This window comes from Rhodococcus ruber NBRC 15591 (genome assembly GCF_001894945.1).
GTDB classification, from domain to species: Bacteria; Actinomycetota; Actinomycetes; order Mycobacteriales; family Mycobacteriaceae; genus Rhodococcus; species Rhodococcus ruber.
In genome coordinates this window covers 115,344-228,848 of record NZ_BCXE01000023.1, presented here as the reverse complement: position 1 = coordinate 228,848, position 113,505 = coordinate 115,344, and the positions used below count along the sequence as shown (strand labels likewise).

The 113,505-nt window shown below is 70.7% G+C and carries 109 protein-coding genes and 1 pseudogene (1 of these 110 cut by a window edge); 55 read left to right on the top strand and 55 right to left on the bottom strand.

The genetic code is table 11. From position 1 onward, the window contains the following. From RR3_RS16995 to RR3_RS16980, 4 genes are all read right to left on the bottom strand, one after another. Positions 1-247: the 5' portion of a phosphotransferase family protein gene (locus RR3_RS16995; protein ID WP_064066146.1), read on the bottom strand. 788 nt of this gene lie to the left of the window's left edge; 247 of the gene's 1,035 nt are visible here — the first part of the coding sequence; its start codon is at positions 245-247; its stop codon lies beyond the left edge, outside the window. Continuing rightward, positions 234-1,073, bottom strand: coding sequence for an enoyl-CoA hydratase-related protein (locus RR3_RS16990; RefSeq protein ID WP_017682342.1), 840 nt, complete (start codon positions 1,071-1,073; stop codon positions 234-236). The genes RR3_RS16995 and RR3_RS16990 overlap by 14 nt, the downstream gene beginning before the upstream one ends. A gap of 132 nt (positions 1,074-1,205) precedes the next feature. Further along, positions 1,206-2,468: a SpoIIE family protein phosphatase gene (locus RR3_RS16985; RefSeq protein ID WP_017682343.1), complete on the bottom strand. Its 1,263-nt coding sequence runs from the start codon at positions 2,466-2,468 to the stop codon at positions 1,206-1,208. Then, on the bottom strand, positions 2,468-3,277 hold the full coding sequence (locus tag RR3_RS16980) for an alpha/beta fold hydrolase (RefSeq protein ID WP_026138140.1): 810 nt from the start codon (positions 3,275-3,277) through the stop codon (positions 2,468-2,470). Before RR3_RS16980 ends, RR3_RS16985 begins: the two co-directional genes overlap by 1 nt. 153 nt (positions 3,278-3,430) lie before the next feature. Here RR3_RS16980 and RR3_RS16975 point away from each other — a divergent pair, with 153 nt between their 5' ends. Beyond that, positions 3,431-4,462, top strand: a complete 1,032-nt coding sequence (locus RR3_RS16975; protein ID WP_064066145.1) for a phosphotransferase family protein — start codon at positions 3,431-3,433, stop codon at positions 4,460-4,462. Here the strand turns inward: RR3_RS16975 and RR3_RS16970 are convergent. Further along, on the bottom strand, positions 4,459-5,241 hold the full coding sequence (locus RR3_RS16970) for an IclR family transcriptional regulator (protein ID WP_026138139.1): 783 nt from the start codon (positions 5,239-5,241) through the stop codon (positions 4,459-4,461). The two genes, RR3_RS16975 and RR3_RS16970, sit on opposite strands and share 4 nt — an antisense overlap. A 200-nt stretch (positions 5,242-5,441) precedes the next feature. Here RR3_RS16970 and RR3_RS16965 point away from each other — a divergent pair, with 200 nt between their 5' ends. The 3 genes from RR3_RS16965 to RR3_RS16955 are packed head-to-tail and all read left to right on the top strand — an operon-like array spanning position 5,442 to position 8,107. After that, the gene (locus RR3_RS16965; protein ID WP_010593713.1) at positions 5,442-6,209 is read left to right on the top strand and encodes a CoA transferase subunit A; all 768 of its coding nucleotides are present in this window, start codon (positions 5,442-5,444) and stop codon (positions 6,207-6,209) included. Next, on the top strand, positions 6,206-6,868 hold the full coding sequence (locus RR3_RS16960; RefSeq protein WP_003938908.1) for a CoA transferase subunit B: 663 nt from the start codon (positions 6,206-6,208) through the stop codon (positions 6,866-6,868). Before RR3_RS16965 ends, RR3_RS16960 begins: the two co-directional genes overlap by 4 nt. 48 nt (positions 6,869-6,916) lie before the next feature. Beyond that, the gene (locus tag RR3_RS16955; RefSeq protein ID WP_064066144.1) at positions 6,917-8,107 is read left to right on the top strand and encodes an acetyl-CoA C-acetyltransferase; all 1,191 of its coding nucleotides are present in this window, start codon (positions 6,917-6,919) and stop codon (positions 8,105-8,107) included. A 139-nt stretch (positions 8,108-8,246) separates the two neighbouring features. On the opposite strand, the gene RR3_RS16950 is transcribed toward RR3_RS16955, so the two are convergent. After that, positions 8,247-9,128 carry a LysR family transcriptional regulator gene (locus RR3_RS16950; RefSeq protein ID WP_059174911.1) on the bottom strand — a complete coding sequence of 294 codons (882 nt, stop codon included), beginning with the start codon at positions 9,126-9,128 and terminating at the stop codon, positions 8,247-8,249. A 78-nt stretch (positions 9,129-9,206) separates the two neighbouring features. Here RR3_RS16950 and RR3_RS16945 point away from each other — a divergent pair, with 78 nt between their 5' ends. After that, positions 9,207-10,130 carry an EamA family transporter gene (locus tag RR3_RS16945; RefSeq protein ID WP_234420163.1) on the top strand — a complete coding sequence of 308 codons (924 nt, stop codon included), beginning with the start codon at positions 9,207-9,209 and terminating at the stop codon, positions 10,128-10,130. Then, complete coding sequence (locus tag RR3_RS16940) at positions 10,127-10,777, top strand: NAD(P)-dependent oxidoreductase (protein ID WP_017681000.1); 651 nt, start codon at positions 10,127-10,129, stop codon at positions 10,775-10,777. The genes RR3_RS16945 and RR3_RS16940 overlap by 4 nt, the downstream gene beginning before the upstream one ends. A gap of 64 nt (positions 10,778-10,841) precedes the next feature. Here RR3_RS16940 and RR3_RS16935 read toward each other — a convergent pair whose 3' ends face one another. The 3 genes from RR3_RS16935 to RR3_RS16925 form a co-directional block, all read right to left on the bottom strand. After that, complete coding sequence (locus RR3_RS16935; protein ID WP_010594430.1) at positions 10,842-11,642, bottom strand: alpha/beta fold hydrolase; 801 nt, start codon at positions 11,640-11,642, stop codon at positions 10,842-10,844. Between the two features lie 109 nt (positions 11,643-11,751). Beyond that, positions 11,752-13,518 carry an ABC transporter ATP-binding protein gene (locus RR3_RS16930; RefSeq protein ID WP_064066143.1) on the bottom strand — a complete coding sequence of 589 codons (1,767 nt, stop codon included), beginning with the start codon at positions 13,516-13,518 and terminating at the stop codon, positions 11,752-11,754. Then, the gene (locus RR3_RS16925) at positions 13,515-15,242 is read right to left on the bottom strand and encodes an ABC transporter transmembrane domain-containing protein (protein WP_064066149.1); all 1,728 of its coding nucleotides are present in this window, start codon (positions 15,240-15,242) and stop codon (positions 13,515-13,517) included. Before RR3_RS16925 ends, RR3_RS16930 begins: the two co-directional genes overlap by 4 nt. Before the next feature lie 157 nt (positions 15,243-15,399). On the opposite strand from RR3_RS16925, the gene RR3_RS24950 reads away from it, so the two are divergent. Genes RR3_RS24950 through RR3_RS16915 form a run of 3 tightly spaced genes read left to right on the top strand, consistent with a single transcriptional unit; the run spans position 15,400 to position 17,633 of the window. Next, entirely contained in the window at positions 15,400-15,573 is a 174-nt protein-coding gene (locus tag RR3_RS24950; RefSeq protein ID WP_003939603.1) for a hypothetical protein, read from the top strand. A gap of 48 nt (positions 15,574-15,621) precedes the next feature. Next, entirely contained in the window at positions 15,622-17,112 is a 1,491-nt protein-coding gene (locus tag RR3_RS16920; protein ID WP_017680996.1) for an alpha,alpha-trehalose-phosphate synthase (UDP-forming), read from the top strand. Next, positions 17,109-17,633, top strand: coding sequence for a response regulator (locus tag RR3_RS16915; RefSeq protein ID WP_010594435.1), 525 nt, complete (start codon positions 17,109-17,111; stop codon positions 17,631-17,633). Before RR3_RS16920 ends, RR3_RS16915 begins: the two co-directional genes overlap by 4 nt. Before the next feature lie 4 nt (positions 17,634-17,637). Here RR3_RS16915 and RR3_RS16910 read toward each other — a convergent pair whose 3' ends face one another. From RR3_RS16910 to RR3_RS16855, 12 genes are all read right to left on the bottom strand, one after another. Next, a complete protein-coding gene (locus RR3_RS16910) occupies positions 17,638-18,216 on the bottom strand; it encodes an Rv1363c family protein (protein ID WP_010594436.1) in 579 nt (192 codons plus the stop codon). Then, on the bottom strand, positions 18,213-18,746 hold the full coding sequence (locus RR3_RS16905) for an Rv1363c family protein (protein WP_064066142.1): 534 nt from the start codon (positions 18,744-18,746) through the stop codon (positions 18,213-18,215). Before RR3_RS16905 ends, RR3_RS16910 begins: the two co-directional genes overlap by 4 nt. Beyond that, the gene (locus tag RR3_RS16900; protein WP_010594438.1) at positions 18,746-20,161 is read right to left on the bottom strand and encodes an MCE family protein; all 1,416 of its coding nucleotides are present in this window, start codon (positions 20,159-20,161) and stop codon (positions 18,746-18,748) included. The genes RR3_RS16905 and RR3_RS16900 overlap by 1 nt, the downstream gene beginning before the upstream one ends. Further along, positions 20,158-21,393, bottom strand: a complete 1,236-nt coding sequence (locus RR3_RS16895) for an MCE family protein (protein ID WP_010594439.1) — start codon at positions 21,391-21,393, stop codon at positions 20,158-20,160. The genes RR3_RS16900 and RR3_RS16895 overlap by 4 nt, the downstream gene beginning before the upstream one ends. Continuing rightward, the gene (locus RR3_RS16890) at positions 21,390-22,718 is read right to left on the bottom strand and encodes an MCE family protein (RefSeq protein ID WP_064066141.1); all 1,329 of its coding nucleotides are present in this window, start codon (positions 22,716-22,718) and stop codon (positions 21,390-21,392) included. The genes RR3_RS16895 and RR3_RS16890 overlap by 4 nt, the downstream gene beginning before the upstream one ends. Continuing rightward, positions 22,715-23,773 carry an MCE family protein gene (locus RR3_RS16885; protein WP_010594441.1) on the bottom strand — a complete coding sequence of 353 codons (1,059 nt, stop codon included), beginning with the start codon at positions 23,771-23,773 and terminating at the stop codon, positions 22,715-22,717. The genes RR3_RS16890 and RR3_RS16885 overlap by 4 nt, the downstream gene beginning before the upstream one ends. Further along, positions 23,770-24,789: an MCE family protein gene (locus RR3_RS16880; protein ID WP_010594442.1), complete on the bottom strand. Its 1,020-nt coding sequence runs from the start codon at positions 24,787-24,789 to the stop codon at positions 23,770-23,772. Before RR3_RS16880 ends, RR3_RS16885 begins: the two co-directional genes overlap by 4 nt. A gap of 57 nt (positions 24,790-24,846) precedes the next feature. After that, on the bottom strand, positions 24,847-26,025 hold the full coding sequence (locus tag RR3_RS16875) for an MCE family protein (RefSeq protein WP_010594443.1): 1,179 nt from the start codon (positions 26,023-26,025) through the stop codon (positions 24,847-24,849). 4 nt (positions 26,026-26,029) lie between these two features. Next, entirely contained in the window at positions 26,030-26,878 is an 849-nt protein-coding gene (locus RR3_RS16870; RefSeq protein ID WP_010594444.1) for an MlaE family ABC transporter permease, read from the bottom strand. A gap of 20 nt (positions 26,879-26,898) precedes the next feature. After that, entirely contained in the window at positions 26,899-27,663 is a 765-nt protein-coding gene (locus RR3_RS16865; RefSeq protein ID WP_010594445.1) for an MlaE family ABC transporter permease, read from the bottom strand. A 460-nt stretch (positions 27,664-28,123) separates the two neighbouring features. Next, positions 28,124-29,104, bottom strand: a complete 981-nt coding sequence (locus RR3_RS16860; RefSeq protein WP_010594446.1) for a 3-oxoacyl-ACP reductase — start codon at positions 29,102-29,104, stop codon at positions 28,124-28,126. A 119-nt stretch (positions 29,105-29,223) separates the two neighbouring features. Continuing rightward, a complete protein-coding gene (locus RR3_RS16855; RefSeq protein ID WP_010594447.1) occupies positions 29,224-29,409 on the bottom strand; it encodes a ferredoxin in 186 nt (61 codons plus the stop codon). Positions 29,410-29,588: 179 nt separating this feature from the next. On the opposite strand from RR3_RS16855, the gene RR3_RS16850 reads away from it, so the two are divergent. The 6 genes from RR3_RS16850 to RR3_RS16825 all read left to right on the top strand — a co-directional run bounded on the left by RR3_RS16850 (position 29,589) and on the right by RR3_RS16825 (position 38,029). Then, entirely contained in the window at positions 29,589-30,767 is a 1,179-nt protein-coding gene (locus RR3_RS16850) for an acyl-CoA dehydrogenase family protein (RefSeq protein ID WP_064066140.1), read from the top strand. 23 nt (positions 30,768-30,790) lie between these two features. Continuing rightward, positions 30,791-31,906, top strand: a complete 1,116-nt coding sequence (locus tag RR3_RS16845; RefSeq protein WP_017680990.1) for an acyl-CoA dehydrogenase family protein — start codon at positions 30,791-30,793, stop codon at positions 31,904-31,906. Between the two features lie 59 nt (positions 31,907-31,965). Then, positions 31,966-33,588, top strand: a complete 1,623-nt coding sequence (locus tag RR3_RS16840) for a long-chain-fatty-acid--CoA ligase (RefSeq protein WP_064066148.1) — start codon at positions 31,966-31,968, stop codon at positions 33,586-33,588. A gap of 69 nt (positions 33,589-33,657) precedes the next feature. Next, positions 33,658-34,377, top strand: a complete 720-nt coding sequence (locus RR3_RS16835; protein WP_026137824.1) for a helix-turn-helix transcriptional regulator — start codon at positions 33,658-33,660, stop codon at positions 34,375-34,377. Then, on the top strand, positions 34,374-35,465 hold the full coding sequence (locus tag RR3_RS16830) for a DUF8744 domain-containing protein (protein ID WP_230831686.1): 1,092 nt from the start codon (positions 34,374-34,376) through the stop codon (positions 35,463-35,465). Before RR3_RS16835 ends, RR3_RS16830 begins: the two co-directional genes overlap by 4 nt. After that, the gene (locus tag RR3_RS16825; protein ID WP_010594453.1) at positions 35,462-38,029 is read left to right on the top strand and encodes a multicopper oxidase domain-containing protein; all 2,568 of its coding nucleotides are present in this window, start codon (positions 35,462-35,464) and stop codon (positions 38,027-38,029) included. The genes RR3_RS16830 and RR3_RS16825 overlap by 4 nt, the downstream gene beginning before the upstream one ends. Before the next feature lie 7 nt (positions 38,030-38,036). On the opposite strand, the gene RR3_RS16820 is transcribed toward RR3_RS16825, so the two are convergent. From RR3_RS16820 to RR3_RS16810, 3 genes are read right to left on the bottom strand one after another with little or no spacing between them, the layout of a single operon-like run. Next, positions 38,037-39,230 (bottom strand): cytochrome P450, encoded by a 1,194-nt coding sequence (locus tag RR3_RS16820; RefSeq protein WP_234420162.1) that lies wholly within the window; start codon positions 39,228-39,230, stop codon positions 38,037-38,039. A gap of 10 nt (positions 39,231-39,240) precedes the next feature. Next, positions 39,241-40,353 (bottom strand): NAD(P)H-dependent flavin oxidoreductase, encoded by a 1,113-nt coding sequence (locus tag RR3_RS16815; RefSeq protein WP_010594455.1) that lies wholly within the window; start codon positions 40,351-40,353, stop codon positions 39,241-39,243. 11 nt (positions 40,354-40,364) lie between these two features. Beyond that, positions 40,365-42,020 carry an acyl-CoA synthetase gene (locus RR3_RS16810; RefSeq protein ID WP_017680985.1) on the bottom strand — a complete coding sequence of 552 codons (1,656 nt, stop codon included), beginning with the start codon at positions 42,018-42,020 and terminating at the stop codon, positions 40,365-40,367. 77 nt (positions 42,021-42,097) lie between these two features. Between RR3_RS16810 and RR3_RS16805 the strand changes: the two genes are divergently transcribed. After that, entirely contained in the window at positions 42,098-42,931 is an 834-nt protein-coding gene (locus RR3_RS16805; protein WP_017680984.1) for a crotonase/enoyl-CoA hydratase family protein, read from the top strand. A gap of 161 nt (positions 42,932-43,092) precedes the next feature. On the opposite strand, the gene RR3_RS16800 is transcribed toward RR3_RS16805, so the two are convergent. Beyond that, positions 43,093-44,130 (bottom strand): LLM class F420-dependent oxidoreductase, encoded by a 1,038-nt coding sequence (locus RR3_RS16800; RefSeq protein ID WP_010594458.1) that lies wholly within the window; start codon positions 44,128-44,130, stop codon positions 43,093-43,095. Between the two features lie 90 nt (positions 44,131-44,220). Between RR3_RS16800 and RR3_RS16795 the strand changes: the two genes are divergently transcribed. From RR3_RS16795 to RR3_RS16770, 6 genes are read left to right on the top strand one after another with little or no spacing between them, the layout of a single operon-like run. Next, entirely contained in the window at positions 44,221-45,198 is a 978-nt protein-coding gene (locus RR3_RS16795) for a Zn-ribbon domain-containing OB-fold protein (RefSeq protein WP_017680982.1), read from the top strand. 16 nt (positions 45,199-45,214) lie between these two features. After that, positions 45,215-46,276 carry a thiolase family protein gene (locus RR3_RS16790; protein ID WP_064066753.1) on the top strand — a complete coding sequence of 354 codons (1,062 nt, stop codon included), beginning with the start codon at positions 45,215-45,217 and terminating at the stop codon, positions 46,274-46,276. Next, entirely contained in the window at positions 46,276-47,451 is a 1,176-nt protein-coding gene (locus RR3_RS16785) for a thiolase family protein (protein ID WP_017680980.1), read from the top strand. Before RR3_RS16790 ends, RR3_RS16785 begins: the two co-directional genes overlap by 1 nt. Positions 47,452-47,463: 12 nt before the next feature. Further along, entirely contained in the window at positions 47,464-48,342 is an 879-nt protein-coding gene (locus RR3_RS16780) for a TIGR03619 family F420-dependent LLM class oxidoreductase (RefSeq protein WP_026137822.1), read from the top strand. Then, positions 48,339-48,767 (top strand): nuclear transport factor 2 family protein, encoded by a 429-nt coding sequence (locus RR3_RS16775; RefSeq protein WP_010594464.1) that lies wholly within the window; start codon positions 48,339-48,341, stop codon positions 48,765-48,767. The genes RR3_RS16780 and RR3_RS16775 overlap by 4 nt, the downstream gene beginning before the upstream one ends. A gap of 9 nt (positions 48,768-48,776) precedes the next feature. Continuing rightward, positions 48,777-49,376, top strand: a complete 600-nt coding sequence (locus RR3_RS16770) for a nucleotidyltransferase family protein (RefSeq protein ID WP_010594465.1) — start codon at positions 48,777-48,779, stop codon at positions 49,374-49,376. On the opposite strand, the gene RR3_RS16765 is transcribed toward RR3_RS16770, so the two are convergent. From RR3_RS16765 to RR3_RS16755, 3 genes are all read right to left on the bottom strand, one after another. After that, positions 49,357-50,793: an MFS transporter gene (locus RR3_RS16765; RefSeq protein ID WP_234420161.1), complete on the bottom strand. Its 1,437-nt coding sequence runs from the start codon at positions 50,791-50,793 to the stop codon at positions 49,357-49,359. The genes RR3_RS16770 and RR3_RS16765 overlap by 20 nt on opposite strands. 97 nt (positions 50,794-50,890) lie before the next feature. Next, positions 50,891-52,462: an FAD-binding protein gene (locus RR3_RS16760; RefSeq protein WP_255325553.1), complete on the bottom strand. Its 1,572-nt coding sequence runs from the start codon at positions 52,460-52,462 to the stop codon at positions 50,891-50,893. A gap of 389 nt (positions 52,463-52,851) precedes the next feature. Further along, entirely contained in the window at positions 52,852-54,105 is a 1,254-nt protein-coding gene (locus RR3_RS16755) for a cytochrome P450 (RefSeq protein ID WP_010594468.1), read from the bottom strand. Between the two features lie 182 nt (positions 54,106-54,287). On the opposite strand from RR3_RS16755, the gene RR3_RS16750 reads away from it, so the two are divergent. The 3 genes from RR3_RS16750 (at position 54,288) to RR3_RS16740 (ending at position 56,665) form a co-directional block, all read left to right on the top strand. After that, a complete protein-coding gene (locus tag RR3_RS16750; RefSeq protein ID WP_010594469.1) occupies positions 54,288-55,451 on the top strand; it encodes a steroid 3-ketoacyl-CoA thiolase in 1,164 nt (387 codons plus the stop codon). Position 55,452: 1 nt separating this feature from the next. Beyond that, on the top strand, positions 55,453-55,926 hold the full coding sequence (locus RR3_RS16745; RefSeq protein ID WP_010594470.1) for a nitroreductase family deazaflavin-dependent oxidoreductase: 474 nt from the start codon (positions 55,453-55,455) through the stop codon (positions 55,924-55,926). A 79-nt stretch (positions 55,927-56,005) separates the two neighbouring features. Then, a complete protein-coding gene (locus RR3_RS16740; protein ID WP_010594471.1) occupies positions 56,006-56,665 on the top strand; it encodes a GNAT family N-acetyltransferase in 660 nt (219 codons plus the stop codon). A 58-nt stretch (positions 56,666-56,723) separates the two neighbouring features. On the opposite strand, the gene RR3_RS16735 is transcribed toward RR3_RS16740, so the two are convergent. Then, positions 56,724-57,638 (bottom strand): SDR family oxidoreductase, encoded by a 915-nt coding sequence (locus RR3_RS16735; protein WP_017680976.1) that lies wholly within the window; start codon positions 57,636-57,638, stop codon positions 56,724-56,726. 149 nt (positions 57,639-57,787) lie between these two features. On the opposite strand from RR3_RS16735, the gene echA20 reads away from it, so the two are divergent. The 4 genes from echA20 to RR3_RS16715 are packed head-to-tail and all read left to right on the top strand — an operon-like array spanning position 57,788 to position 61,320. Further along, complete coding sequence (gene echA20 / locus RR3_RS16730; RefSeq protein WP_010594473.1) at positions 57,788-58,549, top strand: (7aS)-7a-methyl-1,5-dioxo-2,3,5,6,7,7a-hexahydro-1H-indene-carboxyl-CoA hydrolase; 762 nt, start codon at positions 57,788-57,790, stop codon at positions 58,547-58,549. A 19-nt stretch (positions 58,550-58,568) separates the two neighbouring features. Then, positions 58,569-59,450 (top strand): cholesterol ring-cleaving hydrolase subunit IpdA, encoded by an 882-nt coding sequence (gene ipdA, locus RR3_RS16725; protein WP_199915384.1) that lies wholly within the window; start codon positions 58,569-58,571, stop codon positions 59,448-59,450. Continuing rightward, the gene (ipdB, locus tag RR3_RS16720; protein WP_010594476.1) at positions 59,447-60,223 is read left to right on the top strand and encodes a cholesterol ring-cleaving hydrolase subunit IpdB; all 777 of its coding nucleotides are present in this window, start codon (positions 59,447-59,449) and stop codon (positions 60,221-60,223) included. Before ipdA ends, ipdB begins: the two co-directional genes overlap by 4 nt. Continuing rightward, positions 60,220-61,320: an NAD(P)H-dependent flavin oxidoreductase gene (locus RR3_RS16715; protein WP_010594477.1), complete on the top strand. Its 1,101-nt coding sequence runs from the start codon at positions 60,220-60,222 to the stop codon at positions 61,318-61,320. Before ipdB ends, RR3_RS16715 begins: the two co-directional genes overlap by 4 nt. Here the strand turns inward: RR3_RS16715 and RR3_RS16710 are convergent. Beyond that, positions 61,281-61,982 (bottom strand): Rossmann-fold NAD(P)-binding domain-containing protein, encoded by a 702-nt coding sequence (locus RR3_RS16710; protein WP_234420160.1) that lies wholly within the window; start codon positions 61,980-61,982, stop codon positions 61,281-61,283. The genes RR3_RS16715 and RR3_RS16710 overlap by 40 nt on opposite strands. Here RR3_RS16710 and RR3_RS16705 point away from each other — a divergent pair. Next, positions 61,947-62,570: pseudogene (locus RR3_RS16705) on the top strand (helix-turn-helix transcriptional regulator); the annotation flags it as partial. The gene RR3_RS16710 and the pseudogene RR3_RS16705 overlap by 36 nt on opposite strands. 19 nt (positions 62,571-62,589) lie before the next feature. Here the strand turns inward: RR3_RS16705 and RR3_RS16700 are convergent. Together RR3_RS16700 and RR3_RS16695 are read right to left on the bottom strand one after the other, a co-directional pair. Further along, on the bottom strand, positions 62,590-62,859 hold the full coding sequence (locus RR3_RS16700) for a DUF2277 domain-containing protein (protein WP_064066619.1): 270 nt from the start codon (positions 62,857-62,859) through the stop codon (positions 62,590-62,592). A 23-nt stretch (positions 62,860-62,882) separates the two neighbouring features. Further along, a complete protein-coding gene (locus RR3_RS16695) occupies positions 62,883-63,467 on the bottom strand; it encodes a TetR/AcrR family transcriptional regulator (protein ID WP_064066620.1) in 585 nt (194 codons plus the stop codon). A gap of 88 nt (positions 63,468-63,555) precedes the next feature. Here RR3_RS16695 and RR3_RS16690 point away from each other — a divergent pair, with 88 nt between their 5' ends. Further along, positions 63,556-64,953, top strand: coding sequence for a cytochrome P450 (locus RR3_RS16690; RefSeq protein ID WP_010594481.1), 1,398 nt, complete (start codon positions 63,556-63,558; stop codon positions 64,951-64,953). Between the two features lie 68 nt (positions 64,954-65,021). Then, complete coding sequence (locus RR3_RS16685; protein ID WP_010594482.1) at positions 65,022-65,426, top strand: hypothetical protein; 405 nt, start codon at positions 65,022-65,024, stop codon at positions 65,424-65,426. 67 nt (positions 65,427-65,493) lie between these two features. On the opposite strand, the gene RR3_RS16680 is transcribed toward RR3_RS16685, so the two are convergent. The 4 genes from RR3_RS16680 to RR3_RS16665 all read right to left on the bottom strand — a co-directional run bounded on the left by RR3_RS16680 (position 65,494) and on the right by RR3_RS16665 (position 69,366). Beyond that, entirely contained in the window at positions 65,494-66,642 is a 1,149-nt protein-coding gene (locus tag RR3_RS16680) for an acetyl-CoA C-acetyltransferase (protein ID WP_010594483.1), read from the bottom strand. A 34-nt stretch (positions 66,643-66,676) separates the two neighbouring features. Further along, on the bottom strand, positions 66,677-67,279 hold the full coding sequence (locus tag RR3_RS16675) for a TetR/AcrR family transcriptional regulator (RefSeq protein WP_040273853.1): 603 nt from the start codon (positions 67,277-67,279) through the stop codon (positions 66,677-66,679). A 66-nt stretch (positions 67,280-67,345) separates the two neighbouring features. Then, entirely contained in the window at positions 67,346-68,146 is an 801-nt protein-coding gene (locus RR3_RS16670) for an SDR family oxidoreductase (protein ID WP_010594485.1), read from the bottom strand. Continuing rightward, complete coding sequence (locus RR3_RS16665) at positions 68,143-69,366, bottom strand: acyl-CoA dehydrogenase family protein (RefSeq protein ID WP_026137819.1); 1,224 nt, start codon at positions 69,364-69,366, stop codon at positions 68,143-68,145. Before RR3_RS16665 ends, RR3_RS16670 begins: the two co-directional genes overlap by 4 nt. A 44-nt stretch (positions 69,367-69,410) precedes the next feature. On the opposite strand from RR3_RS16665, the gene RR3_RS16660 reads away from it, so the two are divergent. The 10 genes from RR3_RS16660 to RR3_RS16615 all read left to right on the top strand — a co-directional run bounded on the left by RR3_RS16660 (position 69,411) and on the right by RR3_RS16615 (position 79,983). After that, positions 69,411-70,958 (top strand): FadD3 family acyl-CoA ligase, encoded by a 1,548-nt coding sequence (locus RR3_RS16660; protein ID WP_026137818.1) that lies wholly within the window; start codon positions 69,411-69,413, stop codon positions 70,956-70,958. After that, positions 70,955-71,848, top strand: coding sequence for an enoyl-CoA hydratase (locus tag RR3_RS16655; RefSeq protein WP_064066621.1), 894 nt, complete (start codon positions 70,955-70,957; stop codon positions 71,846-71,848). The genes RR3_RS16660 and RR3_RS16655 overlap by 4 nt, the downstream gene beginning before the upstream one ends. Next, positions 71,848-73,008 (top strand): acyl-CoA dehydrogenase family protein, encoded by a 1,161-nt coding sequence (locus RR3_RS16650; protein ID WP_010594489.1) that lies wholly within the window; start codon positions 71,848-71,850, stop codon positions 73,006-73,008. Before RR3_RS16655 ends, RR3_RS16650 begins: the two co-directional genes overlap by 1 nt. Beyond that, positions 73,005-73,973, top strand: coding sequence for an acyl-CoA dehydrogenase family protein (locus RR3_RS16645; RefSeq protein ID WP_048773357.1), 969 nt, complete (start codon positions 73,005-73,007; stop codon positions 73,971-73,973). Before RR3_RS16650 ends, RR3_RS16645 begins: the two co-directional genes overlap by 4 nt. Continuing rightward, the gene (locus tag RR3_RS16640; RefSeq protein ID WP_048773359.1) at positions 73,970-75,019 is read left to right on the top strand and encodes an acyl-CoA dehydrogenase family protein; all 1,050 of its coding nucleotides are present in this window, start codon (positions 73,970-73,972) and stop codon (positions 75,017-75,019) included. Before RR3_RS16645 ends, RR3_RS16640 begins: the two co-directional genes overlap by 4 nt. Positions 75,020-75,312: 293 nt before the next feature. Continuing rightward, the gene (locus tag RR3_RS16635; RefSeq protein ID WP_225222882.1) at positions 75,313-76,743 is read left to right on the top strand and encodes a DUF1254 domain-containing protein; all 1,431 of its coding nucleotides are present in this window, start codon (positions 75,313-75,315) and stop codon (positions 76,741-76,743) included. A gap of 210 nt (positions 76,744-76,953) precedes the next feature. Continuing rightward, entirely contained in the window at positions 76,954-77,829 is an 876-nt protein-coding gene (locus tag RR3_RS16630) for an aldo/keto reductase (protein WP_010594493.1), read from the top strand. Between the two features lie 201 nt (positions 77,830-78,030). Then, positions 78,031-78,747, top strand: a complete 717-nt coding sequence (locus RR3_RS16625; RefSeq protein WP_010594494.1) for an acetoacetate decarboxylase family protein — start codon at positions 78,031-78,033, stop codon at positions 78,745-78,747. 76 nt (positions 78,748-78,823) lie between these two features. After that, on the top strand, positions 78,824-79,483 hold the full coding sequence (locus RR3_RS16620) for a PRC-barrel domain-containing protein (protein WP_064066622.1): 660 nt from the start codon (positions 78,824-78,826) through the stop codon (positions 79,481-79,483). Next, positions 79,480-79,983, top strand: coding sequence for a DUF4190 domain-containing protein (locus RR3_RS16615; protein WP_064066623.1), 504 nt, complete (start codon positions 79,480-79,482; stop codon positions 79,981-79,983). Before RR3_RS16620 ends, RR3_RS16615 begins: the two co-directional genes overlap by 4 nt. 27 nt (positions 79,984-80,010) lie before the next feature. Here the strand turns inward: RR3_RS16615 and hsaB are convergent, their stop codons facing one another. Genes hsaB through hsaA form a run of 4 tightly spaced genes read right to left on the bottom strand, consistent with a single transcriptional unit; the run spans position 80,011 to position 83,558 of the window. Then, entirely contained in the window at positions 80,011-80,586 is a 576-nt protein-coding gene (hsaB, locus tag RR3_RS16610) for a 3-hydroxy-9,10-secoandrosta-1,3,5(10)-triene-9,17-dione monooxygenase reductase subunit (RefSeq protein WP_010594497.1), read from the bottom strand. After that, positions 80,583-81,485 (bottom strand): iron-dependent extradiol dioxygenase HsaC, encoded by a 903-nt coding sequence (gene hsaC / locus RR3_RS16605; RefSeq protein ID WP_010594498.1) that lies wholly within the window; start codon positions 81,483-81,485, stop codon positions 80,583-80,585. The genes hsaB and hsaC overlap by 4 nt, the downstream gene beginning before the upstream one ends. Position 81,486: 1 nt before the next feature. Next, positions 81,487-82,371, bottom strand: a complete 885-nt coding sequence (gene hsaD / locus RR3_RS16600) for a 4,5:9,10-diseco-3-hydroxy-5,9,17-trioxoandrosta-1(10),2-diene-4-oate hydrolase (RefSeq protein ID WP_010594499.1) — start codon at positions 82,369-82,371, stop codon at positions 81,487-81,489. Between the two features lie 11 nt (positions 82,372-82,382). Continuing rightward, positions 82,383-83,558, bottom strand: a complete 1,176-nt coding sequence (gene hsaA, locus RR3_RS16595; RefSeq protein WP_010594500.1) for a 3-hydroxy-9,10-secoandrosta-1,3,5(10)-triene-9,17-dione monooxygenase oxygenase subunit — start codon at positions 83,556-83,558, stop codon at positions 82,383-82,385. Between the two features lie 190 nt (positions 83,559-83,748). On the opposite strand from hsaA, the gene RR3_RS16590 reads away from it, so the two are divergent. The 4 genes from RR3_RS16590 to RR3_RS16575 all read left to right on the top strand — a co-directional run bounded on the left by RR3_RS16590 (position 83,749) and on the right by RR3_RS16575 (position 86,802). Next, the gene (locus RR3_RS16590) at positions 83,749-84,891 is read left to right on the top strand and encodes a 3-ketosteroid-9-alpha-monooxygenase, oxygenase component (protein WP_048773367.1); all 1,143 of its coding nucleotides are present in this window, start codon (positions 83,749-83,751) and stop codon (positions 84,889-84,891) included. 2 nt (positions 84,892-84,893) lie between these two features. Continuing rightward, the gene (locus RR3_RS16585; protein ID WP_064066624.1) at positions 84,894-85,232 is read left to right on the top strand and encodes a hypothetical protein; all 339 of its coding nucleotides are present in this window, start codon (positions 84,894-84,896) and stop codon (positions 85,230-85,232) included. A gap of 28 nt (positions 85,233-85,260) precedes the next feature. After that, a complete protein-coding gene (locus RR3_RS16580; protein WP_010594503.1) occupies positions 85,261-85,464 on the top strand; it encodes a zinc-ribbon domain-containing protein in 204 nt (67 codons plus the stop codon). Positions 85,465-86,157: 693 nt separating this feature from the next. Next, positions 86,158-86,802 (top strand): dihydrofolate reductase family protein, encoded by a 645-nt coding sequence (locus RR3_RS16575; protein ID WP_010594504.1) that lies wholly within the window; start codon positions 86,158-86,160, stop codon positions 86,800-86,802. Between the two features lie 132 nt (positions 86,803-86,934). Here RR3_RS16575 and RR3_RS16570 read toward each other — a convergent pair whose 3' ends face one another. Further along, positions 86,935-88,443, bottom strand: coding sequence for a protein adenylyltransferase SelO (locus RR3_RS16570; RefSeq protein WP_064066625.1), 1,509 nt, complete (start codon positions 88,441-88,443; stop codon positions 86,935-86,937). A 275-nt stretch (positions 88,444-88,718) separates the two neighbouring features. Further along, positions 88,719-89,114 (bottom strand): DUF6223 family protein, encoded by a 396-nt coding sequence (locus tag RR3_RS16565; protein WP_017680960.1) that lies wholly within the window; start codon positions 89,112-89,114, stop codon positions 88,719-88,721. A 218-nt stretch (positions 89,115-89,332) separates the two neighbouring features. Here RR3_RS16565 and RR3_RS16560 point away from each other — a divergent pair, with 218 nt between their 5' ends. Together RR3_RS16560 and RR3_RS16555 are read left to right on the top strand one after the other, a co-directional pair. After that, complete coding sequence (locus RR3_RS16560; protein ID WP_064066626.1) at positions 89,333-90,574, top strand: sensor histidine kinase; 1,242 nt, start codon at positions 89,333-89,335, stop codon at positions 90,572-90,574. Beyond that, positions 90,571-91,257 carry a response regulator transcription factor gene (locus tag RR3_RS16555; RefSeq protein WP_010594508.1) on the top strand — a complete coding sequence of 229 codons (687 nt, stop codon included), beginning with the start codon at positions 90,571-90,573 and terminating at the stop codon, positions 91,255-91,257. Before RR3_RS16560 ends, RR3_RS16555 begins: the two co-directional genes overlap by 4 nt. Positions 91,258-91,394: 137 nt before the next feature. On the opposite strand, the gene dmpG is transcribed toward RR3_RS16555, so the two are convergent. From dmpG to RR3_RS16540, 3 genes are read right to left on the bottom strand one after another with little or no spacing between them, the layout of a single operon-like run. Continuing rightward, on the bottom strand, positions 91,395-92,453 hold the full coding sequence (gene dmpG, locus RR3_RS16550) for a 4-hydroxy-2-oxovalerate aldolase (protein ID WP_043823572.1): 1,059 nt from the start codon (positions 92,451-92,453) through the stop codon (positions 91,395-91,397). A 5-nt stretch (positions 92,454-92,458) separates the two neighbouring features. After that, complete coding sequence (locus tag RR3_RS16545) at positions 92,459-93,388, bottom strand: acetaldehyde dehydrogenase (acetylating) (protein ID WP_064066794.1); 930 nt, start codon at positions 93,386-93,388, stop codon at positions 92,459-92,461. Positions 93,389-93,417: 29 nt separating this feature from the next. Then, positions 93,418-94,203, bottom strand: a complete 786-nt coding sequence (locus RR3_RS16540) for a 2-keto-4-pentenoate hydratase (protein ID WP_026138161.1) — start codon at positions 94,201-94,203, stop codon at positions 93,418-93,420. A 130-nt stretch (positions 94,204-94,333) separates the two neighbouring features. Here RR3_RS16540 and kstD point away from each other — a divergent pair, with 130 nt between their 5' ends. The 3 genes from kstD to RR3_RS16525 all read left to right on the top strand — a co-directional run bounded on the left by kstD (position 94,334) and on the right by RR3_RS16525 (position 98,822). Next, positions 94,334-96,046, top strand: a complete 1,713-nt coding sequence (gene kstD, locus RR3_RS16535) for a 3-oxosteroid 1-dehydrogenase (protein ID WP_059174920.1) — start codon at positions 94,334-94,336, stop codon at positions 96,044-96,046. A gap of 50 nt (positions 96,047-96,096) precedes the next feature. Then, complete coding sequence (gene chsH3, locus RR3_RS16530; protein WP_072786482.1) at positions 96,097-96,957, top strand: enoyl-CoA hydratase ChsH3; 861 nt, start codon at positions 96,097-96,099, stop codon at positions 96,955-96,957. Between the two features lie 119 nt (positions 96,958-97,076). Further along, positions 97,077-98,822: a cholesterol oxidase substrate-binding domain-containing protein gene (locus RR3_RS16525; RefSeq protein ID WP_064066287.1), complete on the top strand. Its 1,746-nt coding sequence runs from the start codon at positions 97,077-97,079 to the stop codon at positions 98,820-98,822. Between the two features lie 33 nt (positions 98,823-98,855). On the opposite strand, the gene RR3_RS16520 is transcribed toward RR3_RS16525, so the two are convergent. Then, on the bottom strand, positions 98,856-101,429 hold the full coding sequence (locus RR3_RS16520; RefSeq protein WP_064066288.1) for a non-ribosomal peptide synthetase: 2,574 nt from the start codon (positions 101,427-101,429) through the stop codon (positions 98,856-98,858). Between the two features lie 9 nt (positions 101,430-101,438). Next, positions 101,439-102,407 carry a cell division protein ZapE gene (gene zapE / locus RR3_RS16515; protein WP_064066289.1) on the bottom strand — a complete coding sequence of 323 codons (969 nt, stop codon included), beginning with the start codon at positions 102,405-102,407 and terminating at the stop codon, positions 101,439-101,441. A gap of 46 nt (positions 102,408-102,453) precedes the next feature. On the opposite strand from zapE, the gene RR3_RS16510 reads away from it, so the two are divergent. Next, positions 102,454-103,089 (top strand): TetR/AcrR family transcriptional regulator, encoded by a 636-nt coding sequence (locus RR3_RS16510; RefSeq protein ID WP_064066290.1) that lies wholly within the window; start codon positions 102,454-102,456, stop codon positions 103,087-103,089. Between the two features lie 66 nt (positions 103,090-103,155). On the opposite strand, the gene RR3_RS16505 is transcribed toward RR3_RS16510, so the two are convergent. Next, positions 103,156-104,058, bottom strand: coding sequence for a LysR family transcriptional regulator (locus RR3_RS16505; protein ID WP_010594518.1), 903 nt, complete (start codon positions 104,056-104,058; stop codon positions 103,156-103,158). A gap of 73 nt (positions 104,059-104,131) precedes the next feature. Here RR3_RS16505 and RR3_RS16500 point away from each other — a divergent pair, with 73 nt between their 5' ends. Both RR3_RS16500 and ligD read left to right on the top strand, forming a co-directional pair. Further along, positions 104,132-105,184: a DMT family transporter gene (locus tag RR3_RS16500; RefSeq protein WP_234420159.1), complete on the top strand. Its 1,053-nt coding sequence runs from the start codon at positions 104,132-104,134 to the stop codon at positions 105,182-105,184. Positions 105,185-105,255: 71 nt separating this feature from the next. Beyond that, complete coding sequence (gene ligD, locus RR3_RS16495; protein ID WP_064066292.1) at positions 105,256-106,233, top strand: non-homologous end-joining DNA ligase; 978 nt, start codon at positions 105,256-105,258, stop codon at positions 106,231-106,233. A 59-nt stretch (positions 106,234-106,292) separates the two neighbouring features. Here ligD and RR3_RS16490 read toward each other — a convergent pair whose 3' ends face one another. Together RR3_RS16490 and RR3_RS16485 are read right to left on the bottom strand one after the other, a co-directional pair. Further along, complete coding sequence (locus RR3_RS16490) at positions 106,293-106,799, bottom strand: COG4315 family predicted lipoprotein (protein ID WP_064066293.1); 507 nt, start codon at positions 106,797-106,799, stop codon at positions 106,293-106,295. Next, positions 106,796-107,542, bottom strand: coding sequence for a flavodoxin family protein (locus tag RR3_RS16485; protein ID WP_064066294.1), 747 nt, complete (start codon positions 107,540-107,542; stop codon positions 106,796-106,798). Before RR3_RS16485 ends, RR3_RS16490 begins: the two co-directional genes overlap by 4 nt. Positions 107,543-107,678: 136 nt before the next feature. Between RR3_RS16485 and RR3_RS16480 the strand changes: the two genes are divergently transcribed. After that, a complete protein-coding gene (locus tag RR3_RS16480) occupies positions 107,679-108,620 on the top strand; it encodes an ADP-ribosylglycohydrolase family protein (RefSeq protein ID WP_064066295.1) in 942 nt (313 codons plus the stop codon). A 203-nt stretch (positions 108,621-108,823) separates the two neighbouring features. Here the strand turns inward: RR3_RS16480 and RR3_RS16475 are convergent, their stop codons facing one another. The 5 genes from RR3_RS16475 to RR3_RS16455 form a co-directional block, all read right to left on the bottom strand. Next, entirely contained in the window at positions 108,824-109,099 is a 276-nt protein-coding gene (locus tag RR3_RS16475) for a hypothetical protein (RefSeq protein WP_010594524.1), read from the bottom strand. A 561-nt stretch (positions 109,100-109,660) separates the two neighbouring features. Then, positions 109,661-110,257: a DUF3618 domain-containing protein gene (locus RR3_RS16470; RefSeq protein WP_040273802.1), complete on the bottom strand. Its 597-nt coding sequence runs from the start codon at positions 110,255-110,257 to the stop codon at positions 109,661-109,663. Then, the gene (locus RR3_RS16465) at positions 110,254-110,673 is read right to left on the bottom strand and encodes a phage holin family protein (protein ID WP_010594527.1); all 420 of its coding nucleotides are present in this window, start codon (positions 110,671-110,673) and stop codon (positions 110,254-110,256) included. Before RR3_RS16465 ends, RR3_RS16470 begins: the two co-directional genes overlap by 4 nt. Further along, positions 110,670-111,572 carry an ATP synthase subunit B family protein gene (locus tag RR3_RS16460; protein ID WP_064066296.1) on the bottom strand — a complete coding sequence of 301 codons (903 nt, stop codon included), beginning with the start codon at positions 111,570-111,572 and terminating at the stop codon, positions 110,670-110,672. Before RR3_RS16460 ends, RR3_RS16465 begins: the two co-directional genes overlap by 4 nt. 233 nt (positions 111,573-111,805) lie before the next feature. Next, positions 111,806-113,239: a glycoside hydrolase family 140 protein gene (locus RR3_RS16455; protein WP_064066297.1), complete on the bottom strand. Its 1,434-nt coding sequence runs from the start codon at positions 113,237-113,239 to the stop codon at positions 111,806-111,808. Between the last annotated feature and the right edge of the window lie 266 nt (positions 113,240-113,505).

Genomic DNA, 113,505 nt, shown 5'->3' with positions numbered 1-113,505 from the left:
TGGACTCGAGCGCCGAGAGGATGCGGGCCTCGCGCGCGACGTCGTGCGCGGACGCCAGCAGGTGCCCGAGCGGTGGTCGCCGCAGCACCCACCGGCGCCCGTCGCCGTCCTGCACGAGGTAGGTCAGGTTCGACTGGCCGAGGCCGATGCGATCGAAGGTCAGCGGTGCGGTGTGCTCGATGCCGAGATCGCCCAGCCAGCGCAGGATCGCGTCCGGGTCGATGCCGACGGTTTCACGCAGTGGCATGGGCGCTCCCGGGCAGGGCGGCGAACTCGGGGGCGCGCCGCTCGAGGTGGCTGGCGACGCCCTCGGCGACGTCGGGGCCGCGGAAGGCCTCGACCATCAGGCGGTCCGCGGCGGTCACGGCGTCGGGGTAGGACCGGTCGGCGTCGGCGCGCAGCTGCGTCTTGATCGTCGCCATCGATCGCGGTGAGCAGCGGACGGCGAGGTCGGTCGCGTAGGCGACGGCGGCGTCGACGACGTCGCCGGTGGTGACGAGGTGATCGAGCAGGCCGATCCGGTGGGCCTCGCCGGCGTCGATCATGCGGCTCGACAGCAGCAGGTCCGCGGCGCGGCTGTGGCCGACGACGCGGGGCAGCAGCCAGGTGACGCCGTATTCGGCGATGAGTCCGCGGCGCGCGAACGCGGTGGTGAAGCGGGTGGTCGCGTCGCCGAAGCGGACGTCGCAGTAGAGGGCCTCGACCAGGCCGAGTCCCGCGACGGGGCCGCGGATCGCGGCGACGATCGGCTTGCGGACGCGCAGCGGGAAGTCGCGCGGGCGCGGGCGCACCAGGTCGTCGTCCGTGGCGTCGGCGACGTGGCGCAGGTCGTCGAGGTCGGCACCGGAGCAGAATCCGCGGCCGGCGCCGGTGACGACGACGGCCCGGACCTGCGGGTCGTCGTCCGCCTGCTCGAGCAGGTCGAAGTAGCGGTCCTCGAGGGCGTTGCTCCAGGCGTTGAGCTTGGCCGGCCGGTTGAGGGTGAGCAGGACGACCGGTCCGCGCCGCTCGGCGAGGACCAGGTCGTCGGTGGTGGCCACGCCGCGGGTCGTCGCGGCGGGTGCGTCGGTCATCCGGTGCTCCTTCACAGCAGGGAGTCACATAACTTGACGTCAGATTCAAGTTGCTGAGCGCTTGCATAGTGTGCGCCGGGGACGGTGTGATGTCAATCGCTTCCGGCAGCCCCGTGTGACCGGGAACCCGGGTCAGGACCCGACGCTGCGGCGCGGCGCGTGGACGGCGAGGACGGCCGTGTCGTCCTCCACCCCGGTGCCCAGGGTGTCGAGGAGGTCGCGGACGGCGGCGACGGCCTCCGCGGCGATGACCGGACCCAGCCTCCGGGCGAAGTCGAGCAGAGCCTGCTCGCCGAAGCGCTCGTCGGCGCCCGGAGCGGTGCGGGCCTCGGTGAGACCGTCGGTGTAGAGCACCAGGGTGTCGCCGGGATCCAGCCGGACGACGGCGCTGGCGATGTGGGCCCGCGGCAGCAACCCGATGAGCTGTCCACCCGGAATGTGCACGTAGTCGGCGCTGCCATCGGCGCGCAGCAGCAGAGCCGGCGGGTGCCCACCCGACGCCAGCGTGACGCGGAAGCTGCCCGGCGACGCGTCGGGGGTGAGCATCCCGAACACGACGGTGCAGAACCGCGGATCGTGCATGCGGTACCGATCGACGAGGACGGTGTTCAGGTCGGCCAGGACCGCCGACGGGCCGGAGGCGTAGACGGCCGCGGCACGCACGGTGTAGCGCGCGACGGAGGTCATCACCGCCGCGGCCGCCCCCTTACCGCACACGTCGCCGAGGAACAGGCCCCAGGTGCCGGCACCGAGCGGGAACAGGTCGTAGAAGTCGCCGCCGACCTCGTCCGGAGAGGCGATGTGGTAGTGCGCGGCGACATCGAGACCGGGCACCTCGGGCAGGTCGGGTGGCAGCAACGTCGCCTGGAGGGTGCGGGTCAGCCGCTGCAGGCGTCGTCGTTCGTCCTCGGCCTCCCGGCGAGCGCGCAGCAGTTCGGTCTCGTACGCCCGGCGCTCCCGGGCGTCGAAGACGGTGGTGCGGATCAGCAGGGGCTGCCCGCCGCTGTCGTACCGGACCACCGACGTGACCAGGACGGGCAGGCGGGTGCCGTCGGCCGCCCTCAATTCCAGTGCGATGCCGCTGATTTCCCCCTGCATGCGCAGCAGCGGGGCGAAGTGGGTCTCGTGGTAGAGGCGGCCACCGACCGTGAGCAGGTCGGAGAAGTACCGCCGGCCCACCACGTCGTCGCGCCGGAGTCCCAGCCACTGCAGCAGAGTCGCGTTGATCTTCGCGATCCGCCCGTCCGGCAGGGTGGACAGGTAGCCGCAGGGCGCGTTCTCGTACAGGCTCTCGGCGCTGTCCTCGGCCAGCGCGGCGCGCATCTCGCGATCCTCGCCCGCCGTCGCCCCGGCGCCCGGGTTCCGGCCGTCGTCCGTCTCCCGGGCCGGGATCATCACCCCACCGAACCGGCGAAGGCGGCGATCGTGGCCACGGTCTCGTCCGGGGCACTGAGCTGCGGGCAGTGCCCCGTGGCGTCCAACGTCACCAACCGGCTTCCCGGAATCTGCGCGTGGACGAACGCACCCACCTCCGGCGGGGCGATCGCGTCGCGGGAGCACTGGGCCACCACGGTCGGAACACTCACGTTCGCCAGGTCCGCCCGGTTGTCGGACAAGAACGTCACCCGGGCGAAGACCCGGGCGATGGCCGGATCGGTGCGGCAGAAGGCGGCGGTCAGTTCCTCGCCGAGTTCGGGACGTTCCGGATTGCCCATGATGGCGGGCGCCATCGCACCCGACCAGCCCAGGTAGTTCGCCTCCAGCGACTCGAGCAGCTCGTCGATGTCGGCGACGCTGAACCCGCCCCGATATCCGGTGGACGGATCGTCGACAAAGCACGGCGACGGGGCGAGCAGCACCAGCCCGGCGAACGCGCCGGGGTCGCGCGCGGCGGCGAGCACCCCCATCATCGCGCTCACCGAATGCCCGACGAAGACGACCGGTCCGAGATCCAGCGTCCGGCACACCGCCAGCACGTCGTCGGCGTAGCCGTCGAGATCCGAGTACCGCTCCGCGCTCCACGCCGACAGATCCGATCGGCCCGCGCCCACGTGGTCGAACAGCACCACGGTGAAGTCGCGTTCCAAGGCCGGCACCACCAGTCGCCACAGGTTCTGGTCGCAACCGAACCCGTGTGCCAGCACCACGACGGGCGCGCCGGCCCGGCCGGTGACGCGTACGTGGTTTCTGGTGAGGACATTCACGGGCCTCATACTCGCACGGTCGCCGAGATCCCATCCCCGTGGACGGCGTTCCGGAACTTTCGGCCCGCCCGGCACGGCACGCACCGATCGGTGCGCGGGGCGGGTAGGCATGAAGGATCCGCACACACGACTTCCCACCGAGAGCAGAGCGCGATGGCCCAGTCGAATGCCGCGAGCGAGCCGATCGGGATCGACGCCGCGCGCGTCACCGCGTGGTTCGTCGAGAACCTCCCGGCGGTCGCACCGCCGCTGCACTTCGAACTGATCACCGGAGGCCGGTCCAATCTGACCTACCGGGTCCGTGACGACGCGGGGACGCGGTGGGTCCTGCGCCGGCCGCCGACCGGGACGCTGCTCTCCTCCGCCCACGACGTCGTGCGGGAGTGGCGCATCCTCGACCTGCTCGCCGGCGGCCCGGTGCCGGTACCGCCGGTACTGGGCTACTGCACCGACCACGCGGTGACGGGCGCGGACTTCTACGTCATCACGCATGTCGACGGCATCGTCCTCGACGATGCCGAGACGGTCGCCGCGCTCCCCCGGCAGCACCGGCGGGCCGCCTCCTACAGCATCGTGGACACCCTCGCGAAGATCCACGCGGTGGACACCACGACCGGACCGCCGGCGCAGATGCGCAGACCCGGCAGCTACCTCGAGCGCCAGTTGCGGCGCTGGAGCCGTCAGCTCGCCGACGGCGGTGTCGGTCCCGGTCCAGTGTGGGACGTCCACGACCTCCTGGCCCGGAACCTGCCCGCCGAACGGTGGACCGGGTTGGTGCACGGCGACTTCCGGCCGGGCAACCTGCTGATCGGGCCCGACGGTGAGGTCCGGGCGGTTCTCGACTGGGAACTGTGGACCGTCGGCGACGTCATGGCCGACCTCGGGTGGCTCACCGCCACCTGGGTCTCGGCCGACGTGATCGGCTGGGCACCCGATCCCGCCGAGGGTTTCCTCGACGTCGACACGGTCGCCGCGCGGTATGCCGACACGACCGGGCGCGATCTCGACGACCTGCGCTACCACCAGGCCTTCGCGCTGTGGAAGCTCGCCGCCATTGCGGAGGGTGTGGCGGCGAGGTTCCGCGCCGGGACGATGGGCGGTCAGGACATAGACGTCGACGCCCTCGCCCGGCGGCCGGCGCAGCTGGCCGAGATGGCCCGCGAGGCCCTCGCCGGACGGTCCTAGCCCGTTCGCCGGGGGCGGTGGCGCAGCAACTGGGTGAGCCGGTGCGCCTGCCGAAGCAGCAGTTCCCCGAGTTCGGGGCGGCGATCCTCGCGGAAACGGCTCTCGACCCCGGTGATACTCAGCGCCCAGGCCGGTGCGTCCCGATGGTCGAAGACGGCAGCCCCCATCCCCCAGCTTCCCTCCACGAGCAGGGCGGGATTGGTGGAGTAGCCGGCCAGGCGCGTCGCGGCGATCCGTTCCTCCACCGCGTGCCGGGTGTGGTCCGGTCCCCACCCCGCGGTCAGGTCGGTGCGGGACAGGTACTCGTCGATGTCGCGGTCCGAGAGATGGGACAGGATGACCAGGCCCGCGGACGCGACCCCGAGCGGCAGCCGGATGCCGACGTGCAGGACGTGGGAGCGCAGCGGAAAGCTGCCCTCCTCACTGGCGAGGCACACGGTCTCGTCCCCGCGCCGGGCGGACAGGAAGGCGCTCTCACCGGTCTCCCGCGCGAGGTCGCGCAGGACGTCGCGGGCGAGGTCGGTGATGTCGTACCGGCCGGCCGCCAGCGAACCGAGGAGGTAGAGCTCGGGTCCCAGCGACCATCGGCCGGTCTTCGGGTCGCGGTCGACGAGTCCCTCGTCGGCGAGCGAGGTCAGCAGGCGGTGCACCGTCGGCCGTGCGAGGCTCGTCGCCCGCGCGAGGTCGGACGTCGACGATCCGACCGGTTCGTGCCCGGCGATCGCCCGCAGGAGTGCTCCGACCCGCGCGATCACCTGAGGTCTCTGCTCGTCCGTCATGCCCCCAGGATACGTCCACTCAGTGAACGCTAGCCGTAACGACGTTCCGATGGGCGAGCAATCTCGAAAGGGCCTCTGACAAGGTCTTGAAATCTGGGTACCTGGCGTTTGTAGTGGTAAGCGATCGATGTGAGCTCGTCCATTGAGTGAACACATCCTGCACCGGGTCCGGACGGACCGAATTCTCGAGAGGGGTCTTGATGGGAACGAAAGTGTTCGGTACGCCCGCGGCGGCCGTCGCGGACGTGTCCGACGGCGCGACGATCGCCGTCGGCGGGTTCGGGTTGTGTGGCATCCCCGACGCCCTGATCCGCGCGCTGGTCGAGTCCGGCGTCGGCGACCTGGAGGTCTTCTCCAACAACTGCGGCGTCGACGACCACGGCCTGGGCCTACTGCTCAACGGCCGGCAGATCCGCCGGGTGACCGCCTCCTACGTCGGCGAGAACAAGGAGTTCGCCCGTCAGTACCTCGCCGGTGAGCTCGAGGTCGAGCTCACCCCGCAGGGCACCCTCGCCGAGCGGCTGCGGGCCGGCGGCGCCGGCATCCCCGCCTTCTTCACCCCCGCGGGCGTCGGCACCCCCGTCGCGGACGGCGGACTGCCGTGGCGGTACAACGTCGACGGCTCGGTGGCCGTGGCGTCCCCGCCGAAGGAGACCCGGGCCTTCGGCGACAAGCGGTACGTGATGGAGCAGGGCATCACCGCCGACTTCGCACTGGTGCACGCGGTCAAGGGCGACACCGCGGGCAACCTGATCTTCGACAAGACGGCGATGAACTTCAATCCGCTGGCCGCGATGGCCGGCAAGGTCACCGTCGCGCAGGTCGAGGAACTCGTCGAGCCCGGCGAACTCGATCCCGCCCAGGTGCACCTGCCGGGAATCTTCGTGCAGCGCATCGTCGAAACCGGCCCGCAGGTCAAGCGGATCGAGAAGCGGACAGTTCAGGCCACGGAAGGGGCGGCACGATGACCGGCACCAAAGGATGGACCCGAGATCAGATGGCGGCCCGCGCGGCCGAGGAGATGATCGACGGCGAGTACGTCAATCTCGGCATCGGACTGCCGACGCTCATCCCCGGCCATCTCCCGCCGGACGTGCACGTGACGCTGCACTCGGAGAACGGCATCCTCGGCACCGGCCCCTACCCCACCGAGGAGAACGTCGACCCGGACCTGATCAACGCGGGCAAGGAGACGGTGACCGTCAATCCCGGTGCGGCCTTCTTCGATTCGGCACTGTCGTTCGGGATGATCCGCGGCGGGCACATCGACACCGCCGTGCTCGGCGGCATGCAGGTCTCCCGCACGGGTGACCTGGCCAACTGGATGGTCCCCGGCAAGATGGTCAAGGGCATGGGCGGCGCCATGGACCTGGTGCACGGTGCCAGCCGCGTCATCGTGGTCATGGAACACACCGACCGCGAGGGCAATTCGAAGATCGTCGACACCTGCTCGCTGCCCCTGACCGGTCAGGGTGTCGTCGACCGGATCATCACCGATCTCGCGGTGATCGACGTCGTGGGTGACGGGACCCTCGCGCTGCGCGAACTCGCTCCCGGCGTCACCGTCGACGAGGTCCTCGCGGCCACCGCGGCGCCGCTCGAGGTCCGCATCGACGAGCTCGTCTGAGAACGTAGTCGAATACCACTGCTCGCCAACAGGATCGGAGAAGCCATCGTGACCAGTTCTGTCATCGTCGCCGGAGCCCGGACCCCGATGGGGCGTCTGCAGGGCGCCCTGAAGGACTTCTCCGGCTCGGACCTCGGCGGGGTCGCCATCGCCGGGGCCCTGGCCAAGGCCGGGGTCGCCCCCGAGCAGGTCGAGTACGTGATCATGGGTCAGGTGCTCACCGCCGGGGCCGGGCAGATCCCGGCCCGCCAGGCCGCCGTCGCCGCGGGCATCCCGATGGATGTGCCCGCCCTGACCGTGAACAAGGTGTGCCTGTCCGGCATCGACGCGATCGCGCTGGCCGACCAGCTCATCCGCGCCGGCGAGTTCGACGTCGTCGTCGCCGGCGGCCAGGAGTCGATGAGCCGGGCCCCGCACCTGCTCGAGAAGTCCCGCGCCGGGTTCAAGTACGGCGATGTGACCCTGCGCGACCACCTGGCCTTCGACGGGCTGCACGACATCTTCACCGACCAGGCCATGGGTGCCCTGACCGAGGCCGCCAACACCGGCGCGGCGGCCGTCTCCCGCGCCGAGCAGGACGCGTTCGCCGCCGCCAGCCACCAGCGGGCGGCCCGCGCGCACAAGGACGGGCTGTTCGACGACGAGATCGTGCCGGTGTCGATCCCGCAGCGCAAGGGCGACCCGGTCGTGGTCACCGCCGACGAGGGCATCCGCCCGGACACCACCGCCGAGTCCCTGGCCAAGCTGCGGCCGGCGTTCGCCCCCGACGGCACCGTCACCGCCGGCTCGGCCTCGCAGATCTCCGACGGCGCGGCCGCGGTGGTGGTGATGTCCAAGGCCAAGGCCGAGCAGCTCGGCCTGTCCTGGCTCGCCGAGATCGGCCGGCACGGGGTGGTCGCCGGTCCGGACTCGACGCTGCAGTCCCAGCCGGCGCGGGCGATCGCGAAGGCCTGCGCGCGGGAGGGCCTCGAGCCGGCCGAGCTGGACCTGGTGGAGATCAACGAGGCGTTCGCCGCGGTGGGGATCGCCTCGGCCCGTGAGCTCGGGATCGACCCGGCCAGGGTGAACGTCAACGGCGGGGCGATCGCGCTGGGGCACCCGCTGGGGATGTCCGGGGCGCGGATCGTGCTGCACCTGGCCCTCGAGCTGGCCCGCCGCGGCGGCGGGGTCGGGGCTGCGGCCCTGTGCGGCGGCGGCGGCCAGGGCGACGCCCTCATCGTCCGCGTCCCCAAGGCGTAGGACCCGCGACCTCGAGGATCCGTCGAGGACCGTCACGTTCGGGCGGAGGCGACACGATCGCCTCCGCCCGAACGTTTGCGGGTGCCTGCGACCGCGGCGCTGACGACCGCCTCACGGCCGGCTCGACAGACCATCGACGTCACGCCGGCGACGCCCGGGGCTGCAGTATGTCCAGGAAGGCCACCGCAGCAGGCGCGGGATTGAAGTCGCTCCAGGCGAGATACTCCACTCGGGTCGGCCCGTCGCGGACGGGCACCGTGACCAGTTTCGGGGTCGACGAGACGAACGCGGGTGGCAGGAGCGCGACGGCGAGGTTCTGCTTCACGAGGTCGAGAATCAGGTCGGTGGACATCGATTCGAAGGTCACCTCCCGCCGCAGGTCGGCGGCGTCGAAGGCGAGGTCGCTCTGCGCACGCCCCTGGGTCCCGGCCGGGAAGTCCGCGAAGGTCTCCCCGGCAAGATCACGCAGGCGCAGCCGGCGCCGCCCCGCCAGCCGATGATCGGCCGCGAGCACAGCGACGAGGCGTTCGCGGGCCAGCTCGACGGACCGGACACGGTCGGGAGTGGTCGCGTCAGGCAGGCCCAGCACGGCGACGTCGACCCGGCCCGCGCGGAGTGCGCTCACGAGTTCGTCGCTGCCGCCGTGCCGTAGCGCGATGCGCACCGCCGGGTGCGCGCGGTGGAACCGGCCCAAGGCAGCGGGAATGTCGACGGCGGTCACGGTGGGGATGACACCGACCGTCAGCGTGCCCCGCACCTGGCCGACCGTAGCGGTCGCGTCGGCAGCGGCACGCTCGGCAGCTTCCAGGCTCGCCCGCGCGGCGGGCAGGAACGCCGCCCCGGCGTCGGTGAGCTCGACGCGGCGGCTGGTCCGGGCGAACAGGGCCACGCCCAGCTCCTGTTCGAGGGCCTTGATCTGGTGACTGAGCGCCGACTGGACGACGAAGCACTGCTCGGCCGCTCGGGTGAAGTTCCGCTTCTCGGCCACGGCGAGCACATACCGCAGTTGCTGCAGTTCCATTCACCTATCGTGCATCTCGATTGCTGATATGAAAACCATGTCTTGGACTCATCGGTACAACGACGCGACAGTGATGTGGTGACTACCACGACAACTCCCCTGCCGGCGCCCCCGGGGCGGGTGACGAACCGCACGGCACTCACTGCGGTGACCGCCGTGGCCCCCGCGGTGTGGGGCACGACCTATGTCGTCACCACAGAACTGCTGGCCCCGGGCCACCCCCTGTTCGCGGCGCTCGTGCGGGCGCTGCCCGCAGGCGTGCTCGCCCTCCTGCTCTCCCGGACGCTGCCCCGCGGGGCCTGGTGGTGGAAAACCGCGGTGCTGGGCGCGTTGAACATCGGCCTGTTCTTCCCGCTGCTGTTCCTCGCCGCGGAACGGCTGCCCGGCGGAGTCGCCGCCACCCTCGGCGCGACCCAGCCGATCATCGTCGCTCTTCTCGCCGTCGTCCTTCTGCCCGAACGCCTTTCGCTTCGGCGCCTGGGATGGGGTGTCGTCGGCGTGCTCGGGGTGGGCCTGGTCGTGCTCGGCCCCGCAGCGGCCTTCGATCCCGTCGGCATCGTCGCCGGGCTGGCCGGTGCCGCGGTGATGGGGACCGGCGTCGTTCTCACCGCACGCTGGGGCCGGCCCGAGGGAGTCGGTGCGATCAGTTTCGCAGGGTGGCAGCTCACCGTCGGCGGCCTGATCCTGTCGGTGCCGGCACTGCTGATCGAAGGGGTTCCCAGCCGAATCGACGCCCCCGCCGTCGCGGGGTACCTCTGGCTCGGCCTCGTCGGTGGGCTGCTGGCCTACACCCTCTGGTTCAACGGCCTGCGCACCCTGCCGGTCACCGCGACGGCGCTGCTCGGGTTGCTCTCCCCCCTCGTGGCCGCCGCCCTCGGTGTCCTCGTGGCGGGGGAAACCCTCAGCGCACTGCAGCTTGTCGGTTTCGTGCTCGCCCTCGCGGCGCTCGGCGCCGGGCAGACCGCGCCTCGCGCCCGTACGCGGAAAGGACTTTCGTCGTGAACATCATCGTCCTCGGGGCCACCGGCATGGTCGGCTCGCGCCTCGTAGCCGAAGCCGCCACGCGCGGACACCGCGTCGTCGCCGCCGCCCGGCATCCGGGCACCCATCCGGATCCGGGCGTCACCCCACTCGCCGTCGATGCCGGCGTGCCCGGACGACTCGATGCCGCACTCGCGGGTGCGCACGCGGCGATCCTCGCCGTCCGTGCCGCTCCCGGCCAGGAACAGACGATCGCACCGCTGACCACGGCGGTCCTGGACGCTACGGGTCGCTCCGGTACCCGCCTGCTCGTCATCGGCGGAGCCGGCCCCTTGCGCTCACCGCGGAGGGACGGCCTGGCGGTCCTCGATGATCCCGACTACGTGCCGGTCGAATGGCGAGCGGTCGCCGAGGCCAGCACTGCCCAGCTCCGCACCTGTGTCCGGCACACGAACCCGCGCTGGACATACCTGAGCCCGCCCGCGATCGTCGAATCCGGAACGCGCACGGGCACGTACCGGCGCGGAGCCACCACCCTGCTCACCGAACCCGACGGCACCTCACGCATCACCGCCGAGGATCTCGCCGTGGCCGCCCTCGACGAGATCGAACGCCCCGGTACCGACCGGCACTTCACGGTGGCACGCACTCCCCCGCGTTGTGGATAGCGTGGAGCGGGTAGCGAAAGCGGGTGGCACCGAGCAGGAGCGGCCGGCTCGTCCCGGGCGGCGATCAGCTCGCCAGGAACTCCAGCAGCACCTTGTTCACGGCCTCCGGCTGCTCGAGGTAGCCGTAGTGCCCGGCGTCCGGGATCTCCTGGTAGCTCGCGCCGGGAATGGCGTCGGCCACCTCCCGCGACAGGTACGCCGGAATCATCCGGTCGTCGGCGAAACCGACGGCCAGGCACGGCACCCGCACCGCCCGGTAGGCGGCGCGACGGTCGAACTCACGGTCCATTCCCAGCTGCGCCCGCACGCCGGGCGACGTCTTGCCGCCGGTGAACTCGAACACGTCGAGCCAGTCCCGCGCGGTGTGCGGGTCGGCCAGCGACGCCGGCGACAGGTTCATCACGGCCGTGACCGCCGCCCGGTACTTCGCGGGCAGTTCGACGCCGCTGTCGTACAGCTGACGCTCGCCCTCGGTGAGGGTGACCTGGAACTGGTCCATGCGGGCGTGCCCGGCCAGGAACACCGCCTTGCGCACCAGGTCCGGGCGGGCCAGCGACAGCTCCTGCGCGACGCGCGCCCCCATGGAGGTGCCCACGACGTACGCGGGACCGCCGAGCAGCTCGATCAGGCCGGCGGTGTCGGCCACCAGGTCGTCGATGGTCATGCCGCCGAGGCTCTCCCCCGACGGCGCGATGCCGCGGTTGTCGAAGGTGGCGACGCGGTAGCCGGCCTGGACCAGCGCGGGAACCTGGTGCAGGTCCCAGACCCGGCCGGGGCTGCCCGTCCCCATGATCAGCACGACGAGGTCGCCGGTCCCCTTGACCTGGTAGTTCAGCGGGATGCCGTTGATTGTCGCGATGGGCATGAAAACCTTCCTGAGGTGGGTGGCGCGGGTGCGGCCGCACGGCAGCACGGGCACAACGGACCGATCCACACTACCCTGCACCGCAGGTCGCGACCCTGGCAGCACATCCTCAGGCGCCGCCCTGCCACGCGCGCCACAGCCGCGCATAGCGGCCTCCGGCGGCGGCGAGCGCCGCGTGCGGCCCCTCCTCGACGACCCGGCCCGCCTCGAGCACGACGATCCGGTCCGCCGCCGCGGCCTGCGTCAGCCGATGCGCCACGACCAGCGCGGTGCGTCCTCGCGTCACGACCGCCGCGGCGGCTTCGAGGGCCCGCGCGCCCGCGCTGCCGGCCTCCGCCGTCGCCTCGTCGAGCACCACCACCTGCGGATCGGCGATCAGCACCCGCGCCAGCGCGAGCTGCTGGGCCTGGGCCGCGGTCACGGGATGGCCGCCCTCACCGACGACCGTGTACACGCCGTCGTCGAGGGCGCGGACCCACTCGCCCGCGCCGACGGCGTCGAGCGCGGCCGCGACCTCGTCCACGGTGGCGTCGGGCCTGGCCAGGCGCACGTCGTCGAGCAGGGGGCCGCCGAACACGTGCACCTCCTGGCTGACGACGACGACGTAGCGGCGCAGCCGGGCACCGAGTTCGCCGAGCGCCCGGCCTCCGAGACGGACCTCCCCCGAGGTGGGCGTGACGACCCCGGCGGCGGCAGCGGCGACCGTCGACTTCCCGGCGCCGGTCGAGCCGACCAACGCCACCGTCTCCCCCGGCGCGACCTTCAGGTCCACGCCGTGCAGGACCTCGGGGCCGTGCGCGTACCGGTGCCGCACCCCGGTCAGCTCCAGCGCCGGCGGACCGCAGCGCGGCTCGTCGGGCGGACCGTCGTCCGGGGTCGGCGCCGCCGGGAGGTCGGCGACGCCCACGAGCCGGGCCAGGCTCGCGCCCGCCGACTGGACGTCGTCGAAGGTGAACAGCAGCAGCCCGAGGGGCGAGAACAGGCGGTGGAACAGCAGTGCCGCCGCGGTGGCCTCGCCGACGGTCACCGCGTCCGCCCGGACCAGGACGAACCCGGCGACGAGAAGCGCCGCGAGACCGACGAATTCGGCCCGGTTGGCCCGGCCCGCGAACCGGGTGAACAGGCCGAACACGCCGACGGTGAGGTCGCGCGCGCGGGCCGAGGCGGCATCGATGCCGGACAGGTGGGCCGTGTCGAGGCCGTAGGCACGGACCGTGCGCACCCCGTGCATGCTGCTGACGAGTGCCTGCGACCGTGCGCCCATCGCGACCCGCTCCGCGGCGTACAGCGGAGCCGAGCGGGGCAGGTACCAGCGCAGGGCGAGCGCGTACATCGGCAGCGCGACGAGGCCGGCGAGACCGAGCCGCCAGTCGATTCCGACCATCGCCGCGACGCTGACCACGACCAGCATCAGTGCCGCCACCAGCTGCGGCACCACCGAGCCGAGTGCCTTCGCCAGCACCGCGACGTCGTCGCCGACGCGGGAGAGGACGTCGCCGTGCCCGGCGCGTTCGACGGTCTCGGTGGGCAGGGTCAGCACCCGCGCCAGCACCGTCTCGCGCAGCCGGGCCAGCACCGTCTCGCCGAGACGCGCAACCAGGTGCAGGCCGGCCCCCTCGAGCACGCCGCCGACGACCGCCGCCGCGGCGATCAGCGCGACGACCCATCCGAGGGTGGACATCGGGGCCTGCTCGCGCACCCGGTCGACGAGGACACCGAGGACGCGCACCGGCACCACCGCGGCGATCGCCGCCCCGACGGACACCGTCACCGTCAGCGCGACCCGCCCCGGCGCGTCGCGCAGCTGCGCTCCCAGCCAGCGCCACGACCGTCGCGCGGAGGCGATCGGCAGCAGCTCGGACTCGTTGTTCGTCATCGCAGCACCGCCGCTCGGTAGGTGGGGTCGGTGGCGGACAGTTCGGCGTGGGTGCCGGACGCGACGATCTCGCCGTCGTCGACCACCACCACGCGGTCGGCGGCGGCGAGCAGCGCGGGGCTCGAGGTGATGACGACGGTCGTGTGCTCGTCGCCGTCGTGCCGCAGGCGCGCGATCCCCTCCGCGACGGCCTGCTCGGTAACCGCATCGACCGCGGTGGTCGGCTCGTGCAGCACGAGCACGGGAGCGCGCCGCGCCAGCGCCCGGGCCAGCGCCACGCGCTGCCGCTGTCCGCCGGACAGGCTGCTGCCGCGGTCGACGATCCGCTGGTCGAGGCCGTCGGGGTGGGTGTCGGCGAGCTGGCCGGCGGCGGACGCGCCGAGCACCTCCGAGGGGATGCCGTCGGAGGGTCGGCTCATGCCGGCGGCGATGTTGTCGGCGAGCGTTCCCGCGAACAGGTCGCTGTGGTGGGGTTCCGCGAGAACGGTCCGGCGTCCGGCGACGGGGTCGAGCGCATCGAGCGGCACTCCCCCGACGGTCAGCTCGCCGCGGACGTCCGCCGGCGGCACCTGGCCGGACAGCACGTCGGCGAGCGCCTCCGCGTCCTGCGACCGGTGGGCGAGGACACCGAGCAGTTCCCCCGGCGCGACGGTCAGGTCGATCCTGCGCAGCGACCGGTAGCCGAGCCCGCGCAGCTCGAGGCTGCCGTCCGCCGGGGTCCCGGTTCCGGCGGGCAGCAGCGACGGCGCGTGCAGCACGAGCGAGAGCCGGTCGGCGGAGGCGCGGGACGCGGCCCACGACGACGGCAGGGCGGCGAGCGTCCCGAGCGGTTCGACGACGAACTGGGCCAGGCCCACGACGGTGATGAGTTCGCCGACCGAGATGCGGCCCGACAGGGCGGCCCAGCCCGCGACGCCCGCCACCGCGACGGACAGCAGCGCGCTCACCGCCGACGAGGCGCCGGTGTAGACGCCGAGGGCGCGGGTCGCGCGCAGTGTCGAGGCGAGCGCGTCCGCGCTGGCGTCCCGGTACCGGTGGGCGGCGGCCGGTTCGGCCCCGATGCCGCGCAGCGGACGCAGTCCCGTGACGAGGTCCGTCGCCAGACCCGATGCCCGCGCCACCGCCTCCTGCTGTGCGGTCATCCGCCGGGTCAGCAGCGGGGTGGCACGGTCGAGCGCGACGAGGATCGCGGGTGTGCCCAGCAGTACCAGCAGACCGAGCGGGACGTCGACGAGCAGCAGCGCGATCGCGGCCCCGACCACCGCGGTGACGGCCGCGGCGGTGGCGGGCACCACGTGCAGGATCTGCGCGGCCCGCCCGGCGTCGGTGGTCGCCACCGCCAGGAGTTCCCCGGTGCGCAGGGAGGTGCGCACCCCGCGCGGATCGAGGATCCGGCGGGCCACGGCGACCCGCAGCCGGTGCGACTCCGCCTCGATCGCCGCGACGAGCCGGCGCGCACCGAGACGCCACGAGTAGGTGAGCACGACGAACAACGCGGCGAGGCCCGCGAGGGCGACGACCAGCATCGACACGTCGCCGTCGGTGACCGGCCCGTCGATGATCACCCCGATCGCGACGGGCACGAGGGTCTCCATCACCTGGTGCAGCGAGACCAGCGGGGTGCCGACTGCCAGCGCGATCCGCTGGTTCACGATGGTGCGCCGCAACAGCCCCGGACCTGGCTTCTTCCCGTCGCCGGCCCCGCGGTCGTCGTCACCGCTCATGCGTTCCACCACACGAAACTCTCCGTTCCACGTCACCACCCCGAGAAGTGAGTCAACCCTAACTTGCAGCGCGGGTGGCGTCGGAAGCGCCGGTTCTCATAGAGTCGCACTACGAATGACCTGCTCGAACGGAGCAGCAAGCCCGGGAGGAACAACCATGGCCGCGGACGCCACCACCGAGAACGACATTCCGGACGAGGAACTCGAACCCGTCGCGGACGAAACCGCCCGCCAGGCGCAGCGTGTCGTCGCTGCCTACGCGGAGGATGCGGACGAGTGCCGCATGCTGCTGTCCATGCTCGGCATCGGGCCGAACCCGAAGATGGACTGACCGGACACCGCCGGACAGGGACAGTCGGACAAGGACAGGGAGCGCCACGTGGTTGCAGCTGAGGAGTCGACGCAGGCGGGTGGTTCGGACTTCGTCGTCGTCGCGAACCGCCTGCCCGTCGACCTCGAGCGTCTTGCGGACGGCTCGACCCGGTGGAAGCGCAGCCCGGGTGGCCTCGTCACCGCGCTCGAGCCGATCCTGCGCAGCAACCGCGGAGCGTGGGTCGGCTGGGCCGGTGTCGCCGACGCCGAACTCGACCCGATCGTCCAGGACGACCTCGAGCTGTATCCGGTCCCGCTGAGCGCGCAGGAGATCGCCGACTACTACGAGGGCTTCTCCAACGCGACACTGTGGCCGCTGTACCACGACGTGATCGTCCGGCCGGAGTACCGGCGCGAGTGGTGGAACACCTACGTCGAGGTCAACCGCCGGTTCGCGGAGGAGACCGCGAAGGCCGCGGCCGAGGGCGCGACGGTGTGGGTGCAGGACTACCAGCTGCAGCTGGTGCCGAAGATGCTGCGGATGCTGCGCCCGGACCTGACTATCGGCTTCTTCCTGCACATTCCGTTCCCGCCGGTGGAACTGTTCATGCAGATGCCGTGGCGGACCGAGATCGTCGAGGGTCTGCTCGGCGCCGACCTGATCGGCTTCCACCTGCCCGGCGGCGCCCAGAACTTCCTGTACCTGGCGCGCCGGCTGGCCGGCCATCAGACCTCCCGCGGCACCGTGGGCGTGCGCTCGAAGCTCGGGGTGGTGCAGGTCGGGTTCCGGGCGGTGCGCGTCGGGGCGTTCCCCATCTCGATCGACTCCGGGCAGCTCGACGAGCAGGCCCGCCGCAAGTCGATCCGCGACCGCGCCAAGCAGATCCGCAAGGAACTCGGCAATCCGAGGCACATCATGCTCGGCGTCGACCGGCTCGACTACACCAAGGGCATCGACGTCCGCCTCGACGCGCTGCTCGAGCTGATCGCCGAGGGGCGCGTGGATCCGGCCGACACGGTGATGGTGCAGCTCGCCACCCCGAGCCGGGAACGCGTCGAGTCGTACGTGCAGATGCGCGGCGCCATCGAGCAGACGGTCAGCCGGATCAACGGCGAGTACGCCGAGGTGGGCCGGCCCGTGGTGCACTACATCCACCGGCCCATTCCACGGGACGAGCTGATCGCGTTCTTCGTCGCGGCCGACGTCATGCTGGTGACGCCGCTGCGTGACGGCATGAACCTCGTCGCCAAGGAGTACGTGGCGTGTCGCAGCGACCTCGGCGGCGCCCTCGTGCTGAGCGAATTCACCGGGGCCGCAGCAGAACTGCGCCAGGCCTTCCTGTGCAATCCGCACGACCTCGAGGACGTCAAGGACAAGATGGAAGCGGCGCTGACCCAGCCGCGCGAGGACGGCCGGCGGCACATGCGGGCACTGCGCCGGCAGGTCCTCGCCCACGACGTGGACCGGTGGGCCCGGTCCTTCCTCGACGCCCTCGCCCATCAGGGCGCGGCAGGTCCGGCGCTGATCGCGCCGGCGGAGGTCGGCGAGCCCGAGTGACGAGCACACCCGACCGCGAGGACTACGGTTCCCGGCCCTCGCCCGAGCGCATCGGGGCTGCGGCGGCCGGCGTCCCCGCGCCGCGCACGACCACCGGTTCCCTCGACGTGCTCCTCGTCGAGGACGACGCCGGGGACGAACTGATCATTCGGGAGTCGTTCGAGGCCAACGAGATCGGCAGCACACTGCACGTGGTGCGGGACGGCGCGGAGGCCCTCGACTTCCTGTACCGGCGCGGGATGCACGCCGACGCCGCGCGGCCGGCGCTGGTGCTGCTCGATCTGAACCTGCCGAAGTACGACGGGTGGCAGGTGCTCGAGGCGGTCAAGGCCGATCCCGACCTGGCGTCCATCCCGGTCGTCGTGCTGACGACGTCCACCGCCGAGGAGGACGTCGTGCGCAGTTACCGGCTGCGGGCCAATGCCTACGTCTCCAAGTCGGTGGACTTCGACCGGTTCGTCGCCACCGTGCGGCAGATCGACCGGTTCTTCGTGCACATGGTGCGCCTGCCCGGTCGCTGATCCCTCACACCGGCGTCAGGCGGCTCACCAGCCACCGGCCGTCGTGCTTCTCGAGTTCGACGCGCACACGGCTGCCGCTGCTGACCGCTTCGGGATTGACGGAACTGGTGGTGATCTGGTTGAGGAACAGCAGGGTCACCGCCCGGTCGGCCTCGGCCGACACGACCGACGACGCCTGCACGCTCACCTGAACGGTGATCGACTTCTCCTTCGCGCCGGGCGCGATGACGTTCGTCATCAGGCTGGTGTACTCGTCCCGGAAGTCGCCGGTGAGCCCGTCGGAGGCCGCGGCGACCTGCTCGTCGACCCTGGCGTGGTCGTACGCGAGCATCGCGACGGCCTGCTCCTCGGCCGCCTGCAGGGCCTCGGTCCGGGCCGCCTCGGCACCGTCGCGCTCGACCTTGTCGTACACGCCGAACCCGACGAGGCCGGCGAGCACGATCGCCGCGGCGGTGAGGGCCGCGAGCAGCATTCTCCGCCGACCGCCCGCGGGGCCGGGCGGCGTCGTCGCGTCCTCCGCGGCGTCCACGCGCGTGGTGTCGTCGGTCTGGGTCACGGCGTCGTCCTTCGAATTCTCGGTCACGGTACGAAGTCCACCTTCGACGCGAGCAGGCGGCCGTCCTCGTCGCAGATCGTCACCCGCAGCCGGAAGTCGCGCGGTTCGGGTTCGGTCTGTTCCGCGTTGGACACCATCGACCGGGCGGCCACGAGCGAGGTCATGCAGGCGCCGTCCTCGGCTTGGATGCCGGCCTCGATCACCTCGCCGGTGGTGTCGACGTTCGCCTTGGTCACCACGTCGACGAAAGGCCCCTCGCGGCCTTCGAATTCGGCCTTGAAGTCGCCGGTCGCCCCGTCGAGCAGGCGCTGCACGTCCGCGGCCGCGCTCTGCGGGTGGATGGTGGTCAGGTTCAGCACGGTCTGCCGCGCGGCCTGCAGGTACGCCGCCCGCCGGGCGTCGTGGTCGCGGTCGGCTCTCGCGTCGAGCCACAGCCATACCCCGGCGCCCGCCAGGGCGAGGACGATCACGGCCGCGAGCGCGGGCAGCAGCCGGACCGTCCGGGCGGGTGCGGTCTCCGGGGTCGTCGTGATGGCGGAGGTCTGTTCGTCTGCCATCAGCCTTGCTGCGCCTTCATGTACGTCTCCAAACTGGTCTCGGGGCCGGTGTCGACGTTGCGATACACCGTACCGTCGGGACCGATGTACGTCCCCGTCGCCGGGTCGATGCCCCGCGCCGTGACCCCGGCGGGTGCAGCCGGGTTCGTCCCGGTCGCGTGCGATGCGGGGACCGGCACGTCGCCTTCCGACTGCACGGGTGTCGGCGCGCCCCGCCACGGGTTGTCGAGGTACTCGGGCTGATACCCGTTGCGGCACGCCTCCGGCGTGGGCCCGCGCCGGCCCGGGAACTCCATGCACGGCAGGTTCCGCGCACCGCGCACGGCGTTCGGATCCGACTGCGGGAGCTTGCAGTACACCTCGCCGGGGGTGTCCACCATGGTGGTGTCCGCGGGACTGCGCCACTGCTCGGGTGGCAGGAAGCCGGACAGGCACGGCGGCGGATCGTGCAGCTGCAGGTGGAAGTCGACGACCGCGCCGTCCTCGGCCGGTCCGCTGCCGGCGGCGGTGATCAGGGCGGTGGTCATCGGCGGGTACAGCACCAGGATCTGTTCGATGCCGGCGTTGTAGATCACGCCCACCTCCCCGACGCTGACCATGTTGGCCAGCAGGAGCGGCAGCGTCGGCCGCAGGTCCTGCAGCAGCTGTTCGGCCTCGGCCGCGGCGCCCGGCCCCTTCGCGAGCACCGCCCGCAGGTCGGTGTCGGCGGCCCGCAGCCCGTCGGTGAACGTCAGCATGTCCCGGGTCCAGGACCGGATCGCGTCGCTGGTGACGACCTGGGTGTCGAGCAGCGGACCGAGTTGATCGAGCAGTGCCTTGGTCTGCTCGCTGCCCGCGCTCGCCTCCTGCACGAACAGGCGGGTCGAATCGATCAGCCGCTGCAGGTCCGGTCCCGAACCGTTGAACGCGTCGAACGACTCGTCGACGACAGTGCGCAGCCGCGTGTCGCTGATGCTGGCGAGCAGGACGTCGGCCTGGTCGAGCAGCGCGCCCACCTCCTGCGGCACCGACGTGCGGTCGGCGGGGATCACGTCGCCGTCCGCCAGGTACTCCCCACTCGAACCGTTCTGCGGCGGAACGAAGTCCACGTACTGCTCGCCGACGGCGGACACGCTGCGCACCGCCGCGTCGACGTCGGCGGGGATCGCGCGGTCGCTGTCGATCGACAGGACGGCCTCCACGCCGGTGGGCGAGAGCTGCACCTTGTCGACCACCCCGACCGTGTTGCCGCGGTAGGTGACGTTCGCGTGCGGGTAGAGCCCGCCGGTGGAGGCCAGCTCCACGATCACCGTGTACCGGCCGACGCCGAACAGCTGCGGGAGCTTGACGTACTGCAGCGACATCACCAGCAGCCCGACCACCGTGAGCACCGCGAAGATCACGAGCTGGATCCGGACGAACTTCGACAGCATCATGGCGCCGGCACCCCCAGCGGGGGCAGCCCCGGAATGGTGATCTCCCCCAGGCCGGGCACCGACAGGGTCGCGGCCGGGCCCGGTGCGGGTTGTGCGGCCGGCTGCTCGAGCGGGGCCTGGAACGGGTCCGCGGACTGGGCCGCCAGCCCGGCGTCCTGCCCGAGGATGCCTTCCGGTCCGGCGAGACGCCCGGCGAGCGGGGTGCCGGTGAGGAAGTTCAGGTCCAGCCGTTCGAGGGTGAGGTCGATGGTCATGGCGAGGTTCGCGTAGTCGCCCCGGATGACCTGGTCGATGCCGGCCTGCGGGAACGGATAGGTCAGCAGCACGCCGAGCACCTCGGTCAGGGCGTTGCCGGAGTCGGCGAGCGCCCGCAGCGTCGGAGCGAGCGCCTGCAGGTTGGTGTGCAGGTCCTCGCCGCTGTTCTCGACGAGCCGGCTGGCCACGGTGCTCATCTCGCCGAGCGAGGTGAGCGCGGTGGTCAGGTCCTGGCGCTGGTCGGCGAGCACGGTCAGCGCGGCCGGCATCTCGTCGAGCGCCCGGACGAGGGTGGCGTTCTGCGCGTCGACCGTCCACGCGAGCCGGTCGATGCCCTCCATCGCGGCGATGATGTCGCCCCGCTGCCGGTCGAGGGTGCCGACGAGTTCGTCGAGCCGCGGCAGCAGGTTCCGGATCGAGTCCTCCCGTCCGTACAGCGCCGCGTTCAGCTCGGTGGTGATGTCGTTGATCTGTGCGAGTCCACCGCCGTTGAGGACCACCGACAGCGACGACAGCGTCTGCTCGGTGGTCGGGTACACCCCGGCCCGCTCGAGCGGAATGAGGTCGCCGTCCTCGAGCCGGCCCTGCGGCGGCTCGTCCGTAGGCGACGCCAGTTCGAGATGCTGCGAGCCGAGCAGGCTGGTCTGCCCGATCCTCGCCGTCGCGTTCGCCGGGAGTGCCACCTCACCGTCGAGGGCGACGGTCACGAGGGCGTGCCAGTCCTCGACCTCGATCCTGGTGACGCTGCCGACCTGGACGTCGTCGACCCGCACCGGCGAATTCTGGGTCAGGGTGGTCACGTTCGGCATCTGGATCCGCACCTGGTAGGCGTCCTCGCCGTGCCCGGCGGTGCCGGGGAGGGGAAGGGAGTTCAGCCCCTCCCACTCGCATCCGGTCGAGGTCAGCGCCGCCGCGACCAGCATCGCGGCGACGGCACCGCGCCGCGTCGGGCGGGAGTGCCGGATTCGGGTGCTCATCGTCCTCCTCCCGGCTGCAGCAGCGCACCGAGGTCGGGGGGAACCGTCACGGTGGGCAGGCCGGGCAGCGGCCCGGCCGGCGGCACGGCGTCCGCGGGTGCGGTGCCCCGCCCCGCGGCCGCGGCTTCCGCCTCGAGACCCGGCTCGGTGTACTGGATCTGGTCGGGGAACGCCTCCACCGCGGCGATGGGGTTGGTCATGACCGGCAGGTAGTTCATCGCCAGCGACTGGAGCACCGGTCCGAGCTGCTGGCGGCACAGTTCCGCGCTGCGGTCGGAGGTGGCGTTCGCGGCCGCGGCCACGGACCCGCACATGAACTCGACGGGATTGGCGAGGTTGCTGATCGCCAGCGCACCGGTGAGCGAGCCCTGTGCGGGCTTGTAGATGTCGTAGAAGTTCGACAGCGCCGTCGGTCCGGAGTGCAGGACCCGTTCGATCTCGGGTCGCTTGCGGGCGAGGACTTCGGTGGCGTCGGCGAGGCGCTGCACCGACTCGGTCAGCGCGGCCCGGTGGTCCTGCACGAACCGCTGCACGTCACCGACCGCGAGGTCGAGGTCCGCGAGCGAGGTGCCGAGCTGATCCGAGCTCTCGGCGAGGACGTCCGAGACCGACGCGAGCCGGCCGCCGAGCTGCACGATCTGCTCGTTGCTGGTCGAGAGCACCGCCACGAACGCCTGCAGGTTCCGGACGGTGCCGAACAGGTCGGTGCGCCCCTCCGACAGGGTGTGCATCGTGTCGGACAGTTCGCGCAGGGTGGCGCGGATGGTCAGGCCGTTGCCGTCGAGGTTCTCGGCGGCCGTGTCGATGAAACGCCCGAGCGAGCCCTGCGGATCGAGACCCTGAGGGCCGAGGGCTTCCGACAGACGCATCAGTTCCGTCTTGATCTGGTCCCATTCCACCGGCGAGGCGGTGCGCTCGAGCGGGATCGTCGCGTCGTCGGCGAGCTGCGGGCCCCCCGAGTACACCGGGGTCAGCTGGACGAAGCGCGCGGACACGAGGCTCTGCGCGATGATCACCGCCTTGGCGTCGGCCGGGATGTCGACGGAGTCGTCGACCTGCATCTGCACGCGCACCAGGTCGTCGCCCGGCTCGATGCGGGTGATCCTGCCGACGCTCACGCCCAGCACCCGCACGTCGTCGCCCTCGTACAGGCCGCTCGTGGAGACGAATTCGGCGTTGATCGTGCGCTTGCCCCAGCCGGGCAGCACCACGGCGAACGCGACGAGGGCCAGGGCCACCAATGCGACACCGGCGATCACCGGCAGCAGCAGGCGGCGGCGCTTCCCGGGCCGGTCCTCCGGGGCTTGGAGAGTATCGGTGCTCATTCGCCATCCTTCGTGATCGACGGCGGGTCCTTCGGGATGATGTCCTGCAGGTCCTGCTCCAGCAGTTCGGGGGCGACCATGCTGTCGACCAGTGCCTTCCACCACGGCGCGGGCAGGACGTTCGACACGTACGCGTTGAAGAACGGGCCGCTCGCGACGGACTCGCCGAGCGCGCTGATGTACGGGCCGAGCCCGTCGAGGGCGCCGGCGATGTTCTCCTTGTTCGCCTGCAGGTTGGCGGTCACCGCGTTGAGCTTGTCCAGGGTGGGACCCATCTGCGCCTGGTTCTCCTGCACCAGGGCGGAGAGCTGCCTCGAGACCGCGGAGATGTTCGCGATCAGCTCGGTGATCGCGTCGCGCCGCAGGCTCAGCTCCCCGAAGAGGGCGTTGGCGTCCACCACGAGCGCGTTGATCCGGTCGCTGCGTTCGGCGAGGATGCCGGTCACCGATTCGGCGCGGGCCAGCAGATCCTCGAGCGACTCGTCGCGTGCGTTGACGGACTGGGACAGCCTGGTCATGCCCTCGAGCGCCCCCCGCAGCTCGGGCGGGGTGTCCTGCAGCGAATCCGACAGCGCATCGAGCGAGTCGTCGATCTGCTCGGTGTCGAGCTCGGACACCGTGGTCGTGAGGTCGCCGAGGGCGTCGGTGAGCGAGTACGGCGAGTCGGTGCGCGTCGACGGGATCGGCTCGCGCGGGTCGAGCGTCCCCGAACCGTACGGTTGCACGGCGAGCGACTTGCGGCCGAGCACGGTATTCGTCTTGATGTCGGCTCCGGTGTCCTCGCCGAGCGCGATGCCGTCGCGGACGGTGAAGGCGACGAGCACCTGCCGGTCGTCGAGGCGGACGTCGGTGACCTCGCCGACGTCGACGCCGGCGAGGGTGACGGTGTCGCCGGGTACGAGACCGCCGGCGTCGACGAAGTACGCCGAGTAGGTCAGGCCCCCGGAGAGGAACTGCAGCTGGTCGTACTGCAGGCCCGCGAGCACCGTCGCGGCGGCGACGGACAGGCCGACGATGCCGACCTGCACGGGATTGCGTTCACGGATCGGACTCATTCGATCTTCGCGCACCTTCCGGTCGTCTGCTCGGCCGACGTGAAACGGATGGTGGTCCCGTCCGGTCCCGAGAATTTGAACGTGTTGGCACACAGGAAGAATTGGAAGAAGTTGCCGTACACCCCCACCCGGATGAGCTTCTTGTAGTCGTTCGGCAGCCGCTCGAGTGTCCGGTTGATGTCGTCGCGCCCGAGGTCGAGCTGGGTCATGGTGCGGTTGGTCTCGGCGATCACCGACTGCAGGTCCGGCCGGTTGTTCTGCAGCAGCGACGCGAGATCGCCGGTGCCGGCCGCGATCCGCGGGATGGCGGTGCCGATCGGGTCGCGGTCCTGCGCGAGCCCGCTCACCAGGGTCTGCAACCGGTCGACGGTCTCGGTGAACTGCTGGTCGTTCTCGTCGATGGTGGCAAGGACCGCGTTGAGATTGTCGATGACGTCGCCGATCAGCCGGTCCCGGTCGGCGAGGGAGTTCGTGAAGGAGTTCGTGTTGCCCAGCAGCGACACCAGGGTGCCGCCCTGGCCCTGGAAGACCTGGAGCAGCGCGCCGGACAGGTCGTTGACCTGCTGCGGGTCGAGGCCCTGCAGCAGCGGCTTGAATCCGCCGAGCAGCAGGTCGAGGTCGAGCGCGGGTTCCGTCTGCGACACCGGGATCGTGCCGCCGGCCGGCAGCGTCTCCCCGGTCCCCGGTCCCTCGAGCAGTTCGAGATAGCGGTCGCCCACGAGGTTCTCGTACCGCACCGTGGCCTTGGTGCTCGCCAGCAGCGTGTGCTCGGCGTCGACGTCGAACGACACCTCGGCCTGGTTGTCGCGCCCGACGTCGACGCTGTCGACCGATCCGACGGGCACCCCGGCGATACGGACCTTGTCACCGGCCTGCAGTCCGGACACGTCGGTGAACGTCGCGTGATAGGTCTGCGTGCCGGTGAACCGCACCTGGCTGAACACGATCGCCAGCACCGCGAAGATCAGCACCATCACGACGGTGAACGCGAGGAACTTGACCGTGGTGGCCCTCACCGGATCACCCCGCCTTCCCGCGCCGCCCGGTCCGTCCGCATCTGCGCCTGCGGCATCTCACTCGCCTCCCGGGATCATGTCGCCGAACAGGAAACCGAAGATCGTCGGGTACCGCACCCACGTCTCGGTGTTCGGGTGGAACGGCACGGGATGGGTGTCGGCGACGACGAAGGGCGCGTGGCCGTCGCGCTTGGGATCGAAGTCGGGCAGCCCGTGGCAGTTCGGCCCGCCCGAAGCTCCCACCACCGGCAGGTCCTGCTCGTGGTCGTACATGGTGGCGCCGCCCAGGAAGTTCGTGCTCAGCATCAGCGCCGGGTACTTGCCGGTGCCGGCCATGGGTTCGAACGCGATGCGCGCGTCGTTGAGCCCGACGAGGAAGCACGGCAGCTCGGGCGAGTACTCCGCGAGCAGCGTCGTGGTCTCCGTCAGCAGATCCAGCGCCGAGGTCAGTTGGGCCTCGTTCTCGCCGAGGACGTCGCGCCCGGTGTTCGCCAGACCGGTGACGTTCATCAGCATCAGGTCCAGGTTGGCCTGCTCGTCGACCACGGTGTTGCCGATCGAGGTGGCGTTGTCGAGCAGGTTCATCACGTCGGGGGCGACGTCGGCGTACAGGTTGGTGACGTCGGCCGCCACGGCGAGGTCGTACTGCAGTTGCGGCAGCGAGGGATTCATCGTCGCGAGGTAGTCCTCGGCCTCGACGAGGGTGGCGCCGAGGGTGTCGCCCCGACCGTCCAGGGCCTCGGAGATCGCCCCGAGCGTGGCGTTGAGCTTCTCCGGCTGGATCTGCGCGAGCACGTCGGACAGGTGCTGGAAGACGGTGTTGAACTCGACGGTGACGTTCTCGGCCGCGATGATCGCGCCCTCCTGGAGCGGAACCGGCGACGGGTCGTCCGGCACGAGCAGGTTGACGAACTTCGCCCCGAACACGGTGGTGGACTCGATGGCCACCCGCACGTTGGACGGCACCAGGTGCAGCTGACCGGGATCCATCGCGAGCTGCAGCAGCGCACCGTCGGGAGTGTGCTCGACGGACCGGACCCGGCCCACCTCGACACCGCGCAGCTTGACCTTCGCGTCGGGTTCCATCACCAGGCCGGACCGTGCGGAGGTGACCGTGACCGGGGTGGTGGCGGTGAAGGCACCGGCGAACATCAGCAGCGCCAGCACGACGGCGACGGTGAGGCCGCCGACGAGCCCGAGGGCCGCGAGTTTCTTCTTCCAGGAGGGTGTGTCCATGCGCCTATCCCGACAGGTTGAAGTTGCCGGTCGCCCCGTACACCGCGAGCGAGATGAGCAGGGTCACGGTCACCACCGCGATCAGGGAGGCGCGCACCGCGTTGCCGACGGCGACGCCGACGCCGACCGGGCCGCCACCGGCATTGAATCCGTAGTAGGTGTGGATCAGCATGACGGCTATCGCCATGACGATGGCCTGCACGAACGACCACAGGATGTCGGTGGGGATGAGGAACGTGTCGAAGTAGTGGTCGTACACGCCCGCGGACTGGCCGTAGAGCACGACGGTGGCGAAGCGGCTGGCGACGAACGAGGCGATCACGGCCAGCGAGTACAGCGGGACGATCGCGATCATGCCCGCCATCACGCGGGTGCTCACGAGATACGGGATCGACGGGATCGCCATGACTTCGAGCGCGTCGATCTCCTCCGAGACCCGCATGGCGCCGAGCTGGGCGGTCGAGCCGGCGCCGATGGTGGCGGCCAGGCCGATGCCCGCGATGGTGGGCGCCGCGATGCGGACGTTGATGAAGGCGGCGAAGAAGCCCGTGAGGGCCTCGACGCCGATGTTGCCGAGGGAGCTGAAGCCCTGCACGGCGATGATCCCGCCGGTGAACAGGGTCAGGAAGCCGACGATGACGACCGTTCCGCCGATCACGGCGAGCGCCCCGGTGCCCATGCTGATCTCGGCGATCAGCCGGACCGTCTCCTTCGGGTAGTGCATCAGCGCACGCGGGGCGTAGCCGAGCGCCTTGCCGAAGAAGAGCGCCTGGTCACCGAGCCGGTCCACGGAGTCGGAGGCCCGGGCGATGCGGCGCCGCGCGCGGGGGAAGCGCCAGGAGATCACTGCCATCTACATCACCGCCGTGCCGGTCACCCGCCCGTCAGCTTGATGCCGACGGCGGTGACGAGAAGGTTGACCACGAACAATGCCATGAAGGCGAACACGACCGTCTGGTTGACGGCATCGCCCACGCTCTTGGCGCCGCCCTTGACGTTGAGGCCCAGGTAGGCGGCGACGAGGCCGGCGATCATGCCGAACAGTCCGGCCTTGATCTGGGAGATCATCAGTTCGCCGAAGCCGGTGAGCAGGGTGATGCCGTTGACGAAGGCGCCGGGGTTCACGTCCTGGAGGAAGACGGAGAACGCGAAGCCGCCGAGGATGCCGATGGAGCACACCAGCCCGTTGAGCAGCAGCGCGACGACGGTGGACGCGAGGACCCGGGGCACGACGAGACGGTGGATCGGGTTGATGCCGAGCACGCGCATCGCGTCGATCTCCTCTCGGATGGTGCGGGCGGCGAGATCCGCGCAGATGGCGGTGGCGCCGGCACCGGCGACGATGAGCACGGTGACCATGGGGCCGACCTGGGTGACGGCACCGAGCGCGGCGCCGGCGCCGCTGAGGTCCGCGGCTCCGATCTCGCGCAGCAGGATGTTGAGGGTAAAGCTGACCAGGACGGTGAACGGCACCGCGACGAGGACCGTCGGCACGAGGGACACCCGTGCGACGAACCAGGCCTGGTCGACGAACTCGCGTCGCTGGAAGGGCCGGGAGAACACGGCCCGGGCGGTCTCACCGGTCATCGCGAAGAATCCGCCCACCGCGCGGAGCGGGACCTCGAGGAGGTCTACCACCGTCTCCTCCTCCGTTGGTTCGCTCGCCGGCCACGGCCGACGAGAGGTCAGCTTGTGACCCGCGTCATACTAACTAGAACGTGTTCATGTGTCAAAGACCGTCGCGACACGCCGCCGCCCGCGCGGCGGGAACCGTGCCGCACCGGCCGCGGCGCGACAGCCACGACGAACCCGGAATCGGGCTTCGAACTGGGAAGATGCCCACCCGGACCGCGGGATCCCCCACCCGTCCACAGCGCCCGGTCGCACGGGGTCGCGGCACCGAACCGGCGCGTCCCGCCGGATGTCGAGGGAGAGAAATTAGAACAGGTATCACCAGAGTTCACACGCCCGCGGTCGCGGCCGCGCACCCGGCGCGGCACGCCGGGCAGAGCCCGACACTAACCGGATCGGCCCGGGACGGCGCGATATTACCGAAGGGCGACCTTGCATGTCACTTCGGGTATCACCTAGCGGTGTTTCAGAGAGCGAGGGCCTGCGCGGCCGAGAAGGTGCGCGCAGGATCCCGGTCGTCGAAGTAGCTTCCGACGCGGTCGGCGAGGGTTTCCGGGGTCCAGCGGACGTCCGCGTCGAACCGCTGCTCGACGACGGGCGCGGCCATCAGCGCGACCATCGGGCCGTAGACGACGAAGACCTGGCCGTTGATCCGGTCCGCCGCGGGAGATGCCAGGTAGGTGACCAGCGCCGAGACGTGCTCGGGTGCCAGCGGATCCACCTCCCCCTCGGGCGCGGCACCGAAGACACCCTCCGTCATCGCGGTGCGCGCCCGTGGGCAGATGGCATTGGCCCGCACCCCGTACCGGGACAGGCCCCGCGCGGCGGAGAGGGTGAGGGCGGTGATCCCGGCCTTGGCCGCGCCGTAGTTGGCCTGCCCCTCGGGACCGAGCAGGCCGGCCTCGGAGGACGTGTTGACGATCCGGCCGTAGACGGGCCCGCCGGCCTTCTTGGACTCGCCACGCCAGTACGCCGCCGCGTTGCGGCACAGCAGGAAATGGCCGCGCAGATGGACGGCGATCACCGCGTCCCAGTCCTCGTCGGACATGTTGAACAGCATGCGATCCCGCACGATGCCGGCATTGTTGACGACGATGTCGAGACGACCGAATCGGTCCCGGGCCGTCGCGAGCAGGGCGTCGGCCGTGGTGCGTTCGGCGACGCTGCCGGCCACGAAGGCCGCGTCGGCGCCGAGGTCGCGGATCTCGGCGAGGGTGTCCTCGACGGCGTCCGACGCCGCGAGATCGTTGACAACCACCGCGGCGCCGGCCCGGGCCAGCGCGACGGCCTCGGCGCGTCCGAGTCCGGCGCCGGCTCCGGTGACGACGGCAACCCGCCCCTCGAGACTCGCACCGCCCTCGAGACTCGCACCGCCCTCGAAGCTCACGCCCCCGTCGTCCGCCGCCCCGTTTCCCGCGGGGCCGAGACCGTTGCCGCTTGCACTCATCGACGCGTTCTCCCTAGCGATATCGGGCGGCCGCCCGGGCCGCCGCGCTCCTGGTCGCCGCGGATTCCGGCGACCACCAGAAATGTAGAACGTGTTCTCGTTTCTGACAAGCGAACTCGTCAGGCCTCGCTCAGTGCCGCGCGGGGGCACTGCGCGATCGCCGTGCGCACGTCCTCCTCCTGCTCCGGCGCGATGGGGTGCGTGACGATCAGCTCGTCGTCGTCGTTCAGATCGAAGACCTCGGGCGCAATCCCCACGCACACGCCGTTCGCCTCACAACGATCGAAGTCGACCTTGACCTCCATGAACAGACCTCGCTTCTCGCTCGCACAACCGATCCGGCGCCGGTCGCGCGGGCTGGCGCGACGGCTCGAAATCCAGGCTAGAACGCGTTTCAGTTCTGTGCAATGATTCGGGAACATCGCCGAGCCGGTCCCGGTCCTCGGCCGTCGAACAGCTGCCTACCCGACGAACGGAGCGGTTCGTGGACATCGCGTACACCCCGCAGCAAGAGGAACTCCGCGCGCAGTTGCGCGCCTATTTCGCCGACCTGATGACGCCCGAACGACGGGAGGCGCTCGCCGCGACGACGGGCGAGTACGGTGCCGGCAACGTGTACCGGGAGGTCGTCCAGCAGATGGGCAAGGACGGCTGGCTCACCCTGGGCTGGCCGGAGGAGTACGGCGGCCCGAACCGTTCGGCCATGGATCAGCTCATCTTCACCGACGAGGCGGCCATCGCCGGCGCTCCCGTCCCGTTCCTCACCATCAATTCGGTCGCACCGACGATCATGCACTTCGGCACACCCGAGCAGAAGGAGTTCTTCCTCCCGAAGATCTCCGCCGGCGAGCTGCACTTCTCCATCGGCTACTCCGAACCCGAGGCCGGCACGGATCTCGCGTCGCTGCGCACCACCGCCGTCCGCGAGGGCGACGAGTGGGTGATCAACGGCCAGAAGATGTGGACGAGCCTGATCGCCTACGCCGACTACGTGTGGCTCGCATGCCGCACCGACCCGGCCGCGCGCAAGCACAAGGGCATCAGCGTCCTCATCGTGCCCACCACGGCCGAGGGGTTCTCCTACACCCCCGTGCACACCATGGCCGGCCCCGACACCAGCGCCACCTACTACCAGGACGTGCGCGTCCCGGCCTCCGCGCTCGTCGGCGAGGAGAACGGCGGCTGGGCGCTGATCACCAACCAGCTCAACCACGAACGCGTCGCACTCACGTCCGCGGGCCCGATCCTCACCGCGCTGCAGGAAGTGCGCGAGTGGGCGCAGCACACCCGCCTGCCCGACGGCCGCCGCGTCCTCGATCAGGAATGGGTGCGGATCAACCTGGCCCGCGTCCACGCCCAGGCCGAGTACCTGAAACTGATGAACTGGGAGATCGCCTCCGGCGCCGCGCCGCTCGGGCCCGCCCCGGCGTCGGCGAACAAGGTGTTCGGCACCGAGTTCGCGACCGAGGCGTACCGGTTGCTGATGGAGATCCTCGGACCGTCGGCCACCCTGCGGCAGAACTCGCCGGGCGTGCTGCTGCGGGGCCGGCTCGAACGGATGCATCGCAGTTCCCTGATCCTCACCTTCGGCGGCGGCACCAACGAGGTCCAGCGAGACATCATCGCGATGACCGCCCTCGGCCAGCCGCCCGCCAAGCGCTGACACTCCACCGGAAGGACAAGGCCGTGGATTTCACCCTCACCGAGGCACAGCAGGACCTCGCCGGGCTCACCCGCCGCATCGTCACCGAGATCGCCACCAACGACCACCTGCGCCGGCTCGACGCCGCCGAGGACCGCATCGACCACACCCTGTGGGACGCGCTCGCCTCGTCGGGCATCCTCGGCGCGGCACTGCCCGAATCCGTCGGCGGCGACGGCTTCGGGCCGCTCGAACAGACGAGCATCCTCGCCGAACTCGGCCGCGGTGTCGCCGCCGTCCCCTACCTGTCCTCGATCGTCGTGTCCGCCGCCGCCGTCGCCGAGTTCGGCAACGACACGCAGCGTCGCGACTGGGGCGAACCCGCCGCCACCGGCGAGCAGATCCTCACCGCCGCCCTCGAGGAGGAACTGAACGACGACCCCACGTCGCCGACCACGACGGCACGTCGCACCGACGGCGGCTGGATCGTCGACGGCACCAAGATCCTCGTCGACGCGGCACCGGCCGCGGACCTGTTCCTCGTGCCGGCGGCGACCTCGGACGGCGTCACCGTGCTCCTCGTGCGCCCCGCCGATCCCGGCGTGAGCGTGACCCGTCAGTACGACACCGGACGAGGCTGCCTCGGGACGCTGACCCTGACCGCCGCCGCCGTCCCCGACGATCGTGTGCTGGGCACCGACGGCCGCGCGATCACGGCGTGGCTGCGCGACCGCGGACTCCTCGGCTCGGCCGCATACCAGTACGGGGTGCTCGACCGGGCGCTCGAGCTCACCGCGGAGTACGCGCGCGAACGGGTGCAGTTCGATCGGCCGATCGGCAGCTTCCAGGCGGTGGCCCAGCGACTCGCCGACGCCTACATCGACGTCAAGGGTGCCCGGCTCACCCTGTGGCAGGCAGCCTTCCGCGCCGACGCCGGGCTGCCCGACACCGGGGAACTGCGCACGGCCGCGTTCTGGGCGGCCGACGCCGGGCACCGCGTCGCGCACACGCTCGTCCACGTCCACGGCGGAGTGGGTCTGGACGAGGACCATCCCGTGCACCGCTACTTCCTGGCCGCCAAGCACCACGAATTCCACCTCGGCTCGGCCACCGCACAGCTCCGGGCCCTGGGCGTGTCCCTCGCGGAAACGCCCGCGTGACAGTCCCGATCAGCGGAACCGGCACCTCGGCCGGCACGCACGGACGCCAGGATGCCCCCATGACCGACGCACTCACGGTGACCGCGCTCCTCGAGCGGCTCGCCACCGTCGACGATCGTGGCCTGCAGTTCGAGAATACGTCGCTGACGTGGCGCGAGCACGTGCAGGCCGGCCGGGATCGGGCCGCCCTGCTGCACGAACTGCTCGACCCGCGCAGGCCCCGGCACTTCGGGATCCTCATGGACAACGTGCCGGAGTTCTCGCTGCTGCTCGGCGCCGCGGCACTGTCCGGGTCGGTGGTGGTCGGGCTGAACACCACTCGCCGCGGGCAGGCCCTGGCCCGCGACATCGCGCTCGCGGACTGCCAGGTGGTGTTCACCGAGACCGCGAACGCCCGACTGCTCGACGGGCTCGATCTCGGCGGGGTGCGGGTGATCGACGTCGACTCCGCCGAGTGGGCCGCGCTGCTCGCCCCGTATGCCGGTGCCACCGTCGAACCGGTCCCGGCCAGCCCGACCGACCTGTTCATGCTGATCTTCACCTCCGGCACCAGCGGCGACCCGAAGGCCGTGTGCTGCACCCACGAGAAGATCACCGGCCCCGGCGTGATGCTCGCGGAGCGGTTCGGTCTCGGTGCCGACGACGTCGTGTACGTGTCGATGCCGATGTTCCACTCCAACGCGATGATGGCCGGCTGGGCGGTGGCGCTCGCGGCGGGGTCCGGGATCGCCCTGCGGCGCAGGTTCTCCGCCTCCGGGTTCCTGCCGGACGTGCGCCGATTCGGGGTAACCTACGCCAACTACGTGGGAAAGCCGTTGTCCTACATCGTCGCCACCCCGGAGGAACCCGGCGAGGCGGACAACCCCCTGCGCATCATGTACGGCAACGAGGGCACGGCCCCCGCGATCGCCGCGTTCCGGCGACGGTTCGGCGCGACGGTCGTCGACGGGTTCGGCTCCACCGAGGGCGGCATCTCGATCTCCGCGGCGCCCGACGCCCCGCCCGGAGCACTGGGCCGACTGCCCGACGGCGTGCAGATCTTCGAACCGGACACCGGATCTCCCTGCCCTGTCGCCGAGTTCGACGCCGACGGCCGTGTCCTCAACGCCGACGTCGCGACCGGCGAACTCGTCAACGTCACCGGGTCCGGTCTGTTCGCAGGCTATTACAAGAATCCGGGGGCCGATGCCGAACGGATGCGCGACGGCCGCTACCACAGCGGCGATCTCGGTTACGTCGACGCCGAGGGCTTCGTCTACTTCGCCGGTCGCAGTTCCGGGTGGATGCGCGTCGACGGCGAGAACATCGCGGCCGCACCGATCGAGCGCATCCTGCTCCGCTATCCGGGCTTCGCCCAGGTCGCGGTCTACGCGGTCCCGGATGCGGACGTGGGCGATCGGGTGATGGCCGCCGTCATCCCCACCGCGACCGACGAGTTCGATCCGGTCGCGTTCGCGGACTTCCTCGACGCGCAGCCCGACCTCGGCCCCAAACAGCTGCCGACGCTGATCCGGGTGTGCTCCGACTTCCCGCGCACGGCCACCTTCAAGGTGCTCACCCGCACGCTCAGCGCCGAACGGTGGAACTGCACCGACCCGGTGTGGATGCGGTCGCGCGGTGACCGCGAATTCACCCTCCTGACACCCGACCTCGCCAGCGGTGCGCCCTTTGGGCGGTCCTGACCGCCCAAAGGACACACCGATCCGCGGCCGGGCTGGCCGTTCCCGGCCCCATTTACTACAGTTAATTCCGTGGAAAATAGTGATCCGGTTCTCGGGCCGGCACCTCCGGCAACGGCGGAGCCGCCGCCGCTGTCGGCCCAGCGCGCGACCGTCCTCGGCGACGTGCGCACCCATGCTCCCGTGCGCGTCGGCGACGTCGCCGGACGTCTCGCCCTGCACACCAACACGGTGCGCGAGCATCTCGAAGCCCTCGTGGAACTCGGCCTGCTCGTCCACGACAGCGTCGGCCCGCAACCGGCGCGGGGACGCGGCCGGCCCGCGCGGTGGTACCGGCCCGCACCCGCCGCCGACCCCTCCGTCTCCGCGCGCGACTACGCCGGACTCGCCACCGCCCTCGCCGGGCACCTCGCCCGCACCAGCGCCACTCCCGAGTCCGACGCCCGCGCGGCCGGTACCGACTGGGGCCGCGACCTCGTGCGCGAGTACCGCGCCTCCGGCGACCCCGACCGGACGGTGCTGACCCTGCTCGCCCACCTCGGCTTCGACCCGGTCGACGACGGGCCGCTCCGCGGCGTCGCGCTCCGCCGGTGCCCGCTGCTCGCCGCCGCCCGCCGTTTCCCCACGGTGGTGTGCCAGGTCCACCTCGGTATCGTCGAGGGCGTCCTCGCCGAACTCGGCGCTCCCACCGGGCCGGGCCTGGACCTGCTGCCCTTCGCCGAACCCGGCGCGTGCCGGCTCTTCCTGCCTACGCCCGCCGCACCGCCACGGCCCTCGGGGCGGCAGCCGTGAACGAGCGTCCCGTTCCGACACGCGCGCTGCTGCTCCTCCCGGGCGGGGTGGCCCTCCTCGCCGGTCTCGACGCCGCACTGCTGCTGCTCGGTGTGCCCGCTCCGGTCGACAGCGACCGGCTCCCCGAGGTCCACGGCGTCGTGCTGGTGCTCGGCTTCGTCGGCACGGTGGTCGCCCTCGAGCGCGCTGTCGCACTCGGACGCCGCTGGGGGTATTCCGCGCCGATCTGCCTGGGCGCAGGCGGTCTGCTGCTCGTCGCCCCCGCCCCCCGAGGTCTCGCCGACGGCCTCCTCGTGGCCGGCAGCGCCCTGCTCGTCGCGGTGTACGTGCCGTTGTGGCGGCGCACCGAGGACGTCGCGGTGGTCGTGCAGGCGGCCGGCGCGGTCCTCGCAACGGGCGGTGCACTGCTGTGGCTCGGCGGCGTGTCCGTCCCCGACCTGCTGCCGTGGTTCGTCGGCTTCCTCGTGCTCACGATCGCGGGGGAACGCCTCGAGCTCGCGCGGGTGGCGATGGTCGGCACCGGCGCGGAGCAGCTCCTGGTGGCGAGCGCGGGGGCCGTCGTGGCCGGCGTGCTCGCCACCCTGTTGTGGCCGTCCGCCGGGTATCCCCTCCTGGGCGCCGCGCTGCTGGCCCTCGTCGCCTGGCTGGCCCGGTTCGACGTGGCCCGCCGCACGGTCCGCGCGGCCGGACAGGCCCGGTTCACGGCCGTGTGCCTGCTCGCCGGGTACGGGTGGCTGGCCGCGGCGGGACTGACGTGGTTGCTCGTCGGCCCGGTCCGGACGGGCGGCGGGTACGACGCGGTCGTGCATGCGGTGATGCTCGGCTTCGTGCTGTCGATGATCCTCGCGCACGCCCCGATCGTTCTCCCGGCCGTGGTGCGACGGCCCCTGCCGTACCGCCCCGCCATGTACGGGCCCGCAGTGCTGCTGCATGGGTCCCTGCTGCTACGCCTGGCGGTCGGGGACGTCCGCGGCGTCGGATGGGCCGTCACCGTCGGCGGGGTCCTGAACATCGTCGCGGTGCTCGCCTTTCTCGCGGTGGCCGCGTACTCGGCGCTGCGACCGGCGCGGACGGAGGCGCCGGCATGAGCCGCGGCGGATGGCACCTGCGGGCGGGGACGATCGTGTTCGCGTGGTTCGTCGCGCTCGTCGTCGTCGCGCTCGCTCACCGGTTCGTGCCGATGTCCGGGTGGCTGCTGGTGCATCTGCTCGGACTCGGGGCGGCGAGCAACGCCGTCCTCGTCTGGAGCCGGCACTTCGCGGACGCCCTGCTGCGCCGCCCGCCGGCGACGAGTCGTCGACCCGAAGCGCTGCGGCTGGTGGTGTTCAACGCCGGCGCGGTCGCGGTCGTCGCGGGCATGCTCGGCCGCTGGTGGCCCCTGGTGCTCGCCGGCAGCGTCACGGTGGCGGTGATCGCCGCGATACACGCCGTGATCCTCGTCCGGCACCTGCGGGCCGCGCTGCCGTCACGCTTCGGCGAGACCGTCCGCTTCTACATCGTGGCCGCCGCCCTGCTGCCGCTGGGGGCAGGTCTCGGCGCCGCGATGGCGAACGACGCGCTGCCGGGGACGCTGCACGAGCGGTTCGTCGTCGCGCACGCCGGAGTCAACCTGTTCGGGTGGATGGGACTGACCGTGCTCGGCACGCTGGTCACCCTGTGGCCGACGATGCTGCGCACCCGGGTGGCGCAGCGGGTGGAGACGGCGGCGCGGCACGGTCTGCCCGTTCTCGCCGCCGGGCTCGGCGCCGGAGTGGCCGGGGCGATCATGGGGAGCACCGGGCTCGCAGCGGCGGGCGCGCTCACCTACCTCGCCGCAGCGGTGTACGTGCTCGAACCGCACCTCGCGGAGATCCGTCGCCGCACACCCGCCGATTTCGCGACGATGTCCGTCCTCGCGGGGGTGACCTGGTTCCTCGTGAGCGCCGCCTACGTGGCGGTCGCGCTGGCCACCGCACCCGGCTGGACGGCCGCCGCCGGCCGTATCGGCACGGCCACTGGGATCCTGCTCGCCGGCTTCCTCGTCCAGGTGCTGCTCGGGGCCCTGACGTACCTGCTCCCGGTGGTCATCGGCGGGCGGGCGGCCGTGCAGGCCGCGACGGCGGAACTCGAACGCGGCGCGGCGTGGCGTGTCGCGGTGGCCAACGGGGGCCTGGTGCTGTGCGTGCTCCCGGCGCCGAGCCTGGTGCGCGTCCTGGCGTCGATGCTGGTTCTCGTCGCCCTCGCCGCGTTTCTTCCGCTCGCGGTACGCGCGGTGGTGGCCGGCCGCCGGGCCAAGGGCACGCCGTCGCGGCTCGGCAGGCCCGAACCGATCCCCGCCCGGCGGCGTCTCGGTGTGGCCGCCGCGGGCCTGGGTGTCGTCGTGGTGGCCGCCGCCGCGGGCGTGGCGGCGGATCCCGCAGCGGCGGGCATCTCCACCGTGCGCGCGGAGGCGGTCGAGGTCACGGGCGTCACCACGGAAGCTCAGGTCCGCATCGAAGGGATGCGGTTCGTGCCCGACGTGATCGACGTTCCCGCCGGAAACCGCCTCGTCGTCACCCTCACCAATTCCGGTACGGATCGGCACGACCTCGTCCTTGCCGACGGAACCCGAACCGAGCGCCTCGCTCCCGGCGACTCCGCCACTCTCGACGCCGGCGTGATCGGCAGCGACGTCGACGGGTGGTGCTCGGTCGCCGGCCACCGGCAGATGGGCATGACGCTACGGATCCGCGCGACCGGCGCGCCGGCCCCGGACGCGCACGCCGATCATGCCGCGGCGACAGCCGGCACATCGCTCGCCGCCACCGACGTCGCTCGCAGCCTCGGTGCCGAACCGGGACCGGACTTCGTCCCGCACGACCCGGCGCTGCCCGCGCCGATGCCGGAGCACCGCATCACCCTGACCGTGACCGAATCCGAGCGTCCCGTCGCCCCCGGAATCACCCAGCGACTGTGGACGTTCGGCGGCACCGCACCCGGTCCGACCCTGCACGGCAAGGTCGGCGACGTCTTCGAGATCACGCTGGTCAACGACGGGACGATCGGGCATTCGATCGACTTCCACGCCGGGTCGCTCGCCCCCGACGGGCCGATGCGCACCATCGACCCCGGACAGTCCCTGGTCTACCGGTTCACCGCGACGCGTGCCGGCATCTGGATGTACCACTGCGCCACGATGCCGATGTCCGTGCACATCGCGAACGGGATGTTCGGCGCCGTCGTCATCGATCCGCCGGACCTCCCGCCGGTGGACCGCGAGTACGTGCTGGTGCAGTCGGAGTTGTATCTCGGTCCGGCGGCGGGTGAGGCGGACGCGGCCAAGATCGCAGCGGAGGCACCGGATCTGGTGGTGTTCAACGGCTACGCCGGACAATACGACCACGTGCCGCTGCCCGCCCGTGTCGGCGAGCGGGTGCGGATCTGGGTACTCGCGGCCGGACCCGACCGGGGCACCGCGTTCCATGTCGTCGGCGGGCAGTTCGACACGGTCTGGACCGAGGGCGACTATCGCCTGCGCCCGGGCGTCTCCGGTGCGCAGACGCTCGGATTGTCGCCGTCCCAGGGCGGGTTCGTCGAGCTGACCTTCCCCGAGGAGGGCCGCTATCCCTTCGTCTCGCACGTGATGGTCGACGCCGAGCGGGGCGCGCACGGGGTTGTCGAGGTGCAGCCCTGAAACGCGGCTACCCGAGCGACGCGGGCAGGCTCGCCCAGCCGCGGGTGAACGACGACTGCAGGCGTACCCCCGCACCCGGGTCGACCGACACGTGCGGATACCGGGACAGCAATTCCTCGAGGGCGACCCGGGACTGCAACTTCGCCAGGTGCGAGCCGATGCAGAAGTGGGGACCGCTGGAGAAACCCAGGTGCCGCGGAATGGAGCGGGTGATGTCGAACTGCTCGGCGGTGTCCCCGAATTCGCGTTCGTCCCGATTGGCCGCGCCGTAGAGCATCATCACCTTCTCCCCCGCGGGAATCGTCACCCCGTGCAGTTCGACGTCGCGCGTGGTGGTCCGCGCCAGTCCCTGCACCGATCCCTCCAGCCGCAGCGTCTCCATCAGCGCGCCCGGGATCCGGGCGGGGTCGTCGACGAGCAGGGCGCGCTGGCGGTGGTCGGTGTCGAGCAGCATCACCGCGTGCGAGATCAGGTTCCCGGTGGTGTCGTTGCCCCCGGCGACCATGACGAAGCAGAAGCCGAGGATCTCCCAGTCGGTGAGCAGTTCGCCGTCGGACTCGACTTCGGTCAACGCGCTGATCAGGTCGTCGCCGGGTGCGCGACGGCGCTCGGTGATCAACCCGGCGAAGTACTCGAACATCTCGGCGACGGCAGCGGGGGCGCTCATGGCGTTCAGGTCGAACCCGGAGTCCTGCAGCGCCGTGAGGGCAGCGACCCACGGATCGAAGCGCGGCCGGTCGGCTGCCGGCACCCCGAGCAGCTCGGCCAGCACGAATGTGGGTATCGGCGAGGAGAACTCGCGGTGCAGATCCACCTCACGCCGGCCCGCGAAGGAATCCAGCAGCACCCGGACGAATCCGCGCACCGCGTCCTCGAGCGCCGCGACGCGCCGGGGAGTGAAGCCCTTCGCGACGAGTCCACGCAGTTGTCCGTGCCGCGGCGGGTCGAGCATGACGATCGTCGGCGCGAGACCCAGTTTTCCGATCTCGTCGGGTACGAACGTCAATCCCTGTGCAGAGGAGTAGGTGCCGGTGTCGCGCACCGCGTTCCACACGTCCTCGAAGCGGGACAGCGCCCAGAACGGCGGGATGCCGTTCCGGGCGCTGACGTGGCGATGCACCGGATCCTCGTCCCGCAGCATCCGGTAGGCCGGGTAGGGGTCGGCCAGGAACTGCGGGTCGAAGGGATCGTAGACGGTCACCACCGGTCCGTCACCGGGCCGCGTTCAGCCGGTCGACGGCCTGCTCGTACCCCGCGACGAGCTCGGCCATGATCTCCGCGACCGGCCGGATCTCGTTCATCCGGCCGACGATCTGCCCTACGGGCATCGCGACGACCTCGGGATCGTCCGCGGCGGCGATCCGCTGGTGGGCTTCGCTCACGAGCAGGTTCTGCAACGGCATCGGCAGTGGTGACGGCGCCTCGGGCTTCGACCACGCCTCGGTCCACTTCGTCTTGAGCAGGCGGGCGGGCTTGCCCGAGTAGATCCGCGAGCGCACGGTGTCGGACGACGACGCGCCGAGCAGCGCTCGCTGGACCGACGACGGGCCGGCCGCGGCGGCGCCGAGCTTGTATTCGGAGGTGGTGAGCCAGTAGGAGCCCATCCACACTCCGGACGCGCCGAGCGCGAGCGCGGCGGCGATCTGCCGACCCGACCCCACTCCGCCGGCGGCAAGTACCGTCGCCGAATCGCCGAGGGCGTCGACGATTTCGGGCCAGAGCACCATCGAGGCCACCTCACCGGTGTGCCCGCCCGCCTCGTATCCCTGGGCGATGACGATGTCGACGCCGTTCTCGACGTGCCGCCGGGCATGCTCGACCGCCCCGGCGAGCGCCGCGACGGGCACCCCCTTCTCGTGGGCGAGGTCGATCACGTCCTTCGGCGGGGAGCCGAGTGCGTTGGCGATGAGGGCCGGACGGTGCCCGAGCGCGACGTCGACGTGGGAGCGGGCGACCGAATGCAGCCATCCGAGGACACCGGCTGCGTGTTCGGCGGACTCGTCGAGCGGCGGCACGCCGAGTTCGGCGAGGGTGCGCTCGACGAAGGCACGGTGCTCGGCGGGGATGAGCTTGTCGAGGTCGACGGCGGACCCCTCGGTGGGGACCTTCGCGGGCATCACGATGTCGACGCCGTAGGGCTTGCCGTCGGTGTTCTCGTCCATCCAGGTGAGGACGTCGTCGAGTTCGGCCGGGTCGTTGAACCGGACGCAGCCGAGGACGCCGAGACCACCGGCCCGGCTGATCGCGGCGGCGACGTGCTCGGACGGGGTGAACCCGAAGATCGGGTACTGGATTCCGAATTTCCTGCTGAGATCGGTGTGCATCCCGGTCCCTTCTAGCTCGCCGCAGCGGAGCCGTTGGTGTGGTGGTCGTCCGCTGGGCGCTGCTCGGTCTGCTCCTTGGCCCACCGGTAGTCGGGCTTGCCGGCCGGTGAGCGCTTGATGGCGTCGACGTACCAGACACTGCGCGGGATCTTGTAGCTGGCGATCTGCGTCCGGGCCACCTCGACGAGGTCGGCCAGCGCCGGCCGGGTGCCGGCCCGGGGGGCGATCACGGCGGACACGCGCTGTCCCCAGCGCTCGTCCGGCACGCCGACGACGAGGACGTCGAACACGTCCGGGTGGGCCTTCAGGGCGCCCTCCACCTCCTCGGGGAACACCTTCTCGCCGCCGGTGTTGATGCAGACCGAGCCGCGGCCGAGCATGGTGACGGTGCCGTCGGCCTCGACCCGCGCGTGGTCCCCCGGGATGGAGTAGCGGACACCGTGGTACTCGCGGAAGGTCGCCTTGGTCTTGACCTCGTCCTTGTAGTAGCCGATCGGGATGTGGCCCTTGCGGGCGAGCACGCCCACCTGACCGGATCCGGGCTCGATCGGGTTCCCCTCGTCGTCGATCACGGCGGTGGAGGCGTCGATCTTGACGGTCGGGCCGCCCGCGTGGGTCTGTCCCTTGGCGACGATGCCGAGTCCGCCGAAGCCGGTCTCGGACGAGCCGATCGAGTCGGTGACGACCGTGTTGGGCATCAGGTCCAGGAAGCGCTCCTTCAGCGCCGGGGAGAACAGGGCCGCGCTCGACGCCATCGCGAACAGCGACGACAGGTCGTACTTCTCCCCCGTCCCGGGACGGCCGCTCTCGAGGGCGTCGAGCATCGGGCGGCCCATCGCGTCGCCGGTGATGAAGATGACGTTGACCTTGTGTTCCTCGATGACCCGCCACACCTCGTGGCCGTCGAACTCGGGATGCATGATCACCTTGCCGCCGCTGAACAGCGACTGCAGCACCGCCCACTGGGCACCGCCGTGGATGAGCGGCGGGATCGGGAAGCGCACCAGCGGCGCACCCGCGGCACCGGTCTTGGCGAGTTCCCATTCGTCGGCGACGTATTCGCCCGTCATGAAGTTGATGCCGCCGCCGAGCACGCGCCACACGTCCTCCTGACGCCACATCACGCCCTTGGGGCTGCCGGTGGTGCCTCCGGTGTAGAGGATGTAGAGGTCGTCGGCGCTGCGTTCGCCGAAGTCGCGCTCGGGGGAGCCCTGGGCCAGGGCGGACTCGTAGTCGACGCCGTCGTAGCCCGAGTAGTCGAGATCGGTACCGTCGTCGACCACGACGACGGTACGGATCTGCGGACAGTGCGGCAGGACGGCGGCGACCTTGTCCGAATAGCGACGCTCGTGGACGAGCGCGACCATGTCCGAGTTGTCGAAGATGTACTGCAACTCGTTCTCGACGTACCGGTAGTTGACGTTCACCATCACGGCACGGATCTTGAACACCGCGACCATCGCCTCGATGGCTTCGATGGTGTTGCGGGAGTAGATACCCACCTTGTCACCGGGCTTCACACCCTGTTCCTGCAGATAGTGGGCGAGCCGATTGGCGCGCTCCTCCAGCTGCGCGTAGGTGACCTCACGTCCGTCCGACGCGAGCGCGACGCGGTCGGGAACAAGGTCGATTGCGTGCTCTACGAGGTCTGCGATGTTAAGGGCCACGACACAAAAGTAGAACGTGTTACCGTTTCTGACAAGACCCGAATGAGATCCAGTTCACAACACCGCAGGAGTCCTCAGTGTCCACCACCGCATCGGAAGTTTCCGGCATTTCGACAGCCGCTCCGCACTGCCTCGTCGAGCAGCGCGGTCCGGTCCTGATCGTCACCATGAACCGGCCCGAGGCGCGCAACGCCCTCTCCGGCGAGATGATGGCGATCATGGCCGAGGCGTGGGACCGCGTCGACAACGATCCGGAGATCCGGGTGGCCGTCCTGACCGGCGCGGGCGGCGCCTTCTGCGCGGGCGCCGACCTCAAGGCGATGAACCGGTCCGCCCCGGGCGACAAGTTCGAGCAGGGCGACGGCGGAGGATGGAACCTGTCCAGGCTGCCCGCGCTGCTCAAGGGCCGCCGCCTCACCAAACCGCTCATCGCCGCGGTGGAGGGGCCGGCCATCGCCGGCGGCACCGAGATCCTCCAGGGCACCGACATCAGGGTGGCCGGCGAGAGCGCGAAATTCGGTGTGTCCGAAGCAAAATGGGGCCTGTTCCCACTCGGTGGCTCGGCGGTGCGGCTCGTGCGTCAGATCCCCTACACGATCGCCGCCGACATCCTGCTCACCGGCCGGCACATCACGGCCCCCGAGGCGAAGGAGATCGGCCTGATCGGCCACGTCGTCCCCGACGGTCAGGCACTCGACAAGGCCCTCGAGATCGCCGGCACCATCGCCGCCAACGGCCCGCTCGCCGTCCGGGCCATCCTGAAGACCATCCGCGACACCGAGGGCATGCACGAGGAGGAGGCCTTCGAGATCGACGCGAAGCTCGGCGCCGAGGTCTTCAAGAGCGCCGACGCCAAGGAGGGCCCCCGCGCCTTCGCCGAGAAGCGGGCCCCGAAGTTCACCGGCGCCTGAGGGGCCTCTGCCCGCCCCCGCCGGCCGCCCCCGCCGACCGCCCCCGCCGACCGCCCCCGCCGGCCGCCCCCGCCGACCGAATGTCACATCGCGTCGATCACATCGAACCGGTGTGACATTCGGTCACGCGGCAGCAGTGGGTGCGCGCCGGGGCGGCGGGATCAGCCCAGGACGACGTCCGCCAAGGAACGCACGTGCTCGGCGTCGTGGCAGCTCACCAGCAGCATCGTCACGCCCGCGTCGGACCAGCGCTTCACCCCGGCACGGACCTCGTCGCGGTCGCCGACGATCATCGTCTCGGTGACCATCTCGTCGGGGATCGCGGCGGCGGCCTCGTCCTTGCGACCGGCGCGGAACAACCTGGTCACCTCGTCGACGACGTCGCCGTAGCCCATCCGCCGGTACACCTGGGCGTGGAAGTTCAGTTCGGGAGTGCCCATGCCTCCGACGTACAGGGCCGTGACGGGCTTGAGGCCCGCGACGGTCCCCGCCCGGTCGTCGGTGACGACGACCTGGCAGGTCGCGGCGATCTCGAAGTCGGCGCGGGTGCGCCGGGCGCCCGGACGGGAGAAGCCCTCGTCGAGCCACTCGTCGTACATCGGGGCCAGGCGCGGCGAGTAGTAGATGGCCAGCCATCCGTCGGCGATCTCGGCGGTCAACGCGACGTTCTTCGGTCCCTCGGCGCCGATCCAGATGGGGATGTCCGCGCGCAGCGGGTGCGTGATCGGCTTGAGCGGCTTGCCGAGTCCGGTGGCGCCGGGACCGTCGTACGGCAGCGGGTAGTGCGGCCCCGGGTTGGTCACCGGCTCGCGGCGGTCGAGCACCCGGCGCACGACCGAGACGTATTCGCGGGTGCGAGCGAGCGGTTTGGCGAAGGGCTCGCCGTACCATCCCTCGACGACCTGCGGGCCCGACACGCCGAGGCCCAGGATGTGCCGGCCGCCGCTGAGGTGGTCGAGGGTGAGGGCGTGCATGGCGCAGCTGGTGGGGGTGCGGGCGGAGACCTGCACGACGGACGTGCCGAGCCGCACCCGCTGCGTGCCCGAGCCCCACCAGGCGAGCGGTGTGAACGCATCCGAGCCCCACGACTCGGCGGCGAAGACCGCGTCGAAGCCCTCCGCTTCGGCGGCAGCGACGAGCTCTCCGGCGTTCGCGGGCGGCTGCGCCCCCCAGTAGCCGAGCTGCAGACCCAGTTTCATTGCACACCATTCCTTTCGGGGTGGGCCGAAGGCACCGCTGCTCGGACAGTACCCTTGCCACCGTCTCTAGAACCTGTTCTACTCGAAGTTGTGAGCCTGGGAAAGAGCGCGACCGCGGAGAAACCGCTGAGCGCACCACTGAACCTGAAGTTCGACTACACCCGATCCACGGGGCCGACCGTCGGCGCGTTCGTCACCGGTCTGCGCGACGGACGAATCCTCGGCGCCCGCGGTTCGGACGGACGAGTCCTCGTGCCGCCCCCGGAGTTCGACGCGGTCACCCACGAACCGCTCACCGACTTCGTCGAGGTCGGGCAGAGCGGCACGGTTCGCAGCTGGACCTGGAATCCGGATCCGTTGCCGGGCCAGCCGTTCGACCGTCCCTTCGCGTGGGCGCTGATCCAGTTGGACGGGGCCGACACGACGCTGCTGCACGCGGTCGACGTCCCCGACCCGGCGGACATGCGCACCGGGATGCGGGTGCGCGTGCGCTGGGCCGACGACCGCGTCGGCCACATCCGCGACATCGCCGGGTTCGAGCCCGGCGAGGCCGGCACCGTGACGGTGCGGCCGGAGGACTCCGGCGAACCGGTGACGATGATGATCACCCCGCTGGACCTGCACTACACGCACAGCGCGTCGTCCGAGGAGTCCTACTACCTGCGCGGGCTGGCCGAGGGCCGACTGATCGGCGGGCGCACCGGTCCCGGCGGCAAGGTCTACATCCCGCCGCGCGGCGCGAACCCCACCGACGGCATCCCCACCCGCGAGCAGGTCGAGGTGTCCGACAAGGGCATCGTGACCACGTTCTGCATCGTCAACGTGCCGTTTCTCGGGCAGCAGATCACGCCGCCCTACGTCGCGGCGTACGTGCTGCTCGACGGTGCCGACATCCCGTTCCTGCACCTGATCCTCGAGTGCGACGCCTCCGAGGTGCGCATGGGCATGCGGGTGGAGGCGAAGTGGCGCCCGCGCGAGGAGTGGGACTACACGCTGCGCAACATCGAGTACTTCCGGCCGACCGGCGAGCCGGACGCCGCCTACGAGACCTTCGAACACCACCTGTAAGGGAGCCGCGCCCACCATGACAGACATCGCAGTCGTCGGCTTCGCGCAGGCACCTCACGTGCGCGAGACCACCGGCACCACCAACGGCGTCGAGATGCTCGTCCCGTGCTTCCGGGAGCTCTACGACAAGCTGGGTATCACCAAGTCCGACATCGGTTTCTGGTGTTCGGGCTCGTCGGACTACCTGGCCGGCCGGGCGTTCTCGTTCATCTCCGCCGTGGACGCGCTCGGCGCGGTGCCGCCGATCAACGAATCCCACGTCGAGATGGACGCCGCCTGGGCGCTGTACGAGGCGTGGGTCAAGCTGCTCACCGGGGAGGTCGACACCGCGCTCGTGTACGGCTTCGGCAAGTCCTCGGCGGGCACGCTGCGCCAGGTCCTCGGCGTGCAGCTCGACCCGTACCTCGTCGCACCGCTCGGCCTCGACTCCGTCTCGCTCGCCGGGCTGCAGGCCCGGTTCGGACTCGACGCCGGCACGTGGACGGAGGAGGACATGGCGCAGGTCGCCGTCCGCGCGCGGGCCGCCGCCAAGGACAATCCGAATGCCCAGATCAGCGGCGACGTCACGGTCGAGGAACTGCTCGACCGGCCCTACGTCGCCGACCCGTTGCGAAGGCACGACTGCGCCCCGGTCACCGACGGCGCCGCCGCCGTCGTGCTCGCCACCGGCGACCGGGCCCGCGAGCTGTGCGAGAACCCCGCCTGGATCACCGGCATCGAGCACCGCATCGACACCCCGAACTTCGGCTCGCGGGACCTGACGCAGGCACCGTCCGCCGCCGCGGCCGCCGCGGCGGTGACCGGCGGGGACACCGCCTTCGACGTCGCCGAGTTGCACGCCCCGTTCACGCATCAGGAGCTGATCCTGCGCGAGGCGCTCGGCCTCTCGGGCGCGACGGCGGTCAACCCGACCGGGGGTCCGCTCACCGGCAACCCCATGTTCTCCGGCGGACTCGAACGCATCGGCTGCGCCGCGCAGGCGATCATGGACGGCCGCGCCGGACGTGCGCTCGCACACGCGACGAGTGGGGCTGTGCTGCAACAGAATCTGGTAGCAGTTCTGGAGGGACGCAACTGATGGGCAAGCAACTCGCCGCTGTCCTCGGCACGGGACAGACCCACTACGTCGCCAAACGGCACGACGTGTCGATGTCCGGTCTCGTCCGCGAGGCGATCGACCGGGCGCTCGCGGACGCGGACGTGGGCTGGGACGACATCGACGCCGTCGTCATCGGCAAGGCCCCGGACCTGTTCGAGGGCGTGATGATGCCCGAACTGGGCATGGTCGACGCGATCGGCGCCACCGGCAAGCCCATGCTGCGGGTCCACACCGCCGGGTCGGTCGGCGGGTCCACCGCCAACGTCGCCGCCAGCCTCGTCCAGGCCGGCGTGCACCGACGGGTGCTGGCCGTGGCGTGGGAGAAGCAGTCCGAATCGAACGCCATGTGGGCGTTGTCCACCCCGGTGCCGTTCACCATGCCGGTCGGGGCGGGCGCCGGTGGCTACTTCGCCCCCCACGTGCGCTCCTACATCCGGCGCTCGGGCGCCCCCGAGCACATCGGCGCGATGGTGGCCGTCAAGGACCGCCTCAACGGCGCGAAGAACCCCTACGCGCACCTCAAGCAGCCGGACATCACGCTCGAGTCGGTGCAGGCGTCGCAGATGCTGTGGGACCCCATCCGCTACGACGAGACCTGCCCCTCGTCGGACGGCGCGTGCGCCGTGGTGATCGGCGACGAGGACTCGGCCGCGGCAGTCGAGGCGCAGGGCCGGGGCGTCGCGTGGATCCACGCCACCGCGATGCGAACCGAGCCGACCACGTACGCGGGACGCGACCAGGTCAACCCCGAGGCGGGCCGGATGGCCGCGGCGGCGCTGTGGAAGGCCGCGGGGATCACCGACCCGCTCACCGAGATCGACTGCGCCGAGATCTACGTCCCCTTCTCGTGGTTCGAACCGATGTGGCTCGAGAACCTCGGCTTCACCCCGGAACGTTCCGGCTGGAAGCTCACCGAGTCCGGGGAAACGGCACTCGGTGGTCAGCTGCCGGTCAACATGTCCGGCGGGGTGCTCTCGTCCAACCCGATCGGCGCGTCCGGAATGATCCGATTCGCCGAGGCGGCGATGCAGGTGATGCACCGCGCCGGGGAACATCAGGTCGACGGTGCGCGCAAGGCGCTCGGGCATGCGTACGGTGGTGGCTCGCAGTACTTCTCGATGTGGGTCGTCAGCTCGGACCGACCGGAACGATAGGCACGGACCGTGGTGGACTTCACCGTCGGCGTCGCGATGACGCCGCTCGATCAACTCGCCGACCTGGCCCGCACTGCCGAAGAGTGCGGGTTCGCCTCGATCGCGCTGCCCGACTCCCTGTTCTACATGGAGAAGCAGAGCGTCGACTACCCGTACACTCCCGACGGGTCGCGGATGTGGACCGAGGACACCCCGTGGGTGGATCCGTTGATCGCCGCGGCCGCGATGGGGGCGGTCACGTCGACGCTCCGGTTCTACACCCAGGTCCTCAAGCTCGGCTCCCGCAACCCCGTGCTGCTGGCCCGCCAGGTCGGGTCGGTCGCCAACCTGACCGGGAACCGCTTCGGCTTCGGCGTGGGAATCGGCTGGGCCCCGGAGGAATTCGAGTGGTGCGGCGTCCCGTACGCGCGGCGCGGCAAGCGGGTCGACGAGATGATCGAGGTCATCAGGCTCATCCTCGGCGGCGGCATGGTCGAACACCACGGCGAGTTCTTCGACTTCGACCGCCTGCAGATGAGCCCTGCCCCCAGCGCACCGGTGCCGTTCTACATCGGCGGCCACACCGACGTCGCGCTGCGCCGCGCGGCCCGGATCGGCGACGGCTGGACCTCGGCGATGATCCGCTTCGACGACCTCGTCGACGTGGTCGCGCGACTGCGCGAACTGCGCGCCGAATACGGCCGCGCCGACGAGCCGTTCGAGATCCAGGCCGTGTGCGTCGACCGGTTCGGCAGCGCGGGGTACGCCGAACTCGAGGACGCCGGGGTCACCGACATCATCGTGGTGCCGTGGATCTTCGACGGGCACGGCTTCGACAGTCCCCTCGAGGCGAAGCAGGAGTCCCTGCACAGATTCGCCGACAGGTACATCCATCGAAGGGAGCAGGCATGAGCGACGAACATCCGGCGCGGGTGGCCGCGCGGGCGTCCCAGGCCGCGGCCAGCGGGAAGCGCAAGGACGAGTGGCTGGCGCTGTTCGCCGAGAACGGGGTCGTCGAGGACCCGGTCGGTCCGTCCGGGTTCGACCCGGAGGGCACGGGGCACCACGGGCGCGAGGCGATCTCGCGCTTCTACGACATGACCATCGCGAACACCGACCGGCTCGAGTTCCTCGTCGACGACGTGCTGGTGTGCGGCGACGAGTGCGTCAACATCGGCACCATCCGCACCACCCTCGGCGGCAACGTGATCGACGCCGAGGGCGTGTTCGTCTACCGCGTGGACGACGACGGCCGGATCGCGTCGCTGCGCGCCTTCTGGGAAGTCGAGCGGGCCATGAAGACGGTTCGCCCCGCAGCCGGGGCGGCGCGCGGCTAGAGTCCGGCCATGACCGTCGGCGGGATCGTCCTCGCGGCGGGGGGCGGCACGCGACTGGGCGGGCGCGCGAAAGCACTGCTCCCCCACCGCGGCCACCCGCTGCTGCACACCGTGGTGGCCGCGCTCACCGCCGGGGGCTGCGACGAGATCACGGTGGTCGCCGGCGCCTACGCCGACGACGTCGTCGCCGCGTGCCCGCCCGGCATCCGAACCGTCGTCAATCCGCGCTGGGCCGAGGGGATGTCGACGTCGCTGCGGGCCGGGATGGACGCCACGACGGGCCACGAGGTGATCGCCCTGACCGTCGTCGACTTTCCCGGCATCACCGCCGGACTCGTCCGAACCGTGCTGGCCGCGCACCGCCCCGGCACGATCACCGTGCCGATGTTCGGCGACCGCCCCGGCCATCCTGTGGTGTTCGACCGGCGTGATGCCGAGGCGGCGGCCCGGGAGGCCGTCGGCGACGAGGGTGCCCGGCGATTCCTCGCCGGCCACCGCGACCGGGTGCGGCGGCTGGACTGCACGGGTCTCGCCGATCCGGGAGACGTCGACGTGCCCGGCGATCTGGCGCTGCTGGACCGGCGGGACGTCACGCGCGGCGATACCTGATCGCCGAGCCCAGGACGATCGTCACGGCGCAGGACAGCACCAGCATCGTGCAGACGGCCCCGAGTGCGGCCACCGTCGGCGTGGCCGTCCCCGGCACCACCAGGGACGCGAGCAGGAGCGACGCCACCGAGGTGCCCACGGCCGACGCGGCGGTGCGCAGCACGGTCTGGCTGCCGGCCATCTCGCTCGTGTTGTGTTCCGGGACGGACTCGACGAGCAGGTTCGGCAGCGCGGTGTACGCGAACGCCGTCGCCACCGAGACGGCCACCACCAGCAGCGTCATCCCGAGCACCGAGGCCCGGAAGAAGAAGAATCCGGCGCACGCCACGAGGAACACCACGCTGCCGAGCAGCAGCGACGACCGTGCCCCCACCGCGGCGGCGATCCGGCCCGCGACGGGCGTGAACGCCATGCCGATCATCGCGCCGACGAACGACAGCGTTCCGGCGTAGGTGGGTGTGAGTCCGAGGCCGAACGGCGCGGAGGTGGGGCTCTGCATGATGATCGGGATGATCATCGTCCCGACCCCGATCGGTCCGACGCCGAGGGCCACCCCGGCGAGCATCGTCAGCGCGACGTTGCGTTCGGCGAGCAGGCGCAGGTTCACGATCGGGGACGGCCGGCCGAGCTCCCACCACACCCACCAGGCGAAGATCGCCGTACCGACGACGATCGGCGCGAGGACGCGGCCGTCGCTCCAGCCCCAGGCGCGGCTCTGGGTCAACCCGAACAGGACGGCGGCCACGGCCGTCGCCAGGCCGGCCGCGCCCACCACGTCGATCGGCTGCCGGTGGTGGTGGCGGCGTCGCCACGGCAGCACGGCCTCGACCAGGAAGATGCAGGCGACGGCGTACGCCGCGGCGACGACGAAGATGTACCGCCAGTCCCCGAGGTCGATGAGAATGCCGGCGACGAGCAGGGAGGCGGCCCCGGCCGCGACGGCGGATCCGGAGATCAGTGCGACGGCCATCGGGACGCGTTCCGCGGGCAGGTGCTCACGGGCGAGCCCGATGCACAGCGGCAGGATCGCGCCCGCCACCCCCTGGATCGCCCGGCCGGCGATGATGGCCTCGAGGGTCCCGAACGCCATGCTGACGATCGAGCCGGTGGCGGCGCAGGCCAGCACGAACATCAGCACCCGTTCGCGACCGTACATGTCGCCGAGCCGGCCGCACACTGCCGCCGAGGCCGCCGCCACCAGCAGAAACGCCGTCACGGTCCATCCGACCGCGGAGGCGTCCGCCTCGAAGACCCGGGCGAACGTCGGCAGCGCCGCGTACATCATCGACGTCTCGAATGCGCTGATGACTTCGACGGCGATGAGAATGGCCACCACCGCCCACACGGGTCGGGTCCGCTCGTAGCGGCGTTCGGCACGGGTCGAGGGTGCCCGTTCGGGTGCCAACGATGTACTCATGAATACTCCTACGGTTCGTCGGTGTGAACCGTACGGACGGAGTACGCCGAGTGTGACGCAGGACCCACTGAGCGGGACCGGGCGGCCGGCGTCGTCCTTACGCGCCGGCCATGTGCCGGACCGCCAGGTGGGCGAACAACGCGCTGGTGCCGATCGGGTTGCCGCCGCCGGGGTAGACGGTGCCGCTCGGGGCGGCCATCGTGTTGCCCGCCGCGTACAGCCCGGGGATGGACGTCCCGGCGCCGTCGAGCACGCGGCCGACGGTGTCGGTGCGCAGGCCGCCCTTGGTGCCGAGGTCCGAGATGCCGAACTGCGCGGCGTGGAACGGGCCCTTCTCGATCGGGACCAGCGCCGAACCGCCGCCGGTGAACGCCACGTCGTAGGGCTCGTCCCCGCGGCCGAAGTCCTCGTCGACGCCGCCGGCGGCGAGGCGGTTGAACCGTGCGACGGTCGCCTCGAGCGCCTCGGCCGACACCCCGATCTGCCCGGCGAGTTCGGCGAGCGTGTCGGCGGTCTTCCACAGTCCCGCCGCCTCGTACTTCTCGGTCTCCACGAGCGGAACGTTCGTCGCCGCGATCGGCGGCACCACCCCGCTCCGGTCGTCGTAGATCATCCAGAACGGCAGCGTCATCTCGCCCTTGTCCATGCGGGCGATGATGTCGCGGCCGAGCCGGTCGTAGGGCGCGTACTCGTTGGTGAAGCGATTGCCGTCCTGGTCGACGAAGATGCCGCCGGTGAAGCACAGCGCGAAGGCCGAGCGCCCGTCGGGGTGGGTCAGCCCCGGCGACCACCACGCCTCGCTCATCAGGTCGACGTCGGCACCGATCGCGATGGCCGCCTGGTGGGCCTTGCCGAGGTTGGACCACGGCCCCATCGAATCGCGGGCCGCGCCGGGGACGCCGTACCGTGCGCGCATCTCGTCGTTGTGGTCGAATCCGCCGGCGGCGAGCACGACGCCCTTGCGGGCCCGCACCGCGCGCCGCTGCTCGCCGTGGGAGACGATCGCGCCGACCACGGCGCCGTCCTCGACGACGAGTTCCTCGAGCGGCGTGTTCCGGTGCAGCTGCACGTTCGGGTACTTGCGCATGGCGACCAGGAACCGGCCGATGAGGGCACGCCCACCGATCAGCTTGTCCGGCAACGGATCCCCGTTGCGCTCGCGACCCAGCGGCCCGCGGACGGATTCGTTGAGTTCCGGGTCGTCGGCGACGGACCGCGGGGTCGGTGCGATGTGACGGCCCTTCGCGCTGGCCTTGGGAGCCTTGCCGAAGTAGTCCGGCCACGGGTAGGCCGTGAACTCGATGTCCTCGTCGGCCTCGAGGTAGTCGATCAGGGGTGCGCCGCCACGGACGTAGGCGTCCTGCAGGTCGCGGGGGGTGCGGTCGCCGACGACGGCATGGTAGTAGGTCAGGGCGTCGTCGATGGTGTCGTCGTCGCCGGCACGTCGCAGCACGGCGTTGGTGGGGAACCAGACCCCACCGCCGCCGGAGTAGGCGGTGGTGCCGCCGAAGTACTCGGAGGCCTCGACCAGGACGACCGACAGTCCCTCACGGGCGGCGGTGTACGCGCCGCAGCAGCCTCCCGCCCCCGATCCCACGACGAGGACGTCGCATTCCTCTGCCCAATCCACCATGCTCGAAGCCTTTCGCCGATTCCGTTCCGGGAGCACGTGACACTATTTCCGCAACCGCGGCGCACGGGAGAGGACGTCTCACTGGGCGGAACAACAGGCCCGGGCCCTGCCGCACGCGAGATCTCCGCCGTTCGGTCCGCACGGCCGGACCCGGCACGGCGACGTCGCACAGGCCGATCCCGGTCAGCAGGACCGGAAGCTGCCGGCCCTCGGCGGCCGAAATACTGTGGCCGAGCACCCCGCCCTCACCCCCAATTTCGGCGGGGTGCACCCACCTCGCCGGCTTCTGCGGTACTCCCCACCTCTGTCCGACATCCCTCCGCGCGCCGAACGGGAACGGCGACCGGATCCGCAGGACGCCGGGGCCAGCGGTCGGCACGGCGGCGCCGTAGGAGCCCCGATCGCCCCGGCGCCGTGGCATCGGGTCAGTGCTCGACGGGGCAGCCGCCCTCCGTCCTGTAGTCCACCCGGAACTCCTTGATGCCGTTGAGCCAGCCGGACCGCAACCGGCGCGGATCGGCGACCTTGGTGATGTCGGGCATGTAGTCGGCGATCGCGTTGAACACGAGGTCGATCTCCATCCGCGCCAGGTTGGCGCCGAGGCAGTAGTGCGCGCCGGTTCCGCCGAACGCGAGGTGCGGGTTGGGATCTCGCAGGATGTCGAATGTCCGGGGGTTCTCGAACACCTCCTCGTCGTTGTTCGCCGACGCGTACAGCATCACGACGCGGTCGCCCTTGCGAATCGTCTGCCCGCCGAGTTCGGTGTCCTCGAGCGCGGTGCGCTGGAACGACGTGACCGGCGTGGCCCAGCGGATGATCTCGTCGGCCGCGGTCTTCGGGCGGTCCCGCTTGAAGATCTCCCACTGCTCCGGGTTGTCGAGGAACGCCGCCATGCCGTGCGTGATCGCGTTGCGGGTGGTCTCGTTGCCGGCGACGGCGAGCACGATGAAGAAGAAGCCGAACTCCTCGGGTGAGAGCTCGTCCCCGTCGATGTCCGCCTCGATCAGCGTGGTGACGATGTCGTCCGCCGGGCACTCCTTGCGCGCGGCGGCCATCTGGTACGCGTAGCCGAGAACCTCCATCGACGCGGCCGCGGGGTCGGCGGTGTTGTCCGGATCGTCGTAGCCGGTCATCTGATTCGACCACTCGAAGATCTTGTCCCGGTCCTCCTGCGGGACGCCGATCAGTTCGGCGATGGCCTGCAGGGGCAGCTCGGCGGCGACCTGGGTGACGAAATCGCCCCGGCCGGCCTGGCAGGCTTCCTCGACGATCTTCTTCGCGCGGGCGTTCAGCTCGTCCCGGAGGCCGTTGATGGCGCGCGGGGTGAACCCGCGGGCGACGAGTTTGCGCAGCTTGGTGTGCTCGGGAGCGTCCTTGTTGAGCAGGACGTGCCGCTGCAGTTCGATGGCCTCGCGCGGGATGTCGTCGTTGAACCGCGGGATGGCGGTGTTCTCCCAGTTGGAGAACACGTCGCTGCGGCGGGAGACCTCACGGACCTCCTCGTGCCGGGACACGACCCAGAATCCCTCGTCGTGGAACCCGCCGACGTCCGGGGATTTCTTGTTCCACCAGACGGGGGCCGTCCTACGCAGCTCGGCGAACTCCTCGAACGGCATCCGCTCGGCGTAGAGATCCGGATCGGTGAAGTCGATGTCTTCGGGGATGTTGGGCTGCGCCACTGAATTCTCTCCTACCCTGACGAGTGCACCGGGTCGCGATGTGGAACACGTTCTAAAAGCATTCAAGCACAGGGCGGCCCGCAGGCCAAGGAATCGCCAAGTCCCGATCATTCGGACCACACCTTGTCCGCCACGACAACCTGTTCTACTTTGCGAGGACAAGGATCAGAAAGGAGCCCACCGTGGGCACACCAGTCATCGTCGAGGCGGCACGCACCCCGATCGGCAAGCGCGGCGGCTGGCTCGCCGGCCTGCACGCTGCCGAGATCCTCGGGGCCGCGCAGAGCGGACTGATCGAGCGTGCGGGCCTCGATCCCGCCCTCGTCGAGCAGGTGATCGGCGGGTGCGTCACACAGGCCGGCGCGCAGTCCAACAACATCACCCGCACCGCCTGGCTGCACGCCGGACTGCCGTGGCAGGTCGGCGCCACCACGATCGACTGCCAGTGCGGGTCGGCCCAGCAGGCCAACCACCTGATCGCCGGGCTCATCGCCACCGGCGCCATCGACGTCGGCATCGCCTGCGGTATCGAGGCGATGTCCCAGGTGCCGCTCGGCGCGAACGTCGGCGAACTCGCCGGCCCGCGCCGCCCCGAGTCGTGGAACATCGACATGCCCAACCAGTTCGAGGCGGCCGAGCGCATCGCTCGCCGGCGCGGCATCACCCGCGAGGACGTCGACGCCCTCGGCGTCCGGTCGCAGGCGCTGGCCGAGCAGGCCTGGGACGAGGGCCGATTCGACCGCGAGGTGCTGCCCGTCGTCGCACCCGTCGTCGACAAGGCGGGCGCGCTCACCGGCGAGAAGCAGACCGTCGCCCGCGACCAGGGCCTGCGCGAGACGACCGCGGAGTCGCTCGCGAAGCTGAAGCCGGTCCTCGACGGCGGCATCCACACGGCCGGCACCTCGTCGCAGATCTCCGACGGCGCGGCCGCGGTGCTGCTCATGGATTCCGACCGCGCCGCGGCGCTCGGCCTGAAGCCGCGGGCTCGGATCGTCTCGCAGGCCCTCGTCGGCGCCGAGCCCGAGTTCCATCTCGACGGACCGGTGCAGGCGACGAGCCGCGTCCTCGACAAGTCCGGGATGGCGATCGGCGACCTGGACCTGTTCGAGGTCAACGAGGCGTTCGCGTCGGTGCTGCTGTCGTGGGCGCGGGTGCACGAGCCCGACATGGACAAGGTCAACGTGAACGGTGGCGCGATCGCGCTCGGCCACCCCGTCGGCTCCACCGGCTCGCGGCTGATCACCACCGCCCTGCACGAGCTCGAGCGGCGCGACGGCTCGACCGCGCTGATCACCATGTGCGCCGGCGGCGCGCTGGCCACCGGCACGATCATCGAGCGGATCTGACATGAGCGCAGCCGCCGCGCCGAAGGGCCTCGACTCGAAGTGGACGGTGCCGGTCATCAAGTGGATGTCGCGCGCCAACGTGGCGGCCTACAAGGCCACCGGGGGCCGGATCGGTGGAAAGTGGCGGGTGGGCAGCGCCTTCCCGTGGGGCATCCCCGTCTGCCTGCTCACCACCACGGGCCGCAAGACCGGGCAGCCACGGACCGTCCCCCTGCTGTTCCTCGAGGACGGCGAGCGGGTGGTGCTCGTCGCATCCCAGGGCGGCCTGCCTCAGCACCCGCTGTGGTTCCGCAACATCCGCGCCGATCCGCGGGTGACCGTGCAGGTGCGCTCGCGGGTGCGGCAGATGACGGCGCGGGTGGCGACGCCCGAGGAGCGGTCGCACTACTGGCCGCGGCTGGTGGCGATGTACGCGGATTTCGACAATTATCAGTCCTGGACGGATCGGGTCATCCCGGTGGTGGTGTGCGAGTGATCTTCGCGGGAGCCGGCACGGCCGGGCACGAACCAGTGGGGTGCCCGGTCGAGCTGCTCTCGAGAAGGGATGTCACCCGATGACAACCGCCAACCACGACCGCGTACTCGACAAGCGGGAGATCGCCGCCGCACTGCTGCGCGCGCTCGAACGCCGGCACGAGGTCCTCGATGCCATCGTCGAGAGCGACGACCGGGCCGAGGCGGTCACGACCGTCGCGCGGCTGCTCGACACGAACGAGTCGTGCGCCGAAGCGGTGCTCAACCTTCCGTTCCGGCGGCTGACCAAGGCGGAGCGGAAGAAGATCCGGGAGGAACTCGACGACCTCGACGCGGTGCTGAAGTGGACGCCCGCCGAACGTCCGTACGCCACCGGTGCCCACTTCCGGCTGCGTCAGTTCAGCAACAGCGATCGGGACCGCGAGCTGTTCCGCGCGCGGTGCGAGGAGCAGCTCGGCGACGCCGGCGAGGAGCGGGTCGAGCAGGAACGCGCCGCCGGCCTGTCGCGCATCGACGACGAGTCCGCGGTGTGGCTGGTCGCCGAGGACCTGTCCGGCACCGACCCCAAGCCGGTCGGTTTCGCGTTCGGTGAGCTCCAGGGCCACGAGGTCGACGTCGCGATCTGGGTCCACCCGGAGCTGCGCAAGCAGGGCTACGGCACCGCGACCCTCAAGCACGCCCGCACCGAGCTGGCCGCGTACTTCCCCGGCACCACCATCATCGTCCGTTCGCCCGCATAGTCGCCCCCACCCGTGCGCGCTTTCGGTAGCGGGCGCTACCGAAAGCGCGCACGGCCGGTCAGGCGCCGTAGACCGGGGTCGGGGGCTCGCTGCGCGCGATCAGCTTCTCCACCACCGGGCCGAGTTCCTTCGGATCCCAGCGCTCGCCCTTGTCGATCGCCTCGCCGTGCCGCCAGCCGTCGGCGACGGAGACCTTGCCGCCCTCCACCTCGAAGACCCGGCCCGTGACCTCCTTGGACTCGGCGCTGCCGAGCCACACCACCAGCGGTGAGACGTTCTCCGGGGCCATCGCGTCGAACCCGTCCTCGGGGGCGGCCATCGACTCGGCCATCGCCCCGCCCGCGCCCACGGTCATGCGGGTCCGCGCGGCCGGCGCGATCGCGTTGACGGTGACGCCGTAGCGCGCGAACTCCGCGGCCGCCTGGATCGTGAGGGTGGCGATCCCCGCCTTCGCGGCGGCGTAGTTGCCCTGGCCGATGCTGCCCATCAGGCCGGCACCCGAGCTGGTGTTGACGATGCGGGCGTCGACCGGGTTGCCGGCCTTCGCCTCCCCGCGCCAGTACGCCATCGCGTGCCGCATCGGAGCGAAGTGGCCCTTCAGATGCACCCGGATCACCGCATCCCATTCCTCCTCGCTCATGTTGGCGAGCATGCGATCCCGCAGGAATCCGGCGTTGTTGACCAGGACGTCGAGCCGCCCGAAGGTGTCCAGGGCCGTCTGCACCAGGTTCTGCGCGCCGGCCCAGTCGGCGACGTCGTCACCGTTGACGACGGCCTCGCCGCCGGCCGCCCGGATCTCCGCGACGACCTGCTCCGCGGGGCTCTCCCCCGTCGCGGAACCGTCCGCGCCGGCCCCGATGTCGTTGACCACGACCTTCGCCCCCTCGGCGGCGAACGCCAGCGCGTGGGCCCGTCCGATACCGCGCCCCGCGCCGGTGACGATCACGACGCGCCCGTTGACCAGTCCACTCACTTGTCTTCTCCTCGAATAGATGTCGTTGTCGCGGAATTCGGGCGACACGATCGCCCCGCCTCCACGATTCCGCTCCCTGGGGTCTTCGCCCCGCATGTGCTAACTTACCAAGCAATCGCTTGGTTCGGTACAGACGTTAGGAACCTGCCATGGGCATCACCTCGACCACCGACGGCGCGGGCATCACCACGGTCACCGTCGACTACCCGCCTGTGAACGCCATCCCCTCCCAGGGGTGGTTCGAACTGGCCGACGCGGTCCTCGCCGCAGGCAAGGATCCGGCCACGCACGTGGTGATCCTGCGCGCGGAGGGCCGCGGCTTCAATGCCGGCGTCGACATCAAGGAGATGCAGGCCACCGACGGGCACGACGCCCTCATCGCCGCCAACCGCGGCTGCGCCGCCGCCTTCGCCGCCGTCTACGACTGCGCCGTGCCCGTCGTGGTCGCCGTGAACGGCTTCTGCGTCGGCGGCGGAATCGGTCTCGTCGGCAACGCCGACGTCATCGTCGCCTCCGACGACGCCGTCTTCGGCCTGCCCGAGGTGGACCGCGGCGCGCTCGGCGCCGCCACCCACCTCGCCCGGCTCGTGCCGCAGCACATGATGCGCACCCTCTACTACACGGCGCAGAACGTCACGGCCCAGCAGCTCGAGCACTTCGGTTCCGTCTACAAGGTGGTCCCGCGCGCCGAACTCGACGCCACGGCCCGCGAGATCGCCGGGAAGATCGCGGCGAAGGACACCCGAGTCATCCGCTGCGCCAAGGAGGCCATCAACGGCATCGACCCGGTGGACGTGAAGGACAGCTACCGCTTCGAGCAGGGCTTCACCTTCGAACTCAACCTCGCGGGCGTCGCGGACGAGCACCGGGACGAGTTCGTCGCCACCGGCAAACCGCGCGCCAACCACTGACCAGGAGACATGAAACACCATGCGTGACAAGAGGATGTCGCTCGACGACGTGGTCGGCGAGCTGCGCAGCGGCATGACGATCGGCATCGGCGGCTGGGGGTCGCGGCGCAAGCCGATGGCGCTCGTCCGCGCGATCCTGCGCTCGGATCTGACGGACCTGACGGTCGTGACCTACGGGGGCCCGGACCTGGGCCTGCTGTGCTCGGCCGGGAAGGTGAAGAAGGCGTACTACGGGTTCGTCTCCCTCGACTCGGCCCCGTTCTACGACCCGTGGTTCGCCAAGGCCCGCACGAACGGGGAGATCGTCGCGCGGGAGATGGACGAGGGCATGGTCAAGTGCGGCCTCGAGGCGGCCGCCGCGCGGCTGCCGTTCCTGCCGATCCGCGCCGGCCTGGGCTCGGCCGTCGTCGACTTCTGGGAAGGCGAGCTGCAGACCGTCACCTCGCCGTACCCCGGCGAGTCGGGCGAGGCCGAGACGCTGATCGCGATGCCGGCGCTGAATCTCGATGCGGCCCTGGTGCATCTGAACATCGGCGATGCGCACGGCAACGCCGCCTACACCGGCGTCGACCCCTACTTCGACGACCTGTACTGCCTGGCCGCCGAGAAGCGGTTCGTCTCGGTCGAACGCATCGTCGAGACCGAGGAGCTCGTCAAATCCGTTCCGCTGCAGTCCCTCGTCCTCAACCGCATGATGGTCGACGGGGTCGTCGAGGCACCGAACGGCGCCCACTTCACCCTTGCCGGCGACAGTTACGGCCGCGACGAGAAGTTCCAGCGCCACTACGCCGAATCGGCGAAGGACCCGCAGACGTGGCAGGGGTTCGTCGACCGGTTCCTCTCCGGCAGCGAGGACGACTACCAGGCCGCAGTGCAGGCCTTCAGCGAGGAGCAGGCATGACCGAGACGACCACCCCGGCGACCTCCGGCACGGTGACCCGCGCCGAGTACTGCGCCATCGCATGCGCCGAGATCTTCGCCGGCGCCGGCGAGATCATGGCCAGCCCGATGGCGACCCTGCCGCTCATCGGCGCCCGCCTCGCCCGGCTGACCACCGAACCGGACCTGCTCATCACCGACGGCGAGGCCCTGATCCTCGCCGACACCCCCGCCGTCGGCGCGAAGGGCCCGATCGAAGGCTGGATGCCGTTCCGCAAGGTGTTCGACGTCGTCGCCTCCGGCCGACGCCACGTCGTGATGGGCGCCAACCAGATCGACCGGCACGGCAACCAGAACCTGTCGGCGTTCGGGCCGCTGCAGCACCCCACCCGGCAGATGTTCGGCGTGCGCGGCGCCCCCGGCAACACCATCAACCACGCGACGAGCTACTGGGTCGGCAAGCACAACACGCGCGTGTTCTGCGACAAGGTCGACATCGTCTCGGGTGTCGGCTACGACAAGGTCGATCCGGCCAACCCGGCGTTCCGGTTCCTGCACCTGCACCGGGTCGTCACCAACCTCGGCTCGTTCGACTTCGGCGGTCCCGGCCACACGTTCCGGGCGCTGACCCTGCACCCCGGGGTCACCGCCGAGCAGGTCGCCGAGAACACCTCCTTCGAGGTGGCGGGCCTCGACGAGGCCGGCCTCACCCGGGAGCCCACCGCCGAGGAACTGCGCCTGATCCGTGAGGTCCTCGATCCGCGTGGGCTGCGAGACCGGGAGGTCGCGGTATGAGTCCGCGCCTGACGACGGCCCTGACCGACCTGGTCGGCATCGAGCATCCGATCGTCCAGACCGGCATGGGCTGGGTGTCCGGCCCCCGGCTGACCGCCGCCACCTCCAACGCGGGTGGCCTCGGCATCCTGGCGTCGGCGACGATGACGTACGAGGAACTCGAGGTCGCCGTCGCGAAGACGAAGGCGGCGACGGACAAGCCCTTCGGCGTGAACATCCGGGCCGATGCGTCCGACGCCGCCCAGCGCATCGACCTGCTCATCCGCGAGAACGTCAAGGTCGCGTCCTTCGCGCTCGCGCCCAGGAAGGAACTGATCGCCGAGCTCAAGGATCACGGCGTCGTGGTGATCCCGTCCATCGGCGCCGCGAAGCACGCGGTGAAGGTGGCCTCGTGGGGCGCCGACGCGGTGATCGTGCAGGGCGGCGAAGGCGGCGGGCACACCGGACCGGTGGCCACCACGCTGCTGCTGCCGAGCGTGCTCGACGCCGTCGACATCCCGGTCGTCGCGGCCGGCGGGTTCTTCGACGGCCGGGGCCTGGCAGCGGCGCTCGCCTACGGGGCGGCCGGCGTCGCCATGGGCACCCGGTTCCTGCTCACCAGCGACAGCGCCGTGCCCGACTCGGTGAAGCAGGAGTACCTGGGCCGGGGCCTGCAGGACACGACGGTCTCGGTCAAGGTCGACGGCATGCCGCACCGCGTGCTCAACACCGAGCTCGTGGACAGCCTCGAACGCGGCAGCTACGCGAAGGGCCTCGCCGCCGCCGCCAGGAACGCGGCCAAGTTCAAGGCCATGACCGGGATGAAGTGGTCGACGCTCGTCAAGGACGGCATCGCGATGAAGCGGGCGAGCGACCGCACGTGGCAGCAGATCATCATGGCGGCCAACACCCCCATGCTGCTCAAGGCCGGGCTCGTCGAGGGCAACACCGAGGCCGGTGTGCTCGCCTCCGGGCAGGTCGTCGGCATGCTCGACGACCTGCCCAGCTGCCAGGAGCTGATCGACCGCATCGTCACCGAGGCCGTCGAGCGGATCGACGCGCTGGCCGCGCTGCGTGGTCAGGCCCAGGCGCCGCGCGCCGCCGCGCCGCGCGCGTAGGTCTCGAACGAGATCGGTGGCCGGCCCGTCACCTCGGCGACGACGTCGTTCGGGGTGACGTCGCCGGTCGCCCGCAGCGCCTCGAAGGCCTCGATCTCGGCAAGCACCTGCGCCCGGTCCAGACCGAAACCGGTCATGGTCTCGAGGTAGGCGTCGGGCTCGCCGCGGTAACGCACCGGCCGCCCCGACTCGCGGGCGACGATCGCCGTCGCCTCCCCGAACGACAACGCGTCGGGTCCGCTCAGCTCGTACGTGCGACCCGCATGACCGGGCTCGGTCGGAGCCACCACCGCGACGGCGGCGATGTCCTCGGCGTCGTTGAACGCCTGCCGGACGTCGCCGAGCGGCACCACGACGTCGCCGGCGAGCACAGCGTCGCGCAGGAAGCCCTCGTCGAAGTTCTGATCGAACCAGTCCGCCCGGACCACTGTCGACTCCACTCCCGCCGAGGTGACCGCGCGTTCGGCGGCCAGCAGCCGCGTGTCGTTCATCGTGTCGATCGCCTTGCTGGACAGCAACACGAGCCGTGAGACTCCTTCTGCCACCGCCAGTTCCACGAACTCGTCGGCGATCGGCACGCCGTCGGGCGCCATGACGAACACCGCGCCGGACCCCGCGACGACGGGTACGCCCCGTGGGTCTCGGGCCTGGCCTACTTCCATCTCGGCCGTGTCGACGACGCCGTCGGCGCGGCGGAACGGGCCCTGCGGATCCAGCGTGAGTTCAAGGACAAGATCTGCACGGCCCTGTCGATCGAACTCCTCGCGTGGTCCGCGGAAGCGGCCGGTCGCACCGAGCGGTCTGCCGCGCTCCTCGGTGCCGCCGAGGCGGTGTGGCAGCGACTCGGCACGTCCGTCGCCGCCTTCGGTCCCCACATCACGAACGACTCCGCGCACTGGAAGAAGCGGGTCCGGCAGACTCTCGGACCGAAGCGGTACGCCCGCCTGTCGACACCGCCGGCACGACTGACGATCGAGCAGACAGTCGACACGGCCCTCGGAACGCCTGCGGAGGAGTCGGTCACCACGGCGCCCGGCGCCTCGCCGTTGACGCGCAGGGAAGCGGAGGTGGCCGAACTCGTCGCCCGCGGCCTCAGCAACCGGGAAATCGCGGATCAGCTCGTGATCTCGCACCGGACGGTCGACGGGCACGTCGAGCACATCCTGGGCAAACTCGGGGTCGGATCCCGCACGCAGGTGGTTGCCTGGGTCCACGCCCGTGCCGCGGGAACGGCACCGGCGTCCGGCTGAGGCCCGTCGAGGACGTGGTTCAGCCGCGCGCTGCGATCCGCGCCTGCACCTCCGGCCGGCGCAGCGGCGGCACCGTCGGCGGCGGCTGGCGGCGCGGCGGGAGCCGGTCGAGCAGCCGCATGGTGACGGCCTTGACCTCGGCGACGGCCTCCTCGAACGGTTCGCGGGTGGCGTCGGACAGCTTGTGGACGCCGCTGACCTTGCGCACGTACTGACGGGCGGCGGCCTCGATCTCCTCGTCGGTCGCTGCCGGCTCGAGCCCGCGCAGTTCCGTGATGTTCCGGCACATGGACCGAGGGTAACGCCGGACCGTCAGCCGAGGCGACCGCCGAGCATGCCCCGCAGTGCGTTCAGGCACAGCTCCCGTAGCTGTTCGCCGGTGACGGCGGGGTGATCGTGCCAGTCGACGCAGACGCTGCGGACGAGGGCGATCCAGCCCTGCACGGCCACCGCGACGAGTTCGCGTTCGTCGTCGGGCGGGGCGAGGGCGTCGAGGATGCGCTCCTGCTGCACGCCGAGTTCGGCGTCGACGATCGCGCGGATGCCGGCGTCGGCGGAGTCCGCGGCCCGGTTGACCGCCGCGACGCCCTGCCGGTGCGAGGCGACGTAGTCGAGGTAGGCGTCGAGGCCCGCGGTGATACGCTCGGCGACGGTGAGCCGCGGATCCGGTTCGGTGACGGCGAGCAGCCGGTCCGATTCGCGTTGGACGACCGCCGCCATGAAGTCTCGCTTGGTCGGAAAGTAGTGGTACATCAGGCCACGTGAAACCCCCGCGAGCTCGGCGACCTCCTCGATCCACACGTCGTCGTAGGCACGCTCGGCGAACAGACGCGCGCCGATGTCGAGCAGCTGCGCGCGGCGCTGCTCGGGATCGAGACGTCGGCGGGGTTGGACCACGAATCCAATCTAGTTCTTGACAGACGTCCGTCCCGGCGTAGCGTGGCTACTGTACACGGATTCAATAGCTGGGGGTCGGAGCATGGTCATGGCCACGTCGCGGGTGTTCGACACCGAAATTCCACGCCCGCCGAAACGCCTGCCCCTCGCCGGCGACGTCCTGGGCATGTCGCTGAAGACCCCGGTGCAGAACTCGATGGCCACCCACAAGGCCCTCGGCCCGGTGTTCGAGCGGACGGCGTTCGGCCGTCGCTTCGTGTTCGTCTGCTCCGGCGAACTCACCGCCGAGCTGTCCGACGAGAAGCGCTTCGCCAAGCACCTCGCCCCGGGGGTCGAGGCCCTGCGGGCGATCGGCGGTGACGGGCTGTTCACCGCCTACAACGAGGAACCGAACTGGCGTCGCGCTCACGAACTGCTCATGCCGGCGTTCACGCAGCAGGCGATGCGCCGGTACCACGCCACGATGCTCGACGTCACCGCTCAGCTCGTCGCGCACTGGGACCGCCGGGCGCGCAGCGGCGGCGACGTCGACGTCGCCGCGGACATGACGAAGCTGACCCTGGAGACCATCGGCCGCACCGGGTTCAGCTACTCGTTCGAGCCGTTCGAACGCGAAGAGCGGCACCCGTTCGTCGAGGCGATGGTCGGCGGCCTGTCGTTCTCGCAGCGCAGCATGCTGCGCACCGTTCCCGTCGTCGGGCGCTTCCTCTTCCCCGCCGCCAAGCGGCAGTACGACCTCGACCGGGCGCACATGCACGACGTCGTCGACGCAGTGATCCGCAGCAGGAGCGATGCGCCCGGCCCCGCCCCCGACGACCTGCTCGAGCTGATGCTGCGGGCGGCCCGCGAGGACGATCCCCACAGGCTCGACCCCGTCAACATCCGCAACCAGGTGCTCACCTTCCTCGTCGCCGGACACGAAACCACCTCGGGCGCCTTGTCGTTCGCCCTGTACTACCTGATGCGCGACCCGCGGGCCTACGCGCGGGCACGGGCGGAGGTCGAGGAGGTCTGGGGCGACGGCGAGCCCGCCTTCGAACAGATCGCCAAGCTGCGCTACGTCCGCCGGGTGCTCGACGAGGCGCTGCGGCTGTGGCCGACCGCACCCGCGTACGCGCGGGAAGCGAAGGCGGACACCACCCTGGGTGGCCGGTACCGGATGCGCGCAGGCGACTGGGTGCTCGTGCTGCTGCCCGCGGTGCACCGGGACCGCGCGGTGTGGGGCGACGACGCCGACGAGTTCGACCCCGACCGATTCCTGCCCGAACGGGTCCGGGCCCGCCCCGCGCACGTGTACAAGCCGTTCGGCACCGGAGAACGCGCCTGCATCGGACGGCAGTTCGCGCTGCACGAGGCAACACTCGTGCTGGGAACCCTGTTGCGCCGGTACGACCTGACGATGGATCCCGGCTACCGGCTGAAGGTCGCCGAACGTCTCACGCTCATGCCGGAGGGCCTGCACGCCCGGGTGTCCTTCAAGTCCTGAGCGGCCGCCCGCCCGTGTCGTACGCTGTGCCCGACGGGTGGGAGAGGCCCGCACGGGAGGGAGAAGCCATGCGATTCGGGTATGCAGGTGCGACGGCGGCGGTGTTGTCCACGATCGTTGCGGCAGTGGTTGTTCCGGCCACGGCCCACGCGACCGCCACCGCCGACGTCGTCGCGGGCCGCGAGCGGGTGAAGGTGACGGTGCACGGCGTGCCCGTCCACCCGGAGAGCTGCCGCGTCGATCCGGACGCGGACGGGAACACCCGCAGTCTGCCTCTCGAGCCGTCCGGGTCGATGGTCGCCCATCAGGTGGCGCCCGGGCCCCGGCGGGTGGTCGTCTGGTGCCCGGACGGCGGCGTCGTCCACGAGCAGATCGTCCACGTCCTACCCGCCGATCCGCTCGCCGATCTCGCGGACCATGTGTTCCGCACCGCCGGCAGCAGCGACCGCGTCACCGACCCGACCCTGCGCTGACGCGCCGGTGCGTCCTTTGGGTTGCCCTGACCGCCCAAAGGACACACCGGCGGCGCAGCCGCCCCGGCTACACGCGCTCGATGATCGTCACGTTCGCAGTGCCGCCGCCCTCGCAGATCGTCAGCAGCCCGTACCGGCCCTCGCGCCGCTCGAGCTCGTTGAGCAGCGTCGCCATCAGCTTGGTGCCGGTGGCGCCGAGCGGGTGACCCAGCGCGATGGCGCCGCCGTTGACGTTGACCTTGGCCGGGTCTGCGCCGATCTCCTTGATCCAGGCCAGCACGACGGGGGCGAAGGCCTCGTTGATCTCGACCAGATCGATGTCGTCGATGCTCAGACCGGTCTTCGCCAGCGCGTGCTGCGTGGCCGGGATGGGCGCGCTGAGCATGAAGATCGGGTCGTCGCCGCGGGCGCTGAGGTGATGGATCCGTGCACGAGGCTTCAGGCCGTACGTGCGCACGGCCTCGTCGGAGGCGAGCAGCACCGCCGACGCACCGTCGGAGATCTGGCTGGCGACGGCGGCGGTGAGCCTGCCGCCCTCGACGAGCGTCGCGAGGGACGCCATCTTCTCGAGGCTCGTCTCGCGGGGCCCCTCGTCGACGGCGGCGTCGCCGAGCGGGACGATCTCGCCCTCGAAGCGGCCCTCGGCGATGGCCGCCTTGGCCCGCTCGTGGCTCTGCAGCGCCCAGCGCTCGAGGTCCTCACGGCTGAGATCCCACTTGTCGGCGATCATCTCGGCACCGCGGAACTGCGAGACCTCCTGATCGCCGTAACGCTCGGTCCAGCCGGTCGAACCCCCGAACGGGGTGTCGAAGCCGTACTGCTGCCCGACGATCATCGCCGCCGAGATCGGGATCTGCGACATGTTCTGCACGCCGCCGGCGACGATGAGGTCGGCGGTGCCGGACAGGATGGCCTGCGCACCGAAGTGCAGGGCCTGCTGGCTCGACCCGCACTGCCGGTCGACGGTGACGCCGGGGACGTGCTGCGGGTAGCCGGCGGCGAGCCACGAGGTGCGGGCGATGTTGCCGGCCTGACCGCCGATGGCGTCGACGCAGCCGAAGACGACGTCGTCGACGTCGCTCGGGTCGATGCCGGTGCGGTCCACGATCGCCTTGATCACGTGCGCGCCCAGGTCGGCGGGGTGGACGGCGGACAGGCCGCCGTTCTTCTTGCCGATCGGGGTGCGTACCGCGTCGACGATGTATGCCTCGGTCATGAGGGACTCCTAGTCGGTTCCGGGAAAAGTCGGTTCAGGGATTGGCAAGTCCGTCGAGCACGATGGACAGGTACTGCTGGGCCACCTTGTCGGCGGTGAGGGTGCCACCGGGCCGGTACCAGCGCACGGCCACCCACACGGTGTCGCGCAGGAACCGGAAGACGAGTTCGACGTCGACGTCCGGCCGGAACGTGCCGTCGGCGATGCCGCGCTCGATCACCCCCACCCACAGGTCGCGGAATTCGGTGTTGCGCTCGGAGATGTAGGAGAACCGCTCGTTCTCCACGAGCCGCTTGGCCTCGTCCTGGTAGATCGCGACCGCGGCGTGCGACTTGTCGATCGACTCGTACGACGCGGTGATGAGCGCCTCGAGGGTGGCACGCGAGTCCGAACCCGAGGCGACGATCTCGCGGTAGCGACCGAACAGGTCGTCGAGAAATCCCCGCAGGATCTCGTCGACCATCGACTCCTTGGAGTCGAAGTGGTGGTAGAGACTGCCCGACAGGATGCCTGCGGCGTCGGCGATGTCGCGCACGGTGGTGGCACGCACGCCGCGCGAGGCGAACAGTTCCGCGGCGATGTCGAGCAGCTCGGCCCGACGCCCGGACTTGGTGGCATCGTCTCTGGGAGGAGTCATGGAGGCATCCTTTCAGGGCTGCCGTGCGCGGTTTCGGTAGCGGCCGCTACCGGAACCGCGCACGGGTCAGGCCCGCTGCGACGAGATCGAGACGACCTCACCGGTCAGGTACGTGGTGTAGTCGCTGGCGAGCATGGCGATGGTCGCGGCGATCTCCCAGACCTCCGCGGCCCGCCCGTACGCCTCGTCGGCGGCGAGCCGGTCGAGCAGTTCCTCGCTGGTGACCTTCGCGAGGAAGGCGTGCCGCGCGATCGACGGCGCGACGGCGTTGATCCGGACCCCGTACTCGGCGGCCTCGATCGCCGAGCAGCGGGTCAGCGCCATCACGCCGGCCTTGGCGGCCGCGTAGTGCGCCTGCGAGTGCTGCGCGCGCCACCCGAGCACGGAGGCGTTGTTGACGAGGACGCCGCCGTGGTCGGCCGACCGGAAGTAGCGCAGCGCCGCGCGCGTCGCACGGAAGGTGCTGGTGAGGGTGATGTCGAGGACGCGGTCCCACTGCTCGTCGGTCATGTCGACGACGGGGGTCTCGCCGCCGAGGCCGGCGTTGTTGACCAGCACGTCGATGCGCCCGAGTCGCTCGGCGGCCCCGGTGATCAGCGCATCGACCTGCTCGGTCGAGGAGACGTCGCACACGACGGACTCCACCTGCTGCGACGGGAACTCGGCGGCGAGCTTGTCGACCGTCTCCCCGAGCCGGCGCTCGTGGAAGTCGGAGACGAGCACGTCGCCGCCCTCGAGCAAGGCGCGACGGGCGGTCGCGAACCCGATGCCCGTGCCGGCGGCGGCGGTGACGACGACCTTCTTGCCGCTCAGCAGGCCGTGGCCCGGGGTCTCGACGGGCGGGGTGGCGAGGGGGGAAGTGGTCACGGACGGGCCTCTCGGGGAAGGCCGAGCACGCGCTCGGCGATGATGTTGCGCTGGATCTCGTTGGATCCGCCGTAGATGGTGTCGGCGCGGGTGAACAGGAACAGCCGCTGCCATTCGGCGAGCTCGAGGTGCTCGGGGTCCGAGAGCACCGACGGGTTGCCGGCGTGGTCGTGGTCCGGTCCGGTGAGCGAGGCGGGCCCCTGCACGTCCATTGCCAGGGCGCCGAGGTCGCGATGCCAGTTGGCCCACAGCAGCTTCGCCACCGACGCCTGGCCGGGGTCGGCGTCGCCGAGGGTGCGCACGGCGTGGGCCCGCATGACGCGCAGACCGATCCGGGCGCGGGCGATCCGTTCGCGGATGTGCGGGTCGTCGGCCGCACCGGTCGCGACCGCGAGATCGGCGATGCTCTGCAGCTCCCGGGCGAAGCCGATCTGCTGGCCGAGGGTCGACACTCCCCGCTCGAAGGTGAGCAGGCCCATCGCGACCTTCCAGCCGTCGCCGGGAGCACCGACGACGAGGTCGGCGTCGGTGACGGCGTCGTCGAAGAAGACCTCGTTGAACTCGGAGGTTCCGGTGAGCTGCTGGATGGGCCGGACCGTCACGCCCGGCTGATCGAGCGGCACGAGCAGGAAGCTCAGGCCGTGGTGCCGGGTCGAGCCGGGTTCGGTGCGGCACACCACGAACGCCCACTGCGCGACGTGCGCGAGCGACGTCCACACCTTCTGGCCGTTGATCACCCACTTGCCGTCCTCGAGCCGGGCGGTGGTGGAGACGTTGGCCAGGTCGGAGCCCGCACCGGGCTCGGAGTAGCCCTGCGCCCACAGTTCGGTGACGTTGCGGATCCCGGGCAGGAAGCGGCGCTTCTGTTCCTCGGTGCCGAAGGCGACGAGGGTGGGGCCGAGCAGTTCCTCGCCGAGGTGGTTCACCCGCGCCGGTGCGTTCGCCTTGGCGTACTCCTCGTGGAAGATCACCTGCTGCTCGAGGGTCGCACCGCGGCCACCGTGCTCGGTGGGCCAGCCGATGCAGGTCCATCCGGCGGCGGCGAGGTGCCGGTCCCAGGCCAGACGTTCCTCGAAGAACTCGTGCTCGCTGCCCGGTCCGCCCTTGCCTCTGAGCGCGGCGAACTCGCCGGTCAGGTTCTCCTCCAGCCACCGGCGGACGGTCGCGGCGAATTCGGTGTCGGCCAAACCCGTGTCGTCCAGTCTCTCGCTCTCATGCACGTCTGTACGATAACCTACCAAGCACTTGCTAGGTAGGGAGCTCCGTGACTGCACAACCGAGAACCACACCGGCCGCCGTCGAACGCGCCGCATCGGTGTACGCCGACCGGACCGCGATCGTCGACGGCGACGTGCGACCGACGTTCGCACAACTTCGCGATCACGTCCGCGAATTCGCCGCCGCACTCGTCGCCCACGGCGTCGGGCCCGGCGCACGCGTCGCGATCTGGTCGCCCAACACCCACCACTGGATAGTCGCTGCGCTCGGGATCCAGTGGGCCGGCGGCGTCGTCGTCCCCGTCAACACCCGCTACACCGGGGCGGAGGCGCACGACATCCTCGACCGCATCCGTGCCGAGGCCCTCGTCGTCGCCGGCGACTTCCTCGGCACGGACAGGTACGCCGCCCTGCGCGCCGCCGCGCCCGGCCTGCACGTGCCCACCGTGGTGCGGGTCCCGCTGGGTGGGACCGACGCACCGGCCGACGGCGTCGTGGACTGGGACGACTTCCTCGCCGCGGCGACGGCGGACGCGCGCACCGAGGCCGACGCCCGGGCGCGGGCCGTCTCCCCCGACGACGTCAGCGACATCCTGTTCACCTCGGGCACGACCGGGCGCAGCAAGGGCGTGCTCAGCGCCCACCGGCAGCTGATCGGGGTCGCGCAGGCGTGGGCCGAGTGCGCCGAGCTCACGCCGGACGACAACTACCTGATCATCAATCCGTTCTTCCACAGCTTCGGCTACAAGGCCGGGTTCGTCGCCGCGCTGCTCGCGGGCGCGACCGCCGTGCCGATGGCGGTGTTCGACGTCGAGAAGGTCATGGCCACCGTCGCCGACCGGCGGATCAGCGTGCTGCCGGGCGCACCGACGATCTACCAGAGCATCCTCGACCACCCCCGCCGCGACGAGTTCGACATGTCGTCCCTGCGGATCGCGGTCACCGGGGCCGCACCCGTGCCCGTCGCGCTCGTCGAGCGCATGCAGAACGAACTGAGCTTCGACGCCGTGCTCACCGCGTACGGCCAGACCGAGGCCGTGGTCGCGACGATGTGCCGCACCGACGACGATCCCGTCACCGTCTCCACCTCCTCCGGCCGCGCCGCCGCCGGCTTCGAGGTCCGCATCGGCGACAAGGGCGAGATCCTGCTGCGCGGCCCGAACGTGATGCTCGGTTACCTCGACGACCCGGAGGCCACCGCCGAGACGATCGACGCCGACGGCTGGCTGCACACCGGCGACGTCGGCACCCTCGACGAACGCGGCTACCTCGACATCACCGACCGGCTCAAGGACATGTACATCAGCGGGGGGTTCAACGTCTATCCCGCCGAGATCGAGGCGGCGTTGATGCGCCTGCCCGGCGTCCACGAGGTCGCGGTCGTCGGCGTGCCCGACGAGCGCATGGGCGAGGTCGGCCGCGCGCACGTCGTCGCCCTCGAGGGCAGCGGCCTCACCGAGGAGTCGGTGATCGCGTTCTGCAAGGAGAAGCTGGCCAACTTCAAGGTGCCGCGCTCGGTTCGCTTCACCGGGCACCTGCCCCGTAACCCGTCCGGCAAGGTTCTGAAAAACATTCTGCGTGAGGAGAAGTCATGACCGTCCCCTACGAGCCCGATGTCGTCACCTACGAGGTGCGCGACGGCATCGCGATCGTCACCCTCAACCGGCCGGACTACCGCAACGCGCAGAACTCCGTGATGACCTACGCGCTCGACGCCGCCTTCGAACGCGCCGTCGAGGACGACGAGGTCAAGGTGATCGTGCTCGCCGGCAACGGCAAGCACTTCTCCGCCGGGCACGACCTGGGCACCCCCGGTCGTGACCACCACGTCCACTACGACAACAAGGCCGTCATGTGGTGGGACCACGTCGACAAGCCCGGCGGCGACCAGCGGTACGCCCGCGAGATGGAGGTGTACCTGGGCATGTGCCGCCGCTGGCGGGAGATCCCCAAGCCGACGGTGGCGATGGTGCAGGGCGCATGCATCGCCGGCGGCCTCATGCTCGCGTGGGTGTGCGACCTGATCGTCGCCTCGGAGGACGCGTTCTTCTCGGATCCGGTGGTGCGGATGGGCATTCCCGGCGTGGAGTACTTCGCCCACCCCTGGGTCCTGGGCACGCGCTTCGCCAAGGAGATCCTCTACACCGGTGACCGCTTCGGTGCCCAGCGCGCCTACGAGGTCGGCATGGTCAATCGTGTCGTGCCACGCGAGAAGCTCGAGGAGGAGACCCTCGCCCTGGCCGGACGGATCGCGGAGATGCCGCGGTTCGGGCTGGCCCTGACCAAGCGCGCCGTCAACCAGTGCGAGGACCAGATGGGCATGCGCAACGGCATGGACTCGGTGTTCGGCCTGCACCACTTCGCGCACGCCCACAACGCCGAGGTCGGCACCGACTCCCTCGGCGGCATGAACGCGAAATCGATGGCCGCGAGCGCACGCCCGGTGAGCGGCGGGAACTCTGCCGCGCAGGAAGGAACGAAGTAGTGGATCTGCAACTCGACGACGCGACCCTCGCCTTCCGCGACGAGGTCCGCGCCTTCCTCACCGAGAACGTCCCGTCGAGCCCGCTGAAGTCCATGGACACGGCCGAGGGCTTCGAGGAACACCGCGAGTGGGAACGCACCCTCGCCGAGGCCCGTCTGTCGGTCGTCTCGTGGCCCGAAGAACTCGGCGGGCGCAACGCCACGCTGCAGCAGTGGGTGGTGTTCGAGGAGGAGTACTACCGCGCCGGCGCGCCGGGCCGGGTCAGCCAGAACGGAATCTTCCTGCTCGCTCCCACGCTGTTCGAGCACGCCCACCCCGACCAGCTCGCGCGCATCATGCCGCGCATGGCCCGCGCCGACGACATCTGGGCCCAGGCCTGGTCCGAGCCGGAGTCCGGCAGCGACCTCGCGTCGCTGCGCTCGACCGCCCGGCGGGTCGACGGCGGGTGGCTGCTCAACGGGCAGAAGACGTGGAGCTCGCGGGCGTCCTTCGCGGACATGGGCTTCGGCCTGTTCCGTTCCGACCCGGATGCGCAGCGACACAAGGGCATCACCTACTTCATGTTCGATCTGCGTGCCGAGGGCGTCACCGTCCGGCCCATCGACCAGCTCGACGGCGAACCCGGCTTCGCGGAGATCTTCCTCGAAGACGTGTTCGTCCCGGACGATCCCGCCGACCCCGGCGAGTCCGGCGTGATCGGCGGCGTGAACGAGGGATGGCGCGTCGCGATGAGCACCGCCTCGAACGAACGCGGACTGTCGCTGCGCTCCCCCGGACGGTTCCTCGCCACCGCCGACCGCCTGCTGGCGCTGTACGCGGCGTCGGACCGGCACGGGGACGCGGCCCTGCGCAACCGCGTCGCCGACGCGTGGATCGGGGCGCGCGCATACGAGTTGTCCACCTGGGCCACCGTCACCCGGCTGCAGGACGGCGGCCAGCTCGGCGCCGAGTCGTCCATCAACAAGGTGTTCTGGTCGGACTGGGACATCGCCGCCCACGAGACCGCGCTGGACCTGCAGGGCCCGGCCGCGGAGATCGCCGACGGCTGGACCGACGGCTACCTGTTCTCGCTGTCGGGGCCGATCTACGCGGGCACCAACGAAATCCAGAAGAACGTCATCGCCGAGCGGCTGCTCGGCCTTCCGAAGGGCGACCGATGAGATTCGCGCTCGACTCCTCCCACGAGGACTTCGCGTCCAGCATCGACGCGCTGCTCGCCAAGTCCGATCTGCCTGCGGTCGTCCGGTCGTGGGCCGCCGGTGACACCGGCCCCGGCCTGAAGGTGTGGCAACGGCTCGCCGAGGTCGGCGTCGGCGCGCTGCTCGTCGACGAGGACCACGACGGTCTCGGGGCCGACGCCGTCGACCTCGTCGTCGCCATGGAACAGCTCGGTCGCCACGCGGTGCCCGGCCCGATCGTGGAGACCGTGGCCGTCGCGCCGATCCTGCTGGCCGCCGTCGCTCCGGACCGGCTGCCCGCACTCGCCTCCGGTGAGCTCGCGACGGTCGCCGCGGCACCGCACGTGCCGTACGCGGTCGACGCCGACGTCGCCGACCTCGTGCTGCACGTCGACGGCGGCACGGTCTCGACGGGCACCGCCGGCGACGTTCGGCAGTCCGTCGACCCGGCCCGTCGTCTGCATGCCGTCGCCGCGGCGGACGCATTGGGCGACACGGACTTCGGCGCGGCGTTCGACTACGGAGCCCTGGCCACCGCGGCGCAGCTGCAGGGGCTCGGACGCACCCTCCTCGACACTACGGTCGAGTACGCGCAGCAGCGCAAGCAGTTCGGTCGCGCCATCGGCTCGTTCCAGGCCGTCAAGCACCACCTCGCCGAGGTCGCCGTCGGCCTCGAGATGGCGCGCCCGCTGCTGCTCGGTGCGGCCCTCGCGGTGCGCGACGGCGCAGCGACCGCCTCCCGCGACGTCTCGGCCGCGAAAGTCGCCTGCGGCGACGCGGCCTACCGGGCGGCACGGACGGCACTGCAGGTGCACGGCGCCATCGGCTACACCCTCGAACACGATCTGTCGCTGGCGTTGACCCGGGTGCGGGCCCTCGTCACCGCGTGGGGCACCGCGGACGTGCACCGGGCGCGGGTAGTCGACGCACTGGAGGACGCATCGTGACCTTCGAGACCGAGGATCGCGCCGCGCTGCGCGAGTCGGTGCGCAGCCTGCTCGCCCGGCACTCCGATTCCGCGGCGGTGCGCAAGGCCATCACCCTCCCGGACGGCTACGACGCCGACCTGTGGCAGAAGCTGGTCGAACAGATCGGGGTCGCAGCCCTCGCCGTGCCCGAGGAATACGACGGTGTCGGCGCCTCCCTCGCCGAGACCCACGTCGTGCTCGAGGAACTCGGCCGCACGCTCACCCCGTCGCCGATGCTCGGCTCGGCGGTGCTCTCGGCCCAGGCTCTGCTGCTCTCCGGCGACACCGACGCATGCACCCGCCTGTTGCCGGGCATCGCCGCCGGGGAGATCGCCGCGGTGTGCTGGGCTTCCGAAGCCGGCTGGTCCACACCCGGTGTCGTCCTCGAGGGCGGCCGGCTCGACGGCACCGCCCACTACGTGCTCGGCGGGGACGTCGCGACGACCTTGCTGGTGCTCGCGGCCGACGGGGACGACGTCGCGCTCGTCGAGGTGGATCCGGACGCCGACGGTGTCGTGCGACGCCGGGTGCCGACGATGGATCCGACCCGCACCCTCGCCGAGGTGCGCTTCGAGGGGGTGACGGGCCGGCGGCTCGCGGCGTCCGCCGCTCTCGAGGAGCGCCTGCGGACCGTCGCGCTGATCGCGCTGTCGGCCGAGCAGGTCGGCGCGGCCCGGGCCGCGCTGGATCTGACGGTGGAGTACTCGAAGAACCGCAGGCAGTTCGGCCGGGTCATCGGGTCGTTCCAGGCGCTCAAGCACCGCATGGCCGACATGTACGCACTGGTGGAGACCGCACGCTCGATGTCGTACGCGGCCGCGCTGTCGCAGGACACGCAGGACGCGTACGCGGCGAAGGTGTACTGCTCGGAGGCCTTCGAACAGGTGGCCGCGGAAGCGATCCAGTTGCACGGGGGCATCGCGATCACCTGGGAACACGACGCGCAGCTGTACTTCAAACGCGCGCACGGGGCGGCCCAGCTGTTCGGGCAACCGCGGGAGTTCCTGACCGCGATCGCGCGTTGAGCGCGGGCGGCACCCGCATCCGGGTGCCGCCACCGTTGCCGGCGGCGGCACCGTCCGTACACCGTCTGCCCGGTCCGTAGCAGCGGGACATGCACATCGTCCGCTCGGTTCGGTACCCACGCCTCCCCGCCCCGGGCCCGGGCAAGCAACCTTGCCGGATCGAGTGCGGTGCCCTTATCTTCAGAGAGGACGCAGCAGCTGCCAACTGCCCGGCCTGTTCCTCGGGTGACCCTCGACAGACGTCGCGCACCATGGCGTCCCGCTCCCGAGCGCCGGCCGGGGAAGGAGGGGTCATGCCGGCTCGGTCTTCCGGCGGGAGCTCTGACGAGGCCCGCCGCGCGGTGGGGATCCCCGATGTCGTCGAGACGGACCTGGGGACATTCCGATTCGACGACGGTGTCCCGGACCTGGACACGATGGCGTTGTGCTGGGATCGTCTCGACCTGCTGCGCGGCGTCGACGTGTTCCTGAACGCGGTTCCCGGCGCGTCGCTCGCGGCCGCACGTGCCGCGTTCCCGTCGCTGGGAATCCACACGTCGCGGGACATGGCCGTGTGCGCGCGCATGGATTCGGTGCCCTACCTCCTGACAGCCAACACCGAGACGACCTATGGGTTCACCTTGCTCGACCTGCGGGCCGACGGGCCGACGGTGGTCGAGTGCCCGCCGATGTCACTCGACGTGGTCGACGACTTCTGGTTCCGGTACGTGGCCGACCTGGGCAATGCCGGGCCCGACAGGGGGCAGGGCGGGAAGTACCTGTTCCTGCCGCCGGGCTACGAGGGCGAGGTCCCCGAGGGCTACTTCACCTTCCGCTCGCGCACGTTCACCAACTTCCTGTTCGCCCGCAACCTCGGCGGGCTCGATGTCATCGAGCAGACCCGTATCTATCCGCTCGACCAGGCCGGTGACCCGCCGGAGATGCGGTTCGTGAAAGCAGACGGCGTGCCGTACAACACCGTCCACTCGAACGACTTCTCGTTCTACGAAGAGGTCGACCAGATCGTCCAGGAAGAACCGGTCGACGCACTCGATCCCGAGCTTGCCGGTCAGCTGGCGGCGATCGGCATCGTCAAGGGCCGGCCGTTCGCTCCCGATCAGCGGATGCGCGCAATCCTGTCTCAGGCGGCGCCGATCGGTGCGGCGATTGCGCGCACTCTCGCGTACCGGCCACGTGACCCGCAGTCCTACATCTACGGCCGGGACGTGTCGTCGTGGAAGACGGCCTTCGTGGGCGGAAGCTCCGAGTTCCTGCACGACGGTGTTCGTCTCCTGGATGCCCGTACGCTGTTCCACTACGTCGCCACCGTCGTCACGCCGGCGATGGCGACGCCGACGGTGGGAGTGGGCTCGCAGTACGCCTACACCGCCGAGGACTCCGAGGGACAGTGGCTGGACGGGGGCCGCACCTACCGGGTGCACCTGCCCGCAGGCATTCCCGCCAAGGACTTCTGGTCGCTGTGCGTCTACGACTGCCAGTCCCGCTCCCTGCTGCAGACCGACAACCCGTACCCGTCACTCAACAGCAACACCGGGACGGTCGCAGCCGACGAAGACTGCTCCGTGGACGTCTACTTCGGACCCGCATCACCGGCGGGCCGGGAGTCGAACTGGATCCAGACGGTCCCGGACAAGTCCTGGTTCCTGCTCCTGCGCCTCTACGGACCACTCCAGGCATGGTTCGATCGGACCTGGCGACCCAGTGAGATCGAACCCCTCGCCTGACCGAGACGCGGGGGGCGGTCTCGGCGCAGGAAGACTGCTCGCGTGATCGCACCTCCTGGCCCCGCCGGAGCGGCGATCGGACTTCGAGCGTGCTCGTCCGGTGGCGTTTCCCGACGGGGCACCGAACCACGATTCCGCAGTATCCCGCTGGGCGAGTGAGCGACGGACTCGAGCGCGGCAGGACACCTTCGGACTCGTTAGCCTGGGACGATGAGCACTCCCGTCATCACGCTGAATTCCGGTACCACCATCCCGCAGCTCGGCCTGGGAGTCTGGCAGGCCACCGACGAGCAGACCGAACACGCCGTGCGCTACGCCCTCGACGAGGCGGGCTACCGGCACATCGACACCGCCGCCGCGTACGGCAACGAGGAGGGTGTCGGACGCGGGATCGCGTCGGCGTCCGTCCCGCGGGAGGACGTCTTTCTCACCACGAAGTTGTGGAACTCCGACCAGGGCTACGATCGGGCGTCGAAGGCGTTCGACGAGAGTCTGCGCCGCCTCGGCACCGACTACGTCGACCTGTACCTGATCCACTGGCCGCTGCAGGACGACGACCGGCTGCTGCGCACGTGGGACGCGCTCGAGAAGATCGCCGAGTCCGGACGGGCCAAGGCGATCGGCGTGTGCAACTTCGAGCCGCACCACCTGCAGCTGCTCGTCCATCGCGGCGGCATGCTGCCCGCCGTCGACCAGGTGGAGCTGCACCCGCACCTTCCCCAGCAGGAGATCCGCGCCTTCGCGGCCGACCACGGGATCGCCGTCGAATCGTGGAGCCCGCTGGGCGGTACCAGCAACTCGGGCTGGGGCCGCGAGTCCAAGCCGAACACGCTCCTGGTCGATCCGATCATCACTCGCATCGCGGACCGGCACAGCAAGTCGGCTGCCCAGGTGCTGATTCGCTGGCACCTGCAGAACGGGTTGATCGTCATTCCGAAGTCCGTCCACGACGAGCGGATCACGCAGAACATCGACGTGTTCGACTTCGAGCTCGACGACCTCGATCTGAGCGAGATCGCGACCCTCGACGACGGCACGCGTGTCGGCATGCACCCGGACGAGATGAACCTCGGCGCACCGAGCTGACGGACCCACCCTGCACGGGCGGCCGCGCCCATCCGGCGCGGCTGCCCGCTCTGCTGCCCGCTCTTCGGACGCATTCGCCGACCACTCTTGCGCTCCCAGCACGGACCACGAATAGTAGAACACGTTCTCATCCGCAACCCGGCCGGCCACCGCCGGGTGCGCGATCGGTCCGCGCAGAAGGGGCAGGGCGTGACGACACACATGATCTCGGGCACCGCGATCGAGATGCCGGTGCGAGTCCGGACCGCGACGGCATTCACGGCGATGTACTCGGTGCCCGCCGCGCCGGCTCAGGCGCTGATCGACCACTCTGGACTCGAACTGCTGCACCCCCGCCCGGGTCGCGGAGTCTGCATCCTGGTGTTCGTGGACTACGTCGACGGTGATCTCGGACCCTACAACGAGTTCGGCGTGTGCTTCCTCGTTCGCGACCACCGCCGGCGCGGCGGCACCGCGCTGCGGGATCTGCGGGAACTCGTCCGCGGCGGCGCGGGTGCCCTCATCCACCGGCTCCCGGTGGACGGCGAGTTCACCCTGGCGGCGGGACGCGGGATCTGGGGATTCCCCAAGACTCTCGCCGACTTCGACGCCGACCACACCGGCGACGTCAAGCGCGCGTCGGTGCGCAGCGACGGGCAGCTGATCGCGGAACTGTCGGTCCGGCCGGGTTTCGCGGTTCCCGGCCGGGGCGCGGCCGCCTCCGTCACGGCCTACTCGCATCTGGGCGGCGTCACCCGGCGCACCGGATGGGCGATGCATCCCGCCGGCGTGCGCAGCCGCATCGGCGGCGCCGACCTGCGGCTGGGCACCCACCCCATCGCCGGTGAACTGCGCACCCTGGGTCTGCCCCGGCGCGCGCTGCTCACGTCGTCGATCTCCCGTCTGCAGATGACGTTCGGAGACGCCGAACCGATCTGACCCGACCGCCGGGTTTCGGCGCGCGCCGCAGTGGGCACCCACCGAGTCGAAGACACAATCGATCGGTGAGGTCACCATGATCAACAACAGCGACATCGATGCGCTCGTCGGCGCCACCGTCCACGGTCCCGGCGGCGACAAGCTCGGCAAGGTCGGCGAGGTCTATCTCGACAACCGGACCGGCAACCCTGCGTGGATCACCGTCGTCACCGGCCTGTTCGGCACCCGTCGGCACTTCGTGCCGATCGACGTCGCCGAGTTGGACGGTAAGGACGTCCGTCTGCCGTTCGACAAGGACACGGTGACCGGCGCCCCGAACATCGACGAGGACGGCCGTCTCACCCCCGAGGAGGAGACGCAGCTCTATCGGTACTACGACAGGGCGGATACCGATACCGACACCGGACGCGCGCCGGATAGCGACCGGACACCCGACACCGGTCGCGACACCGGCCGGACACCCGACACCGACCGACTGCGCGACGCCGATCGGACACCGTCCACCAGTGCGCCGGGTGTCGCGACCTCGGCGCCGCCGTCGGCACCGTCGCACGGCGGCGGCACCGGCGGGACACCGCAGCAGGGCACGCCACAGCACGGCACGCCACAGCAGCACGGCACGCCCTCGCCCGGTCCGCGGCTCCACAAGCGGGTCGTGACCACCGAGTACTACGTCGACGAGGGCGCCCCCGGCCAGCATCCCGGCCAGCATCCCGACCAGGAGGACCGACGATGATCGAACGCGAACCCGCCGGGGCCAGCGCCGCCGGCAGAGACCCGATTCCCAACCGCGACCGCGTTTCCGACCGCGACCGTGTAGTGGCGGACGACCGCGTCACCACCACCACCACCGCCGCCCCCTTCGAGGAGCGGGTGACGACGAAGCCCGCCAAGACGAGCGTCGCTGCCGCACTCGCACTCGCGGTCGGCACGGCCGCACTCGTGTGCGTGCTCTCGCTCGTCCTGTCGCCGGTGGGCCTCGTGCTGTCCATCATCGGCATCGTGCTCGGTATCGTCGGCCTACGCGCCGCCCGGCGCCTCGGCGTGACCGGACGGGGCGTTGCCATCGCGGGCATCGTCCTGAGCGTCGTCTCGCTCGTGCTGTCCATCGCGTACGTCGCGGGCGTCGTCACGGTGCTCAACAACGACCGCATGGTCGAGCAGCTCGAGCAGCAGCTCGATCGGGCCCGCGACCAGCTGCCCGACAGCATCGAGGTGCCGCAACCCGGCCAGTGACGGACCGATGCCTGCCGGAGCCGGCCCCTAGAGCCAGGTGTCCTCGGAGGTGCTCGTGAGAAACGCCTCGAGGTCGTCCCGCCAGGGGGCCGGCACCGTCTTGTCCGGCTCGATCCCGGTGTACTGGCCTCGATAGAACAGCAGCGGCCGTTCCTTCTCGTCCCGCACCTCGCTCAGCGACGACACCCGACCGAACACCACCCAGTGGTCGCCCCCGTCGTGCACGGTCTCCACCGTGCAGTCGATGTGGGCGAGGGAGCCGGCGAGGATGGGCGAGCCGAGCGGCGACGGACGCCACTCGACACCGGCGAACTTGTCCGGCTCGCGGGATCCGAACCGCGCGCATGTGTCCCGCTGTTCCTCCGCGAGCACGTTGACGCAGAAGCGCCCGGAGCGTTCGATGGCGGTCCACGACCGCGACATTTTCGTCGGGCAGAACAGCACCAGGGGCGGGTCCAGCGACAGCGCCGCGAACGACTGGCAGGCGAATCCCACCGGCTCGCCGGCGTCGACTGTGGTGATGATCGTGACACCCGTACAGAACTGGCCGAGCACGGTGCGGAAGGTGCGAGGGTCGATCGTGACGTCGCCGGGTCCGGTCATGGCTGCAAGCCTACGCTGAAGTCGTGGCCCCACAGGCTGACGGCTGTGGACTCGCGGGCGATCCACTCCCGGTCCTCGACCTGCCTTCCCTCGCAGCCGAACTCGACGTCGAAACCGCCGGGGGTCTTCATGTAGAACGAGAGCATCAGATCGTTGACGTGCCGGCCCAGCGTCGCCGACATCTTGACCTTGCGGCGCAGGGCCCGGTCCAGGCACAGCCCGACGTCGTCGGAATTCTCCACCTCGATCATCAGGTGCACGATGCCACTCGGCGTGGGCATCGGAAGGAACGCCAGGCTGTGGTGCCGGGGATTGCATCCGAAGAAGCGGAGCCAGGCCGGTTTCCCGTCGGCCGGGCGGCCCACCATCTGCGGCGGCATGCGCATCGAGTCCCGCAACCGGAAGCCGAGGACGTCGCGGTAGAAGTGCAGCGCCTCCTCGTCGTCGCGGGTGGACAGGACGACGTGCCCGAGTCCCTGCTCTCCGGTGACGAACCGGTGCCCGTACGGACTCACGACGCGGCGGTGCTCGAGCGCGACCCCGTGGAACGCCTCGAGAGTATTGCCGGACGGGTCCTGGAACACGATGAGTTCGTCGACCCGGCGGTCGGCGAGTTGCTCGGCCGTGCCCTCCTTGAACGGCACTTCGGCGGCCGCGAGGTTGTCACGCACCTCCTGCAACTCGGCGGCGTTCGCGGTCTCCCAGCCGGAGACGAGCAGCCGGTCGCTCTCGTGCGGCTCGATGACCAGCCGGGCCGGGAAATCGTCCATCCGGAGGTAGAGCGCCGCGGGATCGACGCCCTTGCCCTCGACCATGCCGAGCACCTTCAGACCGTATTCCCGCCAGGCGTCCATGTCGGTGGCGCCGATGCGCAGGTAGGCGAGGGATCGGATACCCATGTCAGTTGCTCCTGTCCGTCAGGAAGTCCGTTGTCAGGCGGTTGAACTCGTCGAACTTCTCGAGCTGAGCCCAGTGTCCGCAGCCACCGAAGACGTGCAGTTGCGCCCGCGGGATCATCTTGAGCGCGACGAGCGCGCCGTCGAGCGGGTTGACCCGGTCCTCGCGCCCCCAGATCAGCAGCACCCGCTGCCGGAGCTTGTAGGCGTCGCGCCAGAGCATGCCGAGCTCGAAGTCCGGACCGGAGAACGACTTCCCCATCGCGCGTGCGGCAGCGAGGGATTCCGAGGTGCTCGCGGCGGCGAACCGTTCGTCGACCAGCTCGTCGGTGATCAGCGACTGGTCGTAGACCATCACCCGGAGGAACGCCTCGAGCTTCTCCCGGGTGGGGCCCTCCGGCGGCGCCGCGAACCGGCCGAGGTTCTTCACGCCCTCGGTGGGGTCGGGGGCGAAGAGGTTGACGCTCAATCCGCCCGGCCCCATGAGCACGAGCCGTCCGGCGCGGTCCGGGAAGTCCAGCGCGAATCGCACTGCGGCGCCGCCGCCGAGCGAGTTGCCGAGCAGGTGCACGCGCCCCTCGAGCCCGAGGTGGTCGAGCAGGTCCTTCAGCGCGGTGGCGCTGTGCACGAAGTACTGCGGGTGTTCGGTGGGCTTGTCGGACCTGCCGTAGCCGGGCTGGTCGACACACAGGACGTGGAAATGCTCGGCCAGCACGGGGATGTTGCGGGCGAAGTTGGACCAGCCGGAGGCGCCCGGCCCGCCGCCGTGCAGCAGGACGATCGTGGTGTCGTTGCCGACTCCCGCCTCGTGGTAGTGCAACCGCAGGTCGTCCCGCACCTGAGCGAACCGGGACGTGGACTCGTAGGTGATCTCTTCCGTCGCAGTCAATTCGGTATCCCCTACACCATCGTGTCGGTGATCGGCAGGCCGAACTCGCCGGCGCCGAACATCACGTAGGCGCGTTCGGCGTCGTTGGCGGCGTGGACCCGCCCGGCGTGGGCGTCGCGCCAGAACCGCTGGATCGGCGTGCCGTTGGCGAGGGCGGTGGCGCCGGAGTTCTCGAACAGCAGGTCGATGGAGGCGATGGCGCGGCCCGTCGCCCGGACCTGGTCGCGACGGGCACGCAACCGCAGGTCCATCGGGACCTCCTCGCCGGCGACGAGGTGCGCGTATTCCTCGGCGACGTTGCCCGACAGCTGACGCCACGCGGCGTCGATGTCGCTGGACGCCTCCGCGATCCGGACCTTGGAGAACGGATCGTCCTTGGCCTTCTCCCCCGCGTACGCGGCACGAACCCGCTTACCCTGATGGTCGACGTGGGCCCGGTAGGCGCCGAAGGCCATGCCGACGATCGGCGTCGAGATCGTCGTGGGATGGATGGTGCCCCAAGGCATCTTGTAGACGGGTGCGGTGTTGCGCTCGAGCCCCGGCGCGGTGAGCTCGCTCATGGCGCGGAAGCTGAGGAAGCGGTGCCGCGGCACGAACACGTCCTGCACCACCACGGTGTTCGATCCGGTACCCCGGAGCCCGACGACGTTCCAGACGTCGTCGATCGCGTAGTCCGCGCGCGGGATCAGGAAGCTGCCGAAGTCGACGGGGCGGCCGTCCTTGATCACCGGGCCGCCCACGACGACCCAGGTGGCGTGGTCGCACCCGGAGGACCAGGCCCACGCACCGTTGACCTTGTATCCGCCGTCGACGACCTCGCCGGCGCCCATGGGGGCGTAGGACGAGGAGATGCGGACATCGGTGTCCTCGCCCCACACGTCTTCCTGGGCCTGCTGCGCGAACAGCGCCAGATGCCAGTTGTGGACACCGATGATGCCGGAGACCCAGCCGGTGGAGCCGCACGCGGCGGCGATGTTGCGGACCGCCGTGTAGAAGGTGACCGGATCGGCTTCGTACCCGCCCCACTGGCTCGGTTGGAGCAGTCGGAAGAAGCCGGTCTCCTGCAGCGCCTTGATCGAGTCGTCGGGGATGCGGCGAAGGTCTTCGGTCTCCTGTGCACGTTCCCGCAGGGCGGGCAGCAGCGCGTCGATCCGCTGCAGCACCTCGTGGCTCTCGTGGTCGCCCACTGGACGCTCCCGTCTGTTCCGGAATTGATCGCTTGATTCGAGACTAGAACACGTTCCCATTTGTGTCGAGACCGGAGCCGCGTCCCAGGTCGACGGGCTTTCCGTGGGACGAAAGTCCTCGAACGCTTCCGGTACGCGCCAAAATTCTATAACGTGTTCTACCAAGCATCCGAAGGAAAGTGAGGGGACGATGGCACAGGTTCGCGAGATCGACGTCGGAGAGGTCCGCACGCGGTTCGCGCGGGGGTGGCACTGCCTCGGGCTGGCCCGGACGTTCAAGGACGGCAAGCCGCACGCGGTCGAGGCCTTCGGAACCAAACTCGTGGTCTGGGCCGACAGCGCGGGCGACCTGAAGATCCTCGACGCCTACTGCCGCCACATGGGCGGCGACCTGTCCCAGGGCGAGGTCAAGGGCGACTCCGTCGCGTGCCCCTTCCACGACTGGAGATGGGGAGGAAACGGCAAGTGCACCGACATCCCCTACGCCCGCCGTGTGCCACCGCTCGCCCGCACCCGCGCCTGGCTCGCGATGGAGAAGAACGGTCAGCTCTTCGTCTGGAACGACCCCGAAGGCAACACCCCGCCGCCGGAGGTCACGATCCCGGACATCGAGCAGTACGGGTCGGACGAATGGACCGACTGGACCTGGAACTCGATCCTCATCGAGGGCGCCAACTGCCGGGAGATCATCGACAACGTCGTGGACATGGCGCACTTCTACTACATCCACTACGCCTTCCCGACGTACTTCAAGAACGTCTTCGAGGGGCACGTCGCCGCGCAGTACCTCAACACCCGGGGCCGTCCCGACAAGGGCATGTCCACCCAGTACGGCATGGAGTCGCTGCTGAAGTCGTTCGCCGCGTACTACGGCCCGTCCTACATGATCAATCCGCTGACCAACAGCTACGGCGGCTACGAGGTCGAGTCGGTGCTGATCAACTGCCACTACCCCGTCACACACGACTCGTTCGTGCTGCAGTACGGCATCATCGTCAAGAAGCCGACGGGCATGCCCGAGGAGGCGTCGAACAAGCTGGCCGCGAAGCTGACCGAAGGCATCGGCGAGGGCTTCCTGCAGGACGTCGAGATCTGGAAGAACAAGACCAAGATCGAGAATCCGTTGCTGTGCGAGGAGGACGGCCCGGTCTACCAGCTGCGACGCTGGTACGAGCAGTTCTACGTCGACGTCGCCGACGTCACCGAGAAGATGACGCAGCGCTTCGAGTACGAGGTCGACACCACCAAGGCCAACGAGGCATGGCAGGCGGAGGTCGCCGAGAACCTCGCGCGGCAGAAGGCCGACCAGGGCAAGCAGGAAGCGGAGGTCTGACGATGGATTCCTCGACCCGGGCGCGCAGCTGGGCGAAGGCCCCGGACTTCGCCGGCCAGCCCGCGCGGGTCGAGGCGGTCCGCGCCCAGACCGCCATCGACAAGATCAACTATCTTGATTCGGGCCTGCACGAGGTGCAGTGCCGCGAGTGCGGCACCTGCGTCCTGGTGCGCAAGAACAGCTTCGACCACACGAGCGTGCAATGGCGCGAGGACCCCGCGGCGGTGTGCCCGAATTTCCGGGGCTCCGAGGTCCCGGGCGCCCTGCGCGACGGCTGCCCGCAGCTGCGCGCCAGCATCGAGCAGGCCGTACTCGACGGCCGGATCACGATTCCGGACTGACAGCGCCACGCCGCACTATGCTGGCGTCGTGTTCCTCCTCTTCGGCTTCAGCACCAAGCGGCAACACCTCGGCTCCGGGCAGACCCGAACGTGCCCGAACTGCCACAACACCACACAGTGGGCACGGATCCGCGAATTCAACCAGTTCACGTTGTTCTTCGTCCCGGTCGCGCGATGGAAGCGCCGGCAGCTGGAGCAATGTGGCATCTGCGGCACCGCCGTCGAAGTCTGAGCACCTTCATTCCGGGCGACCGTCACCGCCGGAGCGTCGGCGCACTCAGCCGATACCCGGATCGATGAGCGGAATCGAGCACCGGAGCTGTTCCGACAACTGCAACGCTGCGTGCTGCCACACAAAACAGTTGAGCAACATAGCTTTTCGTGTGCAGGTGAGACATTCCGTCACGGACGCCGCCTACCGGGCGTGCAACTGTTCCACAACTCCACCCCCTCGACCGCCGGACCGGCCACCAGCGCGTCGGCGACGACGGCGAGAATCCGGCCTCGGTCGCGCCGAGAGCGTGATCGTCGAGTTTCCTCGTAGCGTCCTCGGCGATGCTCTTGCTTGTTGCGGCACCTCTTTCCACGAATCAGCCAGATCGTCCAGAATTTCCGAGCGCGACACCGTCATCGTCTTCCGTGGATGCCGCAATACCGCTCGCATCGCACGAAACTCGGTACCGCACGAGCGGCCGTTCTCCGGTACGACCTGCGCGACCGATCGAGGCGAGGGAAAGATGTGCACCGCCCCTCGAGCCCGGACTGCCGGGAACCGCACGGACGCCACCGCAGGACCGGCCGGGACCGATGCACCGCGAGGTCGGTCGAAGAGCATGAAGTCAGATGCCGTCACAGCGATGAGTCCGCCGCCTCCCACGGGTCTACCTTTGCGACGGAGACACACCACTTCACCGGGAGCCGAGCCATGGGCCTGATCGACATCGAACTGTTCACCACCCTCGACCTCGTCGGACAGGCACCCGGCGGCCCCGACGAAGACCCGGAAGGATTCCCGTTCGGCGGATGGCAGGCGCCCCTGCTCGACGAGGTCACCGGCGCGCAGATCGGGGCCGCCTACGACGGCACCGACGCCCTGCTGCTCGGCCGCCGGACCTACGACATCTTCGCCGCCTACTGGCCGCACCAGCACAGCGGCGAGGACCACGACATCGCCACACTGTTCAACAGCGTCCCGAAGTACGTGGCCTCCCGCGGCCGGCCCGACCTCTCCTGGTCCGGATCCACACAGCTCGGCCCCGATCTGGCCGGTGCGGTGCGCGAGATCCGGGACCGGCACGAGCACATCAAGGTCGTCGGGAGCCTGGACCTGGTCCAGACCCTGCTGCGCGAGAAACTCTTCGACCGGCTCGACCTGTGGGTGCACCCGATCGTGCTCGGCGTCGGGAAGAAGGTGTTCGACGCCGGCGCGGTGCCCACCAACCTCACTCTCCTCGCACCGCCGGTAGCCGGCCCGACGGGCACCGTGTACCTGCGCTACGCGCTCGCCGACGGCATACCCGGCACCGGGGACATGAGCGCCCCCGACCGCGGCGCCGGGAGGGACGGCTGAACCCGCCCCAGCTGAGTCCGTGTGCTCGGCGGTGCCTCCGCCGGGTCTGCCGCCGTCGTTCCTGTCGGCGCATCACCGACGACGTGGTCCCCGGGACGAACACAGTCGCGCCCGGCGGCGTGCACTCGGGCGTCAGGTGCCGCAGAAGGTTCGGAAGGTTGCGCTGAACGACGGCGGGGCAGGGGTGGTGTAGTCGGACCATTCGTCGCGACGGTCGAACGGATGCGTGACGACGTCGAGCAGCTTCTCGAACGGGGCGAACTCTCCGTCGGTCGCGGCTCGCAACGCGGCATCGAGCTGATGATTGCGCGGGATGTACAGCGGGTTCACCCGGTCCATCGCGTCCGCGGTCGCCACCGCCTCGCGCCCCTGTGCGGTCAGTGCGCCGCGCCAGCGCTGCACCCAGGGCCCCATACGCTCGCGGGGAATCAGGGCATGCAACGGCGTCGAATGTCCCCGCAGTTCGTCCGCGAGCGCACGGAAGCTGCCCGTCCAGTCGGCGCCGTGCCCGGCCATCAGCCTCAGCAGGTCGTCGACGAGCGCACGGTCGAGGAGTGTGCCCGCCGCCCCGAGTTTGGCCGCCATCCCGGCGGCGTAGTGACCCTCGTACCGCTCCTCGAAGGTGTCGAGGACTGCCGATACCGCGCCGATCGCATTCTCCGGCGTCGTGTCGATCAGCGGCAGCAGTGTTTCCGCGAAGCGCGCCAGATTCCATTTCAGGACAGCCGGCTGGTTGCCGAACGCGTAGCGGCCGCCGTGATCGATCGAACTGAACACCGCCGCGGGGGCGAACGCATCGAGGAAGGCGCACGGACCGTAGTCGATGGTCTGTCCCGAAATGGTCGTGTTGTCGGTGTTCATCACCCCGTGCACGAAGCCGGTGAGCGTCCACTGCGCCACCAGTGCTGCCTGTGCCTCGACCACCGCCTCGAAGAATGCCAGGTAGCGACTGCCCTCCCCCGTCGCCGGCAGCTCGGCCACCTCCGGGTAGTGGCGGGCGATCGCGTAGTCGGCCAGCCGCTGCAGGACTCCCTCCTGTCGGGCCGCGAATTCGAAGGTCCCGACCCGCAGGTGACTGGCCGCGACCCGGGCGAGCACCGCACCGGGCTGTGCGCCGTCCCGGCGTACGCGGCGGCCCGTCGCGACCACCGACAGCGCGCGCGTCGTGGGAATACCGAGGGCGTGCATGGCCTCGCTGACCAGGTACTCGCGCAGCATCGGGCCGAGGACCGCGTAGCCGTCACCGCCCCGAGAGAACGGCGTGGGCCCCGAGCCCTTCAGGTGCAGATCCACCCGCCGACCGTCACTGCCCACCACTTCGCCGAGCAGCAACGCCCGGCCGTCCCCGAGCAGCGGCGCGTACCCACCGAACTGATGGCCCGCATATGCCATCGCCACCGGCGTGGCCCCGGCCGGCGCCGTCGATCCGGACAACACCCCGACCCCGGCCTCGCTCCGCAGCACCTCCACGTCCCATCCCAGCGACACCGCGAGCCGCTCGTTGAGCACCAGCAACTTCGGGTCGGGAACATGAACACCCTGCCACGGCACGGCCAGAGCACCCAGCTCGTCGGCAAAAGTGCTTTCGAAGCCGGCCACAGCCGAGTTCGTGCTCACCGTGGACTCCGGGAATGCAGCCATCAGTCGAGGGTAACCACACCCAACCCTGTCCCGCCGCTCACGACCGGGAACACACCCGGCCGCCCGGTGCCCGACGTCGCCGGACCTCGAGGCCCCACCGCACTCGCCTGCAAGGGCTCGTCACCCCGCGGGGGCGGCGCCGGTCGGCATGGCCCACCGCGTGAGCAGCGGGCCTGCAATCAGAGGGGTGCGCCGCGAACGCAGACGGGGGCTGCCGGTTGGGGGCGACGCCGGGTCACTGCGCAGCACCCCGCGCCGGCGGACCGGTCGGGCGCTCACGACGCGGGCGCGGGACCGGAGCCGTGTCCGGAGCGGCGACGAGCGCGAGCCAGAGCGAGCCCGCCGAGGACCGTGCCGGTCAGTCCCAGCGCCACGGCGACGACGGCGCCGGCGAGCCCGTTGCCGGTGCCGAGGCCCCCGGCGGCGTTGACCCCGTGTACTCCACCGGCGATCACGCTGAGCGGCCCCAGCACCACGGCCACGATCGTCCGGGCTGGTCCGGTGCCGGGCCGGCGGGATCGGGCCAGGGCCAGCCCCCCGGCGACGGCGCTGATCAACCCCAGTACGGCTGCCGCTGTGGGCACGGCTCGTCCGACGCCGAGTTCGTAGCCGGCAGCGAGAACGACGACCTGTGTCGTCGCCGGTGCGGCAAGCAAGTCGAGGACAGGCATTGCGGATCCTTTCGGTCGAACGACGGCTACCGGAGGCCTCCGTCGCTGAGCGGACGCACTCGATCGTCGTGTCTCGGCAACGCGGTGTCCTCGGGCGGCGGGCGGCAGCGGATACGGAGTTCGACGTAGGTCGCTCACCCGCAACCACGCTCCTCGACGTAGGCGGTTGCGCAGTTCGGGGGAGTTGTCATCCCGGCCCGGAGCCATATGATCGCGCCATGCAGGAGCGCGTCACGTTGTTCCGCCCGCCCGCCTGGGCGCAGGATGTGCTCCTGGCGGTGTTCATCACGGTGATGCAGGTCCAGGGCACCGTCGTCCGCAACAGCGGGGAACCGGAGGCCGTGCTGCGCCCGCTGTCCGGCCTCGGGAATCTCGGCTACCTCCTCTTGGTCACCGGCGGCGCGGTCCTGGTCTGGCGCCGCCGCCGTCCCGTCGCAGTGTTCGTCGTGACCGCGCTCGCGAGCATGGTGTACTACGCGCTCGATTTCCCGGACGGTCCCACATGGCTGGGCCTGTTCGTGGCCCTCTACACCCTCACCGCCCGCGGCGACGGACGTCGCTCGCTGGTGGTGGCCGGGGTCGGCATTGCAGCACTGTCCGCGGTGTGGCTGCTCGCCGCGGCCGACATCGAGCCCCCCGCCGCGGTCGGCTGGGTGTACTTCCGGATCGGCGCCGCGGGCATGAGTGCCGCCCTCGGGGAGAGCGTCCGCTCGAGGAGAGTCATCGCGGAGGAAGCGCTCGAGCGCGCCGAACTGGCAGAACGCTCTCGTGAGGACGAAGCACGCGCCCGGGTCGACGAGGAACGGCTCAGGATCGCACGCGAGGTCCACGACACCGTCGCGCACGCCATCGCCGTCATCAACGTGCAATCCGGGGTCACCGCGCACGTGCTGGACAAGCGACCCGAACAAGCACGCCGGACGCTCGAGGCCATCGAGCAGACCAGTTCCCGGGCACTGCAGGAGATGCGGGCCATCCTCGGAGTCCTTCGCGACGACCGCGACGACCGCCTCCCGCCGCCGGGCCTCGCGCAGGTCGGCGAACTCACCGCCAGGGCGCGCGACGCCGGGCTCGACGTCGAGTTGGAGACGATCTCACCCCCGCCGCCCGTACCCGGCGCGGTCGGCAGCGCCGTGTACCGGATCCTGCAGGAGTCGATCACCAATGTGATTCGCCACGTCGGCCCGACCCGGGTCGCGGTCGTACTCGACTACGGCCCCGACGCCGTGGAAGTCCGCGTGACGAACGACGGCCCGCGCATCGGTGGGGACACCGAGGAAGCAGCCGACCGTGCCGACGGTGGGTTCGCCGGCACGGGCACACGCGGACACGGGATCGTGGGAATGCGCGAGCGTTGCCAGCTCCTGGGCGGAGACTTCGACGCCGGTCCGCTCCCGGGCGGTGGCTTCGCCGTCACCGCCCGGCTGCCCTTGGCCCCGACCGGAACGGTGAACGCATGAACCCGGGCGCCTCCGGCCCCGACGCCCCCATCAAGGTCCTGCTCGTAGACGACGAGCATCTCGTGCGGTCCGGTTTCAGGATCCTGCTCGAGGTCGAGGACGGCATCACGGTGGTCGGGGAAGCCGCAACCGGCGCCGAGGCCGTGGAGCAGGCCCGCGCCGTGCGCCCGGACGTCGTCCTCATGGATATCCGGATGCCGAAGATGGACGGCATCGAGGCCACCCGGCAGATCACCACCACCCCCGGGCTCCAGCACGTACGCATCCTCATCCTGACCACCTACGACACCGACGCCTACGTCTTCGAAGGCTTGCAGGCCGGCGCCAGCGGCTTCCTGCTCAAGGACGCCGGCCCCGCCGAGCTCCTGCACGGTATCCGCGTGATCGCCGCCGGAGAGGCTCTGCTCGCACCGCGCATCACGCGCCGACTCATCGCCCAGTTCACCGCACAGCGCACCGCTGACAAGGCCGCCGATCGTCGGCTCGAGGTTCTCACCGACCGGGAACGTGAGGTCCTGACGCTCGTAGGTATGGGCATGAGCAACAAGGAGATCGGCGCCGAACTCTGCCTCAGCCCGGCCACCGCCCGTACCCACGTCAGCCATGCCATGGTGAAACTCGGGGCTCGCGACCGCGCGCAACTGGTCGTCATCGCCTACCGAACAGGACTCGTGAAGCCGTGAGCGATCCCCTGCCTGTGAGCGCAGCGACGCGCCCCCCGGGGGGCCGAATGTCACATCGCGTCGATCGGATCGACGCGATGTGACATTCGGTCGGGCAGGCGGGCGGGGGGTCGGTCGGGGGTCGGGCAGGCGGTCGGTCAGGCGGACTGCTGCTCGCGCTGGAGTTCGAGGGCGATGTCGATCAACTGGTCCTCCTGGCCACCGATGAGCTTGCGCTTGCCCGCCCGCACCAGCAGTTCCGCGGCGGAGACCCCGTACCGCTCGGCCTGGCGCTCGGCGTGGCGCAGGAAGCTCGAGTACACCCCGGCGTAGCCCATCATCAGGGCCTGACGGTCGAGGAGGCATTCGGCGGGCATCACCGGGCGCACGACGTCCTCCGCGGCGTCGGCGATCGCGAAGAAGTCGATGCCGGTCTTGATCCCCACCTTGTCGCACACCCCGACGAACGCCTCGACCGGGGTGTTGCCGGCACCCGCGCCGAACCGGCGGGCCGACCCGTCGATCTGCCTGGCACCCGCGCGGACCGCGGCGATCGAATTCGCCACGCCCAGGCCGAGATTCTCATGTCCGTGGAATCCGACCTGTGCGTCGGAGCCGAGCTCGGCGACGAGCGCCTCGACGCGCTCGGTGACCTGTTCGAGGACGAGCGCGCCGGCCGAGTCCACGACGTACACGCACTGGCAGCCGGCGTCGGCCATGATGCGGGCCTGCTCGGCGAGCTTCTCCGGGGTGACGGTGTGCGCCATCATCAGGAAGCCCACGGTCTCGAGTCCGCGCTCGCGGGCGAGCCCGAAGTGCTGGACGGACACGTCGGCCTCGGTGCAGTGCGTGGCGATGCGGCAGATCGAGGCGCCGTTGTCCTGCGCCTCGACGATGTCCTCCTTGATGCCGACACCGGGGAGCATGAGGAACGCGATCTTCGCGTGCTGGGCGGTGTCGACGGCGATCTTGATCAGTTCCTGCTCGGGCACCTTCGAGAACCCGTAGTTGAACGACGAGCCCCCGAGACCGTCGCCGTGGGTGACCTCGATGACGGGGACGCCCGAGAGGTCGAGGGCGGCGACGACGGCACGCACCTCCTCCCGGTCGAACTGGTGACGCTTGTGGTGGGAGCCGTCGCGCAGCGACGTGTCGGTCACGCGGATGTCCCACGACGGTTCGAAGAAGATGTCGTCGCGGCGGTCGGTAGCGGTCATCGGATTCACGCCTTCACGGAGGTGTTCGAGGGGAGGGCGTCCGCCGAGAGGAGTGCGCGGGCGATCTCCTCGCCCACCTTGGTGGCGGCCGCGGTCATGATGTCGAGGTTGCCGGCGTACGGCGGCAGGAAGTCGCCGGCGCCCTCGACCTCGACGAAGGTGGTGACGGTGGCGTGCCCGCCGGACACGACGGTCGGATCGTCGAACTGCGGTTCGTTGAGCAGACGGTAGCCGGGCACGTACTGCTGCACGTCGGCGACGACGCGGTGGATGGATTCGGCGATCGCGTCCCGGTCGGCGCCCTCGGGGATGGCACAGAAGATGGTGTCGCGCATGATCATCGGCGGGTCCGCCGGATTGAGGACGATGATCGCCTTGCCTCTGCGGGCACCGCCGATGGTCTCGATGCCCCGGCTGGTGGTCTTGGTGAACTCGTCGATGTTGGCGCGGGTGCCCGGACCGGCGGATACCGACGCCACCGACGCCACGATCTCGGCGTAGGGCACGTCCACCACGCGGGAGACGGCGTGCACGATCGGGATGGTGGCCTGGCCGCCGCAGGTGATCATGTTGACGTTGGGCACGTCCAGGTGCGCACCGAGGTTCGCGGGTGGCACGACGGCCGGTCCGACGGCCGCGGGGGTGAGATCGATCGCCCGGATGCCGGCCGCCTCGTACCTCGGTGCGGCCTCCCGGTGCACGTATGCGGACGTCGCCTCGAACACCAGGTCCGGCTTCTCCGGCTGCGCGAGCAACCAGTCGATCCCCTCGGCCGACGTCTCCAGGCCGAGCGTGCGGGCGCGGGCGAGTCCCTCGCTCGCGGGGTCGATACCGATCATCCAGCGAGGCTCGAGCACATCCGAGCGTTGCAGCTTGTAGAGCAGGTCGGTGCTGATGTTGCCCGACCCGACGATTGCGACACGTGCCTTGGCCATGGTTTCTCCTTGTAGTCGGGACCGGGTGGTCACGAGAACGTGAGCGAGACGGAGCCCAGTCCCGCGAACTCGGCGTGGAACTCGTCGCCGGGGCGCGCATCGATCGCCCGCGTGCACGAACCGGGCAGGACGATGTCGCCCGCCTTCAGCCGCACCCCGAAACTGTCGACCTTGCGGGCGAGCCACGCGACCGCGGTGACGGGATTGCCGAGCACCGCGTCGCTGCGTCCCTCGGCGATCCGCTCGCCGTTGCGGGTGAGCACCGCGTCGATGCCCTTGATGTCGATATCGGACGGCGCGACCCGCTGCGTGCCGAGCACCCAGCCGGCAGACGAGGCATTGTCGGCGATGGTGTCCGCGAGGCCGATCTTCCAGTCCTTGATCCGGCTGTCGATCAGTTCGATGGACGGCGCGAACGCGACGGTGGCATCGAGGACGTCGTTCTCGGCGCAGTCCGCCCCGGGCAGGTCCTTGCCGAGCACGAAGGCCACCTCGACCTCCACCCGCGGGAAGCAGTACCGCGAGGTGTCGACGGGCCGGTCCTCGAAGACCTGCATGTCGTCGAGCAGATGACCGTAGTCGGGCTCGTCCACACCCATCATCTGCTGCATGGCCAGGGACGACAGCCCCACCTTGTGGCCGACCACGCGAGCACCGGCCGCGAGGCGACGCCGGATGTTGATCAGCTGGATCTCGTAGGCGTCGACGACGTCGATGTCGGGATGCCGGGCCACGAGCGGGTCGACGGGGGTACGGTCGCGCTCGGCGGCCTCGAGCTCGTCCGCCAGCCGGGTGCGCAGTTGCGTCGGCAGCATTGCGGTTCCTTCCTGTTCACCGGCGACCGGCATGTTCTGCAACCTGTTTCCGTTCGACGCGTGGTGTGCGGGTGATCTTCCTGGCAGAAGGGATGGACTCACCGCGCCATCATTCTATAACGTGTTCTACATGATCAAGCAGGAATACGACATCGTCGTCGTCGGCAGCGGCGCCGGCGGAATGACCGCCGCGCTGACCGCCGCGCACCGGGGCGCGAGCGTCGTCCTGGTCGAGAAGGCACCGCACTACGGCGGTTCGAGTGCGCGCTCGGGCGGCGGGGTGTGGATTCCGAACAACGAGGTCCTCGGGGCGGCGGGCGTCACCGACACCCCGGAGGCGGCCCGCACCTACCTGCACAGCATCATCGGCGACGTGGTGCCCGCCGACAAGATCGACACCTACATCGACCGCGGGCCCGAGATGCTGTCCTTCGTCCTGGAGCACAGCGCCCTGGAACTGCAGTGGGTGCCGGGCTACTCCGACTACTACCCCGAGGCCCCCGGCGGCCGGCTCGGCGGGCGGTCCGTCGAACCGAAGCCGTTCGACGGCAAGCGACTCGGCGACGACCTCGCCCTGCTCGAACCCGACTATGTCAAGGGCCCACCCAACTTCGTCATCACCCAGGCCGACTACAAGTGGCTCAACCTGCTCATGCGCAATCCCCGCGGGCCGGTCCGCGCCGCGAAGGTCGGCGTGCGGTACCTGTGGGCGCGGGCCCGCAGAAGGCACCTGCTGGTCCGCGGCCAGGCACTCATGGCCGGACTCCGCATGGGTCTGCGTGACGCCGGAGTACCGCTGCTGCTGAACACCGCTTTGACGGACCTCGTCGTCGAGGACGGGGTGGTGCGCGGTGTGCGGGTCGAGTCGGACGGACAGCAGCGCACCGTCCGGGCCCGCCGCGGCGTCGTGATCGCCTCCGGCGGTTTCGAACACAACGAGCAGATGCGCACGCAGTACCAGCGCGCGCCGATCGGCACCGAGTGGACCGTCGGCGCGAAGGCCAACACCGGGGACGGCATCCGCGCGGGCCAGTCCCTCGGCGCCGCCGTCGATTTCATGGACGACGCCTGGTGGGGCCCGTCCTTCCCGCTCACCGGCGGCCCGTGGTTCGCCCTGTCCGAGCGCAGCCTGCCGGGCTCGATGATGGTCAACGCGGCGGGCCGGCGCTTCGTCAACGAATCCGCCCCGTACGTCGAAGCGGTGCACGCCATGTACGGCGGTCGGCACGGCCGGGGCGACGGGCCCGGCGAGAACATCCCGTGCTGGATGATCCTCGACCAGCGCTACCGCAACCGCTACACCTTCGCCGGCATCACGCCCCGCAGCCCCTTCCCCAAGCGCTGGCTGAAGGCGGGTGTCGTCGTCCGCGCCGGCTCGATCGCCGAGCTCGCCGGGAAGATCGGGGTTCCGGCCGCCGCCCTCACCGCGACGGTGGAACGCTTCAACGGTTTCGCCCGGGCGGGCCGGGACGAGGACTTCGGGCGCGGGGAATCGGGCTACGACCACTACTACGGCGACCCGCGCAACAAGCCCAACCCGAGTCTCGGCGTCATCGACAAAGCCCCCTTCTACGCGATCAAGGTGGTGCCCGGCGATCTAGGCACCAAGGGTGGCCTGCGCACCGACGCCGACGCCCGGGTCCTGCGCGAGGACGGGACCGTGATCGAGGGCCTCTACGCGGCCGGCAATGCCAGCGGTCCCGTCATGGGCCACACCTACGCCGGCCCGGGCGCCACGATCGGCCCGGCCATGACGTTCGCCTATCTCGCGGTCCTCGATGCACTCGCCCGGCCGGAGCAGCCGGCGGTCCCGCCGGTCTCCGAGACCGTCGAACAGCACTGACCCGCACCCGGCCGCGCCGATCTCCGTCCGCCGAACAGAAAGGCTCATTCGTGCCCATCGATCCCGCCGTCGCGCTCGGCGCCGAACTGCCCGTCCAGGAATTCACCTGGAACAGCAGCGACGTCCAGCTCTATCACCTCGGCCTCGGCGCCGGAGCCCGCCCCACCGACCTCGGTGAGCTCCGCTACCTGCGCGACGGCGACCCGCAGGTCCTGCCCACCTTCGCCACCGTCGCGGCGACGTTCCACGCGACCGAGCCGCCGAAGGTGTCGTTCCCGGGTGTCGAGATCGACCTGGCGAAGGTGGTGCACGGCAGCCAGGAGGTGACGGTGCACGCCCCCCTGCCGCCGGAAGGCAAGGGCCGCACCGTGACCCGGATCGCCGAGGTGTGGGACAAGGGCAAGGCCGCGGTCATCGTCCAGGAGTCGACGACCACGGATCCGGCCGGTAGTCCGCTGTGGACGGCCCGCTCGTCCATCTTCGCCCGCGGCGAGGGCGGCTTCGGCGGCGAACGCGGACCGTCCGAGTCCGTCGAACTTCCCGGCCGGGCACCCGATTTCGAGGTGGACGTCGCGACGCTGCCGCAGCAGGCCCTGCTGTACCGGCTGTGCGGCGACCGCAACCCGCTGCACTCGGATCCGGAGTTCGCGACAGCCGCCGGATTTCCCGCCCCGATCCTGCACGGGCTGTGCACCTACGGGATCGTCTGCAAGACGATCACGGATGCGGCCCTCGCCGGGGATGCCGCGGCCGTACGGGGATTCAAGGCTCGATTCGCCGGCGTCGTCTTTCCCGGCGAGACACTGAGGGTGCGCGCCTGGCGGACCGGCGACCGCGTGCTCGCGACAGCCGCGGTGGTCGAGCGTGACCTCGCCCCCGCCCTCACCGACGTCGTCCTCACCCTCGCCTGACCCCGTCCTCCCCCAGCACCGCCCTCCCCCAGCACCGCCCTCCCCCAGCACCGCCCTCCCCCAGCACCGCCCTCTCCCAGCACCGTCCCGGCACGGGGCGGTGAGAAAGCAGCGCATCCATGACGATTCGCACCGAACCCCTGCGCCTGTCCCGTCGCGGTTTCCTCGCGGCCGGCGCGGGCGCCCTCGCGGCCACCGCGCTCGGCGGCTGGACCCCCGTCCACGCCGTGCCGGCCGGCTCGTCCGGCGCCACGCTGCCCACCCCGGCCGCCTTCCCCGACGGCATCGCCCTGTACCAGCAGGCCTACCAGAACTGGTCCAAGGAGATCATGCTGGACGCCATCTGGACCTGCGCCCCGCGCAGTCCCGAGGACGTCGTCCGCCTCGCGAACTGGGCCCACGCCCACGGGTACACCATCCGGCCACGCGGCGCGATGCACGGGTGGACGCCGCTGACCATCGTCAACGGCGCACCGATCGACAAGGTGATCATGGCGGACACGATGGTGCACCTGAACGCAGTGTCGGTGAACCCCGGATCGGCACCCGCCACCGTCACCGCAGGTGCGGGCGCGACGCTCGACGCGATCACCACGGCGCTGCAGGCGAACGGACTCGGCTGGGCCAACCTTCCCGCGCCCGGCGTACTGTCCGTCGCCGGTTCCCTGGCCGTCAACGCCCACGGCGCCGCGTTACCCGCCGACGGCGAAGCGCGGGTGCCGGGGAACACGTTCGGCTCGCTGAGCAACCTCGTCACGGAACTGACCGTGGTGGCGTGGAACGGGAGCGAATACGCGCTGCGCACCGTCACGCGCGCGGACGCCGACAGCACCGCACTGCTCACGCACCTGGGTCGCACGTTCGTCACCTCGGTCACCCTGCAGGCCGGGCCGAACACGCGGATGCGGTGCCAGAGCTACACCGACATCGACTGGCGCGAACTCTTCGCCCCCGCCGGCGCCGCCGGACGCACCTTCGAGAGCTTCGTGCGCGCTTCCGGGCGTGCGGAGGCGATCTGGTACCCCTTCACCGACAAGCCGTGGATGAAGGTGTGGTCCCTCGCCCCCGAACGGCCGGCCACGTCCCGCGAGGTGTTCGGCCCCTACAACTACCCGTTCTCGGACAACGTCCCCGAGCCGGTCACCGATCTGCTCGGGCAGATGACCGCCGGGAATCCGGCCGTCGCGCCGGCCTTCGGCCAGGTCTACTACAACACCACCGTCGCGGGCCTCGCCGCCACGAACTCGAGCGACATCTGGGGCTGGTCGAAGGATCTGCAGTTCTACATCAAGGCCACCACCCTGCGGCTCACGGAGGGCGGCGGCGCGGTCCTCACCAACCGCGCCAACATCGCGAACGTGATCCACGACTTCACGCAGTGGTTCCATCAGCGCATCGAGCACTACCGGGCACTGGGGCAGTACCCGCTCAACGGCCCCGTCGAGATCCGATGCTGCGGACTCGACCAGCCCGACGACGTGCAGGTCCCGTCCGCCGGGCCGCCGACCATCTCCGCGACCCGCCCGCGACCCGATCACCCCGAATGGGACACCGCGATCTGGCTCAACGTGCTCGGGGTGCCCGGTACACCCGGGATGTTCGCGTTCTACCGCGAGATGGAGCAGTGGATGCGCGGACACTACGACAACGGCGACGCCACGTTCCGTCCCGAATGGTCCAAGGGCTGGGCGTTCGGTCCCGAGCTGCCCTACACGGACCAGCGGATCGTCGAGCAGGTCCTGCCCGACACCTACCGCGAGGGCGTGCCCGCGGACGAGAACTGGGACTCGGCGCGAGCGGTGTACAACCGCCTCGACCCGCACCGGATCTTCAGCAACAGCTTCATCGACCGGCTGCTGCCCTGACGAGAGGTCGGCCCGTATCCGCACCCCCCGGTGCTACTTGCGCGCGTCCTCACGCGCGCGAGTAGCACCGGACCGCGCGAGCATCGCGCCGACGGGACCCCTGCCCAAGCGGCCCCACAGCTGTCCCAGCCGCACCCACAGCTGCCAGTACGCCACACCCACGACGAGTGACGCCGCGAACGCGAGCCACGGGTCGATGTCCCGCAGTTGCGGATAGACCGTGAAGTGGGTCAGGTAGATGTACAGCGACGACGCGGCGAGCACCTCGGCCGGCCGCACCAGCAGCACCGGCCACCACATCCGCGGCACCCAGATCAACAGGAGCAGCCCACCGATCACGAGCGCGGTGCGCTCGGGTTCGGCGTGGAAGAACCCCGGTACGGTCGCGATCGCCACGGCGGAGACCACCAGCCGTTGCCACCCCGCGTCGGCCCGGGCTGCCGCCCAGCCCAGTGGAAAGAGCCAGAACACCACGTACGAGGCGAGGATCTGACTGGTCGGCATGTCCGGCCCGAGCACCTCGTACCGGGTCAGCAGCCCCAGGCCCACCAGTCCGAGCGGGAACGCGAACGGGAATCGTCGCTCGTGCCGGTCGAACCACGGAACGGCGAGCAGCAGAGCCACCGCGACCAGCGCGTACACCAGTGCCTCGACGAACCAGTACCGCCACTCCCTCGTCCAGGCGGGCGGTCCGAACACCCCGTTGAGCAGCAGCACACTCGACCAGCGGTACTCGCCGGTGATCACGTGTACCGCGCCGATCCACACGGCGGCGGGTGCGGCGACCCGCGCGACACTGAGCAGGGTGGTGCGCAGCCGTTCGGCGCGAGGCTTGGGCAGCTGGAACCGCGCGTAGTTGTAGCCCGCGGCGGCGAGCAGCACATGCGCTCCCCCCACGAGGGCGAACAGGTGCAGGTGCGAGCCGACGATGAACACGATCGCCACGGCACGGATGAGCACGTTGGTCTCGACGGTCCGCCAGCCTCGCGGTGTCCGGCGCGACGACGGGCTCAGCTCGCGCAGCGGCGTCGTCGGCCAGTCCGCGGGCAGGTGCCCGAGCAGCCGCTCGAGCCGCACCGACATGCGCACGTACGACAGCGAGTCGCCCCCGAGGCCGACGAACGTGCTGTCGTCGGTGACGTCGTCGCGGCTGAGTACGTCCGCGTAGAGCTCCCGCAGTTGCCGGAGGTCGGCGGCCCGGGATTCGGGGGCCGGCCGCGGCGGCACCGGGGTAGCGCCCAGAGCGGCGACAGCGCGGTAGTCCGGTTTGCCGTTCGGTGTGCGGGGCAGCTCGGCCACGACGCACACCCGCACCGCGGACTCGGGCAGTCCGCTCGCGCGCGCCGCGACCGCCCGTACGTGCGCGGCGTCGGCGGACTCGACGGCGACGATCAGTTCGTCGTCGCCGCCGGCGCAGCACGCGGCGAGTTCGTGGCGCGTGAGGACTGATTCGATGCGTTGCAGATCGATGCGAAGACCGAACAGCTTCGCGAAGCGCGATCGACGGCCGACGATCCGGTACAGCCCGGCGTCGGTGCGGACGGCGAGATCCCCGGTGCGCAGTTCGTCGACGGTGCGCCCCAGAGCCAGATCGGACGGGTCCGTGGCATAGCCGAGCATGACGTTGGGCCCGGTGTAGACGAGTTCGCCGGCACCGTCGCCGGCCCCGGGCACGGGGTCGATGCGGAAGGCGCCGCCGGGGACGGGGACGCCGATCGTGTCGGGGTGCTCCGCGGCGAGATGCGGGGGCAGGTAGGCCATGCGGGCGGTGGCCTCGGTCTGCCCGTACATCACGAAGAACCGCCACCCGCGGCGATGGCCGAGGCCGACGTAGCGGCGGACGCGGTCGGGGTCGAGGCGACCGCCGGCCTGGGTGACGTAGCGCAGGTGCGGCAGGGCCATGTCCGCGAAACCGACACGGTCGAGCAGGTCGAAGGTGTACGGCACGCCGGCGAGTGCACTGATCCGGTGCCGGTGCACGAGGTCCCAGAATCCGGGGTCGGTGACGGACCGGTCGGTGAGCACGACGCCGGCGCCCCGCAACAGGTGGCTGTGCAGCACCGACAGCCCGTAGCAGTAGTGCATCGGCAGCGTGGTGATCGCGCGGTCGGTGTCGCGGATGTCGAGGTAGTCGGCGATGGCCTCGGCGTTGGCCTGCACGTTGCGGTGCGACAGGCGGACGAGCTTGGGCGAGCCGGTCGAGCCGGAGGTGCTCAACAGCAGCGCCAGGTCGGGGTGCAGGTCGTGGCCGGTGCCCTCGGCGAGTTCCTCCAGGCGGCCGCCGTCGACGACGACGTCGGGCCGGTACGCCTCGATCGTCGCGGCGAGGGCGTCGGGCCGGTCGCCGGGCACGAGCAGGACGGGATGGCCGGCGGACAGTGCCGCCAGGTAGGCGACGATCGCGTCGACGGTGTTGGCTCCGACGACGAGCACGAGCCGGCGGGTGGTGCCGAGTCGGTCGGCGATGCCGGCGACCCGCTCGGCCAGGTCGCGATAGGTGATCTCGGCGCCGTCGCAGACGAGTGCGGTCCGTTCGCCGTGCTCGGCGAGGCGTCGGACGAACGGAACCGTCGGACAGTCGACGAGCTCGGTGGAACGTGGTGACACCGCGGCAGTCTATAAGGTTTGGCTGTCCTGAATCCAGGCTCGGGCGGGTTCGCGGAGCAGGGCGAGGCGGCTGAGCAGCCGGTCGACGTCGGGTTCGGCGGGGACGGACGTCGCGAAGTCGGCGCGCGCGACGGTGGCGCACACCGTGAGCCGGGCGCCGGCGTCGCACAGCACATCGACGACGTTGCCGAATCGGCGCAGGGCGTCCGGGTCGACCTCGCGCAGCGGCGGGACGCCGGTGACGATCCACTCGGGGTGGTCGCGAAGGACTGCGAGGTAGTCGGCGGGCGCGGTGGGCGCGCAGCACAGGTCGGCGAAGTCGAACCAGACGACGCCGCCGCGCACGGCGAGCGCAGGCAGAGCCCGGCCCGACGGCCGCAGCGTTCGCCGCTCCCCCGGTTCCGGCAGGTCGAGGACGCCGGGCGAGAGGAACTCGCCCGACCCGAACCCGCCGTCCGGTGCGGGCGCGGCCGTGCGGCGACGGTCGATCGGCCCCCCGACCTCGACCACCTCCATCCGGCGTTCGAGCAGGACGATGGTGGGTTCGAACAGGTGGTGGAACAGGGGGTTGGGCAGCAACCCCGACGGCGGATAGTTGGAGGTGGCGACGAGCGCGACGCCCCGTCCGAGGAGGGTGCGCACGGCACGCGCGACGAGCATGCCGTCGCCGATGTCGTGGACGTGGAACTCGTCGAAGCACAGCACGCGGGCGTCGCCGACCGCGGCATCGACGGCGTCGTCGATCGAGCCGAGTCGATGCGCATGCGCATGCAGGGCGGTGAAGAAGCCGTGGAAGTGGTGCCGTCGCGCGGACACGGGCACCGTCTCGAGAAACCGGTCCATCAGCCACGTCTTGCCCCGGCCGACCGGCCCCCACAGGTAGACGCCCGACGGGGAGGCCCGCCGGGCAGCGAGATCGCCACCGAGCCGATGCAGCGCCTCCGCGCCGGCGCGCTGGTGCGGATCGTCCACCGTCATCCTCCTCTGCACGTGCCGGGGACTCTACATGTGTAGAGTTCCGGGCATGGCCCGCAGTCCCGATCGCCGCGCCCTGATCGCCGAGACCACCCTCGACCTGATCGCCCGTGACGGACTGCGCGCCCTGACCCACCGGGCGGTGGACCGCGCCCTCGACCTTCCCGACGGTTCGTGCTCGTACTACTTCCGCACCCGCAGCGGTCTGATCGATGCGGCCGTGCGCCGTCTCACCGAACGCTCCCGTGCCGAGTTCGCACACTCCGGCCTCACCCGGCCACCGGCCCCGATCGACGTCGACGCCGCCGCGCGAGCGGTCGCGACGGTGCTCGACCACAACCTGAGCCACCGCCGCCGGGATCTGCTCGTGCGGTACGCCCTGGCCACCGATCCGACCATCGCCGCCGAACAGCGCGCCGCCCTGGCGACCTCTCTGTTCTCCCGCGAGGCCGCGCGCGGCCTCGCGCTCGCCTGCGAAGCCGAGGACGCCGACGCCGCAGCCGCCGATCTCGTGAGCCTGGCCGAGGGACTGACCGCGGACCGGCTGCTCGGCGCCCGGTCGCTGGACGGTGTCACCGCCGGCACGGAGGAGAGCGTCGCGCTACTGGCCCGGCCGATCGCGGTGTTCCTCCGGGGCCTGCGCCCCGAGCGGGACGTCGGCACCTGCGGATGCACGCGCACGTAATCGATTGCGGCAGGCGAGAACCGGAGGTGGATGCACCGGGATCGCGGAGGCGGTCCACTGGCACACTCAGGTACCGATCCCGGCAAACGACTCGCTGAGCGCCGCGATACCGGCGCGCACCGCGGGCCGGTCGTTGTCCCGGCGCCGGAGGGCGTAGATCTCCCGCTCCAACGTCGGCCGTACCGGCACGATCGCGATCGTCTCCGGCACCCACACCCGAGCCAGGCGCGGCACCAGTGCGGCGGCGAGGCCGTGCGCGACGAACTCGAGCTGGGCAGCGAACTCCGGCACCTCGTAACGGACCCGGGGCTCGACGCCCCGCTTGCGCAGCGTCTGGACCAGCCAGGTGTGGAAGACGGCACCCTTCGTCCAGGTCGTCCACGGCATCTGCGCGATCTCGTCGAGATCGACGTAGTCCCGGTGCGCCAGAGGATGATCGATCGGAAGCGCAACGTCGGCGGAATCACGGTGCACGAGCGTGCATACCGCCGCTTCGGGGAGCTGGAACGGCATCGTGACCCAGCTGTCGACGACGGCCAGATCCAACTCACGCCGAACAACCGCAGGGACGAGTTCCTCGGTCTCACCGACGACGAAACCGATCCGGAGTCCGGCGTGGCGGCGCTGCAGGGCGGCGATCGCCGCCGGAGCGACGACCCGGCTCGCCGACGCGAACGACCCGATCCGCAGGTCTCCGACCACGTCGCGCTCGAGAGACACGACCTCCGATTCTGCTTGCGCCAGAAGGGATATCACCTCTCGCCCACGGCGCGCCAGCAGGCGGCCCGCATCGGTGAGCTGCACTCCGCGACCGGACGGCACCAGCAGCGCCACACCGACCTCGCGCTCGAACTTGTGCAACTGCTGCGATACCCCCGACGGGGTCACATGCAGGGCCTGCGCCGCCGCACTGATCGAACCGTACTCGGCGACCGCACACAGGGCCCGGAGGCGCTCGACGCTCAACACGGTAGTAACTCTACCGATTCATCGGCACGAATATTTACTTGTGCTCACGGGTCGGCCCCTCGAGAATTCGAGCATGACCTCCGGACCGCGCCTGCCACCTGTGCTCGTCGCCCGCCCCCGCTTCACCGTCACCCCCGTGGATCCGCGGGTGACGGTGCTGGCAGGTGCCGCGGCGACGTCGCTGACGGCCGGCCTGATCAAGCTCTCCGGGGTGTCGCCGGCGACATCGACCCTCTTCCGGTGCGCATTCGCTCTTCCCGTACTGGGCCTTCTTGCCCTGCACGAGATTCGGCGACACGGAGGCATTTCGCGCCGCGTGCTCGCCACCCAGGCGCTCGGCGGCGCGATGCTGGGCATCGACTTCGCGCTGTGGGCACGATCGATCGAGATGATCGGTGCCGGAATCGCCACGGTCGTCGTCAACGTCCAGGTCGTCGTCGTCCCGCTGCTGGCGTGGCTGGTCTTCCGCGAACGGGTCCCGGTGCGCTTCGTCCTGGCGGTCCCCTTCCTGTTCGCCGGTGTCGCGCTCGCCGGTGGAGCCCTGTTCGGCGGCGGCGAGACCGATCGGTCGATGTGGGGAACACTGCTGGCACTGGCCGCAGGCCTCGCGTACGGCACCTACCTCTTCGTCGCCGGTCGGGCGGGTTCGGAACGAAGAGCCTCCTCGCAGGTGTTCGTGTCGACTCTCGTCGCCGGCGTCGTCGGCACTTCCGTCGGCTCGCTGTGGGGCCCGGTCGACCTCACCCCCGGTTGGCCCGCCCTCGGATGGCTGGCGATGCTGGCGCTGACCGGCCAGGTGCTCGGCTGGGTCCTGATCGGAATCGGCCTCCCCCGGCTCCCGTCCGAGGTCGGCGCGACGCTGTTGCTCGCTCAGCCCGTGCTGGCGATGGGGGTGGCGATCGCCCTCGTGCACGAGCGCCCCACTCTCGTCCAGTCGATCGGATGCGCGGTCGTGGTCGCTGCCGTCTGGTTCGTCAGCCGCGCACCGGCGACCCCCGAGCGGCACGGCCGGCAGGCGCCACCCGCACAGATCGATCCCATCTCGTTATCCACCCGCCCCCGCGCCGTGTGCCCACCCGCCGACCTGGGGGCACGCCGCGGCGCACAGCAGAGTACATCGGTGTAATTCTCTGTGGCCCAGCGCAATTCTGCACTCGAGGGCTGCACGTCGCGCTGCCGCACCGGATAATCCCTACCATGCCCCCAGCCCGCGCCTCCGTCCCGGCGCCGATGCTCGCCACCGCCGGCCGCCCGCCGATCGGCACCGGATGGGCGGTGGAGATGAAGTGGGACGGCGCACGCACGGTGGCGATGTGCGACGGCGAGCGGTGCCGGCTCCACAGCCGCAACGGCAGGGACGTCTCCGGGATCTACCCGGAACTGACGATCGCGCTGTCGGCGCTGGCTCGCGGCCGTCCGATGGTCGTCGACGGGGAAATCGTCGCGCCCGACCCGCGGACCGGGGCGCCGTCGTTCCCCCGGCTGCAGAGCCGCATCCACGTGGCGAAACCGACGGCCGCGCTGATCAGGACCACACCCGTGGAGTTCTACGCGTTCGACCTGCTCGCGCTCGACGGCGCACCGACGACCGGGCTGCCGTACCTCGAACGCCGTCGCCGGCTGGTCGACCTGTCGATGTCCGGTCCTCTGGTCCGCACCCCACCGCACTGGATCGGCACGGACACGAAGATCCTGCTCGACCTCGCCCGCGATCACGGTCTCGAAGGCATCGTCTGCAAGCGGACCGACTCGACCTATCAGCCGGGACGCCGGTCCCCGGCATGGATCAAGACGGCGCTGCGCAGGAACACCGAGGCCATCGTCGCCGGGTGGTTGCCGGGCACCGGTCCGCACCGCGCCACCTTCGGGTCCCTGGTCCTCGGCGCCCACGACGACGACGGTCGTCTCGTCCACATCGGCAACCTCGGCACGGGCTTCACCACCGTGGGGCGACGAGCCCTGTGGGAGCGGCTCGACGAACTCGAGCGGCCCACCTATCCGTTCGACGTCACGCCGCCGGCCCCCGTCGTCCGGGCCGCCCGGTGGGCCGAACCCGTACTGGTCGGCGACGTCGAGTACCGGGAGTTCACGGGCGACAGTCTCCGGCACCCCAGCTGGAAGGGGTTGCGACCGGACAAGGAGCCGGACGAGATCCTGGTTCCGCCGCTGCCGTAGCGCCGCGGGATCTCCCGGACGCGTCGTCCACCGTCACGGCGGCCGGTGGTGACCTCGGGTCACGGGAGTGGCACGCCGGCCTCGTCGACCGCCAGCCACAGCCCGCCGAACTCCTCGACCCGGTGGCACAGCACCTGCCCGGGTTCCTCGTCGGCATAGAAGTACAGCGGATGCCCGGCGTACGTGACCTGGGTGGTCCCGTCGGAGCGCGCCGTGGTCCCCAACAGTGCCTGGTCTGCGTCGCCGGCCGCGACGGGGGCGCCGACGGTGAGGACCGGCGGCCACGCCACAGCGCAGTCCCCGTAGCAGTCGGGAACCGTGCCCACCTCCCGGTCGAAGATGTAGATCGCCTGGTCCGTCCGGTCGAAGAGCATCTCACCGAGGGGACCGTTCGCCGTGGTGACCACCGTCGACTCTCCGGCCGCGGTCACCGCGGGGCCCGACGCCGGGGCGGCATCGTCGGTGCTGTCGTCCGTCGCCGCACAGGCGGTGGCGACGAGCATCGCGAGCGGGAGGATCGCGCACCGCGCGGCGGCAGGGGCACGCCCGCCGAGTCGCGCAGTCACCGGTGCTCGGGATTCTCGAACGAGGGATGGCAACCGGCATCCCACAGGGAGCGTTGATTGCCCCCGACTGGAAAACCACCGGCCCGCACGAGCAGCGCGGCGGTGTGCATGAGGTTGTAGGTCATGAAGGCGGTGTTGCGGTTGGTGAAGTCGTTCTCCGGACCGCCCGACCCCGGATCGAGGTACGACGGGCCCGGACCGGCCTCCCCGATCCAGCCGGCGTCGGCCTGCGGCGGGATCACGTATCCGAGGTGCTGCAGGCTGTAGAGGATGTTCATCGCGCAGTGCTTGACGCCGTCCTCGTTGCCGGTGATCAGGCAACCGCCGGCGCGACCGTAGTACGCGTACTGGCCGTGCTCGTTGAGCAGCGACGAACAGCCGTAGAGACGTTCGACGACCTTCTTGGTGACCGACGAGTTGTCACCCAGCCAGATGGGGCCGGCGACGACGAGGATGTGCGCGGCGAGGATGCGCTCGAACAACTGCGGCCATTCGTCGCTCGGCCACCCGTGCTCCGTCATGTCGGGGTACAAGCCCGTCGCGATGTCGTGGTCGACGGCCCGGATCTGGTCCACCCTGACGCCTTCCCGTTCCATCAGCGCCACACTGCGATCGATCAGCCCCTGCGTATTGCTGGTCTCGGGCGACCGTTTGAGTGTGCAGTTGACGAACATGGCGCGCAGCCCCTCGAACCGGCGCGATCCGTCCGTGCCCTGCAACCCCTCGAAAGCCGGTTCGGTCATGGGTCCTCCCACACGAGATCCGCACGCCCACGATAGACCGCGACGACTGCCCACGGAAGCGGTTCCGCGTCCGTCCTGCTGCCGGCGACCTCCGGTAACGTGCGGAACATCTGGCCCAGGGAAGGGACCGGCACCGGTGACGGACGAACTCGACGCAGCCTCCTACCGCGACCGGATCGCGGCCGCACTGACCACGTACGCCTGCGGAGACGCGTTCGGCGTCCCCTGGGAGGGCGCGGCCGCCGCGGACATCGATCTCGGGACGGCGGCAACCCTGCCCGTCCGGCCGGGCCGGCCCCGGGGCGCGACGTCCGACGACACGGCGCTCACCCTCCTCGTGGCCGAGGTGCTGACGACGGCCGCGAACGAGGACCCGGGCTCGAGGTTCCTGCGCCTGCTCAGCGAGCGCGCCGAGACCGTCCCGGGCCTGGGGCCCTCCACACTGGCCGCGATCCGGGCCTTCCGCGAATCGGGCCGGCGTCCCGAGACCGGTGGCGACACGAACGGCGCTGCGATGCGGGCTCTTCCGGCCGGTTGGGCGGTTCCGGTCGACGAACCGGATCGCCGGCGCGCACTCAGCCTGGGTCTGTCCCGGGTGACGCATCCGTCACCGGACGCGCAGTGCGCGGCAGCGGTGATCTCGGCGTGCGCCTCGTGGTCGCTGGAAGGCGCGGACGCGCAGCGGTTGCTCGAGGTGGCCCGCGACGAGGCGCGCATCGCGACCGGGGAATTCGGTGGTGGCCGTCGTCTGGGGGACCTCCTCGCCGCGGTCGCGACGGACCGCTGGAGCGCCGCCCCGTCGGGCGTTTCGCTCGAACCGTACGACACCGTCGCCGCCGTGCTGCACTGCATCGTCACGGCGCGGTCGCCGATCGACGCCATGCGCGCCGCCGTCGCGCTCGGCGGGGACACCGACACGGTCGCCGCCCTCGCAGGCGGTCTGCTCGGTGCCGGATTCCCGTCCGCGGAGGCAGCGCTCACGCAGATCCCCTGGTCGTCCGCGGTGCTGCTGCCGGACGCGGCCGTCGTCACCGGATTCGCGACCGGTCTTGCCGCGGCGCGAGCCGCCGGCCGGTAGACCGCCGGTCACAGGACGCGGTCTCGGTGCGGCGCCGCCGGCCGGGAGGCGAAGGCGCCGCGGCGTTCGTGCCGGTGTCGTCCATGACGGTCGACGGGAACGGGTGTGGCGTCTTCACGGGAGAGCGTGGAACTCGAGCTGGGCTGCCGGTGCGGAACCGTCGGAGCAGTTGCCGGGGTGCGCGTCGAGACGGGTATCGAACGTCAGGCCGCCTGTGCGACCTCCGCGCTCGTCACCGGGATCGACTGCTGCGATTCCGCCTGCGCGACGGCCGCCGAGGGCGCACCGCAATGCCCGGTCGCCCGGCACACCAGGTGTGTGGCCGCGCAGAAGATCCCACCGAGTACTGCCCACAGCAGCGAACCGAACATCCACAGCCCCACCACCGCCACGGCCAGAATCAGTATGCCGTCCAGCACGAAAGCCATCGTGGGATGTGCAACCAGCGGTTCGTCGTTGCCCTGCCGTTCCGACTCCATACGCCCGTCTCCTTTCCTGCCGACTCCGTATCCGATACCCCGCTCGGACGGAATCCACACCCCGGGTGCACGAACCCGGGAGGCGCCGCAACGAACGCGATACGCGTTCGACTGGCGACATCGTTTTGTGATGCGATACAAATCAGTGCATAATGTGAGAGCGATCACATTGCGGTACGGCAGGGGGTACATCGTGATCCATACCTTCGAGGGTCGGCACAGGTTACCGACCGATAACGACGAGGCCGACGAGTCCCACTCGCGTCTGCGGCACACGTCCGGCACGGCGGGCGTCGCCTGCGCGGTAGCGGCAGCCATGACGGTCGCCGTCACCGGTTCGGTGCTGCTCGGACTCGCGATCGCGGTATCCGTTCTGGTGGCCGTGGCCGTCGCCGCCGTCATGATCTGACGTCGCGGGGCCGGCCTCGGGGAGCGCCGAGGACTCGGCACGGCGATCCGGATCGTGTTCTTCCGCGACGACTTCTTCCGCGACGACGACGCGCCGGCCTGCATGGCGAACGTCCCGCCCTCCGGCCGAGGGCGGGACGTTTCGGGCTCAGCTCAGCGCCGGTCGCGGACGGTGTGTGCGGCGTCGCGTGCGTCGCCCTGCACCGTGCGCGCGGCGCCGGCACCTTCCTCGGCGACGGTCGTCGCGGCATCCCGAGCCGTGTCGGCGACCGCGTGCGCCGCCTCCTGCGCGGGCTGCGCGAGCCGCTGAGCGGTGTCCTTGGCAGCGTCGGTAGCTTCCTGCAATGCCGGCTCCGCGGTCTCCTTCAGCGCGACGGCGGCCTGCTGCTCGGACCGGCTGGCGGGCACCAGCGCGGCCGCCACGAGGCCGGCGCCGAACGCGATCAGCCCGACCGCCAAGGGATTGCCCTGCGCCTGCTGCTGCGCGGTGGCGGGCACGCCGCGTGCCGCGTCGGTCGCCGACGACACGGCCGAACGGCCGGTGTCCGACAACTGCGACGTCGCGTCTTGCGCCGTGCCCATGACCCTGTCCCGCATCCGGGACAGCGAGCCGCCGATCCCGCCGACCTTGCGCCGGGCGATCGTCGAGGGCCGCGCCCGATCGGCGAGCGTGTCGACGTCGGCGCTGAGACTGCGTCGCGTACGGTCTATTTCGGCGCGGATCCGATCCGGGTCGTCGGTGTTCGTCATCGCTTCTCCTGGGGATGAGGGGCAAGTGCTCCGGGCACCTGGGAAAGGGTTTCGGTGGTGCGGGGAAGTCCTTTGGCGCGAGCCAGCTCCGAGCGTCCCAGCACGGCCAGCAGCGTCGCGACGACCGCCCACACGACGGTCACGACGAGGGCCGACCAGCCGCGGCCGATCGCATTGCCCAGCGCCCACCATGCGGCGATGGACAGGAACAGCAGCACGAAGTGCGCCGCCACCGCGGCGCCGGCCAGCATGCCGGCGCCCTTGCGGGCACGGGTCGCGGTCTGGGTGGCCTCGGCCTTCGCCAGTGCCAGTTCCTGGCGCATCAGGGTGGACAGGTCACCGCTGACATCGGCGAGCAACTCGCCCAGCGAGCGCTGGTCGCCGGCTCGATTGTGTTCTGCGGGAGGAAGAGTCACGGCCGCACCTCCCCACCGGGATGCGGCGGTGCATATCCGCCGGGCGGCGGGGTGCCCGTCCCCGGCGCCGAGTAGCCGCCGGGCATCGGAGCCCCCGTCGCGGGTCCCGCAGGATACGTTCCGGGCGCCGACGTGCCGGGTCCCTGCGCCGGGTACGCGTATCCGGCGGGCCCGCCGGCGCCGGGATCGGCGGCGGTGAACCCGGGGTGCGCGACCCCTGGGGACTGTGCCGCCGGCGAATGGGGCGCGGGAGAAGTCGGGTCGGAGGAATGTGTTGTCGCGGAACCTGATCCGGAGTCCGCGTCCTTCAGTCCGCGACCGAGCCGGCCGAGGACGAATCCCGCTCCCGCAGCGAGGGCGATGAAGGCCCCCGGCCGACGCCGGGCGAAACCGCTGACCTCGTGCAGGACTCCACCCGGCTCCCGCTGTTCGAGCCAGGAGGCGACGGTGTCGGCTCGGTCGGCCGCCTGGCGGACGAGGTCACCGGCCATGCCGGGCTGCTCCGAGTCGCGCGCCATCGAACCGAACTGCGCTCCGAGCGTGCGCAACCCCTCGGCGACCTTCTTCTGCTGTCGAGCGGCCTGGTCGGTCAGTTCGTCCCGGGTGCGCCGCAGCACGTCCTGGGCCTGCGCAGTCGCTTCGTTCTTCACGCGGGCAGCCTGATCGCCGGCCGTTCCGGCCACCTCCCGGCCTGCGTCCGCGGCTCGCCCGGCGACCCGGCCGGCCTGTTCCTGCGCGACCTGCGCCGACGACGCATCGTCCGGTTCGCCGCGTGCCGTCCGATACTCGTCGAGACGGTGCCGGGGCTCCGGTATCGGACCGTCCGGGGAGGTGAAGGGTTGCTCGGTGAGCGGGTCGGTGCTCCGTCCGCCCGGGTCCGGGTATCCGCTGTACGTCATCAGTGTTGTCCTTCCGAGGGGATCGGGAATACGGCCGGCACTTCTGCACGGTCCTGCCTGTGCCGGGCCGTCCCGCCGTGTCACCGGCGGTCGCCGATGGTCGTCGATCTCCACCAGCCGTACGCCCCCCGCTTACCCGGGTCCGGGAGAGGCAAACGTGCCGCATATCCGGCATTACCGACGGTTCGGGCAGTTCCGGCAGCCTGCCGGAAGTATCCGCACCGGCGCTCGCATCAGCCGGTGACCACCAGCAGCCAATCCTCCGCGCCACCGACGTTCGTTCCCGGCGTGGACACGTTTCCGTCCCGGCCCACCTGCGCCGGCAACGCGGGCGCTGCGGCATCGGCGGGATCGATCCAGGCGTAGCTCGCTCCCTGCGGGATCAGGGAGAGCGCGAGCCGGATCGTCCGCTCCGTCGGCACATAGACGACGGCGAGGGCGCCGTCCGGCGTACGTGCGGCGGTGACGTAGTCGTTGTCCAGGACGTCCACCGTCTCGTCGTCCGTCGCGCGGGTCCCGCGCCCGTCGAGGACGAACGGGTCGTCGACGTCCGGCACCAACTGCCACCACGCCCACGACGCCCACAGGTCACGGAGGGCTCGGAGTTGCGTGACGGCGGGGGTATCGAGACGCGCTTCCCAGCCGTCCCGGAACTCCCAGTCGTCGGAGCCGCGGAACTCCCCCGGGGAGCCGGATGTCAACGCCCACAGCGCTTGGCGGCGAAGCGTCTCGTCGGTCGTCGGCGCAGTCTCGGGCTGGTTGTTCTCGCCCTCGTAGTTGCCCTCCGCGAACACGGCAGGACGCGGATCCCGGACGCCTGCCGGTCGCTCGTACCCGTCCAGCACGGCCTTGTAGGTCGGCAGGTAGGTGTAGACGAAGTTCCAGTCCACCAGTGGCTCCCAGAACGGGTTGTCCGTGGAGAGCGATTTCTGGGGGCCGAGCTGTATCGAGAACGGCCTGTCCGAGCCGGCCGCCCTGATCCCGTCGAGCACGGCGCGCAGTACCCGGTCCGATTCGGCCCCGGCGGCAGCGTCGTCCGTGTCGGGCGAATAGTCACCGCCGGTCAGCCAGACGATGTTCGGGAACCGGGCGTATCGCTGGGCGATCATCCGGCCGTAGACCGCAGCCTGTTCGGGAGTGGCCGATGCGAACACGCCCGAGAGGTTCCACCCGTCGATCGGATACAGGAACAACGTGTTTCCGTACCGGCACGCGATTCGGGCGTACTCGTCGACGCGCTCCCAGTACGGCTCGTTCCATGCGGTGATGTCGCCGCCGACGAACGGTTCGATGCCGTCGAAGGTGGCTCCGTTCTCGTTCGGCCCGCCGTTGTCGGGGTCGGCGATCACGGAGACGAGGGCCGCGTCGAACCCGTGCGCTGCTCGATTCGCGAAGTACAGCTCGGCCTGCTCGGGCGACCAGTCCGCCATGCCGGACCACGGCGAGTCCCCGCGGATCAGAATCGGGTCACCGTGCTGATCCTCGAAGTAGCGGCCGTTGCGACCGACGGAGGAGACGTAGCGATGGCCGGCGCTCTCGGCGACGTCGCACGCGGCGGCCGCCGGGACGGTCGCCGGCGGCGACGAAGGAACCCGCGGCCCGCCGCGGTCCGTGCAACCGGCGACGCAGAGCAGGACCAGAAGAGACAGGGCGGAGTGTCTGTTCACGGTTCTCCCACCCGGCTGCGCGCTCGACGGAGTGCGCGTCCGACGAGACTTCAGCCGTTCCACCGGCACCGGGGCCGTACGGATTCGGCTCCGGATGCGCTCAGCCGAGTCTATGCCGTCGCGACCCGGCCGACCTGAGCCTTCCGTGCCGGACACCGGCCCGATCGGTCCTGAGCGGTCCCCGTGCCGTGAGCCGAGCGCCCGTTCCGCCTCGAACGCCACCCGGTCCGGCTTACCGTGAGCGTGCGGCGGCATGTTCGCGCCCG

Bases quoted from the DNA above. Each gene is read 5' to 3' on its own strand.
- RR3_RS16990 (WP_017682342.1), bottom strand. From the start codon at position 1,073: ATGACCGACGCACCCGCCGCGACGACCCGCGGCGTGGCCACCACCGAC.
- RR3_RS16985 (WP_017682343.1), bottom strand. From the start codon at position 2,468: ATGATCCCGGCCCGGGAGACGGACGACGGCCGGAACCCGGGCGCCGGG.
- RR3_RS16975 (WP_064066145.1), top strand. From the start codon at position 3,431: ATGGCCCAGTCGAATGCCGCGAGCGAGCCGATCGGGATCGACGCCGCG.
- RR3_RS16970 (WP_026138139.1), bottom strand. From the start codon at position 5,241: ATGACGGACGAGCAGAGACCTCAGGTGATCGCGCGGGTCGGAGCACTC.
- RR3_RS16965 (WP_010593713.1), top strand. From the start codon at position 5,442: ATGGGAACGAAAGTGTTCGGTACGCCCGCGGCGGCCGTCGCGGACGTG.
- RR3_RS16960 (WP_003938908.1), top strand. From the start codon at position 6,206: ATGACCGGCACCAAAGGATGGACCCGAGATCAGATGGCGGCCCGCGCG.
- RR3_RS16950 (WP_059174911.1), bottom strand. From the start codon at position 9,128: ATGGAACTGCAGCAACTGCGGTATGTGCTCGCCGTGGCCGAGAAGCGG.
- RR3_RS16935 (WP_010594430.1), bottom strand. From the start codon at position 11,642: ATGCCCATCGCGACAATCAACGGCATCCCGCTGAACTACCAGGTCAAG.
- RR3_RS16930 (WP_064066143.1), bottom strand. From the start codon at position 13,518: ATGACGAACAACGAGTCCGAGCTGCTGCCGATCGCCTCCGCGCGACGG.
- RR3_RS16925 (WP_064066149.1), bottom strand. From the start codon at position 15,242: ATGAGCGGTGACGACGACCGCGGGGCCGGCGACGGGAAGAAGCCAGGT.
- RR3_RS24950 (WP_003939603.1), top strand. From the start codon at position 15,400: ATGGCCGCGGACGCCACCACCGAGAACGACATTCCGGACGAGGAACTC.
- RR3_RS16905 (WP_064066142.1), bottom strand. From the start codon at position 18,746: ATGGCAGACGAACAGACCTCCGCCATCACGACGACCCCGGAGACCGCA.
- RR3_RS16900 (WP_010594438.1), bottom strand. From the start codon at position 20,161: ATGATGCTGTCGAAGTTCGTCCGGATCCAGCTCGTGATCTTCGCGGTG.
- RR3_RS16895 (WP_010594439.1), bottom strand. From the start codon at position 21,393: ATGAGCACCCGAATCCGGCACTCCCGCCCGACGCGGCGCGGTGCCGTC.
- RR3_RS16890 (WP_064066141.1), bottom strand. From the start codon at position 22,718: ATGAGCACCGATACTCTCCAAGCCCCGGAGGACCGGCCCGGGAAGCGC.
- RR3_RS16885 (WP_010594441.1), bottom strand. From the start codon at position 23,773: ATGAGTCCGATCCGTGAACGCAATCCCGTGCAGGTCGGCATCGTCGGC.
- RR3_RS16875 (WP_010594443.1), bottom strand. From the start codon at position 26,025: ATGGACACACCCTCCTGGAAGAAGAAACTCGCGGCCCTCGGGCTCGTC.
- RR3_RS16870 (WP_010594444.1), bottom strand. From the start codon at position 26,878: ATGGCAGTGATCTCCTGGCGCTTCCCCCGCGCGCGGCGCCGCATCGCC.
- RR3_RS16860 (WP_010594446.1), bottom strand. From the start codon at position 29,104: ATGAGTGCAAGCGGCAACGGTCTCGGCCCCGCGGGAAACGGGGCGGCG.
- RR3_RS16855 (WP_010594447.1), bottom strand. From the start codon at position 29,409: ATGGAGGTCAAGGTCGACTTCGATCGTTGTGAGGCGAACGGCGTGTGC.
- RR3_RS16840 (WP_064066148.1), top strand. From the start codon at position 31,966: ATGACCGACGCACTCACGGTGACCGCGCTCCTCGAGCGGCTCGCCACC.
- RR3_RS16825 (WP_010594453.1), top strand. From the start codon at position 35,462: ATGAGCCGCGGCGGATGGCACCTGCGGGCGGGGACGATCGTGTTCGCG.
- RR3_RS16815 (WP_010594455.1), bottom strand. From the start codon at position 40,353: ATGCACACCGATCTCAGCAGGAAATTCGGAATCCAGTACCCGATCTTC.
- RR3_RS16800 (WP_010594458.1), bottom strand. From the start codon at position 44,130: ATGAAACTGGGTCTGCAGCTCGGCTACTGGGGGGCGCAGCCGCCCGCG.
- RR3_RS16790 (WP_064066753.1), top strand. From the start codon at position 45,215: ATGACAGACATCGCAGTCGTCGGCTTCGCGCAGGCACCTCACGTGCGC.
- RR3_RS16785 (WP_017680980.1), top strand. From the start codon at position 46,276: ATGGGCAAGCAACTCGCCGCTGTCCTCGGCACGGGACAGACCCACTAC.
- RR3_RS16775 (WP_010594464.1), top strand. From the start codon at position 48,339: ATGAGCGACGAACATCCGGCGCGGGTGGCCGCGCGGGCGTCCCAGGCC.
- RR3_RS16770 (WP_010594465.1), top strand. From the start codon at position 48,777: ATGACCGTCGGCGGGATCGTCCTCGCGGCGGGGGGCGGCACGCGACTG.
- RR3_RS16765 (WP_234420161.1), bottom strand. From the start codon at position 50,793: ATGAGTACATCGTTGGCACCCGAACGGGCACCCTCGACCCGTGCCGAA.
- RR3_RS16745 (WP_010594470.1), top strand. From the start codon at position 55,453: ATGAGCGCAGCCGCCGCGCCGAAGGGCCTCGACTCGAAGTGGACGGTG.
- RR3_RS16740 (WP_010594471.1), top strand. From the start codon at position 56,006: ATGACAACCGCCAACCACGACCGCGTACTCGACAAGCGGGAGATCGCC.
- echA20 (WP_010594473.1), top strand. From the start codon at position 57,788: ATGGGCATCACCTCGACCACCGACGGCGCGGGCATCACCACGGTCACC.
- ipdA (WP_199915384.1), top strand. From the start codon at position 58,569: ATGCGTGACAAGAGGATGTCGCTCGACGACGTGGTCGGCGAGCTGCGC.
- ipdB (WP_010594476.1), top strand. From the start codon at position 59,447: ATGACCGAGACGACCACCCCGGCGACCTCCGGCACGGTGACCCGCGCC.
- RR3_RS16715 (WP_010594477.1), top strand. From the start codon at position 60,220: ATGAGTCCGCGCCTGACGACGGCCCTGACCGACCTGGTCGGCATCGAG.
- RR3_RS16710 (WP_234420160.1), bottom strand. From the start codon at position 61,982: ATGGAAGTAGGCCAGGCCCGAGACCCACGGGGCGTACCCGTCGTCGCG.
- RR3_RS16700 (WP_064066619.1), bottom strand. From the start codon at position 62,859: ATGTGCCGGAACATCACGGAACTGCGCGGGCTCGAGCCGGCAGCGACC.
- RR3_RS16690 (WP_010594481.1), top strand. From the start codon at position 63,556: ATGGCCACGTCGCGGGTGTTCGACACCGAAATTCCACGCCCGCCGAAA.
- RR3_RS16685 (WP_010594482.1), top strand. From the start codon at position 65,022: ATGCGATTCGGGTATGCAGGTGCGACGGCGGCGGTGTTGTCCACGATC.
- RR3_RS16680 (WP_010594483.1), bottom strand. From the start codon at position 66,642: ATGACCGAGGCATACATCGTCGACGCGGTACGCACCCCGATCGGCAAG.
- RR3_RS16675 (WP_040273853.1), bottom strand. From the start codon at position 67,279: ATGACTCCTCCCAGAGACGATGCCACCAAGTCCGGGCGTCGGGCCGAG.
- RR3_RS16655 (WP_064066621.1), top strand. From the start codon at position 70,955: ATGACCGTCCCCTACGAGCCCGATGTCGTCACCTACGAGGTGCGCGAC.
- RR3_RS16645 (WP_048773357.1), top strand. From the start codon at position 73,005: ATGAGATTCGCGCTCGACTCCTCCCACGAGGACTTCGCGTCCAGCATC.
- RR3_RS16635 (WP_225222882.1), top strand. From the start codon at position 75,313: ATGCCGGCTCGGTCTTCCGGCGGGAGCTCTGACGAGGCCCGCCGCGCG.
- RR3_RS16630 (WP_010594493.1), top strand. From the start codon at position 76,954: ATGAGCACTCCCGTCATCACGCTGAATTCCGGTACCACCATCCCGCAG.
- RR3_RS16625 (WP_010594494.1), top strand. From the start codon at position 78,031: ATGATCTCGGGCACCGCGATCGAGATGCCGGTGCGAGTCCGGACCGCG.
- RR3_RS16620 (WP_064066622.1), top strand. From the start codon at position 78,824: ATGATCAACAACAGCGACATCGATGCGCTCGTCGGCGCCACCGTCCAC.
- RR3_RS16615 (WP_064066623.1), top strand. From the start codon at position 79,480: ATGATCGAACGCGAACCCGCCGGGGCCAGCGCCGCCGGCAGAGACCCG.
- hsaB (WP_010594497.1), bottom strand. From the start codon at position 80,586: ATGACCGGACCCGGCGACGTCACGATCGACCCTCGCACCTTCCGCACC.
- hsaC (WP_010594498.1), bottom strand. From the start codon at position 81,485: ATGGGTATCCGATCCCTCGCCTACCTGCGCATCGGCGCCACCGACATG.
- RR3_RS16590 (WP_048773367.1), top strand. From the start codon at position 83,749: ATGGCACAGGTTCGCGAGATCGACGTCGGAGAGGTCCGCACGCGGTTC.
- RR3_RS16585 (WP_064066624.1), top strand. From the start codon at position 84,894: ATGGATTCCTCGACCCGGGCGCGCAGCTGGGCGAAGGCCCCGGACTTC.
- RR3_RS16575 (WP_010594504.1), top strand. From the start codon at position 86,158: ATGGGCCTGATCGACATCGAACTGTTCACCACCCTCGACCTCGTCGGA.
- RR3_RS16570 (WP_064066625.1), bottom strand. From the start codon at position 88,443: ATGGCTGCATTCCCGGAGTCCACGGTGAGCACGAACTCGGCTGTGGCC.
- RR3_RS16565 (WP_017680960.1), bottom strand. From the start codon at position 89,114: ATGCCTGTCCTCGACTTGCTTGCCGCACCGGCGACGACACAGGTCGTC.
- RR3_RS16560 (WP_064066626.1), top strand. From the start codon at position 89,333: ATGCAGGAGCGCGTCACGTTGTTCCGCCCGCCCGCCTGGGCGCAGGAT.
- RR3_RS16555 (WP_010594508.1), top strand. From the start codon at position 90,571: ATGAACCCGGGCGCCTCCGGCCCCGACGCCCCCATCAAGGTCCTGCTC.
- dmpG (WP_043823572.1), bottom strand. From the start codon at position 92,453: ATGACCGCTACCGACCGCCGCGACGACATCTTCTTCGAACCGTCGTGG.
- RR3_RS16545 (WP_064066794.1), bottom strand. From the start codon at position 93,388: ATGGCCAAGGCACGTGTCGCAATCGTCGGGTCGGGCAACATCAGCACC.
- RR3_RS16540 (WP_026138161.1), bottom strand. From the start codon at position 94,203: ATGCTGCCGACGCAACTGCGCACCCGGCTGGCGGACGAGCTCGAGGCC.
- kstD (WP_059174920.1), top strand. From the start codon at position 94,334: ATGATCAAGCAGGAATACGACATCGTCGTCGTCGGCAGCGGCGCCGGC.
- RR3_RS16525 (WP_064066287.1), top strand. From the start codon at position 97,077: ATGACGATTCGCACCGAACCCCTGCGCCTGTCCCGTCGCGGTTTCCTC.
- zapE (WP_064066289.1), bottom strand. From the start codon at position 102,407: ATGACGGTGGACGATCCGCACCAGCGCGCCGGCGCGGAGGCGCTGCAT.
- RR3_RS16510 (WP_064066290.1), top strand. From the start codon at position 102,454: ATGGCCCGCAGTCCCGATCGCCGCGCCCTGATCGCCGAGACCACCCTC.
- RR3_RS16500 (WP_234420159.1), top strand. From the start codon at position 104,132: ATGACCTCCGGACCGCGCCTGCCACCTGTGCTCGTCGCCCGCCCCCGC.
- ligD (WP_064066292.1), top strand. From the start codon at position 105,256: ATGCCCCCAGCCCGCGCCTCCGTCCCGGCGCCGATGCTCGCCACCGCC.
- RR3_RS16485 (WP_064066294.1), bottom strand. From the start codon at position 107,542: ATGACCGAACCGGCTTTCGAGGGGTTGCAGGGCACGGACGGATCGCGC.
- RR3_RS16475 (WP_010594524.1), bottom strand. From the start codon at position 109,099: ATGGAGTCGGAACGGCAGGGCAACGACGAACCGCTGGTTGCACATCCC.
- RR3_RS16470 (WP_040273802.1), bottom strand. From the start codon at position 110,257: ATGACGAACACCGACGACCCGGATCGGATCCGCGCCGAAATAGACCGT.
- RR3_RS16460 (WP_064066296.1), bottom strand. From the start codon at position 111,572: ATGACGTACAGCGGATACCCGGACCCGGGCGGACGGAGCACCGACCCG.